Source organism: Enterobacter sp. A103 (genome assembly GCF_034427535.1).
Classification (GTDB): domain Bacteria; phylum Pseudomonadota; class Gammaproteobacteria; order Enterobacterales; family Enterobacteriaceae; genus Enterobacter; species Enterobacter asburiae_B.
This window is the reverse complement of sequence record NZ_JAXQPQ010000001.1, coordinates 112868-227251: the sequence shown is the minus strand read 5'-3', so window position 1 is coordinate 227251 and position 114384 is coordinate 112868. Positions and strand designations below refer to the sequence as shown.

Annotated in this window: 113 protein-coding genes and 5 pseudogenes (2 of these 118 only partly in view); 67 read left to right on the top strand and 51 right to left on the bottom strand. The window is 53.4% G+C overall.

Annotation, left to right across the window (positions count from 1 at the left end; translation table 11 throughout):
* Nucleotides 1-82, bottom strand: partial view of a YnfC family lipoprotein gene (locus SPH27_RS01145; protein WP_033145401.1) — the 5' end (the start) only. Its footprint begins 629 nt before the window's first position; only the first 82 of its 711 coding nucleotides appear in the window; its start codon is at nt 80-82; its stop codon lies beyond the left edge, outside the window.
* Between the two features lie 104 nt (nt 83-186).
* Between SPH27_RS01145 and SPH27_RS01140 the strand changes: the two genes are divergently transcribed.
* The 3 genes from SPH27_RS01140 to dmsD all read left to right on the top strand — a co-directional run bounded on the left by SPH27_RS01140 (nt 187) and on the right by dmsD (nt 3731).
* Nucleotides 187-453, top strand: a complete 267-nt coding sequence (locus SPH27_RS01140) for a DUF1161 domain-containing protein (protein WP_048976916.1) — start codon at nt 187-189, stop codon at nt 451-453.
* A 131-nt stretch (nt 454-584) separates the two neighbouring features.
* Entirely contained in the window at nt 585-3023 is a 2439-nt protein-coding gene (gene ynfE / locus SPH27_RS01135; protein ID WP_182071242.1) for a selenate/tellurate reductase subunit YnfE, read from the top strand.
* A gap of 93 nt (nt 3024-3116) precedes the next feature.
* Nucleotides 3117-3731, top strand: a complete 615-nt coding sequence (gene dmsD / locus SPH27_RS01130; RefSeq protein ID WP_182071241.1) for a Tat proofreading chaperone DmsD — start codon at nt 3117-3119, stop codon at nt 3729-3731.
* Nucleotides 3732-3770: 39 nt separating this feature from the next.
* On the opposite strand, the gene SPH27_RS01125 is transcribed toward dmsD, so the two are convergent.
* Together SPH27_RS01125 and SPH27_RS01120 are read right to left on the bottom strand one after the other, a co-directional pair.
* On the bottom strand, nt 3771-5486 hold the full coding sequence (locus SPH27_RS01125; protein WP_182071240.1) for a SulP family inorganic anion transporter: 1716 nt from the start codon (nt 5484-5486) through the stop codon (nt 3771-3773).
* Between the two features lie 169 nt (nt 5487-5655).
* Nucleotides 5656-6081, bottom strand: a complete 426-nt coding sequence (locus SPH27_RS01120; RefSeq protein ID WP_182071239.1) for a VOC family protein — start codon at nt 6079-6081, stop codon at nt 5656-5658.
* Nucleotides 6082-6334: 253 nt separating this feature from the next.
* On the opposite strand from SPH27_RS01120, the gene SPH27_RS01115 reads away from it, so the two are divergent.
* Nucleotides 6335-6883, top strand: a complete 549-nt coding sequence (locus SPH27_RS01115) for a hypothetical protein (RefSeq protein ID WP_232104771.1) — start codon at nt 6335-6337, stop codon at nt 6881-6883.
* Between the two features lie 123 nt (nt 6884-7006).
* On the opposite strand, the gene SPH27_RS01110 is transcribed toward SPH27_RS01115, so the two are convergent.
* Nucleotides 7007-7843 carry a MipA/OmpV family protein gene (locus SPH27_RS01110; RefSeq protein WP_048980504.1) on the bottom strand — a complete coding sequence of 279 codons (837 nt, stop codon included), beginning with the start codon at nt 7841-7843 and terminating at the stop codon, nt 7007-7009.
* Between the two features lie 203 nt (nt 7844-8046).
* Between SPH27_RS01110 and SPH27_RS01105 the strand changes: the two genes are divergently transcribed.
* The 3 genes from SPH27_RS01105 to SPH27_RS01095 all read left to right on the top strand — a co-directional run bounded on the left by SPH27_RS01105 (nt 8047) and on the right by SPH27_RS01095 (nt 10729).
* Nucleotides 8047-8724, top strand: a complete 678-nt coding sequence (locus SPH27_RS01105; protein WP_048980503.1) for a response regulator transcription factor — start codon at nt 8047-8049, stop codon at nt 8722-8724.
* Nucleotides 8724-10112, top strand: a complete 1389-nt coding sequence (locus SPH27_RS01100) for a sensor histidine kinase (protein WP_048980501.1) — start codon at nt 8724-8726, stop codon at nt 10110-10112. Before SPH27_RS01105 ends, SPH27_RS01100 begins: the two co-directional genes overlap by 1 nt.
* Nucleotides 10113-10249: 137 nt before the next feature.
* Nucleotides 10250-10729 carry an RrF2 family transcriptional regulator gene (locus SPH27_RS01095; RefSeq protein WP_029739386.1) on the top strand — a complete coding sequence of 160 codons (480 nt, stop codon included), beginning with the start codon at nt 10250-10252 and terminating at the stop codon, nt 10727-10729.
* A 97-nt stretch (nt 10730-10826) separates the two neighbouring features.
* On the opposite strand, the gene oqxB is transcribed toward SPH27_RS01095, so the two are convergent.
* Both oqxB and SPH27_RS01085 read right to left on the bottom strand, forming a co-directional pair.
* Nucleotides 10827-13982 carry a multidrug efflux RND transporter permease subunit OqxB gene (oqxB, locus tag SPH27_RS01090; RefSeq protein WP_182071238.1) on the bottom strand — a complete coding sequence of 1052 codons (3156 nt, stop codon included), beginning with the start codon at nt 13980-13982 and terminating at the stop codon, nt 10827-10829.
* A gap of 23 nt (nt 13983-14005) precedes the next feature.
* Nucleotides 14006-15181, bottom strand: coding sequence for an efflux RND transporter periplasmic adaptor subunit (locus tag SPH27_RS01085; RefSeq protein WP_033145392.1), 1176 nt, complete (start codon nt 15179-15181; stop codon nt 14006-14008).
* Nucleotides 15182-15517: 336 nt separating this feature from the next.
* On the opposite strand from SPH27_RS01085, the gene SPH27_RS01080 reads away from it, so the two are divergent.
* The 3 genes from SPH27_RS01080 to SPH27_RS01070 all read left to right on the top strand — a co-directional run bounded on the left by SPH27_RS01080 (nt 15518) and on the right by SPH27_RS01070 (nt 16614).
* Entirely contained in the window at nt 15518-15871 is a 354-nt protein-coding gene (locus tag SPH27_RS01080; RefSeq protein ID WP_033145391.1) for a helix-turn-helix domain-containing protein, read from the top strand.
* A 70-nt stretch (nt 15872-15941) separates the two neighbouring features.
* Nucleotides 15942-16259 carry a YebG family protein gene (locus SPH27_RS01075; RefSeq protein WP_096150471.1) on the top strand — a complete coding sequence of 106 codons (318 nt, stop codon included), beginning with the start codon at nt 15942-15944 and terminating at the stop codon, nt 16257-16259.
* Nucleotides 16260-16398: 139 nt separating this feature from the next.
* Nucleotides 16399-16614 (top strand): DUF6500 family protein, encoded by a 216-nt coding sequence (locus SPH27_RS01070; protein WP_039262681.1) that lies wholly within the window; start codon nt 16399-16401, stop codon nt 16612-16614.
* Nucleotides 16615-16934: 320 nt separating this feature from the next.
* On the opposite strand, the gene SPH27_RS01065 is transcribed toward SPH27_RS01070, so the two are convergent.
* Both SPH27_RS01065 and SPH27_RS01060 read right to left on the bottom strand, forming a co-directional pair.
* The gene (locus tag SPH27_RS01065) at nt 16935-17546 is read right to left on the bottom strand and encodes a helix-turn-helix transcriptional regulator (protein WP_182071237.1); all 612 of its coding nucleotides are present in this window, start codon (nt 17544-17546) and stop codon (nt 16935-16937) included.
* Nucleotides 17547-17560: 14 nt separating this feature from the next.
* On the bottom strand, nt 17561-18190 hold the full coding sequence (locus tag SPH27_RS01060) for a helix-turn-helix transcriptional regulator (protein ID WP_182071236.1): 630 nt from the start codon (nt 18188-18190) through the stop codon (nt 17561-17563).
* Nucleotides 18191-18281: 91 nt separating this feature from the next.
* On the opposite strand from SPH27_RS01060, the gene SPH27_RS01055 reads away from it, so the two are divergent.
* The 8 genes from SPH27_RS01055 to clcB all read left to right on the top strand — a co-directional run bounded on the left by SPH27_RS01055 (nt 18282) and on the right by clcB (nt 25184).
* A complete protein-coding gene (locus SPH27_RS01055) occupies nt 18282-18470 on the top strand; it encodes a hypothetical protein (RefSeq protein ID WP_182071235.1) in 189 nt (62 codons plus the stop codon).
* A 75-nt stretch (nt 18471-18545) separates the two neighbouring features.
* Complete coding sequence (locus SPH27_RS01050) at nt 18546-19169, top strand: glutathione S-transferase family protein (RefSeq protein WP_048976140.1); 624 nt, start codon at nt 18546-18548, stop codon at nt 19167-19169.
* Between the two features lie 155 nt (nt 19170-19324).
* A complete protein-coding gene (locus SPH27_RS01045; protein WP_069303907.1) occupies nt 19325-20062 on the top strand; it encodes a YoaK family protein in 738 nt (245 codons plus the stop codon).
* Between the two features lie 276 nt (nt 20063-20338).
* Nucleotides 20339-21049: an osmoprotectant ABC transporter permease OsmY gene (osmY, locus tag SPH27_RS01040; RefSeq protein ID WP_182071234.1), complete on the top strand. Its 711-nt coding sequence runs from the start codon at nt 20339-20341 to the stop codon at nt 21047-21049.
* An 18-nt stretch (nt 21050-21067) separates the two neighbouring features.
* Nucleotides 21068-21967 carry an osmoprotectant ABC transporter substrate-binding protein OsmX gene (osmX, locus tag SPH27_RS01035; RefSeq protein WP_023327329.1) on the top strand — a complete coding sequence of 300 codons (900 nt, stop codon included), beginning with the start codon at nt 21068-21070 and terminating at the stop codon, nt 21965-21967.
* Between the two features lie 8 nt (nt 21968-21975).
* Entirely contained in the window at nt 21976-22623 is a 648-nt protein-coding gene (osmW, locus tag SPH27_RS01030; protein WP_006808875.1) for an osmoprotectant ABC transporter permease OsmW, read from the top strand.
* Complete coding sequence (gene osmV / locus SPH27_RS01025) at nt 22623-23771, top strand: osmoprotectant ABC transporter ATP-binding protein OsmV (protein ID WP_096150480.1); 1149 nt, start codon at nt 22623-22625, stop codon at nt 23769-23771. The genes osmW and osmV overlap by 1 nt, the downstream gene beginning before the upstream one ends.
* A gap of 102 nt (nt 23772-23873) precedes the next feature.
* The gene (gene clcB, locus SPH27_RS01020) at nt 23874-25184 is read left to right on the top strand and encodes a voltage-gated ClC-type chloride channel ClcB (RefSeq protein ID WP_182071232.1); all 1311 of its coding nucleotides are present in this window, start codon (nt 23874-23876) and stop codon (nt 25182-25184) included.
* Here clcB and bioD read toward each other — a convergent pair.
* The 3 genes from bioD to SPH27_RS01005 all read right to left on the bottom strand — a co-directional run bounded on the left by bioD (nt 25119) and on the right by SPH27_RS01005 (nt 28192).
* Nucleotides 25119-25814: a dethiobiotin synthase gene (bioD, locus tag SPH27_RS01015; RefSeq protein ID WP_039262691.1), complete on the bottom strand. Its 696-nt coding sequence runs from the start codon at nt 25812-25814 to the stop codon at nt 25119-25121. The genes clcB and bioD overlap by 66 nt on opposite strands.
* A gap of 130 nt (nt 25815-25944) precedes the next feature.
* The gene (mlc, locus tag SPH27_RS01010; protein WP_023311510.1) at nt 25945-27165 is read right to left on the bottom strand and encodes a sugar metabolism global transcriptional regulator Mlc; all 1221 of its coding nucleotides are present in this window, start codon (nt 27163-27165) and stop codon (nt 25945-25947) included.
* A gap of 94 nt (nt 27166-27259) precedes the next feature.
* On the bottom strand, nt 27260-28192 hold the full coding sequence (locus SPH27_RS01005) for a LysR family transcriptional regulator (protein ID WP_048980481.1): 933 nt from the start codon (nt 28190-28192) through the stop codon (nt 27260-27262).
* 121 nt (nt 28193-28313) lie between these two features.
* Between SPH27_RS01005 and SPH27_RS01000 the strand changes: the two genes are divergently transcribed.
* From SPH27_RS01000 to SPH27_RS00965, 8 genes are all read left to right on the top strand, one after another.
* Entirely contained in the window at nt 28314-29567 is a 1254-nt protein-coding gene (locus tag SPH27_RS01000) for an MFS transporter (protein WP_182071231.1), read from the top strand.
* 173 nt (nt 29568-29740) lie between these two features.
* Nucleotides 29741-30223, top strand: coding sequence for an Hcp family type VI secretion system effector (locus SPH27_RS00995; RefSeq protein ID WP_182071230.1), 483 nt, complete (start codon nt 29741-29743; stop codon nt 30221-30223).
* A gap of 13 nt (nt 30224-30236) precedes the next feature.
* Nucleotides 30237-30686, top strand: a complete 450-nt coding sequence (locus SPH27_RS00990) for an STM2901 family protein (RefSeq protein WP_064672393.1) — start codon at nt 30237-30239, stop codon at nt 30684-30686.
* The gene (locus SPH27_RS00985; RefSeq protein WP_087822471.1) at nt 30686-31015 is read left to right on the top strand and encodes a DUF1493 family protein; all 330 of its coding nucleotides are present in this window, start codon (nt 30686-30688) and stop codon (nt 31013-31015) included. The genes SPH27_RS00990 and SPH27_RS00985 overlap by 1 nt, the downstream gene beginning before the upstream one ends.
* A gap of 101 nt (nt 31016-31116) precedes the next feature.
* Complete coding sequence (locus SPH27_RS00980) at nt 31117-32604, top strand: carboxypeptidase M32 (protein WP_182071229.1); 1488 nt, start codon at nt 31117-31119, stop codon at nt 32602-32604.
* Nucleotides 32605-32775: 171 nt separating this feature from the next.
* The gene (locus tag SPH27_RS00975) at nt 32776-33300 is read left to right on the top strand and encodes a thioredoxin fold domain-containing protein (protein ID WP_226855153.1); all 525 of its coding nucleotides are present in this window, start codon (nt 32776-32778) and stop codon (nt 33298-33300) included.
* 174 nt (nt 33301-33474) lie between these two features.
* Nucleotides 33475-33939 (top strand): acid resistance repetitive basic protein Asr, encoded by a 465-nt coding sequence (gene asr / locus SPH27_RS00970; RefSeq protein WP_048980469.1) that lies wholly within the window; start codon nt 33475-33477, stop codon nt 33937-33939.
* A 280-nt stretch (nt 33940-34219) separates the two neighbouring features.
* On the top strand, nt 34220-35041 hold the full coding sequence (locus SPH27_RS00965) for a trypsin-like serine peptidase (RefSeq protein WP_033145374.1): 822 nt from the start codon (nt 34220-34222) through the stop codon (nt 35039-35041).
* 1 nt (nt 35042) lies between these two features.
* On the opposite strand, the gene SPH27_RS00960 is transcribed toward SPH27_RS00965, so the two are convergent.
* The 3 genes from SPH27_RS00960 to mdtJ all read right to left on the bottom strand — a co-directional run bounded on the left by SPH27_RS00960 (nt 35043) and on the right by mdtJ (nt 37967).
* The gene (locus tag SPH27_RS00960; protein WP_182071228.1) at nt 35043-37205 is read right to left on the bottom strand and encodes a bifunctional diguanylate cyclase/phosphodiesterase; all 2163 of its coding nucleotides are present in this window, start codon (nt 37203-37205) and stop codon (nt 35043-35045) included.
* A gap of 83 nt (nt 37206-37288) precedes the next feature.
* Nucleotides 37289-37618, bottom strand: coding sequence for a multidrug/spermidine efflux SMR transporter subunit MdtI (gene mdtI / locus SPH27_RS00955; RefSeq protein ID WP_024909144.1), 330 nt, complete (start codon nt 37616-37618; stop codon nt 37289-37291).
* Nucleotides 37605-37967 carry a multidrug/spermidine efflux SMR transporter subunit MdtJ gene (gene mdtJ / locus SPH27_RS00950; protein ID WP_029739354.1) on the bottom strand — a complete coding sequence of 121 codons (363 nt, stop codon included), beginning with the start codon at nt 37965-37967 and terminating at the stop codon, nt 37605-37607. The genes mdtI and mdtJ overlap by 14 nt, the downstream gene beginning before the upstream one ends.
* Before the next feature lie 422 nt (nt 37968-38389).
* Between mdtJ and SPH27_RS00945 the strand changes: the two genes are divergently transcribed.
* The gene (locus tag SPH27_RS00945) at nt 38390-39424 is read left to right on the top strand and encodes an AI-2E family transporter (protein WP_048980465.1); all 1035 of its coding nucleotides are present in this window, start codon (nt 38390-38392) and stop codon (nt 39422-39424) included.
* A 98-nt stretch (nt 39425-39522) separates the two neighbouring features.
* Here SPH27_RS00945 and SPH27_RS00940 read toward each other — a convergent pair whose 3' ends face one another.
* Nucleotides 39523-40548 (bottom strand): LLM class flavin-dependent oxidoreductase, encoded by a 1026-nt coding sequence (locus SPH27_RS00940; protein WP_048980463.1) that lies wholly within the window; start codon nt 40546-40548, stop codon nt 39523-39525.
* 195 nt (nt 40549-40743) lie between these two features.
* Between SPH27_RS00940 and SPH27_RS00935 the strand changes: the two genes are divergently transcribed.
* The 3 genes from SPH27_RS00935 (at nt 40744) to SPH27_RS00925 (ending at nt 42384) form a co-directional block, all read left to right on the top strand.
* The gene (locus tag SPH27_RS00935) at nt 40744-41637 is read left to right on the top strand and encodes a PhzF family phenazine biosynthesis protein (protein ID WP_182071227.1); all 894 of its coding nucleotides are present in this window, start codon (nt 40744-40746) and stop codon (nt 41635-41637) included.
* A 77-nt stretch (nt 41638-41714) separates the two neighbouring features.
* Complete coding sequence (gene yajD / locus SPH27_RS00930; protein ID WP_003857471.1) at nt 41715-42062, top strand: HNH nuclease YajD; 348 nt, start codon at nt 41715-41717, stop codon at nt 42060-42062.
* Nucleotides 42063-42114: 52 nt separating this feature from the next.
* Nucleotides 42115-42384 carry a hypothetical protein gene (locus SPH27_RS00925; RefSeq protein ID WP_182071226.1) on the top strand — a complete coding sequence of 90 codons (270 nt, stop codon included), beginning with the start codon at nt 42115-42117 and terminating at the stop codon, nt 42382-42384.
* A 12-nt stretch (nt 42385-42396) separates the two neighbouring features.
* On the opposite strand, the gene SPH27_RS00920 is transcribed toward SPH27_RS00925, so the two are convergent.
* Nucleotides 42397-43182: a MipA/OmpV family protein gene (locus SPH27_RS00920; RefSeq protein WP_182071225.1), complete on the bottom strand. Its 786-nt coding sequence runs from the start codon at nt 43180-43182 to the stop codon at nt 42397-42399.
* Nucleotides 43183-43306: 124 nt separating this feature from the next.
* Between SPH27_RS00920 and SPH27_RS00915 the strand changes: the two genes are divergently transcribed.
* The 4 genes from SPH27_RS00915 to SPH27_RS00900 all read left to right on the top strand — a co-directional run bounded on the left by SPH27_RS00915 (nt 43307) and on the right by SPH27_RS00900 (nt 49496).
* A complete protein-coding gene (locus tag SPH27_RS00915) occupies nt 43307-44002 on the top strand; it encodes a response regulator (RefSeq protein ID WP_029739347.1) in 696 nt (231 codons plus the stop codon).
* Nucleotides 43999-45195: a sensor histidine kinase gene (locus SPH27_RS00910; protein WP_182071224.1), complete on the top strand. Its 1197-nt coding sequence runs from the start codon at nt 43999-44001 to the stop codon at nt 45193-45195. The genes SPH27_RS00915 and SPH27_RS00910 overlap by 4 nt, the downstream gene beginning before the upstream one ends.
* Before the next feature lie 78 nt (nt 45196-45273).
* Complete coding sequence (locus SPH27_RS00905; protein ID WP_182071223.1) at nt 45274-46422, top strand: efflux RND transporter periplasmic adaptor subunit; 1149 nt, start codon at nt 45274-45276, stop codon at nt 46420-46422.
* The gene (locus SPH27_RS00900) at nt 46419-49496 is read left to right on the top strand and encodes an efflux RND transporter permease subunit (protein WP_182071222.1); all 3078 of its coding nucleotides are present in this window, start codon (nt 46419-46421) and stop codon (nt 49494-49496) included. The genes SPH27_RS00905 and SPH27_RS00900 overlap by 4 nt, the downstream gene beginning before the upstream one ends.
* Nucleotides 49497-49518: 22 nt before the next feature.
* On the opposite strand, the gene SPH27_RS00895 is transcribed toward SPH27_RS00900, so the two are convergent.
* Complete coding sequence (locus tag SPH27_RS00895) at nt 49519-50286, bottom strand: arylamine N-acetyltransferase family protein (RefSeq protein ID WP_182071221.1); 768 nt, start codon at nt 50284-50286, stop codon at nt 49519-49521.
* A 96-nt stretch (nt 50287-50382) separates the two neighbouring features.
* Between SPH27_RS00895 and SPH27_RS00890 the strand changes: the two genes are divergently transcribed.
* Nucleotides 50383-51837, top strand: a complete 1455-nt coding sequence (locus tag SPH27_RS00890; protein ID WP_182071220.1) for a PLP-dependent aminotransferase family protein — start codon at nt 50383-50385, stop codon at nt 51835-51837.
* On the opposite strand, the gene SPH27_RS00885 is transcribed toward SPH27_RS00890, so the two are convergent.
* Complete coding sequence (locus tag SPH27_RS00885) at nt 51809-52693, bottom strand: LysR family transcriptional regulator (RefSeq protein ID WP_096150494.1); 885 nt, start codon at nt 52691-52693, stop codon at nt 51809-51811. The genes SPH27_RS00890 and SPH27_RS00885 overlap by 29 nt on opposite strands.
* A 135-nt stretch (nt 52694-52828) precedes the next feature.
* Here SPH27_RS00885 and SPH27_RS00880 point away from each other — a divergent pair, with 135 nt between their 5' ends.
* On the top strand, nt 52829-53809 hold the full coding sequence (locus SPH27_RS00880; RefSeq protein WP_039262705.1) for an NAD(P)H-dependent flavin oxidoreductase: 981 nt from the start codon (nt 52829-52831) through the stop codon (nt 53807-53809).
* Nucleotides 53810-53848: 39 nt separating this feature from the next.
* Here SPH27_RS00880 and SPH27_RS00875 read toward each other — a convergent pair whose 3' ends face one another.
* Nucleotides 53849-54904: an SDR family oxidoreductase gene (locus SPH27_RS00875; protein WP_182071219.1), complete on the bottom strand. Its 1056-nt coding sequence runs from the start codon at nt 54902-54904 to the stop codon at nt 53849-53851.
* 97 nt (nt 54905-55001) lie between these two features.
* On the opposite strand from SPH27_RS00875, the gene SPH27_RS00870 reads away from it, so the two are divergent.
* Both SPH27_RS00870 and SPH27_RS00865 read left to right on the top strand, forming a co-directional pair.
* Complete coding sequence (locus tag SPH27_RS00870; RefSeq protein ID WP_182071218.1) at nt 55002-55889, top strand: LysR family transcriptional regulator; 888 nt, start codon at nt 55002-55004, stop codon at nt 55887-55889.
* A gap of 83 nt (nt 55890-55972) precedes the next feature.
* A complete protein-coding gene (locus SPH27_RS00865; RefSeq protein ID WP_182071217.1) occupies nt 55973-56242 on the top strand; it encodes a hypothetical protein in 270 nt (89 codons plus the stop codon).
* A 12-nt stretch (nt 56243-56254) separates the two neighbouring features.
* Here SPH27_RS00865 and umuC (SPH27_RS00860) read toward each other — a convergent pair whose 3' ends face one another.
* The gene (gene umuC / locus SPH27_RS00860; protein WP_207168159.1) at nt 56255-57517 is read right to left on the bottom strand and encodes a translesion error-prone DNA polymerase V subunit UmuC; all 1263 of its coding nucleotides are present in this window, start codon (nt 57515-57517) and stop codon (nt 56255-56257) included.
* The gene (umuD, locus tag SPH27_RS00855) at nt 57501-57935 is read right to left on the bottom strand and encodes a translesion error-prone DNA polymerase V autoproteolytic subunit (RefSeq protein WP_029740280.1); all 435 of its coding nucleotides are present in this window, start codon (nt 57933-57935) and stop codon (nt 57501-57503) included. Before umuD ends, umuC (SPH27_RS00860) begins: the two co-directional genes overlap by 17 nt.
* A gap of 287 nt (nt 57936-58222) precedes the next feature.
* On the opposite strand from umuD, the gene SPH27_RS00850 reads away from it, so the two are divergent.
* Complete coding sequence (locus tag SPH27_RS00850) at nt 58223-58423, top strand: hypothetical protein (protein WP_023311485.1); 201 nt, start codon at nt 58223-58225, stop codon at nt 58421-58423.
* A gap of 45 nt (nt 58424-58468) precedes the next feature.
* On the opposite strand, the gene SPH27_RS00845 is transcribed toward SPH27_RS00850, so the two are convergent.
* Nucleotides 58469-59335, bottom strand: coding sequence for an aldo/keto reductase family oxidoreductase (locus SPH27_RS00845; protein ID WP_048976938.1), 867 nt, complete (start codon nt 59333-59335; stop codon nt 58469-58471).
* Nucleotides 59336-59479: 144 nt separating this feature from the next.
* Between SPH27_RS00845 and tcp the strand changes: the two genes are divergently transcribed.
* The gene (gene tcp, locus SPH27_RS00840; protein WP_182071215.1) at nt 59480-61141 is read left to right on the top strand and encodes a methyl-accepting chemotaxis citrate transducer; all 1662 of its coding nucleotides are present in this window, start codon (nt 59480-59482) and stop codon (nt 61139-61141) included.
* Between the two features lie 27 nt (nt 61142-61168).
* Here tcp and smrA read toward each other — a convergent pair whose 3' ends face one another.
* Both smrA and SPH27_RS00830 read right to left on the bottom strand, forming a co-directional pair.
* Nucleotides 61169-61732, bottom strand: coding sequence for a DNA endonuclease SmrA (gene smrA / locus SPH27_RS00835; RefSeq protein WP_047061681.1), 564 nt, complete (start codon nt 61730-61732; stop codon nt 61169-61171).
* Between the two features lie 355 nt (nt 61733-62087).
* Nucleotides 62088-62999 carry a LysR family transcriptional regulator gene (locus tag SPH27_RS00830; RefSeq protein WP_069302720.1) on the bottom strand — a complete coding sequence of 304 codons (912 nt, stop codon included), beginning with the start codon at nt 62997-62999 and terminating at the stop codon, nt 62088-62090.
* Nucleotides 63000-63174: 175 nt separating this feature from the next.
* Here SPH27_RS00830 and SPH27_RS00825 point away from each other — a divergent pair, with 175 nt between their 5' ends.
* The 7 genes and pseudogenes from SPH27_RS00825 to SPH27_RS00795 all read left to right on the top strand — a co-directional run.
* A complete protein-coding gene (locus SPH27_RS00825; RefSeq protein ID WP_207168158.1) occupies nt 63175-64485 on the top strand; it encodes a M20 family metallo-hydrolase in 1311 nt (436 codons plus the stop codon).
* On the top strand, nt 64485-65930 hold the full coding sequence (locus SPH27_RS00820) for a M20 family metallopeptidase (protein WP_182071213.1): 1446 nt from the start codon (nt 64485-64487) through the stop codon (nt 65928-65930). Before SPH27_RS00825 ends, SPH27_RS00820 begins: the two co-directional genes overlap by 1 nt.
* Nucleotides 65931-65971: 41 nt before the next feature.
* A complete protein-coding gene (gene abgT / locus SPH27_RS00815; RefSeq protein ID WP_029740288.1) occupies nt 65972-67498 on the top strand; it encodes a p-aminobenzoyl-glutamate transporter in 1527 nt (508 codons plus the stop codon).
* A gap of 10 nt (nt 67499-67508) precedes the next feature.
* The gene (ogt, locus tag SPH27_RS00810) at nt 67509-68024 is read left to right on the top strand and encodes a methylated-DNA--[protein]-cysteine S-methyltransferase (protein WP_039262722.1); all 516 of its coding nucleotides are present in this window, start codon (nt 67509-67511) and stop codon (nt 68022-68024) included.
* Nucleotides 68025-68207: 183 nt separating this feature from the next.
* A complete protein-coding gene (gene fnr / locus SPH27_RS00805) occupies nt 68208-68960 on the top strand; it encodes a fumarate/nitrate reduction transcriptional regulator Fnr (protein WP_006174991.1) in 753 nt (250 codons plus the stop codon).
* 145 nt (nt 68961-69105) lie between these two features.
* The gene (locus tag SPH27_RS00800) at nt 69106-69288 is read left to right on the top strand and encodes a hypothetical protein (RefSeq protein ID WP_014883604.1); all 183 of its coding nucleotides are present in this window, start codon (nt 69106-69108) and stop codon (nt 69286-69288) included.
* Between the two features lie 311 nt (nt 69289-69599).
* Nucleotides 69600-70037 (top strand): annotated as a pseudogene (locus tag SPH27_RS00795) (SOS response-associated peptidase family protein); the annotation flags it as partial.
* Between the two features lie 480 nt (nt 70038-70517).
* Here SPH27_RS00795 and SPH27_RS00790 read toward each other — a convergent pair.
* The 4 genes from SPH27_RS00790 to SPH27_RS00775 form a co-directional block, all read right to left on the bottom strand.
* Nucleotides 70518-71540: an acyltransferase family protein gene (locus tag SPH27_RS00790; RefSeq protein WP_182071212.1), complete on the bottom strand. Its 1023-nt coding sequence runs from the start codon at nt 71538-71540 to the stop codon at nt 70518-70520.
* An 89-nt stretch (nt 71541-71629) separates the two neighbouring features.
* Nucleotides 71630-72913 carry an SGNH/GDSL hydrolase family protein gene (locus tag SPH27_RS00785; protein WP_182071211.1) on the bottom strand — a complete coding sequence of 428 codons (1284 nt, stop codon included), beginning with the start codon at nt 72911-72913 and terminating at the stop codon, nt 71630-71632.
* Between the two features lie 246 nt (nt 72914-73159).
* Entirely contained in the window at nt 73160-73696 is a 537-nt protein-coding gene (locus SPH27_RS00780; protein ID WP_182071210.1) for a hypothetical protein, read from the bottom strand.
* Between the two features lie 63 nt (nt 73697-73759).
* Nucleotides 73760-74152: a hypothetical protein gene (locus SPH27_RS00775; RefSeq protein ID WP_182071209.1), complete on the bottom strand. Its 393-nt coding sequence runs from the start codon at nt 74150-74152 to the stop codon at nt 73760-73762.
* A 466-nt stretch (nt 74153-74618) separates the two neighbouring features.
* On the opposite strand from SPH27_RS00775, the pseudogene SPH27_RS23080 reads away from it, so the two are divergent.
* Nucleotides 74619-75918: pseudogene (locus SPH27_RS23080) on the top strand (Arm DNA-binding domain-containing protein).
* A 135-nt stretch (nt 75919-76053) separates the two neighbouring features.
* Entirely contained in the window at nt 76054-77004 is a 951-nt protein-coding gene (gene uspE, locus SPH27_RS00760) for a universal stress protein UspE (RefSeq protein ID WP_023335478.1), read from the top strand.
* A 120-nt stretch (nt 77005-77124) separates the two neighbouring features.
* Here the strand turns inward: uspE and pntB are convergent, their stop codons facing one another.
* Nucleotides 77125-78513, bottom strand: coding sequence for a Re/Si-specific NAD(P)(+) transhydrogenase subunit beta (gene pntB / locus SPH27_RS00755; protein ID WP_024909329.1), 1389 nt, complete (start codon nt 78511-78513; stop codon nt 77125-77127).
* Between the two features lie 10 nt (nt 78514-78523).
* Nucleotides 78524-80053 carry a Re/Si-specific NAD(P)(+) transhydrogenase subunit alpha gene (gene pntA / locus SPH27_RS00750; RefSeq protein ID WP_048980411.1) on the bottom strand — a complete coding sequence of 510 codons (1530 nt, stop codon included), beginning with the start codon at nt 80051-80053 and terminating at the stop codon, nt 78524-78526.
* A gap of 535 nt (nt 80054-80588) precedes the next feature.
* Between pntA and ydgH the strand changes: the two genes are divergently transcribed.
* From ydgH to folM, 3 genes are all read left to right on the top strand, one after another.
* On the top strand, nt 80589-81533 hold the full coding sequence (ydgH, locus tag SPH27_RS00745; protein WP_033145347.1) for a DUF1471 family protein YdgH: 945 nt from the start codon (nt 80589-80591) through the stop codon (nt 81531-81533).
* A 185-nt stretch (nt 81534-81718) separates the two neighbouring features.
* Nucleotides 81719-83101, top strand: coding sequence for an amino acid permease (locus SPH27_RS00740; RefSeq protein WP_048980409.1), 1383 nt, complete (start codon nt 81719-81721; stop codon nt 83099-83101).
* Nucleotides 83102-83140: 39 nt separating this feature from the next.
* Nucleotides 83141-83863, top strand: a complete 723-nt coding sequence (gene folM, locus SPH27_RS00735; RefSeq protein WP_033145346.1) for a dihydromonapterin reductase — start codon at nt 83141-83143, stop codon at nt 83861-83863.
* Here the strand turns inward: folM and SPH27_RS00730 are convergent.
* Nucleotides 83860-84195, bottom strand: a complete 336-nt coding sequence (locus SPH27_RS00730; RefSeq protein WP_028017326.1) for a GlpM family protein — start codon at nt 84193-84195, stop codon at nt 83860-83862. The genes folM and SPH27_RS00730 overlap by 4 nt on opposite strands.
* 128 nt (nt 84196-84323) lie before the next feature.
* Here SPH27_RS00730 and rstA point away from each other — a divergent pair, with 128 nt between their 5' ends.
* The 3 genes from rstA to SPH27_RS00715 all read left to right on the top strand — a co-directional run bounded on the left by rstA (nt 84324) and on the right by SPH27_RS00715 (nt 86650).
* Nucleotides 84324-85040 (top strand): two-component system response regulator RstA, encoded by a 717-nt coding sequence (gene rstA, locus SPH27_RS00725; RefSeq protein ID WP_021241154.1) that lies wholly within the window; start codon nt 84324-84326, stop codon nt 85038-85040.
* Nucleotides 85041-85291: 251 nt separating this feature from the next.
* Nucleotides 85292-85552, top strand: coding sequence for a hypothetical protein (locus SPH27_RS00720; protein WP_048980408.1), 261 nt, complete (start codon nt 85292-85294; stop codon nt 85550-85552).
* A 423-nt stretch (nt 85553-85975) separates the two neighbouring features.
* Entirely contained in the window at nt 85976-86650 is a 675-nt protein-coding gene (locus tag SPH27_RS00715; protein WP_182071208.1) for an SOS response-associated peptidase, read from the top strand.
* 51 nt (nt 86651-86701) lie between these two features.
* Here SPH27_RS00715 and cspF read toward each other — a convergent pair whose 3' ends face one another.
* Entirely contained in the window at nt 86702-86914 is a 213-nt protein-coding gene (cspF, locus tag SPH27_RS00710) for a cold shock-like protein CspF (protein WP_072058474.1), read from the bottom strand.
* 287 nt (nt 86915-87201) lie between these two features.
* Between cspF and SPH27_RS00705 the strand changes: the two genes are divergently transcribed.
* Nucleotides 87202-87420 (top strand): cold shock domain-containing protein, encoded by a 219-nt coding sequence (locus SPH27_RS00705; RefSeq protein ID WP_042719078.1) that lies wholly within the window; start codon nt 87202-87204, stop codon nt 87418-87420.
* Between the two features lie 240 nt (nt 87421-87660).
* Here SPH27_RS00705 and SPH27_RS00700 read toward each other — a convergent pair whose 3' ends face one another.
* Nucleotides 87661-87825, bottom strand: coding sequence for a YnfU family zinc-binding protein (locus SPH27_RS00700; RefSeq protein ID WP_213729873.1), 165 nt, complete (start codon nt 87823-87825; stop codon nt 87661-87663).
* Between the two features lie 148 nt (nt 87826-87973).
* On the opposite strand from SPH27_RS00700, the gene SPH27_RS00695 reads away from it, so the two are divergent.
* Nucleotides 87974-88201 carry a phage protein gene (locus SPH27_RS00695; protein WP_047652164.1) on the top strand — a complete coding sequence of 76 codons (228 nt, stop codon included), beginning with the start codon at nt 87974-87976 and terminating at the stop codon, nt 88199-88201.
* Between the two features lie 172 nt (nt 88202-88373).
* A complete protein-coding gene (locus tag SPH27_RS00690; protein WP_126327659.1) occupies nt 88374-88712 on the top strand; it encodes a hypothetical protein in 339 nt (112 codons plus the stop codon).
* 376 nt (nt 88713-89088) lie between these two features.
* Here SPH27_RS00690 and umuC (SPH27_RS00685) read toward each other — a convergent pair.
* The 12 genes and pseudogenes from umuC (SPH27_RS00685) to SPH27_RS00630 all read right to left on the bottom strand — a co-directional run.
* A pseudogene (gene umuC / locus SPH27_RS00685) lies at nt 89089-90132 on the bottom strand (translesion error-prone DNA polymerase V subunit UmuC); the annotation flags it as partial.
* Nucleotides 90129-90764, bottom strand: a pseudogene (locus tag SPH27_RS00680) (terminase small subunit); the annotation flags it as partial. The pseudogenes SPH27_RS00680 and umuC (SPH27_RS00685), both read right to left, overlap by 4 nt.
* Before the next feature lie 450 nt (nt 90765-91214).
* Nucleotides 91215-91628, bottom strand: coding sequence for an Ivy family c-type lysozyme inhibitor (locus tag SPH27_RS00675; RefSeq protein WP_182071207.1), 414 nt, complete (start codon nt 91626-91628; stop codon nt 91215-91217).
* A 388-nt stretch (nt 91629-92016) separates the two neighbouring features.
* Nucleotides 92017-92535, bottom strand: a complete 519-nt coding sequence (locus SPH27_RS00670; RefSeq protein ID WP_182071206.1) for a hypothetical protein — start codon at nt 92533-92535, stop codon at nt 92017-92019.
* Nucleotides 92532-93068: a lysozyme gene (locus SPH27_RS00665; protein ID WP_182071205.1), complete on the bottom strand. Its 537-nt coding sequence runs from the start codon at nt 93066-93068 to the stop codon at nt 92532-92534. The genes SPH27_RS00670 and SPH27_RS00665 overlap by 4 nt, the downstream gene beginning before the upstream one ends.
* Entirely contained in the window at nt 93068-93370 is a 303-nt protein-coding gene (locus tag SPH27_RS00660; protein ID WP_048223534.1) for a hypothetical protein, read from the bottom strand. Before SPH27_RS00660 ends, SPH27_RS00665 begins: the two co-directional genes overlap by 1 nt.
* 1156 nt (nt 93371-94526) lie before the next feature.
* Nucleotides 94527-95360 carry an antitermination protein gene (locus SPH27_RS00655; RefSeq protein WP_085841763.1) on the bottom strand — a complete coding sequence of 278 codons (834 nt, stop codon included), beginning with the start codon at nt 95358-95360 and terminating at the stop codon, nt 94527-94529.
* Complete coding sequence (gene rusA / locus SPH27_RS00650; RefSeq protein ID WP_182071287.1) at nt 95357-95719, bottom strand: crossover junction endodeoxyribonuclease RusA; 363 nt, start codon at nt 95717-95719, stop codon at nt 95357-95359. Before rusA ends, SPH27_RS00655 begins: the two co-directional genes overlap by 4 nt.
* A gap of 2 nt (nt 95720-95721) precedes the next feature.
* A complete protein-coding gene (locus SPH27_RS00645) occupies nt 95722-95922 on the bottom strand; it encodes a hypothetical protein (RefSeq protein WP_072034206.1) in 201 nt (66 codons plus the stop codon).
* Between the two features lie 4 nt (nt 95923-95926).
* Nucleotides 95927-96529, bottom strand: coding sequence for a DUF1367 family protein (locus tag SPH27_RS00640; protein WP_047647978.1), 603 nt, complete (start codon nt 96527-96529; stop codon nt 95927-95929).
* 39 nt (nt 96530-96568) lie between these two features.
* Entirely contained in the window at nt 96569-96811 is a 243-nt protein-coding gene (locus tag SPH27_RS00635; protein ID WP_072034227.1) for a hypothetical protein, read from the bottom strand.
* A gap of 107 nt (nt 96812-96918) precedes the next feature.
* On the bottom strand, nt 96919-97143 hold the full coding sequence (locus SPH27_RS00630) for a DinI family protein (RefSeq protein ID WP_063441146.1): 225 nt from the start codon (nt 97141-97143) through the stop codon (nt 96919-96921).
* A 350-nt stretch (nt 97144-97493) separates the two neighbouring features.
* Between SPH27_RS00630 and SPH27_RS00625 the strand changes: the two genes are divergently transcribed.
* Nucleotides 97494-97658, top strand: a complete 165-nt coding sequence (locus SPH27_RS00625; RefSeq protein ID WP_213730115.1) for a YnfU family zinc-binding protein — start codon at nt 97494-97496, stop codon at nt 97656-97658.
* 139 nt (nt 97659-97797) lie between these two features.
* The gene (locus tag SPH27_RS00620) at nt 97798-106380 is read left to right on the top strand and encodes a GH36-type glycosyl hydrolase domain-containing protein (protein WP_182071204.1); all 8583 of its coding nucleotides are present in this window, start codon (nt 97798-97800) and stop codon (nt 106378-106380) included.
* A gap of 17 nt (nt 106381-106397) precedes the next feature.
* On the opposite strand, the gene SPH27_RS00615 is transcribed toward SPH27_RS00620, so the two are convergent.
* Entirely contained in the window at nt 106398-106631 is a 234-nt protein-coding gene (locus tag SPH27_RS00615) for a hypothetical protein (RefSeq protein ID WP_039262743.1), read from the bottom strand.
* A 152-nt stretch (nt 106632-106783) separates the two neighbouring features.
* On the opposite strand from SPH27_RS00615, the gene SPH27_RS23075 reads away from it, so the two are divergent.
* Together SPH27_RS23075 and lpxP are read left to right on the top strand one after the other, a co-directional pair.
* Nucleotides 106784-106960, top strand: coding sequence for a YnfU family zinc-binding protein (locus SPH27_RS23075; protein ID WP_213730113.1), 177 nt, complete (start codon nt 106784-106786; stop codon nt 106958-106960).
* 538 nt (nt 106961-107498) lie between these two features.
* Nucleotides 107499-108407: a kdo(2)-lipid IV(A) palmitoleoyltransferase gene (lpxP, locus tag SPH27_RS00610; protein WP_047647981.1), complete on the top strand. Its 909-nt coding sequence runs from the start codon at nt 107499-107501 to the stop codon at nt 108405-108407.
* A gap of 326 nt (nt 108408-108733) precedes the next feature.
* Here lpxP and SPH27_RS00605 read toward each other — a convergent pair whose 3' ends face one another.
* The 5 genes from SPH27_RS00605 to SPH27_RS00585 all read right to left on the bottom strand — a co-directional run bounded on the left by SPH27_RS00605 (nt 108734) and on the right by SPH27_RS00585 (nt 111574).
* Nucleotides 108734-108952: a hypothetical protein gene (locus tag SPH27_RS00605; RefSeq protein ID WP_047647982.1), complete on the bottom strand. Its 219-nt coding sequence runs from the start codon at nt 108950-108952 to the stop codon at nt 108734-108736.
* Between the two features lie 119 nt (nt 108953-109071).
* A complete protein-coding gene (locus SPH27_RS00600; protein ID WP_182071203.1) occupies nt 109072-109758 on the bottom strand; it encodes a replication protein P in 687 nt (228 codons plus the stop codon).
* Nucleotides 109755-110666: a replication protein gene (locus SPH27_RS00595; RefSeq protein WP_182071202.1), complete on the bottom strand. Its 912-nt coding sequence runs from the start codon at nt 110664-110666 to the stop codon at nt 109755-109757. The genes SPH27_RS00600 and SPH27_RS00595 overlap by 4 nt, the downstream gene beginning before the upstream one ends.
* Nucleotides 110667-110750: 84 nt before the next feature.
* Nucleotides 110751-111293, bottom strand: a complete 543-nt coding sequence (locus tag SPH27_RS00590) for a toxin YdaT family protein (protein ID WP_182071201.1) — start codon at nt 111291-111293, stop codon at nt 110751-110753.
* A 29-nt stretch (nt 111294-111322) separates the two neighbouring features.
* Complete coding sequence (locus SPH27_RS00585) at nt 111323-111574, bottom strand: transcriptional regulator (protein WP_182071200.1); 252 nt, start codon at nt 111572-111574, stop codon at nt 111323-111325.
* A 127-nt stretch (nt 111575-111701) separates the two neighbouring features.
* Between SPH27_RS00585 and SPH27_RS00580 the strand changes: the two genes are divergently transcribed.
* From SPH27_RS00580 to SPH27_RS00560, 5 genes and pseudogenes are all read left to right on the top strand, one after another.
* Entirely contained in the window at nt 111702-112394 is a 693-nt protein-coding gene (locus SPH27_RS00580; protein ID WP_143347150.1) for a LexA family transcriptional regulator, read from the top strand.
* 26 nt (nt 112395-112420) lie between these two features.
* A complete protein-coding gene (locus SPH27_RS00575; protein ID WP_182071199.1) occupies nt 112421-112957 on the top strand; it encodes a hypothetical protein in 537 nt (178 codons plus the stop codon).
* A 373-nt stretch (nt 112958-113330) separates the two neighbouring features.
* Nucleotides 113331-113486, top strand: a pseudogene (locus SPH27_RS00570) (hypothetical protein); the annotation flags it as partial.
* Nucleotides 113479-113643, top strand: a complete 165-nt coding sequence (locus SPH27_RS00565) for a YdaE family protein (protein ID WP_322435568.1) — start codon at nt 113479-113481, stop codon at nt 113641-113643. The pseudogene SPH27_RS00570 and the gene SPH27_RS00565, both read left to right, overlap by 8 nt.
* Before the next feature lie 140 nt (nt 113644-113783).
* On the top strand, nt 113784-114384 hold the beginning of the coding sequence (locus tag SPH27_RS00560; RefSeq protein WP_182071198.1) for a RecE family exodeoxyribonuclease. 2120 nt of this gene lie beyond the right edge of the window; the window shows 601 of its 2721 coding nt (coding positions 1-601); the start codon lies at nt 113784-113786; its stop codon lies off the right edge, out of view.

Here is a 114384-nt window from a genome sequence, read left to right as displayed (position 1 = left end):
GCGTAAACGACAGCGGCGCGGAGCTGTTGTCGCACCCCACCAGTGTTGCTGCCAGTAGCGTTATCGCTGCGTATTTCTTCACATTTATTACCGTACAGGGAGATTATTCCCAATCATATTAGCAAATACAGTTGTTTACACGAAGCCTGCTAAAATTAATCTCTACACAGAGAAAAGGAGCTACAGATGAAACGGTTACCCTGGATTACCGCCCTGCTGTTAATGAGTGCCTCAACGGCCGCGCTGGCGGCACCGGATTCCTGCGAGCGCGTGAAAAGCGACATTCAGCAGAAAATTATCAACAACGGCGTGCCTGAATCAGGTTTTACGCTGAGCATTGTGCCGAACGATCAGGCCGACCAGGCGGGCACTCAGGTGGTAGGCCACTGCGCCAACGACACCTTTAAAATTTTGTACACCCGTACAGGCAGCGGGGCTGCTGAAGCGCAGTAATTTACCCTCAATCCCCTTTGATTTGATGAGGATTAAGATTTAATACCCCCAAATCAGTAACACTCACCCCATCATTAGCCCGGTTATCATTTCGGGAAAAATAATACGTAATTATAATGATGGGGTGAGCCATGTCCGATACTGAACATCACGGCGGAATTAGCCGTCGAACTCTCGTGAAATCCACGGCAATAGGTTCTCTGGCGCTGGCCGCCGGCGGGATCTCGCTTCCTTTCGGCTTAAAAAGCGCCGCCGCGGCGGTGAAGAACGCCGTCCAGCCTGCTGAAGATAAAGTGGTGTGGGGCGCCTGCTCGGTCAACTGCGGCAGCCGCTGCGCGCTGCGTCTGCACGTCCGCGACGACGAAGTGTACTGGGTCGAAACGGATAACACCGGCGAGGATATTTACGGTAACCATCAGGTGCGCGCCTGCCTGCGCGGACGTTCTATTCGCCGTCGGATCAATCATCCTGACCGTCTCAACTACCCGATGAAACGCGTGGGCAAACGCGGTGAAGGCAAGTTCGAGCGCATCACGTGGGATGAAGCGCTGGACGCCATCACCGCCAGCCTTAAAAACGTGGTCAGCAAATACGGCAACGAAGCAGTTTACATCAACTACTCTTCCGGCATCGTCGGCGGCAATATCACCCGCTCCTCCCCTTACGCTTCGCTGGTGGCGCGCCTGATGAACTGCTACGGCGGTTTCCTGAGCCACTACGGCACCTACAGCACGGCGCAAATCGCCTGCGCGATGCCCTACACCTACGGCAGCAACGATGGCAACAGCACCTCGGATATTGAAAACAGCAAACTGGTGGTGATGTTCGGCAATAACCCGGCGGAAACCCGCATGAGCGGCGGTGGGATCACCTATTATCTGGAGCAGGCCCGCGAGCGATCCAATGCGCGCATGATCGTCATCGACCCGCGCTATACCGATACGGCAGCCGGACGCGAAGATGAATGGATCCCGATCCGTCCGGGTACCGATGCCGCGCTGGTGGCGGGAATCGCGTGGGTATTGATCGACGAAAACCTGGTCGACCAGCCGTTTCTGGATAAATACTGCGTGGGCTATGACGAAAAAACGCTGCCGGAAGGCGCGCCCGCTAACGGCCACTACAAAGCATACATTCTCGGCCAGGGCGATGACAACACGGCGAAAACGCCGGAGTGGGCCTCACGCATCACCGGCATTCCTGCGGATCGCATCATCAAACTTGCTCGTGAAATCGGCTCCGCGAAACCGGCCTATATCTGCCAGGGCTGGGGACCACAGCGCCAGGCGAACGGCGAGCTGACGTCTCGCGCCATCGCCATGCTGCCTATCCTCACCGGAAACGTCGGCATCAACGGCGGTAACAGCGGCGCGCGCGAGTCGACATATACCATTACCATCGAACGTATGCCGATACCGGATAACCCGGTCAAAACGCAAATCTCCTGCTTCAGCTGGACGGACGCCATCGCCCGCGGGCCGGAGATGACCGCCCTGCGCGACGGCGTGCGTGGTAAGGATAAGCTGGACGTGCCGATTAAGTTCATCTGGAACTATGCGGGCAACACCATCATCAACCAGCACTCCGATATCAATAAAACCCACGAGATCCTGCAGGACGAAAGCAAGTGCGAAATGATTGTCGTCATAGACAACTTCATGACCTCGTCAGCGAAGTACGCCGATATCGTGTTGCCGGACCTGATGACCGTCGAGCAGGAAGATATCATTCCTAACGATTACGCCGGTAACATGGGCTACCTGATTTTCCTCCAGCCCGTGACCGCACCGAAGTTCGAGCGTAAGCCGATCTACTGGATCATGAGCGAAGTGGCGAAACGCCTCGGGCCGGATATCCATCAGAAATTCACCGAAGGACGCACGCAGGAACAGTGGTTGCAGTTCCTGTATGCCAAAATGCTCGAGAAAGACCCTAAGCTTCCGTCCTATGACGAGCTGAAAAAAATGGGCATTTATAAGCGTAAAGATCCGAACGGACACTTTGTGGCCTATAAAAATTTCCGCGAGAACCCGGAAGCCCATCCGCTGAAAACGCCATCGGGCAAGATTGAGATTTACTCCAGCAAGCTGGCGGAGATTGCGGCTACCTGGGGGCTGGAAAAAGATGAGACCATCAGCCCTCTGCCCGTCTACGCGTCGACCTTTGACGGCTGGGATGCGCCCGAGCGCGCGCAGTTCCCGCTGCAGCTGTTTGGCTTTCACTTCAAGGCCCGTACCCACTCGAGCTACGGTAACGTCGACGTGCTGAAAGCGGCCTGTCGCCAGGAGGTGTGGCTTAATCCTGTCGATGCAGCAAAACGCGGCATCAAGAACGGCGATACGGTGCGCGTATTTAACGATCGCGGCGAGGTGCGAATTGAAGCGAAGGTCACGCCACGCATCATGCCCGGCGTGAGCGCCATGGGCCAGGGAGCGTGGCATGATGCCAATATGAATGGCGATCGTATCGATCACGGCTCATGCATCAACACGCTGACGACCCATCGACCTTCTCCGCTGGCAAAAGGCAACCCGCAGCACACCAATCTGGTGCAGATTGAGAAGGTGTAGAGGGCGAAACGCGAGACCCTGGTTTATTCTGTGGTCAGTATTATCGGTTAACACAGTCGCGCGGGCGTCATCCGCGCGAGCAAGGAAAGTTTAATGAAAGACGTCTCACATCGTGAATCGTTCGCGTTCAGCGCCCGGGTGCTGGGCGCGCTGTTTTATTTCGCTCCCGACAGCGAGCAGGCCGCGCCGCTGGTGAAAGCGCTCACCGCTGGCGAATGGGTTCAGGACTGGCCCCTGCCTTCGGAAACGCTGCAGCCGGTTGCCGATACGTTTGCCTCATCTTCCGATGAACCGCTGGCGGACGCCTGGCAACGGCTGTTTATTGGTCCGTATGCCCTGCCCGCTCCGCCGTGGGGTTCCGTCTGGCTGGACCGTGAATCCGTATTGTTTGGCGACTCGACCCTCGCGCTGCGCCAGTGGATGCGGGAGAACAATATTGCGTTTGAGATGCAGCAGAATGAGCCGGAAGATCATTTCGGTACGTTGCTGCTGCTGGCGGCGTGGCTGGCCGAGAATGGCCGCGAGCCGCAGTGCAATCAGCTTCTGGCGTGGCACCTGCTGCCGTGGAGCACCCGCTTCCTGTCGGTGTTTGTCGACAACGCCGGGCATCCGTTTTATGCCGCGCTGGGCAGGCTTGCGCAGCTGACGCTCGCGGACTGGCGATCCGGGCTGCTTATTCCGGTTGCGGAAAAAACGCTGTATCGCTAAGGGTGTGGCTTGCTCGCGGATGGCGGGCAAGCCTTTAGCTTATACCTCGCCACCTGATTCACTCGCACTCTCTTTGCTTTGAATGAACCGAAGTGCCAGATAGAGGTCTGGCGCCAGAATCATGTCATCATCATTCATCGTTGGCCGGCTATCTTTAAACCAGCGCGTTAATTCCGTTTTTCTGCCCGCAAGGATTAACATAATCTCTCGACCTTTCAGATCGCGCTTTAACTCATTTATGGTTGCCAGAACGCTGATATCTGAATAGGTGAAGCATGCAACGGCATCAATGACCACCCATTTAGGCTGTACTGCTGCACCATCAACCAGGTTCAATACCCGACGTTTAAAATAAGCCACGTTAAAATAGGTCAACGGGGAGTTAAATCGATACATCAGCACGCCCGGGACCATTTTAATATCGGTTGTATTCCCTAATGAGTGAATCATTCCATCTTCGTCGGTTCCCAGTAAGTGCTCAGAGGGACGAAACACCGTACGCAGGAACTGTAACAGGCCAAGCAACACCGCAAGGCCGATCCCCTGGATAACGCCGATAATTAACACACAGCCAAACGTGAAAAAGGCCAGGCGAAATGCCTGTTTATTTCTTCGCCTCAGATTCCATAACCCGCGCAGATCAATTAATGACCAGGATGCGTACATCAGAACAATACCTAATGCAGATACCGGAATAAATTGTAATGGCTGAGTGAAAAACACCACCACGATACCGATGAGTAAGGCTGCGACGATGGAAACCAGCTGGCTTTTCCCACCCACTGAATCATTAACCGCTGTCCGGGAATCGGCTCCACTGATAGCAAACCCCTGAGATAACCCAGACATAATGTTCGCAATACCCAGCGCTCTGAACTCTGCATCAGCATTAATTTCATAGCCATTTTTCGCGGCGAAACTGCGGGCGGTCAGCATCAGGCTGACAAAACTGACCAACGCCAGGTTCAGTGCCGGGATCACTAAATCACGCATCGGACCGGGCTGGAACGCGCCCCAGTTAACGACGGGTAAACCAGGCTGGAAGCCTTCACCCCCAATAGTGGCAATACCGTACTGTTGCGCAGATGTCGCCCATACCAGTAGCGTTGTCATCACAATGGCAATCAACGGTGCCGGCCAGTGGCTGCGATACGTTTTGATCGCCATTAAAATAATTAACGTTAAAAGTGATATGCCAACGGTTAATAAATGGCTTTCTGAAAGACGGCCTGGCAAGGCCATTATTTTCTCAATAACCTGCGCTTCGTCGAGTTTTATCCCCAACACCTTGCCTAATTGCCCGACAATAATCGTTACGGCAACGCCATTAAGCAAACCCGTAAGGATGGGATGAGAAAGTAAATCGGCAAGTGCGCCCAGACGAAATTTACTGGCAAGCAGACACCACCCGCCCATCATCAGCGTCATGATAATGGTCAGCTGCCAGTGCAGTTCGGGATTACCTGCAGAAAGCGGAAACACGACGGCCGCAATCACCGCGCAGGTCGTGGCATCAGGGCCCACAATAAGCTGACGCGAAGAACCAAAGAGTGCATACGCTATCATCGGTAAAACGCAGGAATAGAGCCCCACTATTGCCCCAACACCCGCCAATTCAGCATAAGCAATAGCCACGGGTAGCGCGACAGCCGCAACGGATAACCCGGCTTTAACATCATGTTTTAGCCAGCTTTTATCGTAGGCTAACAAAGTTTGTAAACCTGGCATGAAGTTTAGCAATTGTTTTCCGAACACATTGTTCTCCGGATAGGGATATTAGCCACGTCATGCTGGCACACTTCTCAGTGAGGTTCTGGTTTTCAAATGCTCCGGATTAAGGCGCCACTGTTCAGAATCTAATAACAGTTGAACTATTTATTATTCTGACTGGTGTTAAACATAGTTCAAAAACGACCGCTTGTGACTATTCTTCGTCTGGGAACGTATCTGCTTCAGGAGAATAATGCTGACAAACGCATGCCAGCTTATGCCCGTCAGGATCGCGCAGATAGGCAACATAAAAATCGGGGCCGTATGCGGTTCGTGTCCCTGGCATGCCTTCACTCCTCCCTCCCGCAAGAAGGCCTGCGGCATGGAAACGTCTGACTAGCTCCGCGTTAGCTGCACGGAATGCGAACATTGTCCCGTTTCCCGCCGTTGCGGGTTGTCGGTCAAATGGAGGACAAATACAGAAGCTAAACCCCTCATCTGGATTATTTTCATCTCCCCACATTGCCCAGTCCTCGGTCCAGGCAGGCAAACGTGAATAGCCAAGCACGTTAAAAATAGCGTCATAAAACGCCACGGCGCGCTGAAGATCATTTGTACCTATGGTGATATAAGTCAGCATCTTGCCACCTCCTCTTTGCCGTTTTCTGAACAGCGATTATACCTCAGAGTCTATGATTTTAGCGGCGGCAAAAGGCTGATTTTCACTCCTGTAAGCGCGTGGGGTAAGGGTTCGCAGAACATGTTCTATCGTAATTTCAGCCCCCAATCCGTGACGTGAATATCTCGAGTTTTGGTATGTATGCTAAAATTTATCCAGCTGAAGACCGAAAACAGTCCTTATAATTTCAGTACGTTAGCCAAAGTGAGCGAATATGGATAATATTCCACATAAGCAGACAGTTCGGAAAAGATGCCCCACATGGCTGTGGTGCGGAAGTTTTTATCTTTTTACGTTGTATTGCTCTGCAGATGAAATAAATCTGTATTCAATAAACACCGGCTCATACGTTTATCATCTGACGCATAATCGAGGACAATACACGGAGAACTTTGAAAATAAGTTCATATCCGTGGAGAGGAAATTCTCGGATACGTCGAAATACAGTCTTGTGCTAGGGACAATGAAAAACAGCTTTAATGACAGATGCCTCGCTGCCGGCGTAAGAAGAGACTGGGCTGGATGGGATAACGGTTGGGTTTTTAAAGGAATCTATGGATATGTAGGTGAATTTTTCTTTGATACTTTCGATGATTGTGGTGACCATGGTTCATACCATGATTTTAAAAAAGCAACGGGGATAGGATTTTCGCCCTATATATATCATGGGTTCCAGTATAATTTTACGTCTTATTTTGGAATGGATGTGGGCATTATCATACCTTCCGTGTTTGTCATTACGGCACAATGGAGCTTTAGATAAATCCGTCAACCACGTGTGCAGTGCTGTAACTGTCTGCAAAGGGAACCGCCCCGCCATCTCAACCGGAGCGGCTTTAATTACCGCAAGTGCCTGCTCAAAACGTTAAGCCACCGCGGCCCACAATCAAAAACTGTACGTCACCTTCAAACTCCCCGTGGGCGATGTTTTGCGTTGCACAATGGGACTATCACCCGCATCCCCCGTCAGCTGCGTAACGCCCGCTGAGGCAAGGACGCTCCAGCGCGAGGTGAGCCTGTGGGTCCAGTCAAGATTCATCGTCCAGGCATAAATACCGGCCCCGGCGTCATGTCGGGCAAAGCCCGATGCGCTCGACTGAGCGGCGCTGACCCCGTAGTAGGTCTGCATGTACTTGTCGGATCCCCAGCTGCCGATCAGCGCCAGCGTCACCTCATTTTTGGGTGAGGTATAGAACGGGCTGGAAATGCCGAAATGAACCGCTTCACCGTTGTCCCTCTCAGAAACCGGAACCTCTGCCTGCAGCTGCAGGTGAAGCCAGTCGGTCACCCTGTACTCAAGCCCTGGCACAACGATTGCCGAGCCTTTTATCTCGCCCATTCCTCGCAGCTCGTCGCTGCCGGAGCTGATCGAATCGCTGCTCACGTCTTTATCTTTACGCCCAACTCGATAGCTCAGCGCGGCGCTGTAATCCAGGTTGCCAACGTTGTTGCCGTAACCGATCCCTCTCGTGGTGCCGATAAAAAAGCCGTTTGCCATGGCGTACTCCACCACCTGAGCCGCACTGACGCGGGTTTTATCAGAACCCGAGTAGCGCGACGCGACGTCCACGCCGCCCCCCAGGGTTAAGACGTTACCCTGGCTCTGTTCTGCCGCCAGTACGGGCGTAGCCAGTAACGCCAGAACGACGCCCGGCACGATGTTTTTCAGGCTGCGGCCCGGAAGTAAATGGGGGAACGTATGACGCAGTTCGATGTTTCTCATTAAAGAAGCCCTTCTGGATTCAAATGATGACGATGCATGCGGTTAACCGCCAGAACGCCCATTTTGAATACCGACCCTAAGGTTCTTATGAGCCGAACATGAAGAAACACTGAAGCGCGAGCCGGTGCTGTAATCCGGGCAGGTTTCCTGATACCGTTTTTTTCTTAAGATGTTCTTCATTCACGGTTGATACAGTTGCCAGTGTGAAAATTCTACTAATCGAAGACGACCTGGATCTCGGCAACGGCGTACGTATCGCCCTCTCCGATCAAGGGTTTGACGTCATATGGGTACGCCGCAAAGAGGATGCGCTGCATCAGCTGGACGTCTGCGTGCCGGAACTTATTTTGCTCGACCTGGGGCTGCCCGACGGCGACGGCATGAGCCTGATGGCGCGTTTGCGTCAGCAGCTCAAGGGGATCCCGGTCATCATTCTGACGGCGCGAGGTACGCTGCAGGACCGGCTGTGCGGGCTGGATGCCGGTGCGGACGACTATCTCGTCAAGCCATTTATTCTCGCCGAGCTGCTGGCGCGGGTGAGAGCCCTGGCGCGGCGCAGCTACGGTTTCGAGAATGAGGCGATAGAAATTCGAGGCCTATCGCTTCATGTTCCGACGCGCCGCGTGACGGTGAGCGCGCGCCACGTAGACCTGACGGCGAGTGAATATGCGCTGCTGGAAACGCTGATGCTGCGCGCTGACCGCGTGATTACGCGACGGTTTCTGGAAGAACGGATATTCGGCAACAAAGAGAACCTCAGCAATGCGCTCGACGTGCATATGGGAAATTTGCGGCGAAAAATCGGCGATGGCTATGTGCGAACGGTGCGGGGCGTCGGGTATGTCATTGATACCGTTTCAGTCCAGAAGGTGACAGGGTAATGCAAAACGTCTGGTACCACCTGAGACGCCCAACGCTGGTACGGCGAATTATTATCGCCCAGTTGCTGCTGCTTACCCTGCTGTGGTGTCTATTTTTAACCTTTATTCTGTGGGAGGACCTGCGCAGCCCTCCCATCCTTACGGGCAGTCATACCTACGACACCCTTTTTACCCTGGTCGAGCGGATGGACGAACACCCGCAGGATCGCACCGCGGTGCTGGAAGCCTTTAGCAAGGCGCTCCGTGAGGGCTATGGCGGCGGCGAAGATCCCGCGCTGTCAATCAACTTCATCGTGCGCAAAAATAACGCGATTATTTTTTCATCGCCTGATGCGCCAACGGGGGTAACCAACACCCGGTTTGGGGAAATGCAGCGTGTTCAGAGCGATGGTCGTACCTGGACCAGCCGAACCCTTAAATCCGCTCATTCCGACGTGGAGGTTACCCTTTTCACCCCGGCCGGCGGCTGGAACTTCTTTATCTACCTGAACTCGCGCGGCTACTACATCATGCCGCTGCTGGTCTGCTTCCCTTTTCTTCTGTTTCCCGCGTGGCTGTCAATCCGCATTGCGATGCGTCCCTGGAACAAGGTGGTCAATGAAATTACGTTACGCACGCCTGACGATCTCTCCCCTTTAAAAGCCGTTCCCGGACACAGGGAGCTGCGCCAGATGGTGGATGCGATCAATGACTTCCTTGCCAGGGTGCGTGAAAGCGCGGAAAGGGAACGGGTTTTCATTGCGGATGCCGCGCACGAGCTGCGTACGCCCCTCGCGGCGATGCGCATCAACGTGGAAGCGCTGCAGTCCTGGGTCATCAGTGAGAGTCAGCAGGAGCTGCTTGCGGGGGTGATTCGCAGCAACAGCCGGGCAGCGCGTCTCGTCAACCAGCTGCTGCTGATGATGCACAGCGAAGCACGCATTGATACGGAAATGGAGACCGTGCCGCTGACGACGCTCATCCAGGAGCGAATGGCCGAACTGGAACCGCTGGCGTCTGCGCGCAGGATTGAGCTGGAGTTCTTCGCCGAGGATGACATCTGGATCCCCGGCGTCAGGGAACGCCTGGTGTCGCTTATTGATAACCTCATTGAGAACGCTGTGAAGTACAGTCCCGAGCGCGGGCGGATTCAGGTCGATGTCTGCATAGCAGATGGCTTCGCGCGGCTTCGCGTTTCAGATGCAGGGCCCGGTATTCCGGTTGAACTGCGCGAGCGCGTGTTCGACCGGTTTTTCCGTGACCCCAATCAGGTGCAAAGCGGGAGCGGGCTGGGGCTTGCCATCGTCAAAGCGGTGGCGCAGCAACATAACAGCAGCGTAAACCTGAGTACTTCCGCTGAAGGTGGCCTGATGGTGACGGTTGACTTCCCGAACCGCACGTTTTGCTAAATCAGAACAGGGAGTTCGATCGCAAATGCCGCAGATTGCTTCAAAATAATTACCGTATTTGTTATATTGTTGTTTATTGCTTATTCACCTCTGCGGTGCCAAAAAGAACAAGATTCACCGCAACCCAGGACAGAAAAATGTTAGATTACCGCTTCCCGACAGCTTTGCAGATGGTTCTCAGCGTAGCGATGGCGGAGCAATTGGGTGAACGTTCCACGAGTGCGATTCTGGCCTACGGCCTGGAAGCGAACCCGAGCTTCATCCGCAAATTGATGGTTCCGCTGACGCGTGACGGCATTATCGTCTCAACGCTTGGACGTAACGGCTCAATTCATCTTGGTCGCCCGCCGGAAGAGATCACCCTGCGCGACATCTACCTTTCGGTCATCGAAGATAAAAAGCTGTGGGCCTCGCGCCCTGACGTGCCGGCCCGCTGCGTGGTCAGCGCTAACGCCTGCTGGTACTTCAAATCGATATCCGAAGAAGCCGAGGAGGCTTCGTTAGCGGTACTGGCCCGCCATACCGTGGCCAGCGCCCTGGAAGCGGTTAAAAATGCCGATAGCAGCGGATGGGATCCGCTCCCGGACCTTATTGCCCAGTATCAAAAAACGTCTTAGCGAACTTGCCGGGTGGCGCTGCGCTAACCCGGCCTACATTCAGATGTAAAAAAACCGCCTTCACAATGAAGGCGGTTTTTTATTATCGGCAACGTCCCTATGCGGGCAGAACGTCCCTTTCCTCTTTTTTCCCGAGCGTCACGAACTTACGCAGCGTCACGTAAAACACCGGCGTCAGGAATAGACCAAACAGCGTCACGCCCAGCATCCCGGAGAAGACCGTGATCCCGGTGACGCCGCGCACTTCTGCGCCTGCGCCGTGGCCGAGGATCAGCGGAATAGTCCCGGCAATAAAGGCGATGGAGGTCATCACAATCGGACGTAAACGCAGGCGGCACGCCTCCAGCGCGGCTTCCATAATGCCTTTGCCCTGAATTTCCAGCTCGCGGGCAAACTCCACGATAAGAATCGCGTTTTTACACGCCAGCCCCATCAACACCACCAGCCCCACCTGCACGAAGACGTTGTTATCGCCACCGGTCAGCCAGACGCCAAACAGCGCGGAGAGCATGGTCATCGGCACGATGAGGATCACCGCCAGCGGCAGCGTCCAGCTTTCATACAGCGCCGCCAGGACCAGGAAGGCCAGCAGCACCGCGACCGGGAAGACGATCAGCGCCGTGTTGCCCTGCGTCGCCTGCTGGAAGCTCAGATCCGTCCATTCAATGTTCATCCCGTTTGGCAGGATCTGCTTAGACATCGCGTCCAGCTGCGTCATCGCCTGCGAGGACGAGAGCACGCGCGGGTCGGCATCGCCAATCAGATCCGCCGCCGGGTAGCCATTGTAGCGGATCACCGGATCCGGCCCGTAGGTGGTCGTGATTTTCACCATGCTGCCAATCGGCACCATTTCGCCCTGACTATTACGGGTGCGTAAATTCGCAATATCTTCAACGCTGTCGCGGAACTGCCCGTCGGCCTGAGCCATCACGCGCCAGGTACGGCCGAACTGGTTGAAGTCATTCACGTACGACGAGCCCAGATAGGTTTGCAGCGTACCGAAAAGATCGGTCAGCGATACGCCCTGCGCTTTCGCCTTGTCGCGGTCGACCTGCACGTCCAGCTGCGGAACGTTAGCCTGGTAGGTTGAGATCGGGAAGTGCATTCCCGGGGTCTGCATAATCGCGCCGGACATGGTGTTCACCGCGTTTTGCAGCGCGCCATACCCCAGACCGCCTCGGTCCTGAATGTACAGAGAATAGCCCGACCCCTGACCCAGCCCTAAAATCGGCGGCGGCAGGATGGAGAAGCCAAAGCCTTCCTGAATTTGCGCGATTTTCGCGTTAATCTCCGCGTTTATTTCCGCCGCAGTATGTTTGCGCTGGTCGAACGGCTTCAGGCCAAAGAAGACCGTCCCGGTATTCGGCGTATTGGTGAACTGCAGCGCGTTCAGCCCCGGGAACGCAACAGCGTAATCCACCCCTTCGGTATTCATCCCGATTTCGCTCATTTTGCGGATCACCGCGTCGGTGCGCGCCAGCGACGAACCTTCCGGCATCTTCACGCCGCCAATCAGGTACAGCTTATCCTGCGTCGGAATAAACCCGCCGGGCACCGCTTTAAACATCACGCCAGCGGCACAGAGCAGCAGCAGATACACCACAAATACCGAGCCGCGCCGTCCCAGCGTTTTGCCCACCAGCCCCTGATAGCCGTTCGAGCTGCGGTGGAAAAAGCGGTTAAACGGACGGAAAATCCAGCCGAACAGACGATCGATAAGCCGGATCGGGAAATCTTTCGGCGCGCCGTGCGGTTTTAACAGCAGTGCCGCCAGCGCCGGAGAGAGCGTCAGCGAGTTAATGGCGGAGATGACCGTGGAAATCGCGATCGTCACCGCAAACTGCTTGTAGAACTGACCGGTAACGCCCGAGAGAAACGCCATCGGCACAAACACCGCGCACAGCACCAGCGCAATCGCGATAATCGGCCCGGACACTTCGCGCATCGCCTGATGCGCCGCCGCAAGCGGAGCAAGCCCCTCTTCTATGTTTCGCTCGACGTTTTCCACCACCACGATGGCGTCGTCCACCACGATGCCGATGGCCAGCACCAGCCCGAACAAACTCAGGGTGTTCAGCGAGAAGCCGAGCAGGTAGAGAATGCTGAAGGTACCCACCACCGAAACCGGCACCGCGATCAGCGGAATGATCGACGCGCGCCAGGTTTGCAGGAACAGGATCACCACCAGCACCACCAGCACCACCGCTTCCAGCAGCGTTTGCACCACCGCACGGATCGAATCGCGCACGAAAACGGTCGGATCGTAAGGTGCCGCCCACTTCATGTCCGCAGGGAAGCGCGTGGACAGTTCGTCCATTTTCGCGCGCACCGCGTTAGACAAATCAATGGCGTTCGCCCCCGGCGACTGGAAGATACCAATCCCGACCGCGTCTTTATTGTTCAGCTGGGAACGCAGCGCATAGCTGCCGGACCCCATTTCGATACGCGCCACGTCGCGCAGGCGGACGACCGTACCGTCCTGCGTCGTTTTCAGGACAATATTGCCGAACTCTTCTTCGGTATGCAGACGGCCCTGGGCGTTAATGGAGATCAGGAAATCGCTCTCTTTCGGCAGCGGCTCGGCGCCAAGCTGCCCGGCGGACACCTGTACGTTCTGCTCCTGCATCGCCGTGACCACGTCCGACGCGGTCAGCCCGCGGGCCGCCACCTTGTTAGGATCCAGCCAGACGCGCATCGCGTATTCACCCGAGCCGAAAATCTGGATCTGGCCGACGCCGGGCAGGCGCGCCAGCTCGTCCTTCACCTTCAGCGTGGCGTAGTTACGCATATACAGGGAGTCGTACTTGCCGTTGGGCGAAAACAGATGCACCACCAGCGTCAGCGTCGGGGACTGTTTCTGGGTGGTAATGCCCAGGCGCCGCACGTCTTCCGGCAGACGCGCTTCGGCCTGCGCGACGCGGTTTTGCACCTGCACCTGCGCCTGATCCGGGTCGGTTCCCGGACGGAAGGTGACGGTGGTGACCAGCACGCCGTCGGAGCCCGCGACGGACTTCATGTACATCATGTTCTCAACGCCGTTGATCGCCTCTTCCAGCGGCGTCGCCACCGTCTCGGCAATCACTTTAGGGTTGGCGCCCGGATACTCCGCGCGCACCTGCACGCTTGGCGGCACGACGTCAGGATATTCGCTCACCGGCAGCAGCGGGATGGCGATTAACCCTGTGATAAAAATCAGAATCGACAGCACCGCGGCAAAAATCGGCCTGTCGATGAAAAAGCGGGAAAAGTCCATGGATGGATTCTCAGGTCAAGGGATCAGTTGAGGGCGGCGCTGGCGGTCATAGCAACGGTTTTCGCGTTAACCGGCATACCCGGCATAAACACTTTTTGTAAACCCTCGACGATGACTTTATCGCCAGGGTTCAGCCCCTGCCGCACGATGCGTAAACCGTCTGCCAGACGGCCTGGCGTGATGTCGCGGCGCTGCGCTTTCCCCTCTTTATCGACGATATAAACGTATTTACGATCCTGATCGGTCAGCACCGCTTTGTCGTCGATAAGCGTGGCTTTGAACTCCGCGCTGCCCGGCAGGCGGACGCGGGCAAATAGTCCCGGCGTGAACTGACGCTGGGCGTTATCCAGCAGAGCGCGCATACGGATGGTGCCGGTACTCGGCGTCAGCTGATTATCAAGGAAGTCCACTTTGCCCTGATGGGGATAACCCTCCTCGCCCGTCAGGCCAATCTCAACCGGAAGCGCCGTGTGATTGCTGGACGCCCCCTGCCCGCTGCGGGCCAGATTCTGGTAGTGAAGGTAGGTCGACTCGTCCACGTCAAAGTAGACGTAAACCGTCTTCTGCGAGACCAGCGTGGTGAGAACGCTGGCGGTGTCGCCCGCAGTCACCAGGTTGCCGCTGGTGATCAGCGCCCGGCTGGCGCGACCGTCGATAGGCGCGGTGACTTTGGTGAAGTCCAGGTTGAGCTGCGCGGCGTCAACTGCCGCCTGCGCGGCGCGAATATCGGCCTGCGCCTGAGTGGCGGCCGAACGACGCTGCTCCCACTCTTCACGGGAGACAACGTTGGTATTGACCAGCTTATCGGTACGGTTAGCCTCACTTTGCGCCAGGCTGGCCTGCGTTTTAGCTCTCGCAAGGTTCGCCTGCGCCTGTTCCAGCGCCGCGCGATAGGTTCGGTCATCAATCGTGAACAGCACCTCGCCCTTCTTCACTTCCTGGCCGTCGGTGTAATTCACTTTATCAATGTAGCCGGAAACGCGCGGACGGAGCTGAACGCTCTCCACCGCTTCAATCCGGCCATTAAAGCTATCCCACTGGCTAATGGATTTCACCACCACGTCAGCAGCGCTGACGGCGGGCGCAGGCGGCGCGGCGTTTTGCGCGACGCTGTTGTCGCATCCGACGAGCAGCACGGAGAGCAACATGACCCCCAGCGCGTTCAGATGAAAGTTACCCCAGGTTTTTTGCAGGCTCATTATTTTTATTCCGGTAATTGTCGCCGCCGGGCAAGACGCAGCAGGAGGCACTGCGCCACTTCCTTTGTCCGGTGGCTGTCTTAAGGCCATTTGTGTCGTTCATCGCCACAAAACTGTAACAGTTGCGAATACACTATCGCGGCGATTGTAGGAAGGCGCTTAACTAAGTGCAAGAATAATTGTTGCACTTTATGTGCTATTTGAGCGGATGTGAAAAGACCCGTTACGGTCAGGGATTTAAATGCAACAATAAAACTTGCAATTAATACAAAAACGCGCCACCTTTTAATGCAACAGACAAAGATACTTTTTAACAGGCAGCGTGGGAGTAACCCGATGAACACTGGCGCATTTATGCATGATTTACTCGACTGGATCGACAACAACCTGGATAGCCGTCTGGACATTGAGTCCGTTGCCAGGCGATCCGGCTACTCAAAATGGCACCTCCAGCGCCTGTTCAAAGAGCATACGGGCTATCCCCTCGCCGGGTATATTCGCGCGCAAAAGCTGCAAAAATCGGTTGAGCGCCTAACCCGCAGCGATGAACCGATTCTGAACGTGGCTATCGCGCTGGGCTTCGACTCCCAGCAGTCCTTCAACCGCAGCTTTAAGCGTCAGTATGGTCAGGCACCCGGGGCGTGGCGGCGGAGTGTGGGTGGCCCGGAATCGCAGCAGCTTTGCCAGTAATGCATATTTTGCTGCAACTTCTATCGGGAGCTGTTATACTGTATATAAATACAGTATAGCGAGGTGCACGATGGCTGTTGAAACAAAATTTGTTGTCGTTAGAAAAGGTGAAGAGAAAATGACATTTGCCAGTAAGAAAGAGGCTGACGCTCACGACAAGCTGCTCGATATGGCAGACGCGTTCACCGACTGGCTGTTGCAAAGCGGAATGCAGATGGATGAAACGCAGGCTGAAAATCTCGGCCTGTATCTCGCCGAGCAGAAAGAGACCGTGCAGCATATTCTGCGTACCAGCAAGCTCCCCGATCTCAATGCTCCAGCTGCAACGGGTAAAACAGAATCCGAAGCGGCTGACACGAAAAAAATCAGGGCCGTGAAAGCGGCCTGATTGCCAGAAAAATCATCTCCGATCCCAGCGCCGTAAGCAGATAACTGCTTACGGCTTTTTTGCTGTCTGTTGGGATCCACTGCCGGTTGATGGTAACAATGTCATTGTTTCATATTCAGAACATAAATAAGGAGATGACGTGCGCCAGGAAATGAAGGCGAAAATCATCAGGATCTGTGATTCAAAAATTGCCTCTAAGGGAAGCCACGTTGGGCTTTCATTTTATGCTTTTTTTGCTAATAAAAATGACGATCCAGAACTGCTTATGGAAGTTGCGCACTGGTGGATTATGGAAATGAAACTCGATCATTTTGAAAAGGCAGAAAAGATCAGAAACCTCGTCTCAGCCCTGTAACACGCTAAAGCGGGATGGCGGGTGAGGACAAAACCGGAAGATGAATCCCCACCCGCTCGGTCAGGGCGGGAATACTCCTGCCACAGGCCATGACGACGCGCTCTGCATCCCGTTTCTCCCGTAAGGACAGGACGCCAGCTTACACGCCAACTTCTCGTTCAAAGCTGATTTTTTTCTGCTGATGTGCGCTTTGCACTGTGTGTTGAATAGCTTAATGAGATCGTCCGGCGTTTAGCACGTTCGGTGTCAAATCAGCTTTATCGCACCTTTCCGTGTTAATACTAAGTCCTGTAATGCGCTCCGTAATAATAGATGCCGCATCACTGCGGCGGCTGGAGCTTCTGTATCGCTTTGCGCAGTTGCAGATCATTCTTAACCCCCAGCTTTAACATAATCTTTCGCTTATGGGTACTGATCGTTTTCTGACTTCGAAACATTTCGCGTGATAATTCAATCCCGGTTTTACCGTTTTTCAGGCCACTCAGTACTTTTTTTTCTGCATCGGTAAAAATCATACCGTCGGTTATATTATTGTCCTGCTCCCGCAGTCGCAGGAAGTGAGCACTGATATAACGTTGTTTTTTCATACTGTATTTTATCAGCTCACGCAATTCCAGCAGCCGTTCATCCACACAAAGCAGCGAACACCGGTATGACCTCATGAGCTGATGCGCCAGCTTCTCCTGACACGCAGTGAGCATAACCAGAGCAGTTCCTTCACCTTGCCGGCAGAGATCTTCATACTCCGCGGCGGAGACATCTGTAAGCGTGTCATATGCAGTGAAATCAAGCAAAGTCAGACGTGCGTTATCATGTCGTGTAAGTTCATAATTCCATTCGGGGTTTTGTTCGCGAAAAGCCTTCAGGCTGGATACAAACCCGTTCAGTAGAGTCGGATGAACCACACGGGAACAAACAGTAAAAGTAAACATAGTTCTCCAGATGTTCAGACTGAGTAAATCTGATCCAAACGGTTAAGCAGATCCAGCCAACTGGCTGACTTTTGCAGTCCCAGACGCAACCGGATGTTTTGTTTATGGGTAAAGACCGTTTTATATCCCATATGGCGCAGACTGGCGATCTCATAGGCACTCAGACCTCGCGCACAGTCGATCAGAATATTCAGTTCAGAGCGTGTGAGCCTATTTTTTTTATTCATGTTATTTATTAGCACGGTGCGTAAAGGCAAATATCCTGATCTGAAATTTTTGGATAACATGCACTGAGCGAGTTCTTCTTCCAAATAATTTTCGCAGAGTAGCGTCTGTACACCAAGCTCGTACATCAGTCTAATAAGAAGGACATCTCGTTTTGCAACCCATACGATAATTTCTTTTCCCTGCATTATCAGATGATGAATTATCCGTAATAGAGAATATATTTCTTCACCGGCACCACTAACGCCTGCAGCGAATAAAGACGTTTGATCAGTAAAGAGGGTTACCTCCTCTATCAGCTCGTCTGGTTCAATCACCAGCAGGGAGCTATTGGCGACCTGGATGCTGTTTTTAGCCGCATTGCGAAACAGTGGTCGAGGCTCATAAAGTATAATTTCTGTTATTTTTGGCTGTAACATCGTATCATTTATAAATATAAGTCAATACTAATAATATTAGAGAAACATGTTGAAATATTGGAGTGGTTTTGTGTCCAATAAAGGATGCCAATTGCAGATAATTATTTTTCAGGGTCTTCCCTGGGCGGGATTTATATTTTTCGGCAAGAAAACAATGATCGCTGGCTTTGTACCATCAACAACTCCTGCGGTACGAGAGCGCGGCGCAGTTGTCAGCGACGGCAAAAAGATCGGCATTCGCCGGAAGTGGTCGATTGGGCAAGACAGTACATCCCACTAAATTTTGCCCCAACCTTCCCCGCGCAACTGGTGTATTGTTTTTAGACAATTCATTCCTCTAAAGGACACCTGCGCAATGATCACCATCCTCGGCAAAACCACTTCCATTAACGTTCGTAAAGTGCTCTGGACCTGCGAAGAAGCAGGCCTCGAATATCTACAGGAAGATTACGGCAGCGGTTTTGCCTCAACGGAAACGGAGGCCTTCCGCGCGCTGAACCCCAACGCCATGGTGCCGGTGCTGATAGATGACGACTTCGTGCTGTGGGAATCCAACGCCATCTGCCGTTACCTGGCGCGCAAAGCGGGACGTCAAGATCTGCTGCCCGCAGAACCGCAGGCCTGCGCCAACGTTGAGCGCTGGATGGACTGGCAGGCAACCGAATTTAACAACGCCTGGCGCTATGTCTTCCCGGCGCTGGGGCGTAAAAACCCGGACTTTAACGATCCAGAACGTATTGCGGCGGGAATAAAAGAGTGGAACCACTGCATCACCATTCTGGAAAACCAGCTGCAGCGCACCGGGGCCTTTGCGGCGGGCGAGACGTTTACCCTTGCGGATGTCGTGCTTGGGCTGTCGGTGAATCGCTGGAAAATGACGCCGTTTGATAAGCCCGACGTGCCCGCGATCGAGGCCTGGTTTGAACGCCTTAACCAGCGACCGGCGTTTTTGCGTCACGGAAATAACGGCATGATTTAAAGTATTATCGACCCCATTTTGAGTAAGGAGATTTTAATTAATTACTAAACCCTGAAAGTCATCAGAGGGAATAATAATTAAGCCATATCCTGGACAGCCCGTTGCACCGCTTTGCTAGCCTGACTATTCAGGCAAAGCTCAACCCGGAGGTATTCTTGCTGATTAGACTCAAGAAAGAACGAACGCATAAGGAGGATCGCCGGCTTGCTCTCTGGCTGGCGACCTCGGCAGGTTTGCTGAATGCCATCGCTCTCGGGGCATTTGGTTTTTTCCCCTCACACATGACCGGCAACACCTCACAGTTATCGAGCGAAGTCTCTTCCACCGATCTGAGCGATATGATTTTCTTCGGCTCGATTATTCTCTCTTTTGTCGCAGGCGCCATTATTGCGCGCATGATTGTGATATGGGGCATTATTCATAACGTCAGGCTGGTTTTTTGCCAGATCCTGTTTGTCGAAGGGTTATTACTGACCGGCGTCTCCTTCTACGAGATGTATTTTCATGCCCTCACCAGCAACCGCGTGATTATTCTTTTTCTGTGCGGACTAATGGGCATTCATAACTCCACCTCCACGCAGCTTTCAGGCGGGCGGGTGAGATCGACGCACATTACCGGCACGCTGACGGACGCGGGGATATCCCTGGCCTCGGTACTGGTGGCGATGCTGCGCAGGGACTACTCCAAAGATACGGCGGCGCAAAAAAGCCAGCTGACAACCCACTTAACCACCCTTTTCTCGTTTATTTCGGGCGGTATCGCGGGGCTGCTGCTGTTCAGATGGATCGGGTTTAACGCCATGCTGGCGCTCGGGTTGATGCTCGCCGTGGTCGCTATCGTTTCAATTATCACCGTCTCGACGCGGGTTCGACGGGTTCGTGCCTCTCTTTGAAGTTAATGACCGATATCCGGCGTATGAGCTCTTTAGATGTGACACCGTCACATCTAAAAATTCGCTTTAGGACTATTCTGTCTGACCCTCAATCAGCCCTTATGCCATAAGGCCTAACCCAAGGTTGTCACTGTTTTCATAGGGTTACTGATTTTACTCCTTCGCTGGAACCCTTCCCAAACGCTTGCTATAGGTGAAATACCCCTGCCGAAACATGGCATAACAACAGGCAACCGGTGGTTGCTATAACGCATGCGCACAGGGAGACACACCGCAATGCACCCATTACTCAAACGTTCGCTGCTGTTTGTCGGCGCCATTATCGTGGTCCTCGCCCTCCTCGTCTGGGGCATCGGGCTGGAAACGATAAGGGCGCGCCAGGTTGACCTGGTTTATCTCGGGCAACAGCACATGATTCTGGTTTTCTCATCGATGCTTTTTGCCCTGCTGGTCGGTATTCCAGCCGGCATTCTGCTGAGCCGCCCGGCCGCGCGCGGTATCGCCGAATATGTGATGCAAATCTTCAACGTCGGCAACACGCTGCCGCCGCTGGCCGTTCTGGCGCTGGCGATGGTGGTGATTGGCATTGGCGATACACCCGCCATCATCGCCCTGTTCCTCGCCTCGCTGCTGCCGATCGTGCGTAACACCTACGCCGGGCTGTGCTCGGTCCCGCCGTCGCTGCTGGAAGCGGCAAACGGCATCGGGATGACCAAATGGCAGCGTCTGCGTCAGGTTGAGCTGCCAGCCGCCTGGCCGGTCATGCTCTCGGGGATCCGCATCGCCACCGCCATTAACGTCGGTACCGCGCCGCTGGCGTTCCTGATTGGCGCCAGCAGCTACGGCGAGCTGATTTTCCCCGGTATTTACCTGAACGATTTCCCGACCCTGATCCTCGGCGCGGCGGCCACCGCCCTGTTCGCCCTGATCCTCGATATCCTGCTGGCGGCGCTGGGTCGCGTAATGAGTCCCCATCTCGCTCGATAACTATAACAAGGAGCTTCTATGAGACTGTTTTCCGGCCTGACGGCGCTGTGTGCCGCGGCGCTGTTCACCAGCCAGGCGATGGCGGCCCCGCTGATTCTGGCGACCAAGAGCTTTACCGAGCAGCATATTCTCTCGGCGATGACCGTGCAGTACCTGCAAAAGAAAGGTTTTCAGGTCCAGCCGCAAACCAACATTGCCACGGTGATCTCCCGCAACGCGATGATCAACAAGCAGATTGACATGACCTGGGAGTACACCGGCACGTCCTTGATTATCTTTAACCATATCAACAAGCGCATGTCGCCGCAGGAGTCTTACGAGACGGTGAAACGCCTGGACGCAAAGCACGGTCTGGTCTGGCTCAAGCCCGCCGACATGAACAACACCTACGCTTTCGCCATGCAGCGCAAGCGCGCCGAGGCGGAACACATCAACACCATGTCGGAGATGGTGGCGAAGATTGAGCAGATCCGTAAAACCAACCCGGACAAAAACTGGCTGCTGGGATTAGACCTGGAATTTGCCGGGCGCAGCGACGGCATGAAGCCGCTGCAGGCGGCCTACAAGATGGATCTGGACCGCCCGCAAATCCGTCAGATGGACCCCGGTCTGGTCTATAACGCGGTGCGCGACGGCTTCGTTGACGCCGGTCTGATTTACACCACCGACGGGCGCGTAAAAGGCTTCGACCTCAAGGTGCTGGAAGACGATAAAGGCTTCTTCCCGAGCTACGCGGTGACGCCGGTGGTGCGTAAGGACACGCTGGAGGCCAACCCCGGCCTGGAAGAGGCGCTCAACACCCTCTCGGCCCAGCTCAACAACGACGTTATCACCGAGCTGAACAAGAAGGTGGATATCGACCATCAGTCACCGCAGCAGGTCGCCCGCGATTTCCTGCGTAGCAAACAGCTGCTGTAGGAGGCGCTATGGAGACGATTCACTACATTCTCGACAACTGGGATTACCTCTTAACCCTCACCCTTCAGCACCTGTGGCTGGTGGCGCTGGCCGTAGGTTTAGCCATCATCATCGGCGTACCGCTGGGCATTCTGATTGTCCGCCATAAGTGGCTGGCAACGCCGGTGCTGGGGATTGCAACCATCGTGCTGACCATTCCGTCCATCGCCCTGTTTGGCCTGATGATCCCGCTGTTTTCGCTGATCGGTCAGGGTATTGGCGCCCTGCCCGCCATTACGGCGGTGTTTCTCTACTCGCTGCTGCCGATTGTGCGTAATACCCACACGGCGCTCGACAGCCTGCCGCCGGGCCTGCGCGAAGCCGGACGCGGCATCGGCATGACCTTCTGGCAGCGTCTGCGCTGGGTCGAGATCCCGATGGCGCTGCCGGTGATTTTCGGCGGGATCCGCACCGCCGTGGTGATGAATATCGGCGTGATGGCGATTGCCGCCGTGATCGGCGCGGGCGGTCTGGGCCTGCTGCTGCTCAACGGCATCGGCGGAAGCGATATTCGCATGTTGATTGCGGGCGCGCTGATGATTTGTCTTTTAGCGATTGTGCTCGACTGGCTGCTGCACCGTCTGCAGGTGGTTCTGACTCCAAAGGGGATTCGATAATGATAAAACTGGAAAACCTCACCAAACAATTTTCACAGAAGCACGGCCAGACCTTTAAGGCCGTCGACAACGTCAACCTGACCGTGCCCGAAGGAGAAATGTGCGTCCTGCTCGGCCCGTCCGGCTGCGGGAAGACCACCACCCTGAAGATGATTAACCGCCTCATTACCCCGAGCAGCGGGACGATCCTGATCAACGGTGATGACACCAGCGGGATGGACACCGTCACCCTGCGCCGCAACATTGGCTACGTTATCCAGCAGATTGGCCTGTTCCCGAACATGACCATCGAAGAGAACATCACCGTCGTGCCGCGCATGCTGGGCTGGGATAAAGCGCGCTGCAAAACCCGCGCCGAAGAGCTGATGGATATGGTGGCGATGGATCCACATAAGTTCCTCAACCGCTACCCGCGCGAGATGTCCGGCGGCCAGCAGCAGCGTATCGGCGTCATCCGCGCCCTGGCGGCGGATCCTCCGGTACTGCTGATGGATGAACCCTTCGGCGCGGTGGACCCGATCAACCGCGAGGTGATCCAGAACCAGTTCCTGGAGATGCAGCGCAAGCTGAAAAAAACCGTCATGCTGGTCAGCCACGATATCGACGAAGCCCTGAAGCTCGGCGACCGTATTGCGGTGTTCCGTCAGGGGAAAATCGTGCAGTGCGCCAGCCCGGATGAGCTGCTGGCGAAACCAGCGAACGAGTTTGTCGGCTCGTTTGTCGGTCAGGACCGCACCCTGAAGCGTCTGCTGCTGGTATCGGCGGGCGACGTCACCGACCAGCAGCCGACCATTACGGTGCGGGGCTCTACTCCGCTTCCCGAAGCCTTTGCGACCATGGATGATAATGACATTCGGGCCGTTACGGTGGTTGACGAGCACGGCAAACCGCTGGGCTTTGTGAAGCGTCGCGAAGCGCGTAACGCCAGCGGTACCTGCGCCGACATCCTGCATCCGTTCCGCATGACCGGCAAGGCGGAAGACAACCTGCGCGTGGTGCTTTCACGTCTGTATGAGAGTAATACCAGCTGGATGCCGATCGTGGATGAGGACGGTCGTTACAACGGCGAGATTTCGCAGGACTATATTGCCGAGTACCTGAGCTCCGGGCGCACGCGTCGGGCGCTGAATATTCATAGCGACAGCTAACCTTTCTGGCCGGGCATCGCCCGGCCTTTTCGCACGCAGACCTTTTGCTAACTCCGCGATTTCCCGCCACAATATCGTATCGTCCCCGTTAAAACGCGACCCATGCAACGTCTTCATACCTACCCCGATATCCGCGCGATGTTTCGTCGCCTGCTGATTGCCACCGTCACCGGCGTGCTGGCCGCGCTCGCCGTTGCGGTATTCCGCCACAGCATGTACCTGCTGGAGTGGCTGCTTCTCAGCAACGACAGCGGCAGCCTGGTGAATGCGGCCGCGTCGCTCTCGCCCTGGCGACGCGCATTGACGCCAGCGCTGGGTGGGCTGGCTGCCGGACTGCTGCTCTGGGGATGGCAGCGTCTGACCGCGCAGCGGCCTCATGCCCCCACCGATTACATGGAAGCGCTGGAGACCGGAGACGGCCAGTTTGACTACGGCGCCAGCCTTGTGAAATCCCTTGCCTCGCTGCTGGTCGTGGCCAGCGGAAGCGCCATCGGGCGTGAAGGGGCGATGATCCTGCTTGCCGCCCTCGCCGCCTCCCTTTTCGCCCGGCGCTTTACGCCCAAATCCGAATGGAAATTATGGATAGCCTGCGGTGCCGCCGCCGGGATGGCCAGCGCCTATCACGCGCCCTTAGCCGGAAGCCTGTTCATCGCTGAAATTCTGTTTGGCACGCTGATGCTGGCCTCGCTCGGCCCCGTGGTTATCGCGGCGGTGGTAGCGCTTCTCACCACGCAGCTTCTGGCACCGGGTGCCGGTACGCTCTACGCGGTCCATCTGAGCGGCCTCCTCACCGCGGCAGATTATGCTCTTCTCGTCGCGATGGGGCTGGTGGCGGGCCTCTGCGGACCGCTGCTGATGTGGCTGATGGACGTCAGCCACGGGCTTTTCCTGCGCCTCAAGCTTTCGCCGCCGTGGCAGCTGGCCCTGGGCGGTGCGATCGTCGGGCTGCTGTCTCTCCTCACGCCGAAGGTGTGGGGGAATGGCTACAGCGTGGTTCAGGCTTTTCTGTTCGCCCCGCCGCTGCTGTCGGTGATTGCCGGGGTGTTCATCTGTAAGCTGCTGGCGGTACTGGCCAGCAGCGGATCGGGCGCGCCCGGAGGGGTGTTTACACCTACGCTGTTTGTCGGTATGGCAACAGGAATGCTGTTCGCGCAGCTTTTCGCGCTGTGGCTGCCGGGCTCTGAGACGGCGATTTTGCTGGGTCTGGCGGGGATGGCAACGCTACTTGCCGCGACCACGCATGCGCCCATTATGTCAGCGCTGATGGTCTGTGAAATGACCGGGCAGTATTTTTTACTGCCCGGCTTGCTGGTCGCCTGCGTGGTGGCGTCCGTGCTGTCGCGGACGTTACGCCACGACTCGGTCTATGGTCAACACGCCACCGAGGGCAGAGAGATCGATGTACTGCGCTAGCTCGCGCTGCTCGGCGCGGGGCAGATAAGGCAGTTCACCCACCAGCGGCCCGGGCAGCTTTTTGCTCAGCACGTCGATGATCTCGGCGTAGTGCGCCAGGCCCGGATTGATGCGGTTTGCTACCCAGCCAATCAGCGGCAGGCCATCATTGGCGATCGCCTGCGCCGTCAGCAGCGCGTGGTTGATGCACCCTTCCTGGATACCCACCACCATTACCACCGGAAGCTGTTCCTGCACGACCCATTCGGACAGCGGGCGCAAATCATTCATCAGGCTGCGCCAGCCGCCCGTCCCTTCCACCACCACGTGGTCAACCTTCTCGCTCAGGTTCGCCAGGCCGTCGGACAACAGGGGATAATTAATCAGGCCGCTGTGCGCTACGCTGCTCTCCTCTTCGCTTAACGCAATGGGATTGACCGCGTGATAAGGCAGTTCCAGCGACGAGACGCTTTGCAGCACCAGGGCGTCTTTATTACGCAATCCCTCTGGCGTCTCTTTACTGCCTTTTGCGACCGGTTTGTACCCTGCCACGCGTTTACCGCTTGCTGCCAGCGCCTGCAGCAATGCGCGGGATACGACGGTCTTGCCGACAGAGGTATCAGTACCAGTAACAAAGAAACGCTTAAGCATGACTCACTCCACCTCTTGGGTATGCTTCGAAAATATAAACCAGGTAAATAATTCAGTGGAGGAAGTCTACGGGATGCGTGCGCTACCCGGCTTGAGATAGCGCAATTTTTCTTACATCTGCGGAAAAGAGTTAACCCTGCAACAGGCGGATCAACAGCGAGCCGTTATACATGGCATCTTTGACCAGCGCCGCGCCGGCCATGGTTCCCTGGTTAGAAAACTGGGTGCTTTCTACCGCAATATTTTTGCTGTAGGCGGGAAGCGACTGCTGATGGATGCAGGCCGAAATCGCCGGGAAGAGGATCTCCGCCGCCTGGCTCAGCGGTGAGCCAATAAGGATTTTTTGCGGATTGAAGAGGTTCACCATAATGGCCAGTATACGGCCAACGTTATTCCCCACGCCGGTAATAATGTCCTTCGCCAGCAGATCGCCCTGGCGCGCGGCGGCGCAGAGGGAATCCACCGTTAAGGGTTGTCCGTGCAGCGAGGAGCTCATGGACTGGCTGAGCCGGACCTGCGCCAGCTCCAGCACGCTTTCCACGCTGGCAATGGTCTCCAGACAGCCGTGGTTTCCGCAGTAGCAGCGCTTGCCGTACGGGTCGACCTGGGTATGACCGATTTCCACCAGGCTACTGCTCCCGGCGTGGAGAAGACGTCCGTCGGTAATCACGCCCGCCCCGACGTTATGGTCGATGACCACCTGAATCACGTCCCGCGCGCCGCGCGACGCGCCAAACAGCGCCTCCGCCATCGTCCAGGCGCTGATGTCATGCTGAATATAGACCGGCACGCCGGTATGATTTTTCAGCACCTCGCCCAGCGGCATCTCTTTGACATCGTCGTAAAACGGCATGCGGTGAACAATCCCGTTTTCGGTATCAATAATGCCCGGCATGGTGATGGCAATCGCCGTTAAGCGTTCCAGCCGCTGCTGATGGCGGATAAAGAAGTGATCGATATGCGAGACAATCGCGTCGAGGAGCGGTTCCTCCGCGTTGAGCGGCAGTTCAAGCCGGTCTTCCACCACCAGCTTGCTGCTCAGGTCGCGCAGCGCAAGGAAGATCTCCCCCCGGCTGATGCGCAGTGACAGGTAGTGCCACGCTTCCGTTTCAACCACCAGCCCGACTGCCGGACGGCCGCGGCTGCCCGGCTCCTGAATTTCCGTCTCCTGAACCAGGTGCGCTTCCAGCATCTCGCGGACAATCTTGGTGATACTGGCAGGTGCCAGTTGTGCCAGGCGCGAAAGATCGATACGCGAAACCGGACCAAGCTGATCAATCAGGCGATACACCGCGCCAGCGTTGGTCTGCTTAATCTGATCGATATGCCCTGGCTGACTATCAGCAACCACCTCGTACTCCCTTATTTTCGAGCTTCGAAATAAACTGTTTGCTATGGTGAAGCACTTGCATGGCCGTCGTCAAATATTTACTTAGCCATGTGATTTACCGCACATTTTTACCCTCTTTTGCGTGAAAATGCCGCCCGGCAGAGGCGCTCATTAGCTGCTGTTTGAAGCGCTGTGCGGCATGGCTCTGTTCACGGTGTTTTGACCACACCAGCCACATTTCGGAAACGGCATCCTCTTCGGCGATGGTCACCCAGCGCATTTCGCGCAGCTGCACCCGCTTAAAGGAGGCCGGAAGAATAGATACGCCCAGACCGGCCGCGACCAGGCCGATAATGGTCATCGCTTCCCCTACCTCCTGAGTGATGACCGGGGCAAGATCGTAGCGGCGCATCAGCCCCAGGATATCGTCATACAGACCCGTCCCGACCTGCGGGTCAAAAAAGACAAACGGCTCTTTTGCCAGCTCTGCCAGCGAGACCTCCGGACGCGACGCCAGCGGGTGATCGTGCGGGATCATAGCCATCAGCGGTTCGCGCAGGATAACCTCCCACGCCAGCGTGTCCGGCAGCTGAGTGTTACGCATCAGCCCCAGATCCAGCGCTCCCTCATTCAGCGGTGCAATCTGCTCGCGGGTGTTGATTTCGCGCGTCTGAATGTGAACATCCGGAAAGTGGCGACGAAATGACGATAGGGTCTCCGAGACGGCGCTAATAAACGGCGCGGACGAGGTAAACCCGATCCGAAGCTCTCCGGCTTCCCCGAGATAGAGCCGTTCAGCACGGGCGGCGGCGTCATCGACCATGCTCAGAATTTGTCGGCTGTCGATCAGGAACTGTTTACCCGCCGCCGTCAGGCTCACGCTGCGGTTGGTGCGGGCCAGAAGGCGCGCCCCGACCTGCTGCTCCAGGATTTGAATCTGCTGGCTTAACGGTGGCTGAGAGATATTCAGGCGTGCCGCCGCGCGGCCAAAATGCAGCTCCTCGGCGACGGCGACAAAGTAGCGAAGATGACGCAGCTCGATATTCATATTTTTAAAGTATCATTTGAGATTATTAATATATTAGACAGAATATTTACATTTTCCTACCCTGAACAGGTGGTCATACCCGTCACCAGAAATCACGGGGATGTTTAAGCAAGGAAACAGTGTGAGCCGTACAACGACTATTGATATCGATCCGGCCAGCGATATCAATGATTTACCCGCAGCACCGCAGCCGGTCCAGTTCATTAAACGTGGTACACCCCAATTTATGCGCGTCACGCTGGCGCTCTTTTCCGCCGGTCTGGCGACCTTCGCCCTGCTCTATTGCGTTCAGCCGATCCTGCCCGTTCTCTCTCATGAGTTTGGCGTATCGCCTGCCAGCAGCAGCGTTTCGCTCTCTGTTTCTACCGGCATGCTGGCGATTGGGCTGCTCTTTACCGGGCCGCTGTCCGACGCCATTGGCCGTAAACCGGTGATGGTAACCGCGCTGATGCTGGCGTCGGTCTGTACGTTACTCTCGACCATGATGACCAGCTGGCACGGTATTCTGGTGATGCGCGCGCTGATTGGGCTCTCGCTCAGCGGCGTGGCGGCGGTCGGGATGACCTACCTCAGCGAGGAGATCCACCCGAGCTTTGTTGCTTTCTCTATGGGGCTTTACATCAGCGGGAACTCGATTGGCGGAATGAGCGGACGCCTGCTGAGCGGGGTGTTTACGGACTTCTTTAACTGGCGTATTGCGCTGGCGGTAATCGGGTGTTTTGCGCTGGCATCAGCGCTGATGTTCTGGAAAATTCTACCGGAATCACGTCATTTCCGCCCGACATCGCTGCGCCCGAAAACCCTGTTTATCAACTTACGCCTGCACTGGCGCGACAAAGGTTTGCCGCGCCTGTTTCTGATGGGATTCCTGCTGATGGGCGCCTTCGTCACGCTGTTTAACTATATTGGCTACCGCCTGATGCTCTCGCCGTGGCATCTGAATCAGGCCGTTGTCGGTTTGCTTTCTGTGGCCTATCTCACCGGCACGTGGAGCTCGCCGAAAGCCGGGGCGATGACCGCACGCTATGGACGCGGGCCGGTACTGCTGGTATTCACGGGCGTGATGTTACTCGGCCTGCTGCTGACGCTCTTTTCCTCGCTGTGGTTCATCTTTGCCGGGATGCTGCTCTTCTCCGCCGGGTTCTTCGCCGCCCACTCTGTCGCCAGCAGCTGGATTGGCCCGCGCGCGCGTCGCGCCAAAGGCCAGGCATCATCGCTGTATCTGTTTAGCTATTACCTGGGCTCCAGCATCGCCGGGACCCTTGGCGGCGTGTTCTGGCATAACTACGGCTGGAACGGCGTGGGCGGGTTTATCGCGCTGATGCTGTGCGCGGCGCTGCTGGTGGGGAAAAGCCTGCATCAGCGTTTGAAATAAACAAACGCTATCCCCCGCATATCAGCTAATGTACGGGGGAGCGTTTCTCATGTTAGCTAAACTTAATTCAGTATTAAGTAAAACGAATTCTTTATAACCATTTTGTGCATTCAGCTCTCTTCCCTCTCTCTGTAAGCTCATCGACTTCATCGTATGAAAAGAGGGATTTTAAAATGGCCATTCCAGGCAATATGTGGTTGTTCGATGACGGTGGTGCGCTTATCAAAGGCGGTTGTGATGTGCAGCACAGGGAATACAGCATTGAGTTCAAAGGATTTCACCACAATCTTTCGACGCCAACCGATAACCTGACGGGTAAATCTACGGGTAAACGCATCCACTCCCCAATGATGATCGTAAAGGAATTTGATTACTCATCACCCTATCTCTACAAAGCGGTCGCGACAGGTCAGGCTCTGCAAAAAGCCGAACTTAAATTCTACAAGATTAATGACGCAGGTCTTGAAGCGGAGTATTTCAATATTCTTCTGGAAGGCGTGCGGATTGTTTCAGTATCACCTGCAATGGCTGCGCCGGGCGACAATAATAACAACCACCTCGAAACGGTTGAATTGCGCTATGAGAAAATTACGTGGAAACATAACGACGGCAATATCATTTTCTCTGACGCATGGAATGAACGGGCGACAGCGTAACTGGGGTACTGGTATGGATACTACGGAAGAGATTAACGGAACCTATTTCTACAGAGGTCATTCAGACGTTACTCCGGGCGAGTTACTTGAGATCATTTTTCTTGAGGAGTTTTGTATGGAGTTGGGGATAGATGCCGTTTCAGGCGCGGCTATTTTGGGCGGACAACCGTGGCTAAGTACTCGGGCAAAACCTGAAGGCGCTATCCTGGGGACAAGCGTTGTTTCTAAGTACGCGCGAATAATTTTACGGGACGCTCGTCTTCCTTTCGGGATTAAAATTCCCACTCCCGTGGGAGTCAGGATGCAGCCAACTAACAAACTCGCAGCGGTAATTGGTCGCTATATCCCCTGGCTTGGATGGGCCTCACTTGCACTGACTCTTCATCGAGTTTCAACGCGTACACGAGAGAAATACAATTTGATTGCACGACCAAAAGACCGCATAGCGTGGACATCTTTCTAATGAGCATCGTAGACGACGTGTTATTTATGTTTCGGGATGAAATTCCTGGTTATCTGGATAACGACTGGAAAGAAGTTCCCCTGGAACTGGATTCTGATTTATTCGATTCACCGGGCGATGACCTACACGATGCATTAACCCGATACGAGAAAGAGTTCAACGTCGATTTGTCTGGTGTGGATTGGTCTCGCTATTTTCCCTGGCAGAATACGCCCTTGTTAAAGCGCTGGTTCAGGTTAAAGCGGGAAGAAATTGAGGCAACCCGCATACCGTTGACCGTAAGAATGTTTGCAGAGTCGGCAAAAGCAGGAAAGTGGCTCTACGACTGACTAATAAGGGGCTTCGTGCCCCTTGCATCAAAAGTGCACTAATCCTCCATAATTCGCGATACACTCCCTCAATACTCCCAAAACGATAAGGAAGAACAAGAATGGAAAAATCATCGGCTTATCAGGCACTCACCCGCACCTTCCAGCGTCTCTCCCGCTTCTCCCACCTCTCCTCCATCGCCAGCTGGGACATGTTCACGATGATGCCGCCGGGGGGCAGCGCCGCGCGCGGTGAAGCACTCGCGGAGATGAGCGTCCTGCAACATCAGATCCTGACCGATAAAAAAGTCGGCGACCTGTTAGCGGCGGCGGCAGGTGAAGATCTGAATGATGTCGAACAAGCCAACCTGCGCGAAATGACGCGCCACTACCAGCAGGCCACTCTGCTGCCGGAATCGCTGGTGGAAGCCAAATCCCTGGCGGGCAGCAAGTGTGAACACGCCTGGCGTACTCAGCGCCCCGCTAACGACTGGCAGGGTTTTTCCGCCAACCTGAAAGAGGTGGTCAAACTCAGCCGCGAAGAGGCTCGCCTGCGGGCCGAAGCCAAAGGCTGTACGCCGTACGACGCGCTGCTGGACATTTTTGAACCCGACATGACCAGCGCGCGTCTGGACGTTCTGTTCGGCGATATGAAGTCCTGGCTACCGGACCTGCTGGCAAACGTGGTGGAAAAGCAGGCTCAACGGTCGTTTATTCCGCCGCAAGGCCCCTTCCCGACGGCAACACAGCGTGAGTTGGGCCTTGAAGCCATGAAGATGCTTGGCTTCGATTTTAACGGCGGTCGCCTGGACGTGAGCGCGCACCCGTTTTGCGGCGGCGTCCCGGAAGACGTGCGCATCACCACGCGCTATGACGAAGATGAGCTGCTCAGCGCGCTGTTTGGCGTGATCCACGAAACCGGACACGCCCGCTACGAACAAAACCTGCCGCGCGCGTGGGCAGGACAGCCGATTGCCCTGGCGCGCTCAACCGCGATCCATGAGTCACAGAGCCTGTTCTTTGAAATGCAGCTGGGGCGCAGTGAAGCCTTCCTCAGGCATCTTCTCCCTGCGGTACACGCCCGCTTTGGCAGCCAGGCGGCGTTCAGCGAAGAGAACTTTATTGCCTGGAACCAGCGCGTAAAACCAGGCTACATCCGCGTCGATGCGGACGAAGTGAGCTACCCGGCACACGTGGTGCTGCGGTATGAGATTGAGCGTGCGCTGATCAACGGCGAGATCGAGGTGGACGATATTCCCGCCCTGTGGGATGAGAAAATGCAGGCCTGGCTCGGATTATCCACCAAAGACAACTACCGCAACGGCTGTATGCAGGACATCCACTGGACCGATGGCGGTTTTGGTTACTTCCCGTCATACACGCTTGGCGCTATGTACGCCGCGCAGCTGTTCCATGCCGCCCGAACCGCACTGCCGGGTCTGCAGGCCTCCATCGCTGAGGGCGATTTTTCCGCACTCTTTGAGTGGCTGCGTCAGAACATCTGGCAGCACGGCAGCCGCTTCAGCACGTCGCAATTAATCACCCAGGCGACGGGTGAAGATCTGAATATCCGTTACTTCCGCGAACATCTGACCTCCCGTTATCTTTAATCCCTCTGCCGGAGCCTGCTCCGGCACTCTTCTCACCCTTTTCAATAAGAATATGATTTAGCACATGTTGTCATGATTGCGTCGGGTGTATGAATGCGTGTCCTTCCGACACAATTAGACTGCTATCAGGTCAGGATTAAAAAAATAAAGGGATGAATGATGAAAGGCATAATGAAAACGATGTTAGCCATTCTGTGTGCGACCAGTTTAAGTACTTTCGCAGCCACGGATAATACCCCGCAAGACGCGTTCAACGATATTACCCGCTCTCTTGCAGACCTCCAGCCCATCACGTTTCAGGCTCCTGCTGAAAAATATAAGCTGCTGGTGTTTATTGATAACCAGTGCATTTACTGCAGCAACGTAGTGAAAAACGTTAAGCAATATACGGATGCCGGTTTGACAATGTCGTTTCTGACCGTTGCCCCCAACGCCATTCGCGATTCGGTGATTGAAGATATGGGGCGCGTCTGGTGTTCAACCGATAAGGTCAAAAGCCTGCAACAAGCGATGGCAGGATTTTTACCGGATAACGACACCACCACAGCCTGTTCCGATCTGATCGCGCGGCAATCTGCCCTGGCAGAACGACTGGGCATTAGCATCACTCCGGTAATGGTGGTGATCGAGCCTGAATCACGGACGATTATAGGCAGTCAGTCTCCGGCGGCTATTCTGGCCACACTGAACAAATAACAGAGGCCCGTACGAGCAGCGGCGTTTGGCCTGTTCGTACACTTTCCTCCCCTCTGTACATTCCGTTACACGCTGATACCAATCACTCACGGAAACCTCGAATTTACAGGGATATAGTTATTTCAACGGCCCCGCAGTGGGGTTAAATGAAAAACCAAATTCGAGGGTATGAGAATGAATAAAGTATTAGCTCTGGTTGTTGCCGCTGCTATGGGTCTGTCTTCTGCTGCATTTGCTGCTGACACTACCGCAACTGCCGCACCGGCTGCCGCGCCTGCTGCAACCACCACCGCTGCGCCAGCAAAAGCGGTTCACCATAAGAAACATCACAAAGCTGCAGCGAAAAAAGAAGCCGCTGCACCAGCAACCGCAGCACCAACCGAGCAGAAAGCTCAGGCTGCCAAAAAGCACCACAAGAAAGCCGCTAAACCGGCTGTAGAACAGAAAGCGCAGGCTGCTAAAAAGCACCACAAAAAAGCCGCTAAACCGGCTGTAGAGCAGAAAGCGCAGGCTGCTAAAAAGCACCACAAAAAAGCGACCAAACCGGCTGTAGAACAGAAAGCTCAGGCTGCTAAAAAGCATCACAAAAAAGCAGTAAAACACGAAGCTGCTAAACCAGCTGCACAGCCAGCTGCGTAAGAGTACAAGCTTAACCGTGCCGTTCGGGGCACGTTGGTAAACCGGCGCTGAACCGGAACAGGTTCCGCGCCGTTTTTTTATTTCCGGAGGGCGTATGCTGCGACGCTATCGGTTTGAGCTGATTCTTATCCTGCTTATTTTATGCGCGCTCATCGCCAGCCATTTTTATCTTTCCTGATTGTAGCACGCTGATTTTACTCCCACTTTAGCGCTGTCCCGTCTATAGTATTTTCATAGGGTTCACTTTTAATAATCATAATTACCCCCACCAGAGTGTGATATGCGTAAATCTGTTGTGTTGTTACTGGGAACGTTTGGTCTTTTTTCTGGATTCTCACATGCGGATGATGGCGGTGATGACACCATTAGCGCGAAAGAGCTAAAGACGCTTTTTTTCGGTCATGACGATCGTACGCGCGTCGCCGATCCCACCCAGGCCCCCTGGGATGCTATAGGTCAACTGGAAACCGCCAGCGGTAACTTATGCACCGCGACGCTGATCACCCCGCAGCTTGCCCTGACGGCAGGCCACTGCCTGTTAACGCCGCCAAACGGCAAGCCGGATAAAGCGGTTGCCTTGCGGTTTGTGTCGCAAAAAGGGACCTGGCGCTATGAAATCCACGGCATTGAGGGACGGGTCGATCCGTCTCTCGGCAAACGCCTGAAGCCGGATGGCGACGGCTGGATAGTGCCACCGGCGGCCGCCTCATGGGACTTTGGCCTGATCGTTTTACGCTACCCGCCTTCGGGCATTACGCCGCTGCCGTTATTTGACGGCGACAAGGCCGCCCTCACCGCCGCGCTGAAAGCCGCCGACCGAAAGGTGACGCAGTCAGGCTATCCTGTCGATCATCTGGATACGCTTTATACGCACAGCGACTGTATTGTGACGGGCTGGGCGCAAACCAGCGTACTCTCGCATCAGTGCGATACGTTGCCGGGTGACAGTGGTTCGCCGCTGATGCTGAAAACCGACAATGGCTGGCAGTTGATTGGTGTCCAGAGCTCTGCCCCGGCGGCAAAAGACCGGTGGCGCGCCGATAACCGCGCCTTGTCCGTTACCGGTTTCCGCGACCAGCTGGAAGCGCTGGCGCAGCAGTAAATCAGCAGCGTCTGACCTTACGTAACGCTTTGATTGACTCAATTGGCATCGGCTGGCTGAACCAAAAACCCTGCAGTTGATCGCAGCCAGCCAGCCGCAGCAGTTTCATTTGCTTCTCGGTTTCCACCCCTTCTGCCACCACCGCCATGCCCAGCGCATTGGCGATCCGCACCGTACCGCTCACCAGCGCGGCCGCCTGTTCATCGTTATCCACCAGCCCGGCCAGGGATTTATCGATCTTGATGGTGTCGAAGTTAAAACGCCGCAAATAGCCAATGCTGGAATAGCCGGTGCCAAAGTCATCCAGCGCCACCGCCGTACCCAGCGCTTTAAGATTCGCTATCGCCATGCGGGCTCGCTCCGGATTTTCCAGTACATACGACTCCGTAACCTCAAGCTGTAGCCGGTTGGCCGGGAAACGGGTGCTCTCCAGCACGCTGGCCACTTTTTCTTCGAAGGCAGGATCGCGAAATTGCGCGGGTGAGATATTCACGGAGAGCTTTAATTCACCGTACGGCTGTAGATCCTCACATGCTCGCTGCAATACGAACTGACCCAGCTTGTAAATCAGACCGCTGGTCTCCGCAATGGCGATAAAGGTATCCGGACCCAGCGGCCCCTCCGGGCGACGTGGCCAGCGGACCAGCGCTTCGACGCTGCTCATTGTCTGACTGCGGGCGTCAACGATCGGCTGATACCAGACCTCAAACTCATCGCGCTCCAGACCGCTGCGGATCTGATTTTCAATCGCCAGCTTGCGTTCCCGGACGCTGTTCAGCTCCGCGTCGTAGTGGGTAATACGCCCTTTCCCGCTCATTTTGGCGTGATACATGGCAATATCGGCACGGCGAAACAGTTCGGAACTGTTGCATTCCGTCAGAGTTCCGCTGGCAATGCCGATGCTGGCACCGATATGGATGGTGCGTTCCCCCAGCTGAACCGGGGTGGTGAGAAAATCCAGCACGGAAACGGCAAAGGCGGTAGCCTTCGCCTCTGCATCATCACCGCCGATGGTCATGGCAAACTCATCCCCGCCCATGCGCGCCAGCATACCGCCCGGCGGCACGCGTTCATTCAGCGTTTTCGCTATCGCCACGATGAGGTCGTCCCCCACGCTGTGGCCGTAGATGTCATTCACATCTTTAAAACCGTCCAGATCGATAAACACCACGCTTTTGACGTCGGTATCGCCGCGTAAACGCACCCGATCAAGCGTTTCTATAAGCGCGCGTCGGTTCGGCAGATGGCTTAGCCAGTCCGTTCTTGCAACCAGACGCGCCTGGCTTTCGCCGCGCGCGAGTTTGTACAGCCCCACGCTACTCACCAGAATGAAGAGCAGAATCAGCCCCGACACCAGCACCACAATCTGCCTGATATCAGACGATGCCGCCCGGGCGGCCTGTGCGCCCGGGAGCCGCGCCTGCCAGTTCAGATATCCGACTAACTCCCCTGCCGCACTGTGCAGCGGCATACTGCGATCGTTGATTTTGCCAGGGGTAAAATGGAGGTTATCGATCTGAAAGGTGCCGCCCAGGTCGGATAATATTCTGGCGTTCAGATGGCGGGTAATCACCAGATAGCGGCGCGTTCCGTCGTGGACCTGTAAGCTGCCGACCATCGGGCGAATCAGTCCAATGCCGACAAAGGCCACGCCGTTGCGCGTCTGGCTGATCCCCGCATAGATATTTTTTTCGCCCGCAAGCTCGCGCCCGTGCTGGTCGATAAGCGCTTTGAGGCCTTTACCAAAGAAGTCGAGGTTTTTTTCGTTAAAGGGCCGGCTTTGAAACGATCCCCAGAGGACGTTGAAATGCTCATCCAGCACGAAGGTGCCGTCATAGAGGTTGTTGATTTTAAAGCCAGTACCCCAGGTGTTGTACAGCCAGTCGGTATCGAGCGTGGGACGGTAGGCCTCCCGCACCGCATCGTCCCAGACGGCGTTATCAAGCACCAGAGAGGAGACGCGGTTAACCGATGTCTGAATAGACCCCTGCACGGAAAGCGCCGTGCGGTGTTCATCAATTTCGTTGGTTTTGGTGCTGATAAGATGCAGGGATAGATAGAGCAGTGCGACGATGGAGATGATTAAGCCGATGCCCGCCATGAAGACCAGGGCAAACAACGTTCTCGCATTGGGAATATTGCGCCAGCTTAATGTGCGATACATCAGCCATCCTCTTCATGTTTTGCTTTTCTAAGCGTAATACAGGCAGCGAATTTCGCTGCCTGTAAATCATGGCGAGAGGTCTGTCAGGCGAGTTTTATCATGATCATGCCGGCAAGCAGCAAGATGAGCCCCATCCAGCCCTTGTTGTTTAAGCGCTGGCCGAAGAGTACCCAGCCAGCGGCCAAGGTAGCGGCGATACCAAAACCGCCCCACAGCGCATAGGCCACCGAAAGATCGATCCCTTTTACCGCCTGAGACAGCGCGCTGAACGCCCCCAGAACCGCGGCAATCGACATAAGGCCGTAGAGTTTACGGCGAAAACCATCCGAGAATTTCAGCAGAACGTTCGCCAGGATTTCCAGCACGATGGCGAGCCCCAGCCAGGCAGCATGAACCCACTCAAACTGTTGCATGGTTCTGCTCCTTCTGCTGTTTGCCAGGCTTACGGGTACCTGATTTAATCAGCACAATACCCGCAACCAGCGTCGTTAATCCGGCGACCTTCATTGTTGTTAATGTTTCGTCAAATATCAGCACGCTGAACAGCGTAATCAACAAAATACCGATCCCTTCCCACAGTGCATACGCGACGCCCAGCGCAATTTTTTTCACCGCAAACGAGAGGAAAATATAGGAAAGCGAAATCATCACCAGCATCAAAATAAAACCGGTATTGCCATCGCTGACGCTTGCCCATTTCATAGACAGCGTGCCGGTAATTTCAGCGATGATAGCCAGCGCTAATAGGATCCAGTAAAACATGTTTTTCTCCTGCTTGAGAATATAATCCATCGTGGCTCGCTGCGTGCAGCAAACCAAAAAAATACGAATTGAAATCAGATAGCTAAGCGCTTAGCGCCAGCTCAGGCAGAAGACGTGACTATAGTGCGGTGCGCCAGTGTTGCTCACCAGAAAGCAGGCAGAAGGAGGTGGAGTATACAGCGGTATTGTTTGAAGAGTACGTCCTGAACATATTGTCCATAAAATTACAATTATCCGCGTTGTTGCTTCTCGTCTTTGCGGATGAAAATTGTCCTCGGTAGTTAAACACACCAGATTTGTACCATAAGCCAGGATTTTACTCAAAGTCTTTGCAATTCTTTACCCATACCGTTTGATTTTGGTTAGTTTATTGCAACGCCTTTCACCTTTATTATAAATATAAAGAAAAATTCGGAGTCACCATGGCTAAACCCATTATTACCCTGAACGGGTTAAAAATTGTCATCATGCTGGGCATGCTGGTGATCATACTGACGGGCGTTCGTTTTGCCGCCGACATTATTGTGCCTTTTATTCTGGCCCTGTTTGTTGCGGTGATCCTTAACCCGCTGGTGCAGCGCATGACGCGGCTACGCATCCCGCGCGTGCTGGCGATAACGCTGCTTATCAGCATCATCATTGTAGCGATGGTCTTGCTGGTGGCGTATCTGGGGACCTCGCTCAATGAACTGGCGCGAACGCTGCCGAAGTACCGCTCTTCGCTGGCGATACCGCTGCTGCAGCTGGAACCCTGGCTGCAGCGCGCGGGTATCGAAGTCTCGGTTGAGGAACTCCTGAAATATATCGACCCCAACGCAGCCATGACGATCGTCACCAGCCTGCTGGCGCAGCTTTCCAATGCCATGACCTCCATTTTCCTGCTGTTTTTAACGGTGGTGTTCATGCTGCTGGAGGTGCCGCAGCTGCCGGCAAAGCTGCAGCAGATGATGGTCCGTCCGGTTGAAGGAATGGGAGCGATCCAACGCGCGCTGGACAGCGTCTCCCGCTATCTGGTGCTGAAAACGGCGATTAGCATGGTCACGGGCGGTGTTGTCTGGGGAATGCTTCTTGCGCTGGACGTTCGCTTTGCGTTTGTCTGGGGGTTACTGGCGTTTGCGCTTAACTACATTCCCAACATCGGCTCCGTGCTGGCGGCGATCCCCCCTATCCTTCAGGTGCTGGTTTTCAGCGGGCTTTATGACGCGCTGATCCTGCTGGCCGGATACCTGGTCATCAACCTGGTATTCGGTAATATTCTTGAGCCACGCATGATGGGACGAGGGCTGGGACTCTCCACGCTGGTGGTCTTTTTGTCCCTGATATTCTGGGGCTGGCTGCTCGGGCCCGTTGGGATGCTGCTCTCCGTCCCGCTGACCATTATCGTCAAGATTGCCCTGGAACAGACGGCGGGCGGGCAGACTATCGCCGTGCTGCTGAGCGATATGAGCCATAAATAGCGCTGACAGGAGGGACGTATTGCCCCTCCTGTCTTCGCGATAAGCGCCCGGATAGTTACAGATTGAGAATCACGCCACGCGTTATCCCTGCGTGCCAACTACTCGCGCCAGCCCATTGCCGGTGCGACGTGTTTGAGAATGGATTCAATCACGTGCGCATTGTAATCCACACCGAGCTGGTTCGGCACGGTCAGTAATAACGTATCGGCTTCGGCAATCGCGTCGTCCTTTTTCAGCTGTTCAATCAGCTTGTCCGGCTCCGCCGCATAGCTGCGCCCGAAGATCGCGCGCGTTTTCTCATCAAGGTAGCCCACGCTATCGCTGTCGTTGCGGCTGGCACCGAAATACATCCGGTCGCGGTCGTCCATTAGCGCAAAAATGCTGCGGCTGACCGACACCCGCGGCTGGCGCGTATGCCCTGCCTCTTTCCAGGCCTGACGGTACGCGCGGATCTGTTTTGCCTGCTGAATATGGAACGGCTCGCCGGTTTCATCGTCCTTCAGGGTTGAACTTTGCAGGTTCATTCCCAGCTTTGCGGCCCATACGGCCGTCGCATTGGAACCGGCACCCCACCAGATACGCTCGCGCAGCCCTTCAGAATACGGCTCCAGGCGCAGCAGCCCTGGCGGATTCGGGAACATAGGCTGCGGATTGGGTTTGGCAAACCCTTCACCGCGCAGCACCTCAAGCAGCACCTCGGTATGACGGCGCGCCATGTCCGATTCGTTTTCCCCTTCCTGCGGGACATAGCCGAAATGGCGCCAGCCATCAATGACCTGCTCCGGCGAGCCGCGGCTGATGCCAAGCTGCAAACGACCGCCGGAAATCAGATCCGCCGCGCCCGCGTCTTCGGCCATGTACATCGGATTTTCATAGCGCATATCAATTACGCCGGTACCGATTTCGATGGTTTTCGTTTTTGCGCCAATGGCCGCCAGCAGAGGAAACGGCGAGCTCAGCTGTCGGGCAAAGTGGTGCACGCGGAAATAGGCGCCGTCTGCCCCCAGCTCTTCAGCCGCCACGGCTAAATCAATGGACTGCAGCAGCGTGTCTGCCGCCGAGCGCGTGCCGGACTGCGGTGAAGGCGTCCAGTGACCAAAGGATAAAAACCCGATCTTTTTCATAACCATGTGTCCTGATAATGCTTTGCGTTCTATACACTTTACGCATTACCCGGTAAGAATAAATGCCGTTTATTTAACGGAAAGCATCAAATAAATTGACTGAATTTTTTTCAGGTCCGTCAGGTAAAAAACGGCTGGTTATCGGTTTGATTTAACGTTACTACTCTATGTCAGGTTTTTTACACCGGACAGAAAATGAAGAGACGCTATGTTGTTGCGGATGTTTTTACTGACACCCCGTTTCAGGGTAACCCTGTCGCCGTCGTACTCGATGCGGAGGGTATGAGCAAAGCACAAATGCAGCAGGTCGCCGTTGAATTTGGCTACAGCGAAACCACGTTCGTTCTGCCGCCAGACAATCCCTCCAGTACGGCACGCGTGCGAATTTTTACGCCCTCGCGCGAGATCCCCTTCGCCGGGCACCCGAATGTTGGAACTGCGTACGTGCTGGCCTATCACGCCGCGATGAATCATCAGCCCCTGCCTGAAACGCTGCACTTCGAGGAAATAGCCGGTCTGGTGCCAGTACGCCTGCTGCGTGACAACGATACCGTGACTGGCGCAGAACTCCTGGTGCCTGAGGCACTCTCCTGCCGCTCTGAAGTAAGCCCGGAAAGCGTGGCTGCCTGCTTATCCCTGAACGCAGAAGATATCCGTACCGCGGTACATATGCCTGTTGTCGCGTCGGTAGGTCTGCCCTTCCTGATAGCCGAGCTGGCTTCTCGCGAGGCGCTTCGTCGGTGCGTGCCGAATTTACAGGGTTTTCGCGCAACGTTACCGCTGGATGGCGCGGTTTCCCTCTATGCCTATACCCTGGATACGGATCCCGATGGACCTCACGATATGCAGGCCCGCATGTTTACTCCCCGCATGACAGAAGATCCTGCAACAGGTAGCGCGACCGCCGCTACAACGGCGCTGCTGGCGTTGCACCGCAATAAAACGACGCTTAACCTTAACGTCAGTCAGGGCGTTGATATGGGGCGAGCAAGCGTGCTGTTCGCGGGATACGATGCCTCGTCAGGAAAGGCGGTGGTTCGCGTAGGGGGAAAATGTGTGATTACGCTTGAAGGCGCATTTTCACTCTAACGGAGCAATGGCGTTTACCTTTACGGCACCCGATGGGCTATATTGGCACACTATTTTTATCACAGGTAAAACCGGCAATGGCTTTGATCCCCAAAAACTACGCGCGGCTGGAAAGCGGCTATCGCGAAAAAGCATTAAAAATCTATCCCTGGGTCTGCGGACGCTGCTCGCGCGAGTTTGTCTATTCCAATCTGCGTGAACTCACGGTTCATCATATCGATCACGACCATACCAACAACCCGGAAGATGGCAGCAACTGGGAGCTGTTGTGCCTGTTTTGCCACGATCACGAACATTCGAAATACACCGAAGCGGATCAGTACGGCACCACCGTGGTCGCCGGGGAAGACGCGCAAAAAGACGTGGGCGTCGCCACGTTTAACCCGTTTGCCGATTTAAAAGCGATGATGGATAAGAAGAAATAATCTTTCACCGCCCATACCTGCCGTATGGGCGGCTCAGGAAAGGATAAAGGCCATGGACACCCTCCGCTGCTACTGGGATATGTTTTATACCGCCTACGGTTTACTTTTCACGAGAATACTTTGCCTCATACTTCTGGTCTGGCTGTGCCATGATTTTCTGCGCCGCCCAGGGAAAAAAGCTGCTGATGCCGCTGGCCCGATTGCAGAAGCCGATGCCCGGGAGCGATATCAATGGCGTTTTCAGCTGTGGTCATTGCGAACGGTACAACTCCTCTGCGTGCTCTCACTTTTCTGGATGCTTATTAAGGGACTCTTTGCCTGACCCTTTCCCTCGTTAAAATGTCCAGGTGATAGCGGCGGTTGCAGCTCCCTCATTGCGCCGCATCACGATCGGGCTGTTATTCGCACGATCGCCAAGCCAGGTATAGTCCGCGCTCAGCACCGTTCCCCAGTGGGCATCGAACTGATGGCTCCAGGTCAGGCTGGTGTCGACGCCATAGAATCCACCCGGCGCAGCATAGCGGCGATAGCCGGTGCGGCGGCTCTGCTGCTCGCTGACCCCATACCAGGTATTCAGATAACGGCTGTCGCCAAACAGGGCCGCAGACTGCAAGGCGACCGTGTCCTGATTATTTTGTACCGGAATTAGCGTAACGGAAGCCTGATAGCTTGCCCCCTGGCTGTCCGTTAACGGCAGCGTCGCTTTGCCTTCCATACTCAGCCATGGCGAGGCCTGCCATCCGACGGCAAGGCCGGTATTCAGGGTGGCATCAATGTCCCCCATCCCTTTCAGATTGTTTGCGCCCTCACGCCAGCCAGAATTTTTATCAGCCCTTCCGAAGTCGTAGCCCAGCGTGTGTTCGAAATACCAGCCGCTGTCGTTTTGCAGGTCATATCCCACCCCTTTTTGCGCATCAATAAAGAAAGCGCCTTTACGACCCTGCAGCACCGGAACCACCTGCCACACCTGCTTGTCTGAGCCTGAGTAACGTGGGGCATACTGTCCCCCCAGCCCGACGGTTAAGGAATCGGACGCGGTGCCATCATCCGCCTGCGCGCCGGAAGCCACGGCCATCAGAAGCGGGACGGACATATACAGGACTTTTTTTATCGCTATCATACTGCTCTCCATACGGACGCTGGCGCCTCCTGATACGGGGGCGGCCACACAACGTTGGCGCAGTATGATTTGGCTGAATCAATGAATCGTCGGGATAGTGTTAAGAAATGGTCAAGGTGAACGGATGTTGTCCAGAAGAGTGCTGATTATTGAAGATGACGCCGATGCGGCCGGCGTGCTCGAGGCCTATTTACGGCGGGAAAATTACGACGTGACCATTACCGGAGACGGTCATTCCGGGCTGGATATGGCGCAGCGGTGGAAGCCCGACCTCATCCTGCTGGACGTGATGCTGCCGGGGCTTAACGGCACCGAGGTGCTGGCTGGCCTGCGTCGTAAAAGCGATGTGCCGGTGATCATGGTCACGGCCATGGGGGATACCCCGGACCGCATTGGTGCCCTGCGGTACGGTGCCGATGATTACGTTGTGAAGCCTTATCATCCGGGGGAAGTGGTGGCTCGGGTGCAGGCGGTGCTGCGGCGCAGCAGTAAAAAAGAGACGGATGAAGCGATCCTTCGTTGGCAAACGCTCGAGGTGGACGTTGCCGCCATTGTGGCGAGCGTGGATAACGGCGGCGACGCGCCCGTGATGCTCGATCTTACGCCAACGGAATTCTCGCTTCTGGCAACGCTGCTGCGTTCTCCGGCGCACCCGTTCTCCCGCCAGTATTTACTGGAGCATTGTCTGCCGGAAAGCGAGGCGCTGGAGCGCGTGGTAGACACCCATATTTATAACCTGCGTAAAAAACTGGAAGCGGCGGGGATCTCCGGCGTGCTGATCAACGTTCGCGGCGTGGGTTACAGGTTCAGACAGCCATGATTAAAAATCAGCACTCCTCTCTGTGGCGCTGGATTTGCGCGCGCATCTTAGCGCTGGCTATCGGCAGCGTGATCGTCATTGCCACCTGCATGTGGCTGCGCTATGCGGTACAGAACTACTGGATAATGGGCAAAATGCCAGCGGCGGTCCGGCAGGAGTTTCTGACGCTCAGCCAGAACCCGCAGGCTAATCCGGCCCGCTTCCACTCGATTGTGGATACCTGGTGGGGCCTGAGCTATTCCACGCCGTCTATCGCCTCAGCCGACTGGGCCACGGTGGCCCTGCTGGTGCTGGTGATGATCCCGTTTATCGTGGTGATGGGGCTCAAACACGCCCGGCCGCTGGCGCTGCAGTTCAGCCGCCTTCGCGATGCGGCAAAGGATGTCGCCGACGGGCAGTTTGGCCGCCAGGCGGAACTTATCAAGGATGCGCCGGCTGAAATGGTCAGCTTTGCGACCGACTTTAACTCCATGACGGGGCAACTCGCCCGCTATGAAAAAGAGCTCCGCGCCTCGCACGTCGCTATGGCACACGAGCTGCGCTCGCCCCTGACGGCCGCCATTGGGCGTCTGCAGGGCATGTTAGACGGCGTGTTTGACGCCAGCCCGGCGCAGCTCGGCATGGTGATGAAACAGCTCCAGCACCTCAACCGCCTCACCGATGAGCTTCACCTTCTCTCGCTCGCCGACGCGGGTAACCTCGTGCTGGAGGACCAGCCGTTTTGTCTGGATGAGCTGATTCAGGAGCGGGCTGCCTGGATCATGCCCGAGGCTGACGCGCATCATTTTCGGATAACGCTTCGCAACCCGCGCACCAGCCCCTTCAGAGGCGATGCGTTCCGTCTTGGACAGGTCGTTACCATCCTCATGGAAAATGCGCTACGTTATGGGCGCGATGGCGGCCACCTCGAGATGGCGCTGCACTACGCCAGCGGGCGCTACACCCTCGAATTCACCGATGACGGGCCGGGGGTCTCGCCCCAGTTTTTACCGGAAATGTTTAAACGCTTTAGCCGCGAGGAGCAGTCCCGCGCGCGGCATTCCGGCGGCAGCGGCCTCGGTTTATCCATCGCCCGGGCGATTTGCGAGGCGCATGGGGGTGAGATTAGCGCGTCATTACCGGAAACCGGCGGCCTCGCTGTGCGCATTTTATTGCCCTGGCATCCGTCCGGTAATGAAAATCTTCACTCTTGATAAAGCCTTGACAGAACATCGAATCTTTCTCGACGTAGCGCGCATTTAATAACGCCATTCCCTTTATGGAGCGGCGTTATGTCAGACGAATTTTTTCTCTCCCTCCGCCACTGCCTGCATCATTTGTACGGCGTGGCGCGCACCCTTTCCTGGCTGCATTTTCTTCCCCTGGCCCTGCTTGCGCTGGCGATTTTTCCGCTGACCGGCTGCGGTGATAAACACGAAAATAAGCCTGACCCTGCGCGAGCGGTACGCTACGTCGTCGTCGGGGCCGCCCAGACCCTTCCCGCGCTGGAAAGAACCGGTGAGATCCATGCCCGCGATGAAACGACCCTGAGCTTTCGGACCGGGGGCCGGATACTGACGCGCAGCGTTGATATTGGCGACCGGGTCACTGCCGGACAGCTGCTGGCCACGCTTGACAACACGACCGGGCAAAACCAGCTCGACAGCGCGGCGGCCGACTATGAAGGTGCTAAAGCCTCGGCGCAGGTCGCCGCGCTTAACGTCAGTCGAATGCAAAAGCTCATGCCAACGGGCGCGATAGCCCGCACGCAGCTCGACAGCGCCCGTGCGGACTGGCTTGTCGCCCGCGCGCGCTTAAAAAGCAGCGAGGCCGCGTGGCGAAATGCCCGCGAAAGCCTCGGCTGGACGCGCCTGATCGCGCCGCAGGCGGGCGTCATCACCGCCGTGAACGCTTCTGCGGGGCAGGTTGTCAGCGACGGTCAGTCCGTGCTGACGCTGGCAACGGGTGAAGCCCGCGACGTGGCGTTTGATATTGCCACTCCGGATGCGAGCCCGCCTCTGGATAAGGCGGAATTGCGGGTTTCCCTCCTCAGCGACCCGTCGGTGCAGGCGTCTGCCGCGCTGCGGGATATCACGCCGCAGGCCGATCCTCAGACCCGCACCTGGCGCGTCAGGGCCACCCTGCAAAACCCGCCGGCGGCCATGGCGCTGGGCGCTAGCGTTACCGTCACGTTGCCATCGTCAGCCCCGCGCGGCTACACCCTTCCCGCCTCGGCGCTGACCCGCGTCGGCGACAAACCGGCTGTTTTTGTGATTACCCCGCAGTCGCGGGCGCAGCTGCGCGCGGTGATGCCCGCGAGCTATACGGCCACCTCCGTCATGATTGCCTCCGGCCTTGAGCCGGGCGACCGGGTGATTACGGCGGGCGTGAGCACATTGCGGTCCGACGAGCCGGTGATGGCCGGAGAGGTTCAGCCATGAACACAGGACCGGAAGCCAAATTTAACCTCTCTGCCTGGGCGCTGAAGAACCAGCAGATGGTCAGCTTTTTCATGCTGCTGGTGATTGCGGTGGGCGTGTTCTGCTATGAGAAGCTGCCGCGTAACGAAGATCCGGCTTTTACCATTAAAACGGCCGTCGTCTCCGCGCAGTGGCCGGGAGCAACCGTGGCGGATACCACCCGCCTGCTCACCGATACGCTTGAAAAAAAGCTGCAGGAAACGCCCTGGCTGGACTATCTCGAAAGTGAAACCCGGGCCGGACGCACCGTTATCCACGTCAACCTCCGTGACGATACGCCCCCGCAGAGCGTGCCGGATATCTGGTATCAGGTTCGCAAAAAAATGCAGGACATCGCGCCGTCCCTGCCCGAAGGGGTGCAGGGCCCTGCCGTGGACGACGAGTTTGACGACACGTTCGGCACAATTTACGCCTTTATTCCCGAAGGTTTCACCCTGCGCGAGGTGCGGGATCGCGCAGAGACAATACGGCGCGAACTGATGTCCCTGCCGGATATAGGCAAAACCACCCTGCTGGGCGAACAGCAGGAGCAGTGGGTTCTCGCCTTTTCTCCGGCGCGCCTGGCCGGGATGGGGCTCGATATTCAGGAGGTTGCCGACGCCCTCCGGGCGCAAAATGCCGTTGTCCCGGCAGGAACGATGCGTACCGAAAAAGAGAACATGGCGATCAAGGTCAGCGGAGCGCTCACGACCGAAGAGAGCTTACGCGCCGTCACGCTGCACGTGAACAATCGCTATATTCCGCTGACCGACATTGCCACCGTTACCCGGGAAATCGCCGAGCCACCGGCCCCGGCCTACCGGGTGAACGGCAAACCGGCTATCGGGCTGGCGGTGTCGATGGCGCCAACGGGCAACATGCTGCGTTTCGGCGCTGCGCTGAATGCCAGAATGGCGGCCCTCAGCGCCGGGCTGCCGCACGGTATCGAGAGGGTGAAAGTTGCCGATCAGTCAGCGGTGGTCAGTGACGCGGTAAGCGGGTTTATCCGGGTGCTTATCGAAGCCGTTGTTATCGTGCTGGCGGTTTCATTTGTCTCGCTGGGGTTACGGGCCGGACTGGTGGTGGCGACGGCCATTCCGCTGGTGCTCGCCATGACGTTTGCCGGCATGATGCTCGCCGGTATTGGCCTTCAGCGTATCTCGCTCGGGGCGCTGATCATTGCCCTGGGCCTGCTGGTGGATGACGCCATGATCGCCGTCGAAACGATGGTCTCCCGGCTGGAAGCGGGGGATTCCCGTCGGCACGCGGCCACCCATGCATTCAAAACGACGGCCTTCCCGATGCTCACCGGTACTCTGGTGATGATTGCCGGCTTTATTCCCGTTGGTTTTGCGGCCTCCAGCGCCGGTGAATACTGCTTTTCCCTGTTTGCGGTGGTGCTCATTGCCCTGCTCTGCTCCTGGGCCGTCGCGATCCTGTTTTCGCCGCTGACGGGCACGTGGCTGCTGCCGGAAAAAGTCAGACATCACGCGGCAGGCCCCGGCAGGATCGCGCGCGGGTACGGACGGCTTTTACGCCTGGCACTGCGCCACCGGCTCGCTACCGTGCTGATTGCGCTTGCCGCGCTGGGGCTGTCAGCGTACGGCACGACGTTTATGCAGGGCGAGTTTTTCCCCGCCTCGGACCGGCCTGAGCTGCTGGTCAGCCTGACGCTTCCGGCCAACGCGTCGCAGCCGGAAACGTTAAGAGAGGTGGAAAAGCTGGAAAAGGCGCTGGCAGGCAACGGCAACATCGATCGCTATTCGACGTACGTCGGGTCGGGCGCCATCCGTTTTTACCTGCCGATGGACGTGCTGCTGGAAAATGAAAATATCGCCCAGATGGTCGTGGTGGCTAAAGATCTTGAGGCGCGGGATCGTCTGCATGCTCGGCTCAACAGGATCCTGGCGACGCAGTTTAGCGACATCATCACGCGCGTGTCGCCCCTTGAGCTGGGGCCGCCCGTCGGCTGGCCCATCAAATACCGGGTGAGCGGGCCAGATTATCTGCAGGTTCGGGCGTTGGCGAACCGTCTCACGGACGCGATTGGACAGTCCCCGTTCTCACGCGACGTTAACCAGACGGCCGGAGAGCCGGAGAGGGTCATCACCCTTAAGGTGAATCAGACGGCGGCCAGAGCGGCGGGAGTATCGTCAGAAAGCCTCGCCCGCACGCTGAACACCGTCTGGTCCGGCAGCGTTGTTACCTCCATCAGGGATAATGACCGCCTTGTCGACGTGGTGCTGCGGGCCACGGACGATGCGCGTCACAGCACCGCCACCCTCTCCTCGCTCACGATTCAGGGGAATGACGGTAAAAAAATTCCGCTCAGCGCCGTTGCGACGCCGGTCTGGGGCGTGGACGATCCGGTCGTCTGGCGTCGGCAGCGCGTGCCCTTCATCACTGTGCAAACGGACCTTGCCCCGGGGCTAAAGGCTGAAGCGGTATCCGCGGCGCTGCGTCCGGCGGTCGACAAGCTACGCGCGAGCCTGCCCGCAGGTTACAGCATTGAAGAAGGCGGCGCGGTTGCCGAATCGGATAAGGGGAACAGCTCCGTCTTTACCGTTCTTCCGGTAACGCTGGTCCTCATGCTGTTGCTGCTGATGCTTCAGCTGCGGCGTTATTCCCGGATGCTGCTGGCCCTCCTGATGGCCCCGTTTGGCCTGCCGGGGATCGTGCTGGCTATGCTGCCCGGCGGCACGCCGATGGGGTTTGTCGCGCTGCTGGGCGTCATCGCTCTGGCGGGAATGATCGTGCGCAACGCGGTGATACTGATTAGCGAGGTTGACAGCAATCTTGCTCAGGGGATGGCAAACGATGCCGCGATTATGGCGGCCGCGGAGCACCGGGCCAGGCCCATCTGCCTGACCGCCTGCGCCGCCATTCTGGGCATGATCCCGATCTCTCATCAGGTCTTCTGGGGGCCAATGGCCTATGCGATTATCGGCGGGCTGCTGGTCGCGACGCTGGTGACGCTGACCGTATTACCCGCGTCGTTTAGCCTGCTGTTACAGTGGGGAGCTCAGCGCAACGCCACAGAAGACGGACTGCGCTGAGGCTCCACCGTTTCCCGGCAGATTACGCGGCGGTCAGCGCAAAACGGTCTTTCAGGACATGGCGGATTTCCTCCTCCGCCAGTTTCCGCGTTTCAGTGCCGTTCGCCGTGATGGTTTTCAGCATATCGCCCAGCAAAATCTGGCGTCCCTCCGGGCTGTGTTGCACCACCACCCGCTTCTGCACAAAGATGGCATCCGGGTGCGTGGAGTTAAGGTAGTTGGCCGGAACGAAGTCAATCCATTCCTGAGGGGTGAGATCAAAGCCGTACTGCCGGGCCCATTCACCCTCAACCTTCGCCTCAAGCAGATACTCACCCTCCGCGCCGCGGCTTAGCCGAAACGTGTCGAAATCCTGCGTGATATCCACATCAAGCGTGTCCAGCGCCATCGGCGCACGAATGCCGTAGCTGCCGAACCCGAGGTCGCAAAGCCACTGTCGGCTATCTACCTCAGCGACGATCGCCATGTGGGTTTTCGGCCGCCGCGCGGGGTAGAACATCGGGCGCGCCGCCACGAAGCGGTAAGGGATCCCTAACGCCGCCAGCGCCATGGCAAAAAGCCCGTTTACCTCATAGCAGTAGCCGCCGCGCCCCTGCGTTAACACCTTATCGGCGATATCGTCTGGCGCCAGCGAGACAATTTTACCCGCCTGCACGTCCAGATTCTCAAAGGGAACGGAAAAGAGCTGATGGCGCATCAGCGCATGCAGGGTGGCCGTATCGGCACCCGCCGGTCCGGTGTAGTTTATGCGGTTGAAATAGGTGGAAATGTTGAAGTTATTGCTGTGCATAATGCCTCCTTGTCCTGAACATGCCGGACACTATAGATGGCGCGCATCAATGGCTGTATAGTCAGTTTTATCGAAAATTAGCCTGAACAGTTACCCATGTCTGCCCCGTCCCAGTCCGCTCCTCACTATCGCCGTATTGCGGATATGCTGCGTCTTACCATTACGTCCGGCGCGCTGCGCGCCGGTGACAGGATGATCTCCGCGCGCAAACTGGCCGAACGCGAGCGCGTTAGCCTTCCGACGGCGCTGGAGGCCCTTCGCTGCCTTGAGGCTGAAGGGCTGATCGTTGCGCGTCCACGTTCAGGCTATTACATCCGTCAGACCAGCCAGCCTCCGCGCGCGGAGCCCGCGCGTTCCTTGCCGGGCCCGGTCCCCGTCACCCTGTCCGCCGTGGCCCGGTCGCTGTTCAGCAGTGCAGAAGCCCGGCTGATCCCGCTGGGCGCCGCCCTGCCCGATCCCGCGTGGCTGCCGGGAGATGCCCTGCAGCGGGCGTTGCACTCTGCGGGCCGTCGTCTGGACGCGCATGGACAGAGCTACAGCCTGCCTCCGGGAAGGCGGGATTTGCGAAGCAAGATTGCCGCGCGCTCTGCCCAGTGGGGAGCCCGTTTCGGCGCGGACGATCTCATTATTACCGCAGGCGCGACGCAGGCGCTGCGCCTGGCCCTTCGGGCCGTGTGCCAGCCGGGCGATGTCGTGGCGATTGAGCAGCCCGCCTACTTTGGCACGCTCCTGCTGCTGGAGGATTTAGGCCTGAAGGCTTTAGCGATCCCCACCGACCCTGTGGAAGGCCTGCTGCTGGAACCGCTGGCGGACGCCATTCGCTGCCACCGCCCTGCGGCCGTTCTGGCCTCGCCCACCGTGCAAAACCCTTTGGGTGCCAGCATGCCCGTCGCGCGCAAGCAGGAACTGGTTGCCCTGCTTGAAGAGGCTGAAATTCCTTTAATTGAGGACGATGTTTACGGTGACCTGGTCGGCGAGGGGCAACGCCCTCCGGCCTGCAAGGCGTTCGACCAGAGCGGGAATGTGATTTACTGCAGCTCCCTGTCTAAAACGCTTGCACCCGGATGGCGAATCGGCTGGATCGCCGCCGGACGCTACTCCCCGCAGGTCTTACAGGCCCGCATGGCCGGAGAATGGGCTGGCGCCCCGCTGCTGGAAGCGGCGACGAGCGACGTTCTGGCGAGCGGCGACTACGATCGCCATCTGCGGCGGCTGAAGCGTCGGATCGCAGAGGGCGTTCGCGCCGTCGTGGCGCAGGTCAAGGCGAGCTTTCCGCCCGGTACGCGCGTTAACGTGCCCGCTGCCGGTTTCCTGCTGTGGGTTGAACTGCCTCAGCGGGTCAACGCGCTGGAGGTGCACCGTCGCGCGCTGGCGCTGGGTATTGGCGTCAGCCCTGGCCCCCTGTTTTCCCCTGCCGCGGAGTTAACGCACTTTCTGCGGCTGAACTGCGCAAACGAACCCACGCCCCGCCTGCTGAACGCCGTAGAACAGATTGGCGCGCTGTGTCACGAGCTGGCCGCTTTCACACCAGACTCTCCAGCCACTCGGTAAAGACCCGCACCTTGCGGGAGAGGTGGCGGTGTGGATAGAGCAGTGACAGCTTGCGGTCCGGCGAGCGATAGTCCGGCAGGACTTCAACCAGAAGACCGCGGTCAATGTAAGGCTGGAGAAAGAGATTCATCCCCTGCAATAACCCCAGCCCGGCCAGACCTGCCGCGATGTAAGCTTCGGAGTTATCCACGACAAGCTTACCGGGAAGGGTAATTTCCGCGATGCCTTCTGGCGTGGTAAACGTCCACGGATGAATTTGTCTGCTGCGGTTATTAATCCAGTTGATGGCCTGATGCTTACGTAAATCATCCGGCGTTTCTGGCGTACCGTGTTTTGCCAGCCAGGCCGGGCTGGCGCAGGTCGTGATTTTGATGTTCCCGATTTTACGCGCGATATACTCGCCGTCGTCCAGCTCTCCCACCCGCAGCACGCAGTCCAGGCCATCCCGCAGCATATCCCGACGGCGGTCAGAGCTGCTCAGAATGATGTCGATCTCAGGATGCTGACGATAAAAATCAGGCAGATTAGGTATCACCCGCTGCGTGGCAAAAGAGACCGGCATATCCACACGCAACTGACCGTGTATTGCCCGGTCCGTACCAAACGACTCCAGTAATTCGTCCGCCTGCGCCAGCAGGGGTTTACTCCGGCGATAAAAGGCTTCCCCATCCGGGGTCAGGCTAATCCGACGCGTTGTGCGCTGCAGTAGCCGGGTGCCGCTGTGCTGCTCCAGAAGCTGTAACGCTTTGGTGACTGCCGGACGATGGATCTGCAGATTCTCCGCCGCCTGGCTAAGACTGCCTGACTCAACAATTTCAATAAAAATTCGAATAGATTCAAAGAGGTTTATTTGCATAAGGAATGCTTTTGCCGCGAGCAGAATAATATAATTGTTATTAATTTTATAACAGTGATGAATCTTTTTGGCTATTTTTCCTAACAATCCTCCGCCCTACACTCTTCCCCATTCAAACGTGAGGGAGAGTCTGCTATGAAAAATAACCGTATTTGTCAGATCCTGGGCATCGAAAAACCTGTTATTCAGGGGCCGTTATCCTGGCTCACCGATGCCCGCTTGGTCGCAGCGGTCAGCAATGCCGGAGGGCTCGGCGTGCTGGGGCCCAATGCCGGTTTAACCGCCGACACCGCGGTCTCCACGCCGGAAGAAACCGCCGAAAAAATGCGCGAAGAAATTCGTAAAACCAAACGGCTGACCGAGAAACCCTTTGGCGTGAACCTGATCCCCACGGCCGTTAATGACGTCTGGACTGGGCCTATTCTTCAGGTGGTGAAAGACGAAGGCGTCAGGGCCGTGGTGTATACGGGCTACGGGGAAGGCAGCATTATTCCCTCCCTGTTCAGCGAGTTAAAAGAGGCGGGTATCGCCATTATCTACCGCGACATCAACCCAACGCCTGAGAACACCCGCCTCGCAGAAGAAATGGGGGCTGACATTATCGTCGCCACCGGTTTTGATGAGGGCGGGACGTTACCCGCAACGGTGCTTGGCACCTTTTCCATCGTGCCGCTGATTGCCGATGCCGTGAAGCACATTCCGGTGATGGCCGCGGGCGGCATTACCGACAATCGCACCGCCAGAGCGGCCCATGCATTGGGTGCGGAAGGCGTTTTTGCCGGGTCGGTCTTTATCAGCACGGAAGAAAGCCGCGTGCCGCAGGGGGTCAAAGAGAAAATCGTTGCCGCCAACGGTCTCGATTTGCTGCTTTTCCGCACAGTGCCCCATTATTACCGCGCTCTTCCCGGCAAGCTGGCGGAAAAACTGGCGGCGATGGATAAAGCTGGCGCAAGCAACGACGCGCTGGGCAAGGCGATGGGAGGATTACGGGGCCTGCGCCTGGGCATGCTGGAAGATAATACCGATGAAGGCTATATCGCACTCGGCACGGGGATTGGGAACATCCGCAGCGTGAAAAGCGTGGCAGAGGTTGTGAATGCGTTAACGGTTGAGTAAGTGCCCGGCGTCCTGGCCTGCCCCAGGACGCCCGGCTCATCAGGGAATAATCCGCGCGGCTCTCAGCTGCGCGAACAGGCTGAAAAACATCTCATCGGTCGCCTGCATTTGCGTAAAGCCCGCCCTGCGCAGCTTGCTCCCGTCACCAAACATGTCGTAATTCCAGCCAAAGACAAAATCGGCAAAATGCCCGTCGCTCAGCTGCAAAATATCCGCTTCCTCCAGCCGCTCTTCGGCAAGCTCGCGCCATACGCCGCGATAGTCGTTAAACAGCTGATAAAACGACAGCCTCACCGGCGGCGCAGAGTCCAGTTCAAACCAGCGTGCGATGCGCGGCCATAGCTCGCTCCAGCGCCAGATATCGCCATTGTTCACGTTGAACGCCTGATTCTGTGCCGCAGGTGACGCAGCGGCCCACAGCGTTGCCTCTGCCAGCAGCCCGGCGTCGGTATGGTCAACGATGCTGTGCCAGGCCTGTTCCGAACCGGGAAAACGCAGCGGTAAACCCTGCGCCCTGCACAGGGAGGCGTACAGGGCGATGCTCAGCGCAAGGTTCATGGCATTACCCGGTACCGGGCTCCCCACCACGCCCGGCCTGATAGCATTCCAGTGCCAGCCTTTCCCCCGCTGAAACTGGCTGAGCCACGCGAGCTGCGCGGCGTTAAATTCGGCACCCGGCACGCCGGGATCGCTTTCCCGCGCCGGGGTTTTAAACGGCCCCAGATGCGCACCATAGACTTTGTACCCCTGCATCAGGCTGACCGTCTGCAAAGGTGCCGTTTTTTCGAGGGTGCTGACCAGATTGCGCAGCATGGTGACGTTCGGCTCAACCATGTCCGTCCAGTTCGCCGCGTTCGCCCAGGCGCTGTAAAAGATGTGGGTAACACCGTTCAGGGCGTGCAGCGCCCTTGCGGTGTCCTGCGCATCCAGTAAATCGACGTTCACCATGGGAATGCCGTCCGGATGGGTTACCTCGCGGCGACTGAGGCCGATCACTTCCCACTGATGGTGCAGGAGCGTGTTGACCAGCTGTCTGCCGACAATGCCGCTGGCCCCCGCGACCAGGGCGACGTTGTGTTGCTGCATCTTATTCATGGTGTTTCTCCGCAAAGGGTGACAGACGCAGTGTGATCTATTATTTTTTCTGGAGATACCCCCTGAAACCGATGGCACTTATAAGCAGAATCATTAAATGAATAATAAGCTCACCGCCATTTCTACCTTTCTACGCGTCGCTGAAGCGGGCTCGTTTTCGGCGGCCGCCCGTCAGACCGGCATTAAGCAGTCAGCCGTCAGTCAACAGATCGCGGCACTTGAGGATGAGCTTGGCGTGGTGCTGCTGCACCGTACGACGCGTACGATGAAGCTGACCGAACAGGGTGAACGTTACCGGCGTGATATGCAGCTTGTGCTGGACGCTATGGGGGAAGCGGAAAGGCGTTTACATCCTGCCGATCATCGCGTTCAGGGACGCGTCCATGTCCAGTTGCCGAGCGGCCTGGGGCAGATCATTTTGCCGCATCTGCTGGCGCTGCAGCACCTGCATCCCGAACTGCAGCTGATGATTTCCCTGGATGACCGCCTTGCCGATCTGGTGACGGAGGGCGTGGATGTCGCGATACGGCTGAGCAGTGAGCCTCCGCAGGCGCACGCGGCTCGCGTGCTGGCGCGTATTGAAGCCGCGCTGTTTGCCGCTCCCGGTTTTCAGGCGGTACACGCCGTCAGCGAGCTGACCACGCTGCCACACGTACGGTTCAGCGGTGTTCCGCTGGATGCCCCTCTGCGCCTGATTTCCGACGAGGAAACGGTCGAGATCAACGTGAATACCGTTTTCCGTGCCAACACCAGCGACGCGCTGCTGCAGGCGCTGGAATCCGGCATGGGTATCGGCGGCATGCAGCGACCGCTCGTGGCCGGGGCACTGCAGGCGGGCACGCTGGTACCGGTGCTGCCCGACTGGCGGTTACCCGATCGCTTCCTCTATGCCGTCTACCCTGACGCCCGCTTTATTCCGCAGCGCGTCAGAAAGGTCGTCAGCGTGATTGAGCAGTTGCTGCCTGAAATACTGAAGAAAAACTGATTGTTTCCGCAGTAAATCACGTGCATTTTTTAACCGTCAGGAATAGAGTGTTTTTACCGTATCCTCCTCTTTCTGGAGCACTTATGCCGGATTACCGTTTTTTCCAAAAAGGCCCGAACCTCATTGCGATCGAGAGCGCAAACACCGATGCGGCCGCTCAGCTCATCGCTCAGGGGTTTGAAAAACAGTTTGAGGAGATTGGCGCCGCGGATGAAAAAGAGGCGCTTACCCGCCTTGCTGATATCCGTAAAAATAACGAGATCGATCGCCATAACTTTCTGGCCGGTGCGGGCCAAATGCCGTGGATTGGCGTGCTGACGGCTGCGGCAACCTGGTTGGTGCAAAAGAAATAACGCAACCATCTTCTACTTCGCCACCGGCAAATCGGCGTACCGCGTCGTATAGGCCGGTGACAGCATCTCACGCTTCATCGCCCACGATTTCTCAATACCCTGCCCGGCAAACCATATCTTCCCTTTGCCGGAATGATTTACGCTGTCCATCATCTCCATCAGCGCCGCGCTGTTGGCGCGCAGACGATTATCGTCAAACAAATTAAGCTGGGCGACGCCGCTGCTGAAAAAGTCCGCCAGCATGACCCCGGCTTTCATATAGCGATATCCGTCGAGCCATATACGCCCCAGCGCCTCCGTGGCGGCGCGGATGATATCCCGCGAGTCATTGGTGGGCGTCATCAGGGTGACGGAAGCCTGATTGCCGTAATAAATTTCGTTATCCGCGTGCGGGCTGGTGCGCACAAATACGCTGATAAAACGGCAGTATTGATGCTCGCCGCGCAGTTTTTCCGCAGCGCGTTCCGCGTAGGCGCAAATGGCCTGGTGCATCTCTTCATATTGCGTAATACGGTGTCCAAACGAACGGCTACAGATGATTTGCTGCTTGGTGGGGGTGAACTCCTCCAGATCAAGACAGGGCTCACCGCGCAGCTCGCGGGCCGTACGCTCCAGTACCACGTTGAAATGTTTACGGATGACCCAGGACGACGCTTCCGCCAGCTCCAGCGCCGTGGTGATCCCCATAGCGTTGAGCTTTTTCGTGATGCGCCGCCCTACTCCCCACACCTCCTCTACCGGAACCTTTTCCAGCAGCTTACGCTGCCGCTCGCGGCCTGAGAGATCGACCACGCCGCCCGTGCTGGCCCAGCGTTTCGCCGCATAGTTGGCCAGCTTCGCCAGCGTTTTGGTCGGGGCAATACCGACGCCAACGGTTAAGCCCGTATTTTTAAAGACCTCTGTGCGCATCTGGTGACCGAACGCTTCCAGTGACAGGCAGTGACTGACTCCTGAAACGTTCACGAACGCCTCATCGATGGAGTAAATCTCTATTGCCGGGGCGAGATCGGTCAGCGTCTGCATGACCCGACTGCTGAGATCGGCATACAGCGCATAGTTCGAGCTAAAGACGTAAACTTTTGACGGGTATAGTTTTTCTTTGAATTTAAAATACGGCTCACCCATTTTTATGCCGAACTGCTTTGCCTCCCGCGACAATGAAATGATGCAGCCGTCGTTATTGGACACCACCACGATGGGTTTCCCCTGCAGATCGGGGCGGAACACCTTCTCGCAGGAGGCGTAAAAGCTATTCACATCAACCAGCGCGAACATGTTTATGCGTTTTGAGGGTGTGGGTGACGACGCCGAAGATCTGCAGCTCCTCTTCGGACTGAAAGGTAATCGGCTGATAGCGGGCATTATGCGGCAGAAGTCTCAGAACCGGACGGGTCTGTAGCTCTTTCACCGTAAACTCACCGGCGACCGACGCCACGACGATATCCCCATGTTCGGCATTTAACGAACGATCGACCACCAGCAGATCGCCGTCGCCGATCCCCGCCCCAATCATGGAGTCTCCACTCACCTTGATAAAATAGGTCGCACTGGGGTGTCTGACTGCCAGACGGTTAAGATCGAGACGATCCTCCACATAATCCTGCGCCGGGCTGGGGAAACCACAGGCAACGCGTTCTAAAAACAAAGGTAATTCAATGTCTTGTTTTGGGTGATAAGAAAAGAGAGTGTCCATAATGCCTTTCTCGCCAGGTACTGTATATAAATACAGTATTACGGATTATGGACAAGGATCAAGGTCATTTCCAAAGGCGAACCCAAACGCGTTGAAGTTTGAGCGGTTTTAATTTAGCAACATTGCCCGCCGTTAACAGGCCTGACAGCACAAGTCATATAAAAGTCATCTAGTTTATGACTTATAAAAAATAACATCACTATGCAATAACTACATGTTGACTTTAAAGTCAGATAAAAGCATATTTTACGGCACGAATTAACAAGACTTACTGGAGAATATTTTCAATGCCAGCCCGTGACTATCCAGACAAGCGTGTTGCACGCGGTCTGGCAAAGGAGGCCGATCTCAGGATGCTGAGCGCCCGCATCGATCCCGATCTGATGGAGTACATCAGAACCACCGCCTTTGAGACGCGTAAGAGCAAGCAGGAGATTGTGGCGGAAGCGTTAGCGCTTCACAGGCAGAAAAGTCAGACAGGAGCCTAAGCGCGCAAAGCCGGAAGCACCCTCCAGGCTTTGCGCGTGTCACTTTTAATCCCTCAGCGAATTCAGCGTTTCCAGTGCTTCAGGCGGCAAACGCAGCTCCCCCGCCGCGAGGTTTTGCCGCAGATGCGCTACGGAAGAGGTGCCTGGGATCAGCAGAATATTCGGGGAACGCTGCAGCAGCCATGCCAGCGCAACCTGCATTGGCGTTGCGCCCAGTGAATCCGCGACGGCCTTCAGCCCGGAAGATTGCAGTGGCGTAAAGCCTCCCAATGGGAAGAACGGCACATACGCGATCCCCTGCTGCGCCAGCAGATCCACCAGCGCGTCGTCACCCCGGTTCACAATGTTGTACATGTTCTGCACGCACACCACCGGAACCATTTTCTGGGCTTCCGCAACCTGGGTGGCCGTGACGTTGCTCAGGCCAATATGACGCACCAGACCCTGCTGCTGTAATTCGGCCAGGGTGGAGAGCGGTTCAGCAATTGACCCTTCCGCCGGCCCGTGCGCGCTAAACATGATTCTGAGATTCACCACGTCCAGCACGTCCAGCTGCAGATTACGCAGGTTGTCATGCACCGCCTGGGTCAGTTCCTGCGCGGAAAAGGCCGGCAGCCAGGCACCTTTGTCGTTGCGACGGGCGCCAATCTTGGTGACGAGCGTCAGATCGTCCCGATAAGGGTGAAGCGCCTCGCGGATCAGCTGGTTAGTGACATGAGGACCATAAAAATCACTGGTATCAATGTGGTTCACCCCCGCCGCCACCGCTTCGCGCAGCACGTCCAGCGCGGCCTGCTTATCCTTCGGTGGACCAAAGACGCCCGGCCCGGCGAGCTGCATCGCACCGTAGCCCAGTCGTTTTACCGTCCGCGTCCCGAGCGCGTACGTCCCGCTTTTATCAATGCTGCTCATGTTAACCTTCCTCATAAAAATGATCCGGATTTACAACAGGTTCCTTACCGGAGCCCTTAGTTAAGCGCGAGTTAAATTAAAGTTTAAATTCTATACGACGATAGTATTGGTGTACCTCTGCATCCTTTCTAACGGACGACCGCTATGCTGAAAAATTTGCACGTGATTACCGGTATTATCTTTGCCCTCACCATATTCTGTCTGTTGCAAGTTGTCACGGGAGGGTTGTTCTACTCTGCCGTCAGCAACGATCGCCATAACTTCCAGAATTCCGGCGTGCTCAATGCCCAGCAGGAAAGCCTGAGCGACAGCGTGAACACGCTGGTGAAAACGCGCGTCACCGTCACCCGCGTGGCGATCCGCTACCTGAAAAACCAGCGCGACCCGGCTTCCCTTGCGGCGATCAATAAACTGCTTGGCACCGCAGCCGACTCGCTGGCAAAAGCCGAAGCCTATAACAAAGAGTGGCAGAAGCTGCCGCAGGTTAACGGCCAGGAGGCGGCATTAACCGACGAGATGCAGAAGTCCTGGAACCAGATGCACGAAGTGATGCGCTTATCGATTGAGTATCTGCGTGCCGACAACTACCAGGCCTATGGCGATCTGGATGCCCAGCAGGCGCAGGACGAGATGGAAGCGGTCTATAACCGCTGGCGCGCCGAAAACAACACCCTGCTGAAGGCCGCAACCGAAGAGAACCAGAGCAGCTTCACGCAGATGCAGTGGACGCTGGCAACGATTCTGCTGGCCGTTATCGCGGTTCTGGTGGTCATTTGGCAGGGTTTACAGCACCTGCTGTTAAAACCCCTCCACTCCATTATGAACCATATTCGCGCCATTGCAGGGGGCGACCTGACGCAAGAGATCGCTATCTCCGGTCGCAACGAGATGGGCCAGCTGGCCGCGGGCCTGCATGAGATGCAGCAGTCGCTGGTGACCACCGTCAGCGCCGTACGGGGAAGTACGGATTCCATCTACACCGGCGCAGGCGAAATTGCCGCGGGAAGCAACGATCTTTCCGCCCGCACCGAGCAGCAGGCCGCCTCGCTCGAAGAGACCGCCGCCAGCATGGAAGAGCTGACTGCGACGGTTAAGCAGAACTCCGATAACGCCCGTCAGGCCACGCTGCTGGCGAAAAACGCCTCTGAAACGGCCGCGCGCGGCGGTCACGTCGTGGATAACGTGGTTCGCACCATGAACGAAATCGCCGACAGTTCGCAGCAAATTGCGCATATTACCGGCGTGATCGACAGCATCGCGTTCCAGACCAACATTCTGGCGCTTAACGCAGCGGTGGAAGCGGCACGCGCCGGGGAACAGGGCCGTGGTTTTGCGGTTGTTGCAGGCGAAGTCCGTACGCTGGCGAGCCGCAGCGCGCAGGCGGCGAAAGAGATCAAAGGGCTTATCGAGAACTCCGTCAGCCGGGTGAATACCGGTTCTGAGCAGGTTAGCGAGGCTGGCACCACCATGAAGGAAATTGTCGCCGCCGTCACCCGCGTGACCGATATCATGGGTGAGATTTCATCAGCCTCTGACGAGCAGAGCCGCGGTATTGAGCAGGTGAGCCTGGCCGTTTCGCAGATGGACAGCGTGACGCAGCAAAACGCCGCGCTGGTGCAGGAGTCCGCCACGGCGGCTGCGGCACTGGAAGATCAGTCCGAGCAGCTGCGCCAGGCGGTAGCGGCGTTTCGTCTGAACGGCAAAGAAAAAGCGGTCGCCCCACGCCCCGCCAGTCTGAAAACGCCACAGCTGCTGCGTCCGGCAACGACAACCGCCTCCACCGACAGCAACTGGGAAACGTTCTAAGTCTCAGGCGGGCGAGAAGATCGCCCGCTAGCGGCTGCGCTTGGCGTGCCGCTCCCAGTTATCCCGTTTTGCCTCATCTGATTTTCGCAGTGAAACATAACATGCCCCGCTGCCGCCGTGATGCGGCAGCGCCACGCAGAAGGCCTGCACTTCCTCGAACTCCGTTAACCAGCGCGCCAGATAGCTGCGCACCACGTTGGGATGCGAGTTCTGCTCGCGCCCTTTCCCGTGAATGATGATCAGATTGCGTAACCCGTCGCGTCCGGCCTGGCGAATAAAAGAATAGAGCATCTGACGGCAGCGTTCGGCGGGCTGACGCAGGAGGTTTAAGCTGGCCTGGCGGGCATATTTCCCCGAGCGCAGCTTATCGATAACGCCCTGCTGTACCCCTTCGCGCTGGAACGCCAGCGGTTCTTCCAGGGGAAGCATGTCAAGAAAATCCAGCGTCAGGAAGTTATCCAGCTGTTCGCTATCCACCTCCTCGCGCGTCCGCGTATTGCGGCTGGGCTGCCAGTGAATATCCGCGCAGCGCTTCAGGGGCTGGACATCTTCCATGGCGTCAAGAAAAAATGATTTGTCGTCAGGGTTCATGGACATCCTCCGGCTGCATCTGAGGACTGTACTATACCTGCGCCGGAGACCGGCCTCAATCACCGTTACGGGGCAATGCGCGGCAATAATATTAACCTGATGAATATATATAGTAATTATTAAATAGATTTAAATAAGACTTAACTAAAATTTCAGCAAAGGTAAAATACGTGATTTATGTTAAAATTTCGTGAAATCAATCACTCGCCCGCCTTTCATTTTTCAGAAAAGGTGTTATACCTAAATATACCTGCCTCATGGAAATAATACCCAGGATTGGCGAAAGGACGCACTGCTGTGTGTACTATAGGGTCTGTCTGATGTCGGGCAGATCCTGTTTTTTTTAATCTGCATTTCACGCGACGATTATTTTTCTCGCTTCCCTTCTGAACTGCGTAATTAATGACTCAGCAAGGGGCGTCTGACGTGAATCACGGCGCTGAATTAAATAATAGGTTGCTTTAGGAAGCGATTCGACAACCGGCAGCATGACCAGACGGTGTGCCAGCAGCGGGTCACAGCCTAGCTCCTGCGGCAATATGCTTAAAAAATCACTTTGCGCGACCAGGCTAATACAGGAAGAAAATGTTTCGCAAACCACACCAATTCGCGGTATTTGCGAACGATGACTAAATACCTCCTCTAATTGCTTATAATAACTTCCCCGCGGCGTCGGCATTGTCCAGTTATAATGCAGAAGTTCATTAATTGACGTTGCCCCCATTGCCGGGTGACCTTCCCGACAAAATACCGCAAACGGTTTTTCGAAGAGCTTTTCAAACGTAAATTCCTGGTCGTAAGGTCCCTGATAATAGGTGTTGATGGTGAAGTCCAGCTCGCCCTGGCGTAATTCATTGATCATCGATACCAGCTGCCCTTCCATAATCCGCACCTTGACCTGCGGATGCTGCGCATGAAAGCGGGTGATAACGGCGGGCATCAGCGTGCGTGAAACGCTGGCCCCCATCCCGATGTTGATCTGCCCGGCCAGCTCCCCCTGCCGCTGACGGATATCATCCTGCGCCGCGCGCAGCTCTTCCAGAATCAACCTGGCGCGCTGGTAAAAGCCCTCACCGCATTCGGTCAACGCGACGCCCTTACTCCTGCGCACGAAAAGCTGCGCCGCCATGCCCTCCTCCAGCTCTTTGATGGATTTGGTCAGCGCCGGCTGGGAAAGATTCAGCGTCCTGCTGGCACCGCGAATGCTGCCCTGACGCGCAACCTCAACAAACGCCCGGATTTGATGAAATTTAATCTGGAATGTCATAGCCCGACCGATAACCGTTGTTTATCAGAGTAAAGAAACTGTCATCTACTTTAATGGAAAGGGATGTGCGAGGGTAATTCCTGAACGGTTAAAACTGTGAAAAATCGGTTAGTGATAAGTAAAAACTATCACAGCGTGAAGCAGTTCACATATTTTAATGATGACAGGAACAGATATGGACACACTGGCGCAGTACATCCAGACACTATCCCCGCAGCTGAGCGCATGGCGTCGCGATTTTCACCATTTCGCGGAATCCGGCTGGGTAGAGTTTCGAACGGCCGCGAAAGTCGCGGAAATCCTCGACTCGCTGGGCTACGAACTGGCGATGGGCCGCGACGTCGTCGATGCCGAAAGCCGGATGGGGCTGCCCGATGCCGCTACCCTGGCGCAGGAGTTTGCCCGCGCGCGGGCGCAGGGCGCGCCTGAGAAATGGCTGGCGCCGTTTGAAGGCGGGTTTACCGGCATGGTGGCGACCCTCAATACCGGCCGCCCTGGACCGACGCTGGCGTTTCGCGTCGACATGGATGCCCTTGACTTAAGCGAAGCGCTGGATGAAAGCCATCGCCCGTTCCGCGACGGGTTTGCCTCCTGCAACGCGGGCATGATGCACGCCTGCGCGCACGACGGCCACACCGCTATTGGTCTGGGGCTGGCGCAGGTGCTTAAGCAGAATGGCGCGCAGCTCAACGGCACCATCAAGCTGATCTTCCAGCCAGCCGAAGAAGGCACCCGCGGCGCGCGCGCCATGGTTGCCGCCGGCGCGCTGGACGACGTGGACTATTTCACGGCTATTCATATTGGTACCGGCGTCCCTGCCGGAACGGTGATTTGCGGCAGCGATAACTTTATGGCCACCACCAAGTTCGACGTGAACTTTACCGGCGTTGCCGCACACGCGGGCGGTAAGCCGGAGGACGGACGTAACGCCCTGCTCGCCGCCGCGCAGGCCGCCCTCGCCCTGCACAGCATCGCCCCGCACAGCGACGGCGCCTCCCGGGTAAACGTCGGGGTGATGCAGGCGGGCAGCGGACGCAACGTAGTGCCCGCCAATGCCCTGATAAAGGTTGAAACCCGCGGTGAAAGCGAAGCGATTAATCAGTACGTCTTTGAACGCGCGCAGGCGGTCATTACCGGCGCAGCGGCGCTCTACGGCGTGCGCGCCGAAATGCGCCTGATGGGTGCCGCGACGTCCAGCGCGCCGACACCGGCGTGGGTGGATTACCTGCGCGAACAGGCGAGCCAGGTTTCCGGGGTTATTCACGCCATCGACAAGGTGAAAGCGCCAGCGGGTTCCGAAGACGCCACGCTGATGATGGCCCGCGTGCAGGAGAACGGCGGCATGGCGTCCTATATGGTGTTCGGCACGGATTTGAGCGCCGGACATCACAACGAAAAATTCGACTTCGATGAGCAGGTCATGGCGATTGCCATTGAAACGCTGGCGCGAACTGCGCTCAATTTCCCGTGGACGCGAGGTGTGTAATGCAGGAGAACTACGCTTTTATTGCCGATGCGATCGACATGCGATGTCGGACGTTAACCGATATTGCCGACGCGATCTGGGATCGTCCTGAAACCCGCTTTGAAGAGTTCTGGTCCGCCGAGCGGCTCGCCAGCGAGCTTGAGGCCGAGGGCTTCACGCTGACGCGCGAGGCCGGCGGTATTCCAAATGCCTTTATCGCCAGCTTCGGCAGCGGGAAACCGGTCATCGCCCTGCTGGGCGAATACGACGCGCTGGCCGGGCTAAGCCAGCAGGCGCACTGCGCGACGGCGCAATCCGACACGCCGGGAGCCAACGGCCACGGCTGCGGGCATAACCTCTTAGGCACCGCGGCGCTTGCGGGCGCGGTGGCGGTGAAAAGCTGGCTGGAGCAGCACGGCGGCAGCGGAACGGTGCGTTTTTATGGCTGTCCCGGCGAGGAAGGTGGCTCCGGGAAAACCTTTATGGTGCGCGAAGGCCTGTTTGATGACGTCGATGCCGCCGTCACCTGGCACCCGGAAGCCTTCGCCGGGATGTTTAACGTCAGCACGCTGGCGAATATTCAGGCAGCCTGGCGTTTTCACGGCGTGGCGGCACACGCGGCCAACTCCCCCCATCTGGGACGCAGCGCGCTCGACGCCGTGACGCTGATGACCACCGGCACCAACTTCCTTAACGAACACATCATTGAGAAAGCGCGCGTCCATTACGCCATCACCGACACCGGCGGGATTTCGCCCAACGTGGTGCAGGCGCAGGCGGAGGTGCTGTACCTGATCCGCGCCCCGGAGATGGCCGATGCGCAGCAGATCTACGAACGCATCGAGAAAATCGCCCAGGGCGCAGCGATGATGACCGAAACCACCGTCGAGTGCCGCTTTGATAAAGCCTGCTCCAGCTACCTGCCGAACCGCACGCTTGAAGCGGCGATGTATCGCGCGTTGCAGCACTACGGCACGCCGCTCTGGACGGAGGAAGAACGCGCCTTCGCCCGCGAGATCCGCGCCACCCTGACGCCCAACGATCTGCAAAACAGCCTGAAAAATATTGCCGCAACGGGGGGAGACGCGGGTAAAGCCTTTGCCCGGCGTCATCAGGAGACACTGCTGGTGGATGAAGTCGCGCCCTATGCCACCACCGACAATGTGCTGGCGGGTTCAACCGACGTGGGCGACGTCAGCTGGAAAATGCCGGTCGCCCAGTGCTTCAGCCCCTGCTTTACCGTCGGCACGCCGCTGCACACCTGGCAACTGGTGGCGCAGGGCCGTACCTCCATTGCCCACAAAGGCATGCTGCTGGCCGGAAAAGTGATGGGCGCAACCGCGCTCAATCTGCTGCAGGACGCGGCGCTGCTGAAAAAATGCCGTGAAGAGTTCGAACAACAAACACAAGAAAAACCGTACGTGTGTCCGATCCCACAGGGCGTGACACCGTCACCTTTAAAATAAAAAAACACAACACAACAACACAACACTCCCGAGGAACGCCCATGAGTATGTCATCCATACCTTCGCATTCCCCATCCGGTAAGCTCTATGGCTGGGTTGAAAGGATCGGCAATAAAGTGCCGCACCCTTTCCTGCTGTTTATCTATCTGATTGTGATTTTAATGGTCGCCACCGCCGTGCTCTCCGCCTTTGACGTGAGCGTGCGCAGCCCGGCCGACGGCAGCCTGGTGGCGGTGAAAAACCTGCTCAGCGTTGACGGGCTGCACTGGTTTTTACCCAACGTCATCAAAAACTTCAGCGGCTTCGCCCCGCTGGGCGCCATTCTGGCGCTGGTGCTGGGCGCCGGGCTGGCGGAACGCGTGGGCTTGCTGCCCGCATTAATGGTGAAGATGGCTTCTCACGTCAGCGCGCGTTACGCCAGCTATATGGTGCTGTTTATCGCCTTCTTCAGCCATATCTCCTCCGACGCCGCGCTGGTGATCATGCCGCCGATGGGGGCGCTGATTTTCCTCGCCGTCGGGCGTCATCCCGTGGCAGGCCTGCTGTCGGCGATTGCGGGCGTGGGCTGCGGATTTACCGCTAACCTGCTGATCGTCACCACCGACGTGCTGCTCTCTGGCATCAGCACGGAGGCGGCGAAGACCATTGATGCGGCCATGCACGTCAGCGTGATTGACAACTGGTACTTTATGGCGAGCTCAGTGATTGTCCTGACGATTGTCGGCGGGCTGATTACCGATAAAATCATCGAGCCGCGGCTGGGTAAATGGGAAGGCCGTAGCGATGAAAAGCTGGAAACCCTGAGCAAAGAGCAGCGCTTCGGCCTGCGCGTGGCGGGCGTTGTCTCGCTGGCCTTTATCGCGCTGGTGGCGCTGATGGTGGTGCCGGAAAACGGCATCTTGCGCGATCCGGTTAAACATACCGTCCTGCCGTCGCCGTTTATTCAGGGCATCGTGCCGCTGATTATCCTCTTCTTCTTTGTCGTTTCGCTCGCCTACGGTATCGCGACCGGTAAGATCCGCCGTCAGGGCGATCTGCCGCAGCTGATGATCGAGCCGATGAAAGAGATGGCGGGATTTATCGTGATGGTGTTCCCGCTGGCGCAGTTTGTGGCGATGTTTAACTGGAGCAACATGGGCAAGTTTATGGCCGTGGGCCTGACCGACGCGCTGGAGGCTGCCGGGCTAAGCGGCGTACCGGCGTTTGTCGGCCTGGCGCTGCTGTCATCCCTGCTGTGCATGTTTATCGCCAGCGGCTCCGCCATCTGGTCGATTCTGGCCCCGATCTTCGTACCGATGTTTATGATGCTGGGTTTTCATCCTGCGTTTGCCCAGATCCTGTTCCGCATCGCGGACTCCTCGGTGATTCCGCTGGCGCCGGTTTCGCCGTTTGTTCCGCTGTTTTTAGGCTTCCTGCAGCGCTATAAACCCGAGGCCAAACTGGGTACCTACTATTCGCTGGTTCTACCCTACCCGCTTATCTTTTTAGGGGTATGGCTGGTGATGCTGGTGGCATGGTATCTTGTCGGCCTGCCGATTGGGCCGGGGATTTACCCGAGGCTGAACTAAAGGAATGAGGATGCTGAGATTACTCGAAGATAAGATTGCGACGCCGCTCGGGCCGCTATGGGTGATCGCGGACGAGCAGTTCTGCCTGCGCGCCGTCGAATGGGAAGAGCACAGCGACCGGATGGAAGAACTGCTCAATGTTCACTACCGCTCGCAGGGGTATGAACGTATCCGCGCCACCAACCCGGGCGGGCTGAGCGACAAGCTTGCGGCCTACTTCGAAGGCGATCTCAGCATCATTGATACTCTGCCAACCGCCACGGCAGGCACCCCTTTTCAGCGCGAAGTGTGGCAGGCGCTGCGGTCCATTCCCTGCGGGCAGGTGATGCATTACGGCCAGCTCGCGGAACAGCTAGGCCGCGCAGGCGCCGCACGCGCGGTGGGTGCCGCCAACGGCTCTAACCCGGTCAGCATCGTGGTGCCGTGCCATCGCGTCATTGGCCGCAACGGTACCATGACAGGCTATGCCGGCGGCGTGCAGCGAAAAGAGTGGTTGCTGCGTCACGAAGGGTATCTCCTGCTCTAGCTCCCAGGCTTTTTGTGCTTAATTTTCTACCGGTTAGGCTAAAAATCCATAATCAAGCTGTGGAATTTCAAGAAGATGGCGGCACGTTGCCGTCTCTTGTCCTTATTGAGGGTTTGTCAGGCTTACGTACTTACCAAAAAGATGTTAAAATTGACCAATATCAATTAAGGCTTGAGCAAACCTATGATCCCGGAAAAGCGAATTATACGACGCATTCAGTCTGGCGGTTGTGCTATCCATTGCCAGGATTGCAGCATCAGCCAGCTCTGTATCCCGTTTACCCTGAATGAGCATGAACTCGATCAGCTTGATAATATCATCGAGCGCAAAAAGCCTATTCAGAAAGGGCAGACGCTGTTTAAAGCGGGAGACGAACTGAAATCGCTCTATGCTATCCGTTCTGGCACCATCAAAAGCTACACCATCACCGAACAGGGTGATGAGCAGATCACCGGCTTCCATCTGGCGGGTGACCTGGTGGGCTTTGATGCCATCGGCACGGGCCATCACCCGAGCTTTGCTCAGGCACTCGAAACCTCAATGGTTTGCGAAATCCCGTTTGAAACCCTGGACGATCTGTCCGGTAAGATGCCTAACCTGCGTCAGCAGATGATGCGTCTGATGAGCGGTGAGATCAAAGGCGATCAGGACATGATTCTGCTGCTTTCTAAAAAGAACGCTGAAGAGCGCCTGGCCGCGTTTATCTACAACCTCTCCCGCCGCTTCGCCGAGCGTGGCTTCTCGCCGCGTGAATTCCGTCTGACGATGACGCGTGGCGATATCGGCAACTACCTGGGCCTGACCGTGGAAACCATCAGCCGTCTGCTCGGCCGTTTCCAGAAAAGCGGGATGCTGGCCGTTAAAGGTAAATACATCACTATCGAAAACGGTGAAGCGCTTGCCGTTCTTGCCGGGCACGCCCGCAACGTGGCGTAACTCTCCGCATGTTGATGACCAGACCATAAATTCTTGTGATTTATTGGTCTGGTGTAATCACTTCCGTTTCAAGAAATTTTCACCGTAGCACGTCCCCACACAGCGCCCGAAAGGTTCTCGTTGAGGTTATGAATTGAGAGAAAGTTTGTTTTTCGTTTCAGTCGTGATTGCCTCTGTGACCTTTATCTTCATCTGGATCATGCTTGTCGGCCCGATGAAGGGGGAAGAAAAAACCTACGTCCAGGACTCCACGACCTTTGCGATAGCGGTGATGGTGCTGCTGTTTATTGCGTTTATCGCGGTGACGACGACGGTACTTTTCCTCTGAAAAATTTTCATGAAATATTGAGTGGAAATCATAATTTTCGCACGCTCAATAACTCATATAAATATCAATGACATACTTCCAATAACATTAGGATAATATAGGAGTATATCGGTTAATTTGTCGCCCCCACATTAGCCCCCAATAGCAAACCGCCCCCAAATTCCTCATCTTTTGCGTAGCTCCGTCCAGTTTTTTTAACTCGCAGCTTTACGCCTACCTTTGCCATCACCATAATCACTACGAATCCGTTTGTAAGACTTAACCAACGCGCGCTACTTTTTCTCCCTGCCCTATATTTTCAGTCTGACTGACTGGAGGTTTCTACGTGTGGATGTTTTGCACAAGCCCAAACCCGTGAAGAATATCTGGCTTACCTGGCCGACGAAGCCGATCGTGACATTGCCTATGACCCGGAACCTATTGGCCGTTACAACGTGGCGCCCGGCACCAAAGTTTTGCTGTTAAGCGAACACGATGAGCAGCTGCACCTCGATCCGGTATTCTGGGGCTACGCGCCCGGGTGGTGGGATAAACCGCCACTGATTAACGCGCGCGTCGAAACTGCGGCCACCAGTCGAATGTTTAAACCTTTGTGGCAGCATGGCCAGGCGATCGGCTTTGCAGATGGATGGTTCAAATGGAAGAAGAAAGGCGACAAGAAACAGCCCTACTTCATTCACCGTGCCGACGGCCAGCCAATATTTATGGCAGCGATCGGCAGCACACCATTTGAGCGCAGCGATGAAGCGGCCCGGGAGTGGATGCGTCAGGCACGGCTACTGCAACACATGCCATATTAAGAAAATAACTGTCTTCTTTATATTTGTTACTTAAATCTGTTAGTGCGGCCTTTCTCAATTCAAGATTGGAGGACGCCGGTTTATTAATCCAGACATGCATGGCTGAAGCATCCGATGATAAAACCTTGCGTGCATGTAGAATACTCCTTCCATGTATCATCGCTAACGTCTACTGCATTAGCGGACCATGTTCCTGCTGCATCTCACCTCCGCACAAATACTGTCTATAAGCACAGTGGTTTTAAATAAATAATTAATCAATACAGCAATACGAATAGGCCAACACTTTAATTGCACGAAAGATATAACTCGTTGTTAGCAATAGATATTTTGATAACAGAAAGGAAGGATTACACTTACGAGGCTATGACAAGAAGGGAGAGGCATCCCCCCTATAAAAATGTTGGAGGGGAATAGCCTATTTAAACGTTAAACTGCGTCAGAAACAGAGTTCGGAATGGTTTTTTCTTTTTTATTATGAGATGTAAGCCTTTTCTCCATTAAATGCCAGCTCGCATATGCCAGTACTAAAACGGTAACAATAGTTGAAACGAACCCTATATAGAAGTTCTTATACATTCCAAAATGATACATAAACTGAATAACAGGATAATGGAAAATATATACCCCATAGGACAAATCGCCAATTCTATCATGAATTGATATAGGTTTTGTCTTGAATGCGATTATATAAACAAATGCTGCAACAACAAAAGGATAGATAATCTTACCTAAGATATGACTATCGCAGAAATATAGCGCAACCAAAAGCAATGGCAGATATTTAACATTTAAGAATGATGGTGTGAAAAAGTTCAATGCTGCACCAGCCATGAAGAATATCATAAGGGATGGCAGTTGATTTTTTAAAGACTCGCTCAATCCATACTTATCCACGATGATCTCAATAGCAATTGCTGATAACAGGGACAGCAATGCAATAACAGCAACAGTTATTTTTTTGCCAAAAACCTTCGCAATAATTCCATAAATTATTGGCACGGATATATAGAACATAACTTCTATTTTAATGGTCCACAACGATCCGTTGACAGCACTATTTTTGAGGTTATCGACGAAAAGCCCTGGCAGGTCTGGTTGTATGAAGTTAAGGAATGCGAGGTTTGCCACAAGATACTTTGCTGCTCCATCCTGGAGATACGCCATCGCTCCACTAGAATACAAAAACATTCCAATGAAAAAGCAAGAGGTTACGCACATAAAATATAAAGGGTATATTCTGAGAAAGCGTGACTTCGAGTATTCGTACAGATTACTGTTCTTCAGATAGCTTTTGCTTATCAAATAACCACTTATGACAAAAAAGCATTTTACAGCCAGATCTCCAGGCGCCAGCTTAAGAAGTCCGTTACCAGTTAGCCCTCCAATATGGAAAAACATGACTGTTAACGCCAGCATGAGCCTCAGGATATCAAAGTTATTTTTGCGCACAAAAGAATGCCTCTATTTATCTTACTGTTTTAACAATGAATTATTGCAATTTGACATAATAAATGGCGCTCTAAAGCGCCATCTCTAGATTATGCATTTGATGGTTTCGGGCAAAGCTGAACGCCTGCAAAGTTAAAGTTTCCACTGCCTATCTCGTTTGAAGATTCAATTCCTATAATGTGAAAACCTGCTGAAAGAAAGCATTTTTCTGAATTGAATACTTGGTCATGTTTTAAACCACTGGAAATTTTGTAGTTAATCTTTCCAGAGTATCTCAAGTCATCACTTTTCCCAAAGTAGGTGATATTCGAAATGCCACCTGCCTCGCTAGTGAAACCGCATATGGACAGTGTAGAATGGTCTGTCGGCGAGTCAAGCAACAGTGGGAAGTTTATGATCTGCTTCTCAGGAAGAGAATCACCAGTTAGAACAGAACCAAATCTGTTCTCAACATCCCATATCGCTCTCGAATGTTTAATTTTATCATAATATTGAGTTGTAGAAAGGCCACACAGATCGTAATTATTAATCAACTTATTTGGCAATACTAATGGTATAGCCATATTCCAACCTGCATTTTGATAAGCAGAATCTGTCAGGTGAACACCATCCCCATTGATCTTATTTGCTGGTATCATTCTGCTAGTTTTAAGTGAATAGTAGAAATTATCAACCAAATCGACGTTCATTTCCGCAGCCACATCACGCTGTGCCTGAATAAATGCAGCCACATCACGCTGTGCCTGAATAAATGCAGGCACAGCGTGATGTGGCTGAATAAATGCAGGCATGCGCTTCATCATAAATTCTTTGCCATCTCTAATCGGTGATATCACCGAAGGTGTCACTATTACAGGTATCTTTCCGTACCGCCTTGTAATATTCACAAACTCCATGATATTACTTTTATACTCATGCTCATCGCTTTGATATGAGTTACAGTCATTCAGACAGTGGTTACAATAAATCACAAGAGCGTCAGACTTGGATAATCTGTCCTCATATGAACCTACCCCACCATCTGTCCCGTTAAGTAATTTTTTTATTGTAGTGCCAGGTATTGCATTATTTGAAACGGTAGTAAGACCTGGATAAATTAAATCAAGCGCAAGTTGCAAGGAATTCGGTGGGTTAGAGTAATTCTTGGTCGTAGTAGCGCCAGGCATGGATCCCCACATAGTGGAGTCACCGAAGCAGGCTATAGCAACTTTCTTTCCATCCGCGAGTAAATTCGCTGCTCTTGAAGCCCTCATGAGGCTTGCTGGTGCTGACACAGTTTTTTTACTTTTGCCACCGAATGCCTGAGGAGCAGCGCCTGCGGCCAAAGCTGCCGGTGCTGCCATTGAAAGCAGCTTTCTTCTAGAAATTGACATGTGGAATCCCAACCAAAACATTTGGCTGGGATTCTACAACGTATAACAACACAGTCAAATCACAATGCTATGGTTTTCTTACATTGTATACTCCAAGTGAAGACACGTAGCACGTAGGTAAGGAAGCGCTCATAGCTGTCGATGTGGCTGAAAATCCGCCAACGCTAACGCTAATTGTCCGATCATCATTGAGTACTATCCTGCAATCCTGGAAACCGCTTTGAGTTAGCGTTCCCATATTAGTAGTTACGCCTCCAGCAACCATGGTGAGCACACCAAGGGCATTATTAATTGCAAGCGAATTTGATGTATCTGTATACAGTTCCCCTTTAATGAAAACACGACTTGACTGCTAGCATCTTTTGCAAAATAAGCAGAAAAACGAATCTCATCTCCTGTACAAATTAACCTGAACTGGGTTCTGACTGTTCCGTCTGGGTAGTCAGCACTAACTTCCCGACGAGGTAAAAGTATAGCTCCACCAAAAGCGAAGTTCAGTCCGTTTAAACCCATGCTAGAAAGCGCCCCTAGAATATGCAACCCAGCACCTAGCTTACATATTTTAGGAATAAAGAAGGCGCCATAATCCTGAGAATTTGAACGTTTAAAGTCAATAATCCCGCTAAATCTTGCGTCACCGTTGGCCCCCGAATACGTGAATACACCGTATCCGCCATCGGTACCCTGCAGCCCACCGAATGCAATAGTTGTATCGTCGGTTGGGTTATCCAGAACAACTGGATAATAAATATTCTGTGACGTAGCTATTGAATCACCTGACAAGACAGAGCCAAATCGTGAGTCAACTTTAAAGATAGCGCGTGCATTGGTAATCGTGTCTTTCCACTAAGATGCGGCAAGTCCGCTCAGGTCTCCAGGTTTATTTAAAAAGTGTGGTTCAAGAAGGGGAATAGCTAAATTTCTCCCAGCAGCCTGGTATGAAGCCTGGGTCAAGTGAACACCGTCACCTGCAATATCAGTAATTTTATACATGCGCGATGTTTTATAGGAGTAGTAGAAATTATTAACCAAGTCGACATTTATCTCAGAAGCTACATTACGCTGTGCCTGAATAAATTCAGGCATGCGCTTCTGTTGATACTCTTTTCCATCATTTGTTGGTGATATGATAGATGGAGTGACTATTACGGGTATTTTGTTATATTTCCTGACTATAAACCCATTTATAAAGATTCTCTTTATACTCATGCTCATCGCTTTGATATGATTTACAGTCATTCAGACAATGGTTACTGAATATAACCAGTGCGTCTGAGGCAGCCATTCGAGAATCAAATGTTCAAGGCCTCCATCAGTACCATTAAGAAATGATTCAAGATTTGTGCCCGGTAATGCTTTATTGCGAACAGTAGCTTTTCCTGGGAAAAGAAGGTTTAGCGTTGTCTGCAAATCAGCAACTAAGTTTTAGGGGCCTGGGTAGTAGTAGCTCCAGGTATGGATCCCCACCTAGTGGAGTCACCGAAGCACTCAATAATGATAGAACTTCCATCTGCTAATCAATTTGCAGCATGTGTGCAGCGCTGTGGAATCGCCAAAATATTATTAATAGCCTTCTGGACTGAATCAATACTTTCTAATACAACCAGTGAAGCCCCCTTCCCTGGTCATGACGATGCCAGATATTTACGCAGGACATCTGCTACATCAACCGGCTGCCATTTACCACCCCCTGTACCACCAGCTGATGCTGGGTAGAGCCAGAAGGAATATCGGCGTCGAGTTGCATAACGGAAAGATCCGCATTACTTTTCACTATCGCGGAGTACGTTGCCGTGAGGTCCTTCGCGGCTGGCTGGCGAACAACAGCAATATAAAGAAAGCTGGCAATCTGAGGGCAATGATTGTCAGTGAAATTCAGATGGGTACTTTCGATTACGCAACCCGCTTTCCTGAATCAAAGGCGTTGAGCAAGTTCGGTACCACAAAGCGTATAAGTACTTTTTCTGAACTTTGCGAGCTGTTTACTGAATCAAAGGCTCTGGTGGTATCTCACGCCACCATGCTCACGATCCGCTCAAGGGTAAACACCCTCATGCGCGTTGTTGTCGACATGACAGTCTTAACTGATATACAGAACGCATACATACTTTCATATCGTCGAGAACTGTTATTCGGTGAAGTGGTAAATCCCGGTTTACCGAATTTTAAGAAGCAGGGCCGATCACCAGCACGCGTAAATGCTCTAATGAGCGTTCTCAAAGAGATGCTCAGAATAGCTCACCGCAGCCAGTTCATAACTCATACCCCATACGAAGGCATATCTACTTTAAAGGTATCGAAACGAACGCCTGATCCTCTTACATTTGACGAATACCAGGCATTCATCGCTAACCTATCCAAACAGCACTCGCTTTTATGGATTGTGGCTATTCATACCGGTTTGAGGCACGGTGAACTCTGCGCTCTCGCATGGGAAGATGTTGACCTGTTAAATGGAGAGATTCATGTCTCACGGAATCTGACCCGGAAAGGCTTATTCGTACCACCTAAGACGGATGCCGGGATCAGGACAATTACCTTGCTCCAGCCAGCACTGGATGCACTGAAAATACAGTTCGAAATTACAGGCCATCTGCCGCAGCACGAGATCGTCTATCATCATCGTGAGCATGGTAAAACTGAAATGCAGGTTATCAGGCCAGTATTCGTTCCATCGAATCGATCAACAAGAAAAGTCGGTTACTACTCCAAGAATTTCTATATCCTATGGGTGGAAGAATGGCTTACGTCGCGCTGGCGTTCGGAACCGTCATCCGTACCAGTCCAGACACACTTACGCTTGCTGGTCGCTTTCTGCCGGGGCAAATCCTTCTTTTATTGCAACTCAGATGGGCCATGAGGATTCAAGGATGGTTTATGAGGTTTACGCGAAGTGGATCGGTGATATGGACAAGGACCTGGTTGCCATCATAAACAAGAGAATTCTTGCCAACGTGCCCCCGTTACGCCCCCAAGGCGATTTGAAATCAAAAAAAATGCTTTGAAATCAGCATGCAACAACATTAAGTAATAAATTTTCATGAATTATTGATCTGGCAAAACCTCCCCTCTGTTTCATTCAGGATATATAGGTTACTCTTTTAATTACAGACTGTGGTGACAGTAGTAAGGAGACCTGTATGGCCAAGTATCAAAACATGCTGGTAGCTATCGATCCGAATCAGGACGATCAGCCGGCATTACGACGTGCTGTGTATTTACATCAACGGATTGGTGGCAAAATCAAAGCGTTTTTGCCGATCTATGACTTCTCGTATGAGATGACCACCCTTCTGTCGCCTGACGAGCGCACCGCTATGCGTCAGGGCGTCATCAGCCAGCGTACCGCGTGGATCCGTGAACAGGCGAAGTATTACCTGGAAGCGGGCGTGCCCATTGATATTAAAGTGGTCTGGCATAACCGACCTTTCGAAGCCATCATCCAGGAAATTGTCGCCGGTGGGCACGACCTGCTGCTGAAGATGGCGCACCAGCACGACAAGCTGGAATCCGTGATCTTCACTCCGACCGACTGGCACTTGCTGCGCAAATGCCCTTGCCCGGTCTGGATGGTGAAAGACCAGCCATGGCCTGAAGGCGGGAAAGCCGTTGTGGCGGTAAACCTCGCGAGCGAAGAGGATTACCACAATTCGCTGAACGAGAAGCTGGTGAAGGAGACCATCCAGCTTGCTGACCAGGTGAATCATACCGAAGTGCATCTGGTGGGCGCCTATCCGGTCACCCCGATTAACATTGCCATTGAGCTGCCTGAATTTGACCCGAGCGTGTACAACGACGCGATCCGCGGTCAGCATCTGCTGGCCATGAAAGCGCTGCGCCAGAAATTCAGCATCGATGAGAAAATGACCCACGTGGAAAAAGGCCTGCCTGAAGAGGTGATCCCGGACCTGGCGGAACACCTGCAGGCGGGGATTGTGGTGCTGGGCACCATTGGCCGAACCGGTATTTCTGCCGCCTTCCTCGGCAATACCGCAGAACAGGTGATCGACCATCTGCGCTGCGACCTGCTGGTCATTAAGCCGGATGAGTATCAGACGCCGGTTGAGCTGGACGATCCTGAAGACGATTAACGCCTGACGCCCGGCGGCGCAGGCTTGCCGGGCCTACAAAACCGTAGGCCGGGTAAGCGTCAGCGCCACCCAGCAATAAAAAAACCGCCAAATTCGGCGGTTTTTTCGTTTCAACGCAACTTACAGTGATTTCAGAATCGCATCCACGCTGGCTTTAGCATCGCCGAACAGCATGTGGGTGTTCTCTTTGAAGAACAGCGGGTTCTGAACCCCGGCATAGCCGGTATTCATGGAGCGTTTGAAGACGATCACGTTCTGCGCCTTCCACACTTCCAGAACAGGCATACCGGCGATTGGGCTACCCGGGTCGTCCTGTGCAGCAGGGTTAACGGTATCGTTGGCGCCAATGACCAGCACGGTGTCGGTGTCGGCGAAATCATCGTTGATCTCATCCATTTCCAGCACGATGTCGTAAGGCACTTTCGCTTCCGCCAGCAGCACGTTCATGTGGCCAGGCAGACGCCCTGCCACCGGGTGAATACCAAAGCGAACCTTGATGCCACGCGCGCGCAGCTTCTCGGTGATTTCCGCAACCGGATACTGCGCCTGCGCCACCGCCATGCCGTAGCCCGGAGTGATGATCACGGAGTGCGAGTTTTTCAGCATGTCTGCGGTATCTTCCGCAGAAATTTCACGGTGCTCCCCCACTTCTTCATCCGCACTGGAAGAAGACCCATCGGTCCCGAAACCACCGGCGATAACGCTGATGAACGAGCGGTTCATCGCCTTACACATGATGTAAGACAGGATCGCACCGGAAGAACCCACCAGCGCACCGGTGACGATCAGCAGGTCGTTGCTCAGCATAAAGCCTGCCGCCGCTGCCGCCCAACCGGAGTAGGAGTTCAGCATCGAGACAACCACCGGCATATCCGCACCGCCGATGGACGCCACCAGGTGCCAGCCGAACGCCAGCGCGATGATGGTCATCACCAGCAACGCCAGCACCTGCAGACCGACGCTTTCGGTACGCACGAAGACCACCAGCAGTACAAACGACACCACCAGCGCCGCCAGATTCAGCTTATGACGGTTTGGCAGCATCAGCGGTTTAGAGGAGATCTTCCCGCGCAGTTTGCCGAACGCCACAATAGAGCCGGTGAAGGTCACCGCACCGATGAAGATACCGAGGAACACTTCCGTCAGGTGGATGTTCACCAGAATCGGTTCCAGACCCGGTTCGTGATACAGGTAGCTGTTGAAGCCCACCAGCACCGCCGCCAGACCCACGAAGCTGTGCAGAATGGCAACCAGCTCCGGCATCTCGGTCATTTCAACGCGTTTTGCCAGGCGAATACCAATCGCGCCGCCGATGATCATCGCTACCAGGATCCACGCCACGTTGCCGGTATCCGGCCCGAAGATGGTGGCAATCAGCGCAATCGCCATCCCGGCGATACCAAAGTTATTACCCTGCTGAGACGTTTCGTGTTTGGAAAGCCCCGCCAGACTGAAAATAAACAGGATTGCAGCAACAATATATGCAGCTGTCACTAATCCTCCAGACATATGCTACCCCTTAGCCTTTACGAAACATTTTCAGCATGCGCTGAGTCACGGTGAAACCACCGAAAATATTGATACTGGCGATCAGCACCGCGATAAAGCTCAGGAGGCTGATCCAGCCGCCGTGACCAATCTGCAGTAACGCCCCCACCACGATGATCCCGGAGATGGCGTTAGTTACCGACATCAGCGGCGTATGCAGCGCATGGGAGACGTTCCACACCACGTAGTAGCCCACGACGCAGGAGAGCGCGAAGACGGTAAAGTGGCCGAGGAACTCTTTTGGTGCGACGTCAGCCAGCCAGCCGAACAGAATAATCACCAGCGCCATGATCGCGTATTTGCGCCACGGAGAAGCCGGTTTGGCGGGTTCTTTTGGCTCAGGCGCCGCTTTCGTTGCCGCCTGAGGCTGAGCAGAAACCTGAATAGGCGGCGCAGGCCAGGTAATTTCACCTTCACGGACCACCGTGACGCCGCGCACAACAACATCGTCGAAATCAACGGTGACGTTGCCGTCTTTCTCTTTGCAAAGCAGCTTCAGCAGGTTGACGAGGTTGGTGCCGTAGAGCTGAGAAGACTGCGTAGGCAGACGGCCTGGCAGATCGGTATAGCCGATCACCTTCACGCCGTTAGCGGTCGTGGTTACCTGATTTGGAACGGTATATTCACAGTTACCGCCGTTTTGGGCGGCCAGGTCGACAATCACGCTGCCCGGCTTCATGGAGTCAACCATCTCACGGGTGATCAGCTTCGGCGCCGGTTTACCCGGGATAAGCGCGGTGGTGACAATAATGTCGACATCTTTCGCCTGAGCGGCGAAGAGTTCCATTTCGGCTTTGATAAAGGCTTCGGACATCACCTTCGCGTAACCATCGCCGCTGCCTGCTTCTTCCTTGAAGTCCAGTTCAAGGAATTCGGCGCCCATACTCTGGACCTGTTCTTTTACTTCAGGACGGGTGTCAAAGGCGCGTACGATAGCGCCCAGGCTGTTTGCCGCACCGATTGCGGCAAGGCCCGCCACGCCTGCGCCAATCACCATCACTTTCGCCGGAGGGACTTTACCCGCGGCGGTGATTTGACCGGTAAAGAAGCGACCAAACTCGTGGGCCGCTTCAACAATGGCGCGGTAGCCGGCAATGTTTGCCATGGAGCTTAAGGCATCCAGCGACTGCGCGCGCGAAATGCGCGGCACGGAGTCCATTGCCATCACGGTCACGCCGCGGGCCGCCAGCTTCTCCATCAGCTCCGGGTTTTGCGCAGGCCAGATGAAGCTCACCAGGGTCGTTCCCGGATTCAGCAGCGCAATCTCATTCTCTTCCGGTGCGTTGACCTTCAGAATCACCGGCGACTGCCAGACGTCAGCACCGTCGACCACTTCCGCGCCAGCCTGGATAAAGGCCTCGTCATCGAAACTCGCCAGTTTGCCCGCGCCGCTTTCAACCGCGACCGTAAAACCCAGTTTAAGCAGTTGCTCCACCGTTTTCGGTGTTGCCGCTACGCGGGTTTCATTGGCTAACCGTTCTTTTGGTACCCCAATACGCATAGTTTTCCCTTCCATCGGTTTTTGATGATGGTTTATCGATAAATGCCCGCGGTTTGTATCAATTTTCGCCATCGCGCGAGCGACGAGAGATGATTAACCCCGGAAAATAAAACAGTAACAAACTGTCTATAACCTACTGAAAATAGCGCCCGTGATCTACCGCCAGAAAACACTATTTCTTACTTTATCTGTGAAAAATAAGCGATCGGCGTCACTGACAGTGATATTTACCTTAAATTCACTGCCAGAACCGATAAATCGCGCAAGCGAAGCGGTAAAAACATGATATAGCGCCATAAGAGAACAACTTGTTAACATTAAATTAACTTGTAAAAGTCATATGCTTTATCAGTTTTACTTGTCAAACGCGTGTTTTTTCAACATATCACTAAATGTTATCGAATTCGGTGATTCAGTAAGCACAGGCAGTGAAAAATGGCGCAGACAGCGACGGGTTTTAAATGCAATAATCGGGACCGTCTCAAATTAACAACAATACCAGTACATGGTTTGCGCAAGGCGAAGGATCATTTTTATGAAGCTTAAGAACACACTCCTGGCGTCCGCACTTCTTTCCGCGACCGCCCTGTCTGCGAATGCCGCAACAGAGTTAACGCCGGAGCAAGCGGCAGCGTTAAAACCTTTTGACCATACGGTCATTGTGGGTCGTTATAATTCTATTGGCGACGCTGTCGCCGCTGCATCAAAAGCCGCTGACAAAAACGGGGCGGCCTCGTTTTATGTCGTTGACCAGTCCGATTACGGCAACAGCGGTAACCTGCGCGTAACTATCGCGCTGTTCAAAGACAATGCGCCAAAAGCTGACGCACCGAAAAACCGCGTGATCAACGGTGTTGTTGAACTGCCGAAAGATCAGGCGATTGAGCTGGAACCTTACGACACCGTCACCGTTCAGGGCTTCTATCGCAGCCAGCCTGAAGTGAACGATGCCATCACCAAAGCCGCGAAAGAGAAAGGGGCCTACTCTTTCTTCATCGTGCGTCAGGTCGATGCTAACCAGGGTGGCAACCAGCGTATTACCGCGTTCATCTATAAAAAAGATGCGAAAAAACGTGTTCTGCAGAGCCCGGATGCTATCCCGGCGAATTCAGAAGCAGGTCGCGCGGCGATAGCGAAAGGCGGCGAAGCAGCGAAGAAAGTTGAAATTCCAGGCGTAGCAACGACGGCTGCCCCAAGCGCTGAAGTGGGCCGTTTCTTCGAAACGCAGTCCACGAAAGGTGGTCGTTACTCCGTTACGCTGCCTGACGGTACCAAAATTGAAGAGCTGAACAACGCCACTGCAGCGCAGATGGTGCCGTTCGACAGCATCAAGTTTACCGGCAACTACGGCAACATGACGGAAGTCTCTTACCAGGTCGCGAAGCGTGCGGCGAAGAAAGGGGCGAAGTACTACCACATCACCCGCCAGTGGCAGGAACGTGGTAACAACGTGACCATCAGCGCCGATCTGTACAAGTAACAAAATCGTTGACGAAAGGCGGCGCAATGCCGCCTTTTTTTGTTACTTTTTTTGAATTTCTGCCTCACGTCATTGCATGCATTCGTTACACTCCGTAAAATCCCGCGCCTTAGTGTGATCCACCATTTTTATGCGCCTGAGCGAAATAATTATTCTGGATTTTGACCTTTCATAACAGGAAGCCAATGGAAAAGAAACTTGGCCTGAGTGCTCTGACTGCACTCGTTTTAAGCTCAATGCTGGGTGCGGGTGTATTCAGTTTGCCGCAAAATATGGCGGCCGTTGCCAGCCCTTCCGCGCTCATCATTGGCTGGGGCATTACAGGTGTCGGCATACTGCTGCTGGCCTTCGCGATGCTGCTGCTCACCCGCATTCGCCCGGATCTGGACGGCGGCATTTTCACCTATGCGCGTGAAGGTTTCGGCGAGCTGATTGGCTTCTGTTCCGCGTGGGGATACTGGCTGTGTGCCGTTATCGCCAACGTCTCTTATCTTGTGATCGTCTTCTCAGCGCTCAGTTTCTTTACCGATACGCCTGAGCTGCGCCTCTTTGGCGACGGGAATACCTGGCAGTCTATTGTGGGCGCCTCGGTGTTGCTGTGGTTCGTCCACTGGCTGGTGTTACGTGGCGTACAAACGGCCGCCAGCATCAACCTGGTGGCGACGCTGGCGAAACTGGTTCCGCTCGGCCTGTTTATCGTTCTGGCCTTTATTGCGTTCCGTATGGACATCTTTAAGCTCGATTTCACCGGTATCGCGCTGGGCGTGCCCGTCTGGGAGCAGGTGAAAAACACGATGCTGATTACCCTGTGGGTGTTCATCGGTGTTGAAGGCGCGGTCGTGGTTTCTGCCCGGGCCAGGAATAAACGCGATGTGGGCCGCGCCACGCTGCTGGCAGTTCTGGCCGCGCTGGGGGTCTATCTGCTGGTCACGCTGCTGTCGCTGGGCGTGGTGGCGCGTCCTGAGCTGGCTGAAATGCGTAACCCATCAATGGCGGGCCTGATGGTGAAAATGCTCGGCCCCTGGGGCGACGTGGTGATTGCCGCAGGGCTGATCGTCTCCGTCTGCGGCGCTTACCTTAGCTGGACCATCATGGCGGCTGAAGTGCCGTTCCTGGCCGCGACGCACAAGGCGTTTCCACGCCTGTTCGCCCGTCAAAACCAAAACAGCGCGCCGTCGGCATCGCTCTGGCTGACCAACATCAGCGTTCAGGTCTGTCTGGTGCTGATCTGGCTCACAGGTTCAGACTATAACACCCTGCTGACCATCGCCTCGGAGATGATTCTGGTACCCTATTTCCTAGTGGGTGCGTATCTGTTAAAAATTGCCACACGCCCGGCGCATTATGTCGTGGGTGTTGGAGCCTGTATTTACGGCCTGTGGTTGTTGTATGCTTCCGGGCCTATGCATCTGCTGCTGTCGGTAGTGCTGTACGCACCGGGTCTGCTGGTCTTTATCTACGCCCGCCGCACGCATCAGCTGGAGAACGCGCTGAAGCGCCGTGAGATGGCCTTAATTGGACTGTTACTGGTTGCTGCCCTACCGGCAACCTGGATGTTAATGGGATAGCATCGCCTTTCCCATTGTTGAACTGTAAAGGAGAATACGATGGGAAATGCACCGCTTCGCCCAATACTGATTACCGGTGGAGGCCGCCGTATCGGCCTCGCCCTCGCCCATCACTTTCTCAACCTTCGCCATCCGGTCATTGTCAGCTACCGTACGGAATACCCGTCGATTGAAGGGTTACGCAAAGCCGGGGCGGTCTGCATTCAGGCTGATTTTTCGACCGATGAAGGCATTCTGGCTTTCGCGGAAAAGGTAAAAGCCACCACGACGGGACTGCGCGCCGTGATCCATAACGCCAGCGCATGGCGTGCCGAAAAACCCGGTACGTCACTCAGCGAAACGCTCTCCGCCATGCTGCAGATCCACGTCAATGCCCCTTATCTGCTTAACCACGCTCTGCAGGATCTGCTGCGCGGCCATGGGCACGCGGCCGGCGATATTATTCACTTCACCGATTATGTAGTTGAGCGCGGCAGCGACAAGCACATCGCCTACGCGGCCAGTAAAGCCGCACTGGATAATATGACGCGCTCGTTCGCCCGCAAGCTCGCGCCCGAGGTGAAGGTAAACGCCATCGCCCCGGCGATGATTTTGTTTAACGAAAACGATGATGCGGAGTATCGCCAGCAGGCGCTGAATAAGTCGCTCATGAAAATCGCGCCGGGCGAGAAAGAGGTGATCGACCTTGTGGATTACCTGCTCACCAGCTGCTACGTCACGGGCAGAACCTTTGCCGTGGACGGCGGCCGCCCGCTGCGCTAGTGAAAACGGCTCCAGAAGAAAATTAGCACCCAGGCGCTGAGTCCCCAGCAGACCACCGCCCCGCTCAACGCCAGGGGAAGACGCAGAAAACCGGTGAAATACCACAGCGAAAGCAGGTAGAGAAAATACGGAATGATAGACCACATGCCAAACACGATGGTCGTGCGTAACGCTTCCGTACCCCGCTCAGAAGCCACGATATAGTGGGCAATTAGCGCAAAGGTCGGAAACAGCGGGATTAGCCCGGCAATGTAGTAGTTTTTCGTTTTTGCCAGAATGCCAATCAGTAACACCACCAGCGCGCCCAGTGCGGCTTTGATTACCAGCCCCATACTTTTCCCTATAACAATCAAGTAACAATATGAGCCAGAATAACGGAACCGGCGTTAATTTTGAAAGATTAATGGAAGGTTAAGGTTCCGCGGTGTATGTTGGCTTTTTTCACGAAAACAGACGCTGTATGAATAAGATTGTTTATGTTGAAGACGAACCCGAGGTCGGGCAACTGATCGCCGCCTATCTGGGTAAACATGATATGGACGTCATTGTTGAACCTCGCGGCGATCGTGCCGAAGAGGTGGTCGTCCGTGAAAACCCGGATCTGGTACTGCTGGATATTATGTTGCCAGGCAAAGACGGCATGACGCTCTGCCGTGACCTGCGCGCCCGGTGGGAGGGTCCTATCGTCCTGCTCACCTCACTGGACAGCGATATGAACCACATTTTGTCGCTGGAGATGGGCGCCAATGACTACATTCTGAAAACCACACCGCCTGCCGTCCTGCTTGCCCGCCTGCGCCTGCATTTGCGCCAGCACGCCAGCATCGAACGCGAAGCGCCCGCGCCGTCTCTGACGCCGCACAAAGCGATGCGCTTCGGTACGCTGTCTATTGACCCCATTAACCGCCAGGTGCTGCTCTCCGGCGAGCTTATCGCCCTCTCCACCGCAGACTTTGACCTGCTGTGGGAGCTGGCAACGCACGCCGGGCAAATCATGGACCGCGACGCGCTGCTGAAAAACCTGCGTGGCGTGAGCTATGACGGAATGGACCGCAGCGTTGACGTGGCGATTTCGCGTCTGCGCAAAAAGCTGCAGGATAACGCTACCGAGCCCTACCGCATTAAAACCGTGCGTAACAAGGGTTATCTGTTTGCCCCACATGCGTGGGAAACCTGATCCCATATCCCGATAAAATAACCTGCGCGAAATGAAGGCATTGCGCGACGATGCCCTTCTTTCGCGCGTTTATTTTTACGTTTGCGCAACAATTAACTTGCTAAGCACGCGAACTATCCCATACTTAAATCTTCATCCATCCTTTCTACAGCCAGCACTGCCCCGGCGACATGCAGACTCTTTTTTCACCGTGAAGCTCTCACGATACCTCTCCCATAAAATCTTGAAATGAGGATTTAAGCCCATGAAATATGTATAGCTACAGTCAGGTAGAAGCCATCAAAACCAATCTGGAATGGATTGCTAATCAGGCCGCGCTTAACCATCCTTCTCCCTCGCGCCCCGATCAAAAAGCGCTCTTTGATATCCTTGAGCTCATCCAGACTTACGAAATACTTCTGGATTTAATTAACGAATTCGGTACCGATGTGATTGATATGCACATTGCGGAAGGACTGGCCGTAACGGAAACACTCATCGCCAAGTTAAAAAACAGCGCGATTGCCATGTAACACGTTTCACAGACATGAAAATATCGACGGGTTTTTATGTATATTCTGCACAAAGCGTTTCTTCGGTGAGAGCCAATTAAAAAAACTGTTTGTGCAGTTTTAGTGTGCAGAAAATTCGCAACTCATTGAAATGGCTTTATTTGTCATGGTATCAGTGAGTTAGCCATAAACGTTTAACGGACATATACGGACATGCACGGTCTTTTTGATGCCCCTATCGGTGTCCCTTCTTTCAAAATGCCCCCAAATTTGCCCCCAATATTCCCCTGTTTTGCGTAGCTCCTTCCGGGTTCGCAACACTCTGCTTTACGTCTCTCTATCTGATCAGCATGGTCGCCACGAATTCGTTTGTAAGACTTAACCAGCGCACCTCTTTTTCTCCCTGCCCTATACTTTCAGTCTGATATCTGGCTGGAGGTTTCTATGTGTGGACGCTTTGCACAAGCCCAAACCCGTGAAGAATATCTGGCATACCTCGCAGATGAAGCCGATCGAGACATCGCATACGACCCTGAGCCGATTGGACGTTACAACGTGGCTCCAGGCACGAAGGTCCTGTTGCTAAGCGAACGAAACGAGCAGTTACATCTTGATCCTGTATTCTGGGGTTATGCCCCGGGATGGTGGGATAAAGCGCCCCTGATTAATGCGCGCGTCGAAACGGCGGCCACCAGCAGAATGTTTAAACCTCTATGGCAACATGGCCGGGCGATCTGCTTCGCCGATGGATGGTTCGAGTGGAAAAAAGAAGGTGACAAAAAACAGCCCTACTTCATTCACCGTGCCAATGGCCAACCAATATTTATGGCAGCGATCGGCAGCACACCATTTGAGCGTGGTGATGAAGCTGAGGGTTTTCTTATAGTGACATCGGCAGCGGATAAAGGTCTGGTCGACATTCACGACCGCCGGCCACTTGTTTTGTCAGCAGTAGCAGCAAGGGAATGGATGCGTCAGGACGTTGGAGGGAAAGAAGCTCAAGAGATAGCGGCCGACGGCGCTGTACCAACCGACAAGTTTATCTGGCATGCGGTGGCCCGTGATGTTGGAAATGGAAAAAATCAGGGGAGAAAATTGATAGAACAAGCAGATATATAATCTGCAGTTCTTTTGATGCGCACTTTATATTTGGCTCAATATTATCTTACTTTAAGAAAGAAATATATTTGCAGCCATCGGACCACTAAGTCCATTTATACGATAAAATTCAACACGAACACCTGGCTTTAACGTTTGGCTTTCACTATTACTTAACGCAGAAACATGCAAAAAAACATCTTTTCTGCCATCTGATGGTATAATCAATCCCTTTCCGCTCTTGAAGTCAAAACTTTTGACAATTCCTGTCATTTTACGAGACAAATATTTTCCTAATGGTAATCCAGATTTCACTATACAGGATCAGTTAATAATAGCTAACACTATTTTAACGGCCTTCCAGAAGGCTAAGATAAAATTTGCTTAATCATTCAACACGTGCCTTAATGGTTTGGCTGATTCGGTGCGATGATGAATCTAACTTTTCCAAAAGCCGTTCTCATAACTAGGTGTTATCTCTGATATCCCTCCTCTTGAGTCCATACATATACCAGCATACGTTTCTTATCATGAGCTTGCTTGTCAGTTTGAAATGTTCAAACGGAGTTTGTATGTCATCTAAAATCATAGGTCTTGTTAAGTGGTTTAACGAAGATAAGGGGTTTGGCTTTATCTCCCCACTCGATGGAAGTAAAGATGTTCTTGTTCACACTTCTTCCCTGCTGGGAGAAACATTTAATACTCTTTTTGAAGGACAAAAAGTCAAATTCGCTATCATAGCTGGAACTAAAGGTCCAATCGCTGCCAATGTAACACTTTGCGATAGATAATTTTTAGATGGTTTCTTAAGCCAGCATGACTTTATCAGTGAAAGGTGATGTTCGGTTACTCACATCATTACAACAGGCCAGCATATTTACTTACCATCAAGTTTGCTGACCGATGTGATGAAATGCAGGACTGCTGCATGAACAGTCTCAAAGCAGAAGCTAACTGCTTATAAAATACTAAAGTGCGTAAGAGGTTAGGCAGCCTCCAAAAGCATCACTTCTTATTTTTTTAATAATTTTTTAGAAGCGCTGGGAAGATTTGAACAAAGCACAGCAGTATGGGCACACCAACTGAGCCCCCTTTTGTACACGATTGTAACTATGTTCGGAATCTTTTGAGCAGTTTGGACAAGGACATTTTACTAAATAATTTCGGCGGAATTGAGTGTTTTTACGTGCAGACATAGACTTCTCCAGTTCAAATGGACCGTTACAGTACACGTTAAGAAAGTATAATGCTTGTTTTAATTTCGAAAGAGGCAAAAAAAATGAACAAACAGAACCCTTTCGACCACCTGCAGGGGCTAGAAACCCTCAAAATACATGGTGATATATGAAAAAAGTAATCATTTTTTTTAATGGTAAGCCAAGTAAAGTTATCACTGTGCTTAAAGGTGTGACATCAATACGCGAAGAATATCCTAATGGAGAAGTGATAAACCTTCAGATAATGTCAGCAGGTTTTCCCTCTTTAACAGGTGACCATGAAGTGGTCCATGTGGCATCAGATCGAGAGCTTACCTCTCAGGAAATATTAGATGCGGCGCAGAAGTATCTTTGACGCCAGGGATTCAACGCAGACATTCATGAAATCATTATTATAACTACGTTTAATTATTATAGCCTGCTTAACGCAGGCTTTTTTTACCCCCACACAAACATTTATAATTAAGACATGTACATCCAACACCATGGCAATATGACTTTATTGCTGAGGCAACCATAAGGCTTCCATGAAAATCCTGCATTACACAGTATTAATAGTTCTTGAAGCCCCATTCTCAGATAATAATATCAACCCTCTTATCTTGGGTCTCTTGCATGACCGAAACTATTCAAGTAAGTCAAACCGAGGTGTCAAACTTCCATCCCATGCATTCATTGGTTCAGAGGGTCAGGCAGTTTTAGAGTGGGAGTCTGAAAAAGATGGAGCAGAAAAACTAAAAAAAAGACTCTACCAGATGCTGCATGGAATTACACGTTTAGAAAAATCTCCCACAGCAATTTTTCTAATGATTTGCCCAGAAGATAAAACCTTAACCTTTGTCTCAAGACTTAAAGTAAAAAAATGAACATCGATATTTTAACCTTCACCATCTGAAAATTCCGTGACCGTGAAAACTGCGAAAGAAAATCATGAGGCACATCAGTAAATATTTTATCATTTGCTAAGCATTGCTGTTACATTCGGTTTAATGATGAATCCTCCTCAGCGGCAGGGCTAATTAACCTGATGATTTGTATATCCAGCGGCTCATCCTGAATTTCTGAAGCAGCGAGTCACGAGTGGTTAGTTCAATGACTCACCGGGAGGCACCCGGCATCATACCCATAAGCCCCTGTATAATTGCAGGGGCTTATTTACATTACAAAAGCATAGTAGTCGACATATTAATCTTAATACTCATAGCCGATAATTAGGTTCGAATGAATATACCGTTTAAAGGATCATCTAACTTTTATTAGGTCTGAATACCTCGTAGTATACCGTGGAGATAACATATCCCGTTTCATCTGCCACTGCTGCTGTATGCCCTGCCCGGCAAAATAAAGCGTTCCCTTTCCATCTTTCCCGTTCAGATAATCCAGAACTTCCATCAACCTCTCGCTACCAGCACGCGGCGCGTTCTCATCGAACAGGTTGAGCTGGGCCACGCCTTGGCTGAAAAAATCCCCAAGCATGATCCCTGCCTTCTGGTACCGGTGGCCATCCTTCCAAATTTTGTCCAGACACTTTACAGCGGTGTTGATGATGTCGCGAGAATCCTGAGTGGGGGTGAGAAGCTTCATGGACGCACTGTTACCGTAATACGGCTCGTTAAGCGCAAAGGGAGAGGTTTTCACGAACGTAGAGATAAAGCGGCAGTACTGATGTTCACCCCGCAGTTTTTCAGCACCACGGGCGGCATAGCTGCAAATAGCCTGGCGCATCTGTTCATACTCAGTAACGCGTTCGCCGAATGACCGGCTGCAGACGATTTCCTGCTTAGCTGGTGCAAACTCCTCCAGATCCAGACATGGTTCGCCGCGCAGTTCCCGGACAGTTCGCTCCAGGACGACATTGAAGTGCTTTCGAATAATCCACGTACTCTGCTCTGAGAGGTCGAGAGCCGTTTTGATGCCCATGGCGTTCAGCTTCTTACTGATGCGCCTGCCGACGCCCCAGACGTCCTCCACCGGAACCAGAGCAAGCAGTCGGCGCTGGCGATCAAGATTGGATAGGTCCACTACCCCGCCCGTTTGCCGCTGCCATTTTTTGGCGGCATGGTTTGCGAGCTTAGCGAGGGTTTTGGTCTGCGCGATGCCGACCCCAACTGTCAGGTGCGTACGCTTTAGAACCGTAGCGCGGATCTCTTTCCCGAAGTCAGTCAGGTCCCGGCAGTTGCGAACGCCAGTCAGGTCGCAAAAAGCTTCATCGATACTGTAAATTTCGACGCGGGGGCTCATTTCCTCAAGCGTCGTCATTACCCGGTTCGACATGTCTGCGTACATTCAGGGTTAGGCTCTCTGTTGTGGTCATAGCCGTAACCGCCGGAATCTTCGGGTTCACGTCTGTCACGCTCAAGCGCCTCGAGTCTTTTCTCTTCGAACTCAACGGCATCGCGCCACTGGTAGTGATGACCGAAGCCCCAGCAGTAACGACACGCGCCACGACGATACTGCGAAAGCTGGTTTGCATCGAAGGTGGCGAGCTGCCACATCTGCGCGAGGACTTCATCGGCACTGCCAAGCGTGCGCGCAATGGACGCTTTTTGCTGCTGCGCAATAGACTGCGCAACGTTAGGATTCGCTATGAGCTGACGACCGTAGTTTGGGTCGCTATAACCAGCACGCGCAGCAGCGGCCGTGGCGTTATTGTCCTTAAGGTATTCAGCAATAAAGCGCTTTACCTTCGCGCTTAGCTTTATGTCCACCAGCTCATCTGCGCTTTTATCTTTCTGCGCAGTGCGCACTATCTTTCGCGGGTAAATTTTTGTATTTTGCGCAGCAGTTTTCTTGATATAGCGGCGAGCAGTTACATAATTAAGGTTATGTGCCTCGCACCATTCCTTAGGGGATATGCCAGTAGCAGCGTGATCAGACAGGAACCGCTTCTGCAGCTCGCCCCAGTCCGGCTTAGCCATTGTTACCTCTAAACTGAATGAACTTTAGACGTCACTCACAGCTTCAATAGTTGAAGCAATGAAGTATTTTTCTCAAAGAAATCTTGAAATGAGGATTTAAGCTTATGAAATATGTATAACTACGATGACGTACAGAAAATTAAGGCCAATCTCGAGTGGATAGTGCATCAAACCTCTGCCCAGTCTCATTTTCGCACTGAGCATGACCAATTAGTGATTTCCGATCTAATGGAACTCATCCAGATATATGAAACTATTCTGGACCTCGTAAGCAAATTTGGTGCTTCTGTCTTAAATTCGGAAATCATAGCGGGTCTATCAATCACAGAGGAATTCATCGCTAAAGTTAAGCGAAACGAGGGTGCGATGTGAGCGACCAACACAGTGAGTGGCGATTGATTTGTTTTTTGAAGCTTCAAACTGGTGGATTACAGTTTGAAGCTTGGTTATTTAATTCCCGTACAGCCGACTGAAAAGCGCATTTTTCATCGCATCAGAATCAATCGGTTCTAGGTTTAACCAGGTCAATGTCTCACGATTCTTTTCCGCATTGAAATCAGAAAACACACCATGAATATCACCGCTATCAGGTGAGTAGAGAACAGCAATATTCTGTTCTGGACAACTGTGTGGTTTACACCCTGACAGCGCAATATACTTTTTGCCCGCAACTGTTACTTCGGTTGATGGCGTGCTCGTGCCACCACTTTTTACCCATGCAGGTAATTTGTTTTTACTAATCAGCTGGGAGTAGCTTTTAGACGTGCTTTTTGCACTGGCGAAATCAGAAAGATACTTCCCCTCGTCGGCAAGAGCACTGAAAGATACAAAAGCCATAGCAGCGATAAACAATTTACCTTTCATATTAATCCTCATTCCATAAAGACATCACAACTCTATACCTTAGCGGCTACTATGTCAGCCCTACAGTTAGCTAGAGGATTCCATATTACTGCCCATCCCAAGTGATTAACTCAGAATCATCCTAATAGCTACCGCTTATGCTTGTTGATTACGGACTGCTTGCCAGACTATTCAAGACTCTGATGAGGAGTTTGCCAACTCCAGGGAAACATCCATAAAAAGAGCAAGTGAAACTGAGACTCTGGTAGCCCTCCATGTGAGGGCATTTTTTTACATTGCTGCGCTTCGCTTGTTAAATATCGAGTCTTTTCTACAATTTAAAGGTGCTTTGCTATGTCAGGTAAAGCCGTCGTTCAGAAATACCCGTGTGCTCAAGGATGAGCCATCCCTAGTTTTTCCTTTCCAGCTCTATCTGCCTTATACCAGCCAGTTTATTGTTGCCCTTCTCAATCACTGCCAGCAGCGGCTTAATCCAGAGCACGGCCTGGCAGTATGTTATTGAGCCGGCGGCAGCGGTACTATCATCGGCTGCGTCAGGTCTGTTGGTATCGGTACGCAAGGCGCTGGCACGTAAACGGTGCGCGTATTCGAGCAACCCACCAGCAATGTCAGCAGGAATAGGCAGATCACAGGTTTTTTCACGGCGGAGAATCTCCCGGTATTCGATTACGGTTTCTTCGGTGCTGGTGTCGATTAGGGAATTCAGCCTGTTGGTTTGTTCCGCCACCTTATTGAACCGATTGAAGTTGAATGCTTGGGTGGCGATTATCTGCTCCTGAAGAGCATTGTCACTGCGAAGAACCTCATTATCACTCTGCAGGCCGTTGGCATCTGAGCAACTTTTAACGAGTGCGACTGAGAGACCAGCAATAACCACAACCGCGATTGGTAAAAGATTAAAGTTCACTGGTCTATCCCCCAGCACGCCAAAGCACTTTCCTGGTCTCGCCGTTCTACCTGACCGTAGCAGCCGTTCTTCTGGCCTTTAGTCAGGCGGCAGTCGCGGCCAGCGTCTCTAATCCACCAGCGAATTGCCTCGCATGCCCCGGGGCGGTCACCGGCATTGATGCGCTTATAGAACGTTGACGGGAAGCACTTACCCGGCCCGATGTTGTACGGACAGAAAGATGCGATCCCAGCTTTCTGCGGTTCGGTAAGCGGTACCGAAATATTGCGGTCAACCCATGCCAGAGCCTTATTGCGTTCGATAGCATTCACCTGATTGCATTTGGCCTGTGTCAATTTCATGCCCTGCACAACCGGTTTACCATCAACCATCGTTGCGCCGCGGCAAATAGTCCAAATACCACCACCATCTTTGTAGGCCGTGAGGCTGTTACCCTCTTTCTCATTCAGAAAATGATCGAGAATTACGGATGCAGGAGCACCAGCCAATACCAGCCCCAGAACTGCAGTACTCAGCTTTGCTCTGGATCTCATCACTCACCTTCCTTTTGTAATGCCTCAACGACCACGCTTGCAGCAGCAGGACGCTCGTGAAGGGGTTTATCACCAACGCCTTTCAGGTAGTCATTGACCATTTTTGTTCGAATCTCATCCTCTCTACGCCTACGGTTTGCATCCACTCGCCCGTTAATGTAGGAGGCAAGCGAGATAAGCAGACCAGCAGCGCCAAAGAACATGAACACCAGATCCTGAGTGGTAAATCCAATTGCTGACGCCAGAGCTGCTACCCACGCGAAAAACTGCGTGAAGATGTTCCCTGAATCATTCATTTTCATGGTCTCTCACCTCGCTTTGTGCGGGTGCTATTGCAAGAAATAAAAAAGGCCGCCAAACGGCAGCCTTGTGAGGGTTAAAACCTGCTGGAGCTTCCTTCTTCTGAGGAATGCAAAAAATTAAATAATCCTTAAGAAGAACTATTTAAAGCTTTAAAACAATTAACTATTCACAAAGTTTTTAAATGTTATCATTTGCGTTAAGTTAAAAACTTATCCTCATAGGGATATAAGAGATACAAGCGGGTAGCACTGGCATTATTAATGCGGAGAAGATTGATGTCGTTCTCCGCACTTTTTAGTGCACTGAGCTAGCTATCAAATATCTACCTGCCACCACATTAGTTCCAGACACATGCTCAGACATTTAGCCCCCTCTTGCTCTGACTCCTCCATTCAGAAAATTTGAGTGGATAGATAAAAAAAGCCCGCTCTTTTGAAGCGGGCCAATCAGTTGACTATTTGTAAGGTAGGTGTGAGTGAAACCAATGACTCAGTAGTGAAGCTGTATCGGCTGATTCACATAAGGTTCAGGAGAACCAACGAGCATTCAGTAACTTCTCACGACTTAAAGCGTAGCAGTAGTTTTCCAAGTCATAAAAAAAGGCCTGCGTTTTATGGCAGGCTCTCAAGGAATTTGAAACTTGTGTTGTTGTTTTCATGGTGCCGGGTGCCTCCCGGTGACTCTACCCCAGTCAGCAAAGACACGCGCATACCTGCAGACAGCAGTTGACTGGTACGCCCTTTCGCATAGAAAGGATTCACCACGTGAATAAATTACGATGAATTCATTCGCATGGTCAATGTGTGATTGCTTTGGGCACTCTTAAAACGAGGGATAACAAATAAGCCGCCAATAGGCAGCTTTGAAAAATGTTTGGCTCAGTTTCATCAGGAAAGAAGATGATTTGTTGCGCCGGGTGCCTCCCGGTGAGAATGACTCCAGTAAACATTCCCGCGTCTGAGAGGTTTCCTTTTCAGGTAACTACTGGAACGCCCCACCGCAGAGGGGGATTCGCAACACTCACAGTATAGACATAGAAATTTAAAAAGCCCCACGGGGTTAACCGCAGGGCTTTAAACGAAGGCAATAACCCATCGTTAGAGCAAAATTACCACAGTTTCGGGAAAAGTAAATAGCTGACGATAAATTCACGCCCTATTTTGTTATCTGCTTCAGCTGCGCATCAGCCCACGCCTCTTCGATATCAAACTTGGTGATGAGCTGGTCGTAGAATGGCTTAACAGACTTCTTCCAGGTATCGAGGCTGATTGCATCCGTTATCTGACACACCGCGGCGTAAGCCTCAGTTGATGGAATTCGTTCATACCCCCGCCCGCTGCAGCGCTTACAGTCAGCCAGAACCGGCACACCCTGCTGTTCAGTAAGAACCTGATTAACGGCTTTCCCGCGTCCATGGCAATCTCTACAGGAACAGCTAACAACCTTCTTGCCCTTACACTGAGGGCACAGAACTCGCGCTATCTCCCTGACCTCTCTACGCACCTCATACTCAGAAGGACGAATATCCTCTGCGCCCATGTTCAGGGAGATCTTCACGAAATTCTTCTCTTTTGCCGGAGTGTGAGACTTCATGCTGAAAACCTCAGCGTCAATAAACCCTTCCCCATTGCAGCCATCGCACTGCTTCACGCTGGCGGCGCTGCGGGAATAGTCCTCAAACGCGAAGGTAGCCAGCTGGTGCAACACCAGTGGTTTAATCTCTGCATCAAGCTTCCGTAATGCCGCAACCCGATCGCACTTAGTCAATGCGTACTGGGCCAGCAATTCGATCGCCCTCTCCCGGTCATTGTTGCTGATCCCCATCTTTCCGAGAAAAGCGCTATAACCTAAGGTTGCCCGTTCCTGCGTCATGCCCATAGCGGCCATGATATCCGTTCCGGTTAATGAGTCTGACGCCGTTGCACGCGGAGAATCGCTAATCATTGTCGATTTGGCGAAGTGATATTTGAGGGTATTTTCAAGATTCATGCGGTCTCCAGCTCGGTAATGGTGAGTTCTAATTTCCCGCCCTTAACGACAGGCATTTTCACAACGCGATAATCGATTACTTGGCTGTCATCCAGCCAGAATCCCGCCTTGGTCAAAGCGTCAAATGCAGCTTTCTGCAGGTTATCCAGATCGCGGCGTCGGCGGTCGGGCATGTGACATTCAATTCGGATTTTGAGTGGTACAGCTGTCCGAATATTAAGCCGGGCGCTTCGAATGAGACTGGCGACCGCATAGCGATACGCGACGCCATCTGCGCTAATGTGAGTGCGCCCGCGGTTGTGCCGGTAATACCGGTTGTTGCTCGGCGGCCAGGGCAAAGTGATTTGATATGTTTTCACATTCATCCCCACATCCGGTTTCGCCAGCGGCTATCCGGGCGCGCTGGAGTATTTGAGGTCGGAAGGAATGCACTGACAGTCCAGGTCACGTAATCCTGGTTAAGGCTGCGCTCAACTCGCACGCCGCGCGCTTTGTAACGCTTGACCAGTTCGTCGGCCTGTTCGGTGCTACAGTCGGTATGATGGAACCATGTAGACTTCATTCGATCACCCCGCGAAGCCAAGCAGCTGTGCGGCGACATTTTCTGCCTCATCGCGACTGCGGAATGAACGGGACAGGACCCACCGCCAGAGGACATCGAGCGCAGCTTTATAGAGTTGCTGAAACTCGGGCTCGTCCATGTTGGCGAATGAAATGCTGCGAGGATGCTTTTTGAGTGTGCCGTCAGGTAGCTGAATGGCATCAAAGTGCCCTGCCTCAACGATCACCCAGGAGCGGTAAGCATCGAAGGATTTGCACAGGCTAATGCCATTCGTGACGCGCCGGTAAGCAACCTGCTCTAGATACTGCTCAGCAGCATCGATCAGCGCGCCCTCATTCCCGCCATACGAAGCAAGGAACTTGGCGTAGCCAGTGATCAGCTTCCGCTCGTTACTCGAGATAGCCCCGCCGGTTGGTTCCCAGTATTCAAAACCGAGATTGAGAAGCGCGAAAAAGCGTCGGTGGAATGCCGGGTTTCGTACACGTCTGAACTCGGCCACAAGAACATCGCCGAGCCGGGTTTTGGATTGCAGGATATCGCTGGTCTCGGGAGTAGCCGGGATCAGTATTCCTGAATGGTGTTTGATAAGTTGTAATTCTAGCGCCATGGTTCTCTCCGTGGCGCATCAGGTATAGGGTGTTCAGGCCTATGAAAGAATAATATCAGACGGTGGTGTAACTCGGTACCCCAGTCGTTTTGCAAATTGCATAAACCCGTTGAGAGTGAAGATTTCTTCCTCGTCGAGTAACGGTCGTAATGAAACTATTCCATTTACTCGATAAACCAGATATCTCCCTTCCGCCGGGAAGCTATAGATGACTGCGTTATCGGCCCTTCTGACAACGTCGTACCATTGATCATCTGCATTAAAGGCATCTGCACTACACACTATTTTCCCCCAGAGCGACTTATTGACACGGTAAACAGTAATCGGGAACAGCCAGGGGAGCGCAAACAGCAATACTCTTTGAAACTGCTCCAGTGAAATTCACGCGATTAATTAAACCACTCGTCAGCGCTTTCCCAGGTCTCCTGCACGATATGTTCGACCTCTTTCTTGTCACCCCCGAAAACAGTCAGCCCATCATGGCTGGCACGCTTAATCGTAAGCTGGCAATCATCAAACTGCTTGCTGAGCCTTTTCAGCAGTTCTGACTCGAGCGCAGGTATAGATCCATCAGGAAGTTTCTTCATGCGATCAATGGTTAACTCGATTTTCATTTTTCCCTCCGCAATGAATTACTGTATGTATATACAGTATATTTATAAACATATCTTACGGGTTTTGCAACGCTTTCAGAACATCGGATTTGAATCAACCGATTTTTCTTGTAGAACAAATCAAGTGTTCAATCCAGGCGGCAACCTAGATAAAACTGATCTCGCGTCGCAAAATAACATAAGGATTTTAAAAGGTTGGAATTCATTCGCTTCTAAATCGGACATGAAAGCGATGTGTTAGAAAAGAGAAAAAAACATCACTTATGTTAAAAAATTGGGTGACTTTTAAATTGGTTTAATTTTAGCCAGATGTGATAGAGTGAAATACATTCATTGAGAGGCTAATCATCATGTCTGTTATCGATTACGCAATGAAACTTTTTGGAAGCGTATTAACCACCACCGTCACCTGCCCTGTTTGCGGATTAAAATCCGCTCAGTCTTCCTCTAAACTGCGTCTAAAAAGCCCCATGCTCTGTCCGGGGTGTAAAGCACTTTTTATCTCTCCGCGCTAGCTTCACAGCCGATGTTCTACACTTAATATAATATCAGCAGTTGTCAAAATCCCCGATGCCTTACGCCCATCCTGAGAGAACGTTTCTGAACTGATTTCGCATCTGCTCCTGCGCGTTAACGTAGCAAAAGAGCAACCCTATGAAAATGAAACATATCGCGTGGTTTAAGCGATCTCGTATTCTGCCCGAAGGCAGCGCACACATATCAGCCACAGTCAACGATTGGGGAGGAGAAAACTATTTACGTTCGGAACTGTTTTCTACCCCTCAGTTGGAACGCTTTGGAAAAAAACTGGCTCGTACGCACAAATTGTCTCCGGAAATACTACCGTACTACCTTCTTAAACGACTAACTGACAATGAAACGATAATTACGCGATGTTGCTATCTACTCAATGCAGGAAAAAAAACGAGTATCATGCCCGCAGGTGAGTGGCTGCTGGACAACTATTACCTGATTGAAGAGCAGATTCGCATGGTACGCCAGCACTTACCGAAAAGCTTTGGTAAGGGTCTTCCGCTACTAGCCTACCCGCATAGATGTCCCAGAATTTATGACTTAGCCTCAGAGGCCATAGCGCATGGCGACGGACGCTGGGACACCAGCAGTCTTACCAGTTATATTTCCGCCTATCAAGAGGTGACACCTCTGACGTTGGGGGAGATATGGGCTTTGCCAGGAATGCTGCGTCTAGCGCTGATTGAAAACCTGCGTCGTGTGAGCAACGAAGTGACCCAAGCCCAGCAGGAGCGAAATCTTGCAGATATGTGGATAACGCGGATTTTTGATTGTGCAGAGAATGCTCCCGCCGACCTAATTATGATTGTTGCCGATATGGCGCGTACTCACCCTCCGCTGAGCAGTGCCTTTGTCGCTGAAATGGTTCGTCGTCTGCAGGGACATGGCAATGCTCTTGCACTCCCTCTGAATTGGATTGAACAACGTCTTGCAGAGCAAGGTGTTACAACTGAGGTCCTGATTCATCGCTTCAATCAGCAGCTTGCCGCCAGCCAGCTTTCCGTCAGTAACAGTATTTCGGGTTTACGTCTGCTGAATGAAACGAACTGGTCTGATTTTGCAGAGACCATCAGCGTAGTCGAGCAAACATTACGCCTTGACCCAGCTGGTATATATCCTCACATGCACTTCGACACCCGAGATCATTATCGCCATGTGATTGAAACGCTTGCCAGGGATGCGATCTTAAGTGAGCCGGAAGTTGCAAACCGTGTGATGGCAATGTCTTGCGAACCGAGTCTAGATCCTGAGCACCGACATATCGGTTATTTTCTGCTTGGGGGTGGAAGGCCACAACTTGAAAAACTGTTGTCAGCTGAAAGGTCTCTATTGAAACGGCTGCGGCAGAGTATGAATAAATCGCCCCTTCTGTCATGGCTTGGTAGCCTGAGTCTTTTGACCACGGCCGCTTCAGCTACCATATTGTATGAAACTGCACTACAGGGTATATTCTGGCTGCTCATCCCCCTAGCACTCCCCCTTATTGTTGCCATTAGTCAACTCGCCAGCGATATGCTTAGCGAAGCAACGACACGCTTTCGTATTCCCAGGCCTCTGCCGCGGATGGACTTTTCAAGTGGGATACCAGTTGAATATGCCACAATGGTTGCGATCCCTTGCATGCTGACAAGCTATGAAAGCCTCTGCAAACTTCTCTTCCGCCTGGAAGTCTGCAGCCTTGGCAATCAGGATGAAAATCTCTGCTTTGCACTTCTTACCGATTTTCCGGATTCATCAACTGAGGATACCGAGGAAAACACTGTCCTTTTAAGGCAAGCGATTGCTGAGATGCAGAGACTTAATCGGCGCAACCCTAGCGGCCGATCTCGATTTTATCTACTGCACCGCCAGCGGGAGTGGAACGATTCGCAGAGAATCTGGATGGGATATGAACGCAAGCGGGGCAAACTAGCTCTTCTTAACAGCTGGTTACGCCAACCGGGAACCCAGTTTTCGAGCGTTGCAGACCTTCCCTCGCAGGCTTTGCCCGGACGGATTAAATACGTCATCACTCTTGACAGTGATACGCTCCTGCCTCGTGATACAGCCCATAAACTGGTGGCCACAATGGCGCATCCGCTGAACAAACCAGTATATGATCCAACGTTCCAACGAGTCGTTAAAGGGTACGGAATTTTACAGCCAGGCTTAGCAGAGGAAATGCCTCTTTACGGTCAGGGGCGTTACGCCGCCATGCGCAGCAGCGTCCCGGGTAATAATCCCTATTCGATGATGTCTTCAGATATATATCAGGATCTTTTCGGCGAGGGATCGTTCGTAGGCAAAGGTATCTATGACGTAGATATTTTTGTCCAGTCCACTGCCAACGTCTGTCCGGAAAATCTCGTACTCAGTCACGACCTGCTGGAAGGATGTTACGCCCGCTCTGGTCTGCTGAGCAACGTTTTACTTTACGAACAATATCCAACTAATTATCTCTCAGACGTCGCACGTCGTACGCGCTGGATCCGAGGAGATTGGCAACTGCTCAATTGGCTGAGGGTTCGGGTCAGAAAAGCTGACGGAAGTAGGGAAAAAAATCCATTGTCCATCCTTTCTCGCTGGAAGTTATTGGATAATCTCCGACGCAGCCTGGTAGCGCCGTCGATCATGCTGCTTGTATTTAGCACGCTGCTCTGGCTCCCCAACCCTTTATACTGGTTTAGCGTGCTAACGCTAATATGGTTTCTTCCTGCGGCGCTTAGCATAGCATGGGATCTCGTTCATAAACCGCACCGCCGTCCCCTTAAACAACATCTGCAACTGGTTTCAGCTGGAGCCTTGAAGCGCGTTTCACGTATCGGTCTCACATTTATGATACTACCCCACGAGGCCTGTTACTCATTATACGCTATTGGAGTTACGCTTTGGCGACTAGGTATAAGCCAGCGTAACCTCAACCAATGGGTAAGCTATAACCCAGATAACTACCAATCCAGTATCTCTGTTTTAGGTTTTTATCGGGCAATGTGGCTGAATGTTGCCTGCGGTCTGAGTCTCGCATCACTAGCATTGGTGTTTGATCCGCTGATGATGTTCATTGCATTGCCCATTAGCGTCGGGTGGTGCATATCTCCCATTATTATGGCTTGGCTGAGCCGCCAACCCGCGTGTAAGCCCTTTTTGCCAGATCAGAAACAGAAACTTCTGCTGAGACAGACAAGCCGAGAAATATGGTCTTTTTTTGAGACCTTCGCCACAGCGAAAGAAAATTGGCTCCCCCCTGATAATTACCAGGAAATACCGCAGCCGACGATCGCGCACCGTACATCTCCAACCAACATTGGGTTATCACTACTGGCTAACCTTACTGCTTGGGATTTTGGCTATTTGCCAGGCGGTAGCGTCTTACAACGCATAACGCTCACGCTCGACTCTCTTGATAATATGGAACATTTTCGTGGTCATTTATTTAACTGGTATGACACTCGAACGCTTGCGCCGCTGAGTCCACGTTACGTATCAAGCGTGGACAGCGGTAATATGGCCGGACATTTGTTAACTCTGCGTGAAGGGTTATTAGCCATGCGAAACCAGCCCATTTTGAATGTCGAAAGAATACTTGCAGGGTTAATCGATACATTATTACTTCTTGAAAAACACTGGGGGCCGGGGGCACCGGATTCGCTTAAAGAGCTTCAAAAGCAGTGTTTCAGCTCAGCGGAACTACCTCCGGGAGCTCTTTACAGCGAACTTAAAAAGATGCGAACTCAGTGCAAACATCTCACCGCTGCGAGTCAGCAGGAAGGCGATCTTGTGGTGCGCTGGGCCGAACATCTGGAGCATCAGTTGGTTGAATTATGCCACGAATGGTCACATCTGCTCGCGTGGATACCCCCTACATACCAAAGCGAGACACTGCCAACACTAAGCTGGTTGGCGCAGAGTACCGATACCGGAGAAGGAACGCCTCCTGCACCAGTAATTACTCACGCCCGTTTGCGGCTGGATATCATCAGCGAACTTGAAAAGAGATTAAATGACCATGCACGAATGGATTTTGCCTTTCTCTACAGCGAAGCTACCAGCCTACTGAGTGTCGGATATAACTGCGACACAAATACCGCCGATAAAAGCCACTATGACCTTCTGCCCTCTGAAATCAGGCTGACAAGTTATCTCGCTATCGCGACAAATCAGCTTCCGATGAAAAGCTGGTATGCGTTGGGAAGGTTGTTCACCAATATCGACAATGAAACCGCGTTGATGTCATGGAGCGGCTCGATGTTTGAATACCTGATGCCGAATCTGGTGATGCCAAACTGGCGCGGCAGTTTGCTTGATGAAATGGGCAAATCCGCAGTGACACGCCAGATTAACTGGGGCAAGGAACGTGGCGTACCATGGGGCGTCTCTGAGTCCGGCTATCATGCATTTGATGTCCAGAGTAATTATCAGTATCAGGCATTTGGGGTACCTGGACTCGGTCTTCGCCGAGGACTTGCGGACGATATGGTTGTCGCGCCGTATGCAACACTACTGGCTCTGCTCGTTTCCCCCCAGAAGGCCTGTGAAAACTTGCTTAGACTGGAGCAGAGCGGCGCACATGGCGAATACGGGTTTTATGAAGCGCTGGACTACACGCCATCGCGGCTTGCTACCGGGCAACTGTACGCGGTTGTACAGTCCTGGATGGCACACCACCAGGGGATGGGATTCCAGGCGCTAGCGCATATCCTGCTTGATGCCCCAATGAGCGAGCGATTTATGACAAGCCCCACCTTTATGTCGGCGAATCTTCTTTTGCAGGAACGCGTCCCGGATTCAGTCGATCTTTACAGCCCTCGCCGTCATTTTGAATCCCATGAAGGAAGGGTTAAACCGGTGCGATATGAACCGAGAGTTTTCAGTCATGTAGACAGCCCTACTCCGGAAATACAACTGCTCTCAAATGGGCATTACCATTTGATGCTGACGCCAGGTGGTGGAGGGTACAGCCGTTGGAATTCGATTTCAGTTACCCGCTGGCGCAGCGATACAACCCGTGATAACTGGGGATCGTTCTGTTATATCCGTGATCCGCATACGAATGAGGTGTGGAGCAATACTTGGCAGCCCATGGGCGGAAATGCGAACAGCAGCGATGAGATAATCTTCACCGACGCAGGCGCAGAATTCAGGCGTACCTTGGGAGCCCTAAGCGTTAGGACACAGGTTGTGGTTTCCCCGGAAGATGATATAGAGCTGCGGCGTGTCACCCTGGTACACCATGGCCGTCTACCGCGAACGCTTGAGCTAACAACGTATGCTGAAGTAGTGATTGCTCCAGAAACCAGTGATCTAGCGCATCCGGCATTCAGTAATTTGTTCATTGAAACTGAGATTGATCACAGTCGGGACGCTATTCTTTGCCATCGACGACCGCGTTCTCAAGATGAACCGAGCCCATTTCTGTTTCACATGATGGTGGTGCATAGCAATGATCATAATGAAGCCTCGTTTGAAACAGACCGAGCTAAGTTTATTGGGAGGGGCAGAAGTCCGGCTGATGCCGCTGCTATCTATGCTAACGGGCCGCTCAGCAATACTTCCGGTGCCGTGCTGGATCCTGTACTAGCGATCCGACAAGTTGTGAGACTCATGCCAGGCATTCCGATAACGATTGATATCGTTTATGGCATCAGTGAGAGCCGTCAGCAAAGCAAGGCATTATTGGAAAAATACCGTGATTACCCAATCGCTGAGCGTGTTTTTGAGCTTGCCTGGTCGCACAGTCTGGTAGTGCTCAGGCAGATAAATGCTAGCGAAGATGACGCAACGCTGTTTAACCGACTCGCTAGCGCTGTGCTCTATTCCTGTCAGGAACTACGCGCCGACGTTCAAGTCATAAGCCGTAACCGCCGCGGTCAGTCCGGACTGTGGGGCTGGGGTATTTCAGGTGATCTACCGATTGTACTGCATAGCGTGACCAGCGATGAGAGTATGACCTCTATCACTACACTGATTCAAGCTCATCGTTACTGGCGACTAAAAGGGCTTGAAGTGGACCTTGTTATCCTCAATAACAGCGCCGGTGGCTATCAGCAGGCCCTACAAACACTGATTATGGATTTAATCTATGCCGGTTCAGAAGCCAGCCTGCTGGATAAACCTGGCGGCATTTTTGTCCGTAACGGGGAGCATTTGTCTTCCGAAGATAAGCAATTGTTGATGAGCGTTGCATGTATGCATCTTGACGATCGCGCCGGCGGGCTAAACGAGCAACTTAATCAGCGGCTCCACTCGTCAATTAAACCGCAAAGGCCATTTGTACCTTTTGTCACTGAGGGAAGCAATCGACACGAAGACTGGACGCCGCATATAGAACATATGTTCAACTTCAATGGGCATGGAGGGTTTTCTGAGGATGGACGGGAGTATCAGATTATCCTGAAGGAAAATGTTCCAACGCCGGCCCCTTGGTCAAATGTGCTGGCAAACTCCTGTTTTGGTAGCGTCATTTCAGAAGCCGGACAGGCTTACAGTTGGTATGAGAACGCTCATGAATATCGTTTAACCCCCTGGGAAAACGATCCAGTAAGCGACCGTAGCGGTGAGGTTTTTTATATTCGTGATGAAGAGAGCGGAACGGTATGGTCACCCACGACATTACCTGTGCGTGGCCGCGGGGATTATTTAACCCGTCATGGTTTTGGCTACAGCGTATTCGCGCACCGCGATAGTGGTATAGATAGCGAGTTGACAATACTGGTTAGCGAACACGATCCTGTTAAGTTGGCACTTCTGACGCTTAGTAACAATTCGGGCCGCACGCGCAAATTATCGGTCACAGGGTACGTAGAGTGGACGCTTGGGGAATCACGCTCGCGTTCTGCTCCCCATATCGTTACACATACGGTGATCGTGCCGGCTGGTAGTGGAGTTACAGCAAATAACTTTTACGGAGCTAACGGCGAAGGACGCATTGCATTTTTCGCTGTCAACGATCCTCATTGTTCGTTGACAGGTGATCGCCGAGAGTTTATTGGCCGCAATGGCTCTTTGCAAAAACCGGCCGCAATGAAGCTTCGCAGTTTATCGGGAAATACGGGCGCCGGTTTGGATCCATGCGGTGCAGTTCAGTCTGTTACCACCCTAATTGACGGTGATCAGAAGACCTTTATTTTTGTACTCGGCAGCGAGGAAAACTCCGCCCGGGCTCAGACTATACTCGCTCATTATTTGGATGAAAATATCGTTCGACAGGAGTTGGACAATGTCCATCGTCACTGGCACCGCATGCTGGATAAGATAGTGGTCAATACACCAGACCATTCAGTTGATAAGCTAGTTAACGGTTGGCTTCTGTATCAGACAATGGCCTGTCGACTCATGGCGCGCAGTGGTTATTATCAATCGGGTGGCGCATTTGGTTTTCGGGATCAACTCCAGGATACATTAGCACTGACCCACGCTGCACCGGAACGCCTGCGCGACCAAATAGTACTATGTGCGTCAAGACAGTTTATTGAAGGCGATGTGCAGCACTGGTGGCATCCACCTCACGGTAACGGCGTACGCACGCGATGTTCAGATGATTTTCTCTGGCTCCCGCTCGCCGTCTGTCACTACGTCGACACTTCTGAGGATATCGGAATACTAGAGCAGATGATTCCTTATCTGGAAGGACGTCAGCTCCAGCCTGGAGAAGAGTCCGTTTACGATACTCCACTAATCAGCCACACCGAAGAGACGCTATGGCAACACTGCGTTAAAGCCATTAAGCATGGGCTTCGTTTTGGACAACATGGTCTGCCGCTAATGGGCGCTGGCGACTGGAACGATGGGATGAACCGGGTCGGCATCGAAGGAAAAGGTGAAAGCGTTTGGCTCGGGTTCTTCCTGTTCGACATTTTAAAGCGTTTCGCGACGCTCGCTGATCGTCAGCAAGATAAGCTTGTAGCATCGCTGTGTCGCACGGAGGCGGAACACTTGCAGAAAAATCTGAATGCGACAGCCTGGGACGGGGAATGGTTTCGGCGTGGATATTTTGACGATGGAACGCCTTTAGGCTCCAAAAGTTCTCAAGACTGCCGGATTGATGCAATAGCTCAAAGTTGGTCCGTTTTATCCGGTGCGACTGACTGTGGACGTGCCGGTAAATCAATGCAGGCTCTGGACAAGCATTTGGTAAACTCCGAATCCAGGTTGATAAAGCTACTTTCGCCTCCATTCGATGGACACGGACCAAATCCCGGTTACATTCAGGGTTATGTGCCTGGTGTGCGTGAAAATGGCGGGCAATATACTCATGGTGCTATCTGGGCCGTGATGGCATTTGCCCGAATGGGAAATGCAGAGCGTGCGTGGCAACTCTGGTCACTGATCAATCCAATAAACCACGCGTCTACTGACGAAGAAGTTGCGATTTACAGAGCAGAACCATACGTAATGAGTGCAGATGTTTACAGCATCGCGCCACATACTGGACGTGCAGGTTGGAGTTGGTACACCGGATCAGCGGGTTGGGCCTATCGTCTTCTTACAGAAGAATTGATGGGCATAAAACGTTCCGGTGATATCTTGACCATACATGCCCTGTTACCAGCAGAGTGGGAGTCTTTTTCTCTGACATATCAGCATGACGAAAGTCATTACGAGATTACCATTACACGTGGCAACGGGGAGTATCAGGTCATACTAGATGGTATCGAACTGTCTGATGACCGAATACCTTTAAAGCAGGATGGTCAAAGACACATAGTAGAGATCACTCAGAACTAAGGGATCTTAAGAGCGCATTAACGCCTACCGTTAATGCGCTGATTGTCTCTAAGCACTTCAATCGCAGTCTGCATAGCAACTTTATCATCACGTCTTTTTTGCTTACCTTGCATGACTTGAAGATACTCGAGCAAGGTCCGGGTATTAATGGGCCTTCCCTGTTTACCCACAGCAAGCACTGCTTCACCTAAAATAATTTTTACTGGCGGCAACTGCGCTGGGTACCAGTCAAGAGTGTCTTCTGATTTCATCATAAATTTCTCATGGAAGGATATTGTAACATAAATCAAACTGTTGTTTTCTAAAAGCTCATATTTTATTCAGCAATAAATATTCATAACTTAACCCGACAATTTATATTTTAAAGCGTATAATAAATATTATATTTTTCAGAGGTTATTTTATGTCATTTACAGAGGGACTTAGACATTTTAAAGAAAGACCGGTCCATGTTGCTTGCCCGGTATGCGCATACAGAGCCAATCAGAAAGCAGGTAAACTAAGAAAAAATGCTGTTCTGGAATGTCCTGCCTGCGGACTGTTGTTCAGGCCATCAGAATGCTGGTGCATCGGCGGCTGAACAGTTCCTGCAACTTAACTGATATCTGTAAATGCCAACATTCCTTTTATAGTATAGTGGTAGAGGGCATTATGATGAAAGATAAAAAATCTGTTTTTATTGAAGGAGATATACTTTCGAACAGCTGTCATGGACAGATCGGTCAACATTTCTATATCCACAGAGTGAAATTTAGCAATGGTAAATATGCAATTGTTCGGGAAGCATCAGGGATATGTTTCAAGCCAGGCGAAGTTATTCAACGAAATGATTGCTATTGGTTTTATAACTTAATCCCAATTCGTCTTCTATCTTTTGAGTATGTTGGGGAGGATGAATCCAGAAGGCAATTCCTCGAATATCGTTAATAACCCATTGAGTCTTATAGAAAAAGAATTTTTTCGCCTCACTAAACCATTTAGTGAGCATCCACTCCCACACGCAATCTGTCCCCCTGAATTCAGAAAAAAACTCAATTATCTAAATGAAACGTTCCGCTGAAAAACAAATTTTCAAATTATCCATGTGCATTACAACCTTCATTAACTTAGGGAAATTTATGTCACAACTCTTTACATACAAATTACTTCATCCCCGCCACTGGTTTTCCTGGGCAGGCTTGGCACTTCTGTGGGTTATAGTCCAACTTCCTTATCCGGTTTTATATACTCTTGGTTCCGGTCTTGGAAAAATCTCCAGGCCCTTTTTAAAACGTAGAGAAAGTATAGCGGTTAGGAATATTGAACTCTGTTTTCCCGATATGACTCCGATTGCCCGAAGCCAGATGATAAATAATAACTTTGTTTCTCTCGGGCTGGGACTGATGGAAACTGGCATGGCCTGGTTCTGGAGCGATGCGAGAGTCAAAAAGTGGTTTGACGTAGAAGGGATTGAAAACTTGGCTAACGCAACCGGAGGGGTAATGGTTGTCGGGATTCATTTCATGTCGCTTGAACTATGCGGAAGAGTAATGGGGTTATGCCATCCAATGATGGCAACATATCGGCCGCACAACAATCCATTGATGGAATGGGTTCAGACAAAAGGACGTATGCGTTCAAATAAAGCTATGATTGATCGACGTAATCTATCTCGCTTAGTTCATGCACTCAAGGCCGGTGAAGCTGTGTGGTTTGCACCAGATCAGGATTACGGGCCTAAGGGGAGCGTTTTCGCACCCTTTTTCTCGGTAAAAAAAGCAGCCACAACGAACGGAACGTACGCACTTTCAAAACTCGCTGGAGCAAATTTGATCACACTTAGCATGATTCGACGGAGCGATAAAAAAGGTTATCATATGTATATCAGTAATCCATTGTTAGGATATCCGGAGGACGATAATATCGCTGCAGCTGCTTATATGAATAAAATCATCGAGCGTGAAATCCTCCGCGCCCCTGAGCAATACCTGTGGATGCATCGAAGGTTCAAAACGCGCCCAGAAGGAGAAGACTCTTTATACAAATGAATTTTTCACAGAATTATTCAAATGATTGTCCAGTGGACCTTTCTCAACACCACTCGCACCTCATGCTAGCTTTCATCCGTTCATATTCCGTCCTTAGCAGTTCAGAGGTGTAGGATCCAATAGAGCGGCCAAAGCTAGGATTTCGTACTGCCTAATCCTCAAGATAAAAAAGGTACCATGGGAAAAGTGATTAATATGATTGAGTTATTAGACAACTATTTCTCCGCGCATCACTCAGTCAGCATCAGTCACTTCAGCTACGCTTTATGTGTTCAGCAATGAGCATGTGGTATAAAAAATCTCTTTCGGCTCAATAGCAGTAGCGCTCACGCTTGCATCCCCTTTCCCCTTGCCAGGTTGATTCTGTCAACGCATTCCCTCAATGCTTTGACTTGCTCCGAAGAGAGTTCAGTTTCATCAATTGTGGCCAGAAGCGCGTTGAGGGAGCGCTCAATATCGTTTTTAGTCAACCGTAAACAGATAACCTTAACCCAACGTGGCGAGAACTTGCTGAGGCCGATTGCTCTTGTGATTCGTAATTTCATGCCATGCCTCTTTGTCGCCAGAGGAGGCGACTTGTAACTTGTTTATAACACGTTGTGGAAACAAAGCCTTCTACTCATTCGCTGTATGGTACGAATCTGAAGAATCTTTGCTCGCACAGTTAAACTCTCCCTTCATCTTTTAGGCGCTCATATTTAGCTTTCAAAAGCTCTGCTGGGGTCGGTCCCTTCGGCGATACTGGCGCTACCAGCGCCCGCCGAACAGGCGGAATCGGCTTCCCAGCTAGCACCCGCTTTTCCCACATACCCAGAATCTCGCCAGCCTCACGCTCGAGCTCTTTATGGCTCAACTGCCCATCAGTTCCCCGGCGCCGCAGTTCGAGGCATATATGGTAATAAACTGGCTTCGGCCACGGATACTGCTCACTGCTCGGGTACCGGAACACCAGCTTGCGCCACTTCCAGTATTCAGCCATCACGTCAGCGGTAGTGATCCCCAGCACGCTGCGCCCTTCCCTGCACCACTTGATGAACTGACCTGGCGAAGGCAGGAATGGGCGCTCCTGGCGACGCACTATTCGCATACCCGCTTCAACCTGTTCCAGGGTAGTGATCCCGTTTTCTTTGAAGGCCAGCACCCACTGACGGCGGATCTCATTCACGTCTTCCTGGCTGCGATTAACCAGGCTTGCCGGGAACGCGGCCGCCAGCTGTACGAACAGCCCGTTGATAATCTGCGCCACCTGCTGCGTTTGTTCGCGCTCGGTGTACTGCTCAGGCAAGTTTTGCGCCACTCGGCGGGCCTGTTCCCGGTCAAAATCGAGAATGCTCTCGGCAAGATTTTTCATTCCAGCACCCCGTCAATCCAGTCGGTGTTATGCAGGTCGATGCCGCCCCGGTATGCCGTTCCGGCTGCACGCAGCCGCTTGGTAGTCAGCTGATCCCACTGTTTGCGTAGACTCGAGGGGCTCAGGATGTTGTCTTTCCAGAACTCATCCCGGTTGGCCCACTGGAACAAGTCACAGATTTCGTAGTGAGTGCGCTTGTCCTGGACACGCATCAGCCTGATGGTGTTTGCCCATTCAGCCCAATTGGGTTCGGATAGCGATGCGTTGACGGTGAGAAGCCTGTCGTAAATCCAGCGAGCGGCCTTGAGGTCGTCAGCGGATCCCCATGATTTACCTGCCGGGGTGTATATCCCGGCGGCAGCTTCTGGATGGCGTGAGAGAAACTTTTCAGTTTTCTGGTTTCGGGATTCGTCAGAATTCCGAGACGAGGATATTTTAATATTGTTCTTGTTATAGTCTTGGGTGTCTACCGTTTCCGGGAAGGTTTTTCCCGTTTTCGGTAACACTTTTCCCGATTTCGGGAAGACTTTTCCCGTTTTCGGTTTGTCTAAAATCCAGGCAGAAAGGTCAGTATTTATACCGACCGTTTTCATCACGCCTTGCTTCTGACTGAAGATGATTTTGCGTTCTGCGAGCGATTTGAGCGCATCAGAAACATGCGAATCACTCAGCCCTGTAAGCTCGGCAATCACCGTGTTAGTAACGCGGTCCTGCTTCTTGTTCCAGCCGTAGGTAAGCCAGATCACCGCCTCAAAACACTGCCACTCCCGGCCTGACATTCTCAGACGAGGCTTGAGCTGTTGGATCTCGTTAGCGACCTTGGTATACCCATTCGACAGGTCGGCCATACGACCTCCCGGTTGTTCGGTTCTATGGGGGAAATTGATAATTTCAGCTGTGTTTGACATACTTAGCTCCGCAATTACACTCCGTTTTTGCAACTGAAAGCCGTTGGTGTTCGAGCACCGCGGCTTTCGCCTTTTCCGAAGTCTTCATATTGCCCCCAGCATGGTTGTGACCATTGTCATCAAAGGACCTACTTGCTCCGGCATGAGGCGGAACAGCGACGCTATCCCCTCGCTTACCTCTTTCAGCTTCTGAAGCTCTGGAGCGTCCAGCAGGACAGCCTGCTTAGCCTCGGCACACTCTTTCATCGCAGAGGCGATCAGCGACATTGTGTCGTTCTTCGGCGCCAGACGGTTACGGAACTCCAGCGGCAGGACGGCCATGATTGCCGGGGCCAGCTGGCGGACATTCTCGCGGTACTGCTCAGAGTCGAAACGGTTATCCAGGAAGCGAAACAGCTTCTGGCGCGCACGGCCGATATCCTCTGGGAAGCTGATGGCTGTTCCGCCCCGCTCCCGGTATTCGTTGATGATCAGCGCTGACACGACGTCCTGATTGTTCAGCGCCGACGACCACGCCCGGACCACTTCGCGGATCTTTTCGTGGTCTGGAGCCGCCTTAGGTTGAGCGTGGTTTATCATTTCTCCCGGGTGTATTCCGGTATTCTTCTGATACGCAAGTGAATGCATTGCTTTCTCTTTCGTTGTTAGGGCCGCCGTTAAGCGGCATGGTTGTCAGGGGGTGGAAAGATAGACGGCAGGTCCGGGCGAAATTCATGAGCCTGGATTTCACCACCAACCGCTTCCACCAGTTCAGGAACGTGAACCGGGGAGATGCGTTTCTTTCCGTTTAGCCAGTCGCAGATAGTGGACTGCGCTTTACCGCAACGTTTTGCCAGTTCTTTCTGGCTGCCAGCGATGGCGATCGCTTTCTCTACTGCGGAGTTCTTCTCTACTGTTGGGGTCTTCATTATCACCTCAGCTATCAGTTCAAAGCGATTATGGTTATCACTTTAGCGAATGTCAATCGCATAGGCGATTTTTTGCTAAATAATCGCTTGAGCGATACAGTTAAAGGAATCAGTGATAGGGGTGAATATGGGATTCTCGGAGCGTCTGGCGCAGGCAATGAAACATGCTGGATATACACAGGGCCGATTAGCCAAAGATGTCGGCATGGCTCAGTCAAGCGTAAATAAGTTACTCAAGGACGCGAACGGCTCTCGTAAAACCGTTGAGATCGCTTCTGTTCTGGGAGTGCGGCCGGAGTGGCTGTCTACTGGCGAAGGGGAAATGGCTTCCAATGGCTTAAAAGAACCGACTGCGCTATACCAGGTTAAGCCGTCATTGAATGGGGTTTACCGCGTGGATGTTCTCGACGTTAAAGCCAGTGCTGGGCCGGGCGCAACTGTCACCAGCGATTTCATTGAAACTATCCGAGCCATTGAATATACAACTGAACAAGCGCGCGCATTGTTCGGCAACCGACCAGCTGCACACGTCAAAGTCATAACGGTTAACGGCGACAGCATGGATGGCACCATTTCGCCTGGCGATCAAATTTTCGTTGATACCAGCGTTACGCATTTTGACGGCGATGGGGTTTATGTATTTGTCTTCGGCAAAACCCTTCATGTTAAGCGCCTTCAGATGCAGCGTGACCGCCTCGCGGTAATATCCGACAATCCGATTTACGAAAAGTGGTACGTTGAACCTGAAGATGAAGATACATTTTATGTGATGGCCAAAGTTCTGCTTAGGCAGTCTGTTGACTATAAAAGATTCGCGTAAAGATAAAACACGGAAATAATAAAATTATGAAATGGTTGAAATTTGCAATTTTAAGCACAGCTTTGATTTCTTCTCAGGCAATGTCTGCGAGATGGTTGTTAACATATTCTAAAGATGAGATGCGTGGTACAACTGAGAAAATTCTACAGACTAACTCAAAGCGACCTGTTGATTTACAGCCACCATATCAAGGCGGATCATGGCTGGCGATGGTTCTGCGCTCCCCTAGAGTCGAACTAAAAGAAGGTGAAAACCCTGACAATATTCAGCTAGATAAAGCAATCCTAATTATCACTAAAGGGCAATTCAATTGTCCTTCATATGATGGTTGTTACATCAATGTGAGATTTGATGACGAAAAAATACAGAAATACAAAACACTCAGGCCAAATAATGGTAGTACTGATGTTATTTACTTAGAAAATCCTAAAGTGTTTCTACAGGATATAGCTAAACATAAGAAACTGATTATCGAGGCCGATTTTTATCAGTCTGGAGCTCGTCAGTTCACTTTCGATTTGAATGGATATTCTACCCCAGAAATAAATCCAGAAACAGAATAACATCCAACCCGCTCCGGCGGGTTTTTTACTGCCCTCACCCACCCACTCCACCTCTTTCCCCCAACTTTTTAACCCAACAGCTATCACTTTTTTAGCCATTCACAAAAAAATATCGCTTTAACATTCAATTAAATATCACTTTATCGATGATTATTATCGTTTTGGCGATTGACTGAGTCAATCGCTTTAGCTATTGTTAACCACATAGACGAACGGCGCGTCGTTAAACCATGCGTCAGACGCCCGGCGGGCTCAGAGTGAACGGCAATGGTGCGTAATCAAACGACTTTCATACCTCAGTCGCTTCACCAAGGCGCCTTAGTTATGAAAACCAGCGGCCATCCACCGCTACAACAATGTGCATCAGGTATAAACGTTCCGCTGGCCGGCGATAAGGCAAACGAGGGTGAGAATGATTGATTTCGCACGCAAACCAGGACGGCAGCAGGCCGTAAAGCTGAACTTCTTCGAGGTGATTATTCGCCGCCTGTGCTACCTGCTGGCGCAAAAGGGGAATCCAGATGTGTAACTCAATGAAATGCGGGTACTGCAGCAAGCCGGTTGAACCGGAGGAAGTAGTCAAAAGTACCCTTCTCTATCGCAACGGCGCCCAGCTGGCGCGCAAAGAAAAAGAATACTGCTCTGAACGTTGTGCTTCGTACGACCAGATGGCAAACGAGGCATAACGTAAAAGCCGCGCAAGGCGGCCCGTACGTCCGCTGCTCCCGACCAAAGTTACACCGGAAAACTACTTAAAAAACCAAAGTTCACCCAATGGGCGCTATCTCTGGCCCGGGGATCTTACATCCAAAAAAGAGGATCTCACATGGAATTTTTCTTTGTAGTTAAGGCTACGCAGAAATCTGGCAAAGAAGACGCAGTGATTTGGTTCACCGCGAAATCTGAAGCCCGTGCAAACCTGCAGCTCGATGTTGAGCTGGAAGATGCTGGTATTGAAACCGGACGCGGCAAGGATTACGCCAAACCTGTTCGCACCGATTTCCCAGTCTTCGACGACATCCCGGAAGAAAGCACCGTAGATTACACCTGGTGCAAACGCTACGAACTGGACGAAGACCAGCGTACGTGGAAAGTGAAGTTACAGTATGAAGATTCTTACCAGAACTCTTCTGAGCAGTCGACTTGCAGAAATACTGATACCAAAGACACAAAGATGCCTGAGCTGATCACGGTTGCTACGCTCCCACTGCGTCAGCGCATTCTGGCTCAGTTCATTTCTGACGAGTACGCCTATCACATCGACACTGAGCAAAAGAATGAAATTCAACAGCTCGAGATGGATGTCGATAACAGCTTCGTTCAAAACATGCTGCTCGCTGCAGAGAACGTCGATGCGTTCAAAAAAGCGACTGAATTAGAAATTGCCAAGGTTGTTGAGGCCCTGAAGACTGTCTTCCCGTTAGATG

Excerpts from the sequence above, each read along its gene's own strand:
- SPH27_RS00620 (WP_182071204.1), top strand. The coding sequence starts at position 97,798 with ATGAAAATGAAACATATCGCGTGGTTTAAGCGATCTCGTATTCTGCCC.
- smrA (WP_047061681.1), bottom strand. The coding sequence starts at position 61,732 with ATGAACCCTGACGACAAATCATTTTTTCTTGACGCCATGGAAGATGTC.
- SPH27_RS00715 (WP_182071208.1), top strand. The coding sequence starts at position 85,976 with ATGTGTGGACGCTTTGCACAAGCCCAAACCCGTGAAGAATATCTGGCA.
- SPH27_RS23075 (WP_213730113.1), top strand. The coding sequence starts at position 106,784 with ATGTCATTTACAGAGGGACTTAGACATTTTAAAGAAAGACCGGTCCAT.
- SPH27_RS00845 (WP_048976938.1), bottom strand. The coding sequence starts at position 59,335 with ATGAGCAGCATTGATAAAAGCGGGACGTACGCGCTCGGGACGCGGACG.
- SPH27_RS00645 (WP_072034206.1), bottom strand. The coding sequence starts at position 95,922 with ATGAAGTCTACATGGTTCCATCATACCGACTGTAGCACCGAACAGGCC.
- SPH27_RS00980 (WP_182071229.1), top strand. The coding sequence starts at position 31,117 with ATGGAAAAATCATCGGCTTATCAGGCACTCACCCGCACCTTCCAGCGT.
- SPH27_RS00775 (WP_182071209.1), bottom strand. The coding sequence starts at position 74,152 with ATGACTGTAAATCATATCAAAGCGATGAGCATGAGTATAAAGAGAATC.
- osmV (WP_096150480.1), top strand. The coding sequence starts at position 22,623 with ATGATAAAACTGGAAAACCTCACCAAACAATTTTCACAGAAGCACGGC.
- osmY (WP_182071234.1), top strand. The coding sequence starts at position 20,339 with ATGCACCCATTACTCAAACGTTCGCTGCTGTTTGTCGGCGCCATTATC.
- SPH27_RS00960 (WP_182071228.1), bottom strand. The coding sequence starts at position 37,205 with ATGTATCGCACATTAAGCTGGCGCAATATTCCCAATGCGAGAACGTTG.
- SPH27_RS01085 (WP_033145392.1), bottom strand. The coding sequence starts at position 15,181 with ATGAGCCTGCAAAAAACCTGGGGTAACTTTCATCTGAACGCGCTGGGG.
- SPH27_RS01140 (WP_048976916.1), top strand. The coding sequence starts at position 187 with ATGAAACGGTTACCCTGGATTACCGCCCTGCTGTTAATGAGTGCCTCA.
- asr (WP_048980469.1), top strand. The coding sequence starts at position 33,475 with ATGAATAAAGTATTAGCTCTGGTTGTTGCCGCTGCTATGGGTCTGTCT.
- fnr (WP_006174991.1), top strand. The coding sequence starts at position 68,208 with ATGATCCCGGAAAAGCGAATTATACGACGCATTCAGTCTGGCGGTTGT.
- umuD (WP_029740280.1), bottom strand. The coding sequence starts at position 57,935 with ATGGACACTCTCTTTTCTTATCACCCAAAACAAGACATTGAATTACCT.
- SPH27_RS01065 (WP_182071237.1), bottom strand. The coding sequence starts at position 17,546 with ATGTTTACTTTTACTGTTTGTTCCCGTGTGGTTCATCCGACTCTACTG.
- SPH27_RS00940 (WP_048980463.1), bottom strand. The coding sequence starts at position 40,548 with ATGAAAAAGATCGGGTTTTTATCCTTTGGTCACTGGACGCCTTCACCG.
- SPH27_RS00990 (WP_064672393.1), top strand. The coding sequence starts at position 30,237 with ATGGATACTACGGAAGAGATTAACGGAACCTATTTCTACAGAGGTCAT.
- SPH27_RS00910 (WP_182071224.1), top strand. The coding sequence starts at position 43,999 with ATGATTAAAAATCAGCACTCCTCTCTGTGGCGCTGGATTTGCGCGCGC.
- SPH27_RS00880 (WP_039262705.1), top strand. The coding sequence starts at position 52,829 with ATGAAAAATAACCGTATTTGTCAGATCCTGGGCATCGAAAAACCTGTT.
- abgT (WP_029740288.1), top strand. The coding sequence starts at position 65,972 with ATGAGTATGTCATCCATACCTTCGCATTCCCCATCCGGTAAGCTCTAT.
- oqxB (WP_182071238.1), bottom strand. The coding sequence starts at position 13,982 with ATGGACTTTTCCCGCTTTTTCATCGACAGGCCGATTTTTGCCGCGGTG.
- SPH27_RS00590 (WP_182071201.1), bottom strand. The coding sequence starts at position 111,293 with ATGCATTCACTTGCGTATCAGAAGAATACCGGAATACACCCGGGAGAA.
- SPH27_RS00655 (WP_085841763.1), bottom strand. The coding sequence starts at position 95,360 with ATGAATCTTGAAAATACCCTCAAATATCACTTCGCCAAATCGACAATG.
- SPH27_RS01110 (WP_048980504.1), bottom strand. The coding sequence starts at position 7,843 with ATGAGAAACATCGAACTGCGTCATACGTTCCCCCATTTACTTCCGGGC.
- SPH27_RS00830 (WP_069302720.1), bottom strand. The coding sequence starts at position 62,999 with ATGACATTCCAGATTAAATTTCATCAAATCCGGGCGTTTGTTGAGGTT.
- bioD (WP_039262691.1), bottom strand. The coding sequence starts at position 25,814 with ATGCTTAAGCGTTTCTTTGTTACTGGTACTGATACCTCTGTCGGCAAG.
- folM (WP_033145346.1), top strand. The coding sequence starts at position 83,141 with ATGGGAAATGCACCGCTTCGCCCAATACTGATTACCGGTGGAGGCCGC.
- umuC (WP_207168159.1), bottom strand. The coding sequence starts at position 57,517 with ATGTTCGCGCTGGTTGATGTGAATAGCTTTTACGCCTCCTGCGAGAAG.
- SPH27_RS00850 (WP_023311485.1), top strand. The coding sequence starts at position 58,223 with ATGCCAGCCCGTGACTATCCAGACAAGCGTGTTGCACGCGGTCTGGCA.
- SPH27_RS00895 (WP_182071221.1), bottom strand. The coding sequence starts at position 50,286 with ATGCACAGCAATAACTTCAACATTTCCACCTATTTCAACCGCATAAAC.
- SPH27_RS00865 (WP_182071217.1), top strand. The coding sequence starts at position 55,973 with ATGCCGGATTACCGTTTTTTCCAAAAAGGCCCGAACCTCATTGCGATC.
- SPH27_RS00890 (WP_182071220.1), top strand. The coding sequence starts at position 50,383 with ATGTCTGCCCCGTCCCAGTCCGCTCCTCACTATCGCCGTATTGCGGAT.
- SPH27_RS00705 (WP_042719078.1), top strand. The coding sequence starts at position 87,202 with ATGTCATCTAAAATCATAGGTCTTGTTAAGTGGTTTAACGAAGATAAG.
- SPH27_RS00785 (WP_182071211.1), bottom strand. The coding sequence starts at position 72,913 with ATGTCAATTTCTAGAAGAAAGCTGCTTTCAATGGCAGCACCGGCAGCT.
- SPH27_RS00995 (WP_182071230.1), top strand. The coding sequence starts at position 29,741 with ATGGCCATTCCAGGCAATATGTGGTTGTTCGATGACGGTGGTGCGCTT.
- SPH27_RS00630 (WP_063441146.1), bottom strand. The coding sequence starts at position 97,143 with ATGAAAATCGAGTTAACCATTGATCGCATGAAGAAACTTCCTGATGGA.
- SPH27_RS00720 (WP_048980408.1), top strand. The coding sequence starts at position 85,292 with ATGTATAGCTACAGTCAGGTAGAAGCCATCAAAACCAATCTGGAATGG.
- SPH27_RS00915 (WP_029739347.1), top strand. The coding sequence starts at position 43,307 with ATGTTGTCCAGAAGAGTGCTGATTATTGAAGATGACGCCGATGCGGCC.
- SPH27_RS00575 (WP_182071199.1), top strand. The coding sequence starts at position 112,421 with ATGAAATGGTTGAAATTTGCAATTTTAAGCACAGCTTTGATTTCTTCT.
- ogt (WP_039262722.1), top strand. The coding sequence starts at position 67,509 with ATGCTGAGATTACTCGAAGATAAGATTGCGACGCCGCTCGGGCCGCTA.
- pntB (WP_024909329.1), bottom strand. The coding sequence starts at position 78,513 with ATGTCTGGAGGATTAGTGACAGCTGCATATATTGTTGCTGCAATCCTG.
- SPH27_RS00665 (WP_182071205.1), bottom strand. The coding sequence starts at position 93,068 with ATGAGATCCAGAGCAAAGCTGAGTACTGCAGTTCTGGGGCTGGTATTG.
- SPH27_RS01075 (WP_096150471.1), top strand. The coding sequence starts at position 15,942 with ATGGCTGTTGAAACAAAATTTGTTGTCGTTAGAAAAGGTGAAGAGAAA.
- SPH27_RS00565 (WP_322435568.1), top strand. The coding sequence starts at position 113,479 with ATGTGTAACTCAATGAAATGCGGGTACTGCAGCAAGCCGGTTGAACCG.
- ynfE (WP_182071242.1), top strand. The coding sequence starts at position 585 with ATGTCCGATACTGAACATCACGGCGGAATTAGCCGTCGAACTCTCGTG.
- SPH27_RS00640 (WP_047647978.1), bottom strand. The coding sequence starts at position 96,529 with ATGGCGCTAGAATTACAACTTATCAAACACCATTCAGGAATACTGATC.
- SPH27_RS01100 (WP_048980501.1), top strand. The coding sequence starts at position 8,724 with ATGCAAAACGTCTGGTACCACCTGAGACGCCCAACGCTGGTACGGCGA.
- SPH27_RS00615 (WP_039262743.1), bottom strand. The coding sequence starts at position 106,631 with ATGAAATCAGAAGACACTCTTGACTGGTACCCAGCGCAGTTGCCGCCA.
- SPH27_RS00605 (WP_047647982.1), bottom strand. The coding sequence starts at position 108,952 with ATGAAATTACGAATCACAAGAGCAATCGGCCTCAGCAAGTTCTCGCCA.
- SPH27_RS00935 (WP_182071227.1), top strand. The coding sequence starts at position 40,744 with ATGAAGAGACGCTATGTTGTTGCGGATGTTTTTACTGACACCCCGTTT.
- uspE (WP_023335478.1), top strand. The coding sequence starts at position 76,054 with ATGGCCAAGTATCAAAACATGCTGGTAGCTATCGATCCGAATCAGGAC.
- SPH27_RS00925 (WP_182071226.1), top strand. The coding sequence starts at position 42,115 with ATGGACACCCTCCGCTGCTACTGGGATATGTTTTATACCGCCTACGGT.
- SPH27_RS00585 (WP_182071200.1), bottom strand. The coding sequence starts at position 111,574 with ATGAAGACCCCAACAGTAGAGAAGAACTCCGCAGTAGAGAAAGCGATC.
- SPH27_RS01095 (WP_029739386.1), top strand. The coding sequence starts at position 10,250 with ATGTTAGATTACCGCTTCCCGACAGCTTTGCAGATGGTTCTCAGCGTA.
- mdtI (WP_024909144.1), bottom strand. The coding sequence starts at position 37,618 with ATGCAACAGTTTGAGTGGGTTCATGCTGCCTGGCTGGGGCTCGCCATC.
- SPH27_RS01115 (WP_232104771.1), top strand. The coding sequence starts at position 6,335 with ATGGATAATATTCCACATAAGCAGACAGTTCGGAAAAGATGCCCCACA.
- SPH27_RS00985 (WP_087822471.1), top strand. The coding sequence starts at position 30,686 with ATGAGCATCGTAGACGACGTGTTATTTATGTTTCGGGATGAAATTCCT.
- SPH27_RS00975 (WP_226855153.1), top strand. The coding sequence starts at position 32,776 with ATGAAAACGATGTTAGCCATTCTGTGTGCGACCAGTTTAAGTACTTTC.
- SPH27_RS00690 (WP_126327659.1), top strand. The coding sequence starts at position 88,374 with ATGAAAATCCTGCATTACACAGTATTAATAGTTCTTGAAGCCCCATTC.
- SPH27_RS00885 (WP_096150494.1), bottom strand. The coding sequence starts at position 52,693 with ATGCAAATAAACCTCTTTGAATCTATTCGAATTTTTATTGAAATTGTT.
- SPH27_RS01060 (WP_182071236.1), bottom strand. The coding sequence starts at position 18,190 with ATGTTACAGCCAAAAATAACAGAAATTATACTTTATGAGCCTCGACCA.
- SPH27_RS00625 (WP_213730115.1), top strand. The coding sequence starts at position 97,494 with ATGTCTGTTATCGATTACGCAATGAAACTTTTTGGAAGCGTATTAACC.
- clcB (WP_182071232.1), top strand. The coding sequence starts at position 23,874 with ATGCAACGTCTTCATACCTACCCCGATATCCGCGCGATGTTTCGTCGC.
- dmsD (WP_182071241.1), top strand. The coding sequence starts at position 3,117 with ATGAAAGACGTCTCACATCGTGAATCGTTCGCGTTCAGCGCCCGGGTG.
- SPH27_RS00945 (WP_048980465.1), top strand. The coding sequence starts at position 38,390 with ATGGCTAAACCCATTATTACCCTGAACGGGTTAAAAATTGTCATCATG.
- SPH27_RS00900 (WP_182071222.1), top strand. The coding sequence starts at position 46,419 with ATGAACACAGGACCGGAAGCCAAATTTAACCTCTCTGCCTGGGCGCTG.
- SPH27_RS00825 (WP_207168158.1), top strand. The coding sequence starts at position 63,175 with ATGGACACACTGGCGCAGTACATCCAGACACTATCCCCGCAGCTGAGC.
- SPH27_RS00580 (WP_143347150.1), top strand. The coding sequence starts at position 111,702 with ATGGGATTCTCGGAGCGTCTGGCGCAGGCAATGAAACATGCTGGATAT.
- SPH27_RS00920 (WP_182071225.1), bottom strand. The coding sequence starts at position 43,182 with ATGATAGCGATAAAAAAAGTCCTGTATATGTCCGTCCCGCTTCTGATG.
- mdtJ (WP_029739354.1), bottom strand. The coding sequence starts at position 37,967 with ATGTTTTACTGGATCCTATTAGCGCTGGCTATCATCGCTGAAATTACC.
- SPH27_RS00595 (WP_182071202.1), bottom strand. The coding sequence starts at position 110,666 with ATGTCAAACACAGCTGAAATTATCAATTTCCCCCATAGAACCGAACAA.
- pntA (WP_048980411.1), bottom strand. The coding sequence starts at position 80,053 with ATGCGTATTGGGGTACCAAAAGAACGGTTAGCCAATGAAACCCGCGTA.
- SPH27_RS01120 (WP_182071239.1), bottom strand. The coding sequence starts at position 6,081 with ATGCTGACTTATATCACCATAGGTACAAATGATCTTCAGCGCGCCGTG.
- osmW (WP_006808875.1), top strand. The coding sequence starts at position 21,976 with ATGGAGACGATTCACTACATTCTCGACAACTGGGATTACCTCTTAACC.
- rstA (WP_021241154.1), top strand. The coding sequence starts at position 84,324 with ATGAATAAGATTGTTTATGTTGAAGACGAACCCGAGGTCGGGCAACTG.
- SPH27_RS00660 (WP_048223534.1), bottom strand. The coding sequence starts at position 93,370 with ATGAAAATGAATGATTCAGGGAACATCTTCACGCAGTTTTTCGCGTGG.
- SPH27_RS00905 (WP_182071223.1), top strand. The coding sequence starts at position 45,274 with ATGTCAGACGAATTTTTTCTCTCCCTCCGCCACTGCCTGCATCATTTG.
- SPH27_RS00965 (WP_033145374.1), top strand. The coding sequence starts at position 34,220 with ATGCGTAAATCTGTTGTGTTGTTACTGGGAACGTTTGGTCTTTTTTCT.
- tcp (WP_182071215.1), top strand. The coding sequence starts at position 59,480 with ATGCTGAAAAATTTGCACGTGATTACCGGTATTATCTTTGCCCTCACC.
- SPH27_RS00730 (WP_028017326.1), bottom strand. The coding sequence starts at position 84,195 with ATGGGGCTGGTAATCAAAGCCGCACTGGGCGCGCTGGTGGTGTTACTG.
- SPH27_RS01080 (WP_033145391.1), top strand. The coding sequence starts at position 15,518 with ATGAACACTGGCGCATTTATGCATGATTTACTCGACTGGATCGACAAC.
- SPH27_RS00675 (WP_182071207.1), bottom strand. The coding sequence starts at position 91,628 with ATGAAAGGTAAATTGTTTATCGCTGCTATGGCTTTTGTATCTTTCAGT.
- SPH27_RS01005 (WP_048980481.1), bottom strand. The coding sequence starts at position 28,192 with ATGAATATCGAGCTGCGTCATCTTCGCTACTTTGTCGCCGTCGCCGAG.
- SPH27_RS00740 (WP_048980409.1), top strand. The coding sequence starts at position 81,719 with ATGGAAAAGAAACTTGGCCTGAGTGCTCTGACTGCACTCGTTTTAAGC.
- SPH27_RS00875 (WP_182071219.1), bottom strand. The coding sequence starts at position 54,904 with ATGAATAAGATGCAGCAACACAACGTCGCCCTGGTCGCGGGGGCCAGC.
- lpxP (WP_047647981.1), top strand. The coding sequence starts at position 107,499 with ATGTCACAACTCTTTACATACAAATTACTTCATCCCCGCCACTGGTTT.
- SPH27_RS00820 (WP_182071213.1), top strand. The coding sequence starts at position 64,485 with ATGCAGGAGAACTACGCTTTTATTGCCGATGCGATCGACATGCGATGT.
- SPH27_RS00870 (WP_182071218.1), top strand. The coding sequence starts at position 55,002 with ATGAATAATAAGCTCACCGCCATTTCTACCTTTCTACGCGTCGCTGAA.
- SPH27_RS01050 (WP_048976140.1), top strand. The coding sequence starts at position 18,546 with ATGATCACCATCCTCGGCAAAACCACTTCCATTAACGTTCGTAAAGTG.
- SPH27_RS00700 (WP_213729873.1), bottom strand. The coding sequence starts at position 87,825 with ATGTCTGCACGTAAAAACACTCAATTCCGCCGAAATTATTTAGTAAAA.
- SPH27_RS00695 (WP_047652164.1), top strand. The coding sequence starts at position 87,974 with ATGAAAAAAGTAATCATTTTTTTTAATGGTAAGCCAAGTAAAGTTATC.
- osmX (WP_023327329.1), top strand. The coding sequence starts at position 21,068 with ATGAGACTGTTTTCCGGCCTGACGGCGCTGTGTGCCGCGGCGCTGTTC.
- SPH27_RS00600 (WP_182071203.1), bottom strand. The coding sequence starts at position 109,758 with ATGAAAAATCTTGCCGAGAGCATTCTCGATTTTGACCGGGAACAGGCC.
- ydgH (WP_033145347.1), top strand. The coding sequence starts at position 80,589 with ATGAAGCTTAAGAACACACTCCTGGCGTCCGCACTTCTTTCCGCGACC.
- yajD (WP_003857471.1), top strand. The coding sequence starts at position 41,715 with ATGGCTTTGATCCCCAAAAACTACGCGCGGCTGGAAAGCGGCTATCGC.